The 111,797-nt window shown below is 48.8% G+C and carries 106 protein-coding genes, 3 tRNA genes, 3 pseudogenes and 1 riboswitch (1 of these 113 cut by a window edge); of the genes and pseudogenes, 54 read left to right on the top strand and 58 right to left on the bottom strand.

Going from position 1 to position 111,797, the window contains the following annotated elements:
* The coding region (locus BZG75_RS02615; RefSeq protein ID WP_108742867.1) for an IS3 family transposase at nucleotides 1-535 on the top strand (535 nt) is incomplete at its 5' end.
* Between the two features lie 49 nt (nucleotides 536-584).
* Nucleotides 585-734: pseudogene (locus BZG75_RS15665) on the top strand (IS3 family transposase); the annotation flags it as partial.
* 232 nt (nucleotides 735-966) lie between these two features.
* On the opposite strand, the pseudogene BZG75_RS02600 reads toward BZG75_RS15665, so the two are convergent.
* A pseudogene (locus BZG75_RS02600) lies at nucleotides 967-1,313 on the bottom strand (IS110 family transposase); the annotation flags it as partial.
* 60 nt (nucleotides 1,314-1,373) lie between these two features.
* Here BZG75_RS02600 and BZG75_RS02595 point away from each other — a divergent pair.
* The 3 genes from BZG75_RS02595 (at nucleotide 1,374) to BZG75_RS02580 (ending at nucleotide 3,949) form a co-directional block, all read left to right on the top strand.
* A complete protein-coding gene (locus tag BZG75_RS02595; protein WP_242413572.1) occupies nucleotides 1,374-2,276 on the top strand; it encodes a hypothetical protein in 903 nt (300 codons plus the stop codon).
* Between the two features lie 598 nt (nucleotides 2,277-2,874).
* The gene (locus BZG75_RS02585; RefSeq protein WP_131825129.1) at nucleotides 2,875-3,216 is read left to right on the top strand and encodes a hypothetical protein; all 342 of its coding nucleotides are present in this window, start codon (nucleotides 2,875-2,877) and stop codon (nucleotides 3,214-3,216) included.
* Between the two features lie 289 nt (nucleotides 3,217-3,505).
* Complete coding sequence (locus BZG75_RS02580) at nucleotides 3,506-3,949, top strand: hypothetical protein (protein WP_077576081.1); 444 nt, start codon at nucleotides 3,506-3,508, stop codon at nucleotides 3,947-3,949.
* 173 nt (nucleotides 3,950-4,122) lie between these two features.
* Here the strand turns inward: BZG75_RS02580 and BZG75_RS02575 are convergent, their stop codons facing one another.
* On the bottom strand, nucleotides 4,123-4,644 hold the full coding sequence (locus tag BZG75_RS02575; protein ID WP_077576080.1) for a hypothetical protein: 522 nt from the start codon (nucleotides 4,642-4,644) through the stop codon (nucleotides 4,123-4,125).
* Nucleotides 4,610-5,056, bottom strand: coding sequence for a hypothetical protein (locus BZG75_RS02570; RefSeq protein WP_131825128.1), 447 nt, complete (start codon nucleotides 5,054-5,056; stop codon nucleotides 4,610-4,612). Before BZG75_RS02570 ends, BZG75_RS02575 begins: the two co-directional genes overlap by 35 nt.
* 27 nt (nucleotides 5,057-5,083) lie before the next feature.
* On the opposite strand from BZG75_RS02570, the gene BZG75_RS15295 reads away from it, so the two are divergent.
* Both BZG75_RS15295 and BZG75_RS02565 read left to right on the top strand, forming a co-directional pair.
* Complete coding sequence (locus BZG75_RS15295) at nucleotides 5,084-5,221, top strand: hypothetical protein (RefSeq protein WP_158009953.1); 138 nt, start codon at nucleotides 5,084-5,086, stop codon at nucleotides 5,219-5,221.
* Between the two features lie 62 nt (nucleotides 5,222-5,283).
* A complete protein-coding gene (locus BZG75_RS02565) occupies nucleotides 5,284-5,793 on the top strand; it encodes a GNAT family N-acetyltransferase (protein WP_077576078.1) in 510 nt (169 codons plus the stop codon).
* 13 nt (nucleotides 5,794-5,806) lie between these two features.
* Here the strand turns inward: BZG75_RS02565 and BZG75_RS15505 are convergent.
* Both BZG75_RS15505 and BZG75_RS02555 read right to left on the bottom strand, forming a co-directional pair.
* Nucleotides 5,807-5,959 (bottom strand): annotated as a pseudogene (locus BZG75_RS15505) (TauD/TfdA dioxygenase family protein); the annotation flags it as partial.
* A gap of 95 nt (nucleotides 5,960-6,054) precedes the next feature.
* A complete protein-coding gene (locus BZG75_RS02555) occupies nucleotides 6,055-6,306 on the bottom strand; it encodes a hypothetical protein (protein ID WP_077576076.1) in 252 nt (83 codons plus the stop codon).
* Nucleotides 6,307-6,429: 123 nt separating this feature from the next.
* On the opposite strand from BZG75_RS02555, the gene BZG75_RS15660 reads away from it, so the two are divergent.
* Both BZG75_RS15660 and BZG75_RS02545 read left to right on the top strand, forming a co-directional pair.
* Nucleotides 6,430-6,708, top strand: coding sequence for a type II toxin-antitoxin system RelE/ParE family toxin (locus BZG75_RS15660; RefSeq protein ID WP_077576075.1), 279 nt, complete (start codon nucleotides 6,430-6,432; stop codon nucleotides 6,706-6,708).
* A gap of 10 nt (nucleotides 6,709-6,718) precedes the next feature.
* Nucleotides 6,719-7,039: a HigA family addiction module antitoxin gene (locus tag BZG75_RS02545; RefSeq protein ID WP_077576074.1), complete on the top strand. Its 321-nt coding sequence runs from the start codon at nucleotides 6,719-6,721 to the stop codon at nucleotides 7,037-7,039.
* 58 nt (nucleotides 7,040-7,097) lie between these two features.
* On the opposite strand, the gene BZG75_RS02540 is transcribed toward BZG75_RS02545, so the two are convergent.
* Nucleotides 7,098-7,334 carry an RNA recognition motif domain-containing protein gene (locus tag BZG75_RS02540; RefSeq protein WP_077576073.1) on the bottom strand — a complete coding sequence of 79 codons (237 nt, stop codon included), beginning with the start codon at nucleotides 7,332-7,334 and terminating at the stop codon, nucleotides 7,098-7,100.
* A gap of 117 nt (nucleotides 7,335-7,451) precedes the next feature.
* Nucleotides 7,452-7,895, bottom strand: a complete 444-nt coding sequence (locus tag BZG75_RS02535; protein ID WP_077576072.1) for a MarR family winged helix-turn-helix transcriptional regulator — start codon at nucleotides 7,893-7,895, stop codon at nucleotides 7,452-7,454.
* A gap of 176 nt (nucleotides 7,896-8,071) precedes the next feature.
* Here BZG75_RS02535 and BZG75_RS02530 point away from each other — a divergent pair, with 176 nt between their 5' ends.
* From BZG75_RS02530 to BZG75_RS02520, 3 genes are all read left to right on the top strand, one after another.
* On the top strand, nucleotides 8,072-8,500 hold the full coding sequence (locus BZG75_RS02530) for an organic hydroperoxide resistance protein (protein ID WP_077576071.1): 429 nt from the start codon (nucleotides 8,072-8,074) through the stop codon (nucleotides 8,498-8,500).
* Nucleotides 8,501-8,687: 187 nt separating this feature from the next.
* A complete protein-coding gene (locus tag BZG75_RS02525; protein WP_077576070.1) occupies nucleotides 8,688-9,212 on the top strand; it encodes a GNAT family N-acetyltransferase in 525 nt (174 codons plus the stop codon).
* A 92-nt stretch (nucleotides 9,213-9,304) separates the two neighbouring features.
* The gene (locus BZG75_RS02520) at nucleotides 9,305-10,027 is read left to right on the top strand and encodes a hypothetical protein (protein WP_077576069.1); all 723 of its coding nucleotides are present in this window, start codon (nucleotides 9,305-9,307) and stop codon (nucleotides 10,025-10,027) included.
* Nucleotides 10,028-10,079: 52 nt separating this feature from the next.
* Here BZG75_RS02520 and BZG75_RS02515 read toward each other — a convergent pair whose 3' ends face one another.
* On the bottom strand, nucleotides 10,080-12,224 hold the full coding sequence (locus tag BZG75_RS02515; RefSeq protein WP_077576068.1) for a sensor histidine kinase: 2,145 nt from the start codon (nucleotides 12,222-12,224) through the stop codon (nucleotides 10,080-10,082).
* A gap of 145 nt (nucleotides 12,225-12,369) precedes the next feature.
* On the opposite strand from BZG75_RS02515, the gene BZG75_RS02510 reads away from it, so the two are divergent.
* The 4 genes from BZG75_RS02510 to lhgO all read left to right on the top strand — a co-directional run bounded on the left by BZG75_RS02510 (nucleotide 12,370) and on the right by lhgO (nucleotide 18,488).
* Complete coding sequence (locus tag BZG75_RS02510) at nucleotides 12,370-13,719, top strand: sigma-54-dependent transcriptional regulator (protein ID WP_077576067.1); 1,350 nt, start codon at nucleotides 12,370-12,372, stop codon at nucleotides 13,717-13,719.
* Nucleotides 13,720-14,012: 293 nt separating this feature from the next.
* Complete coding sequence (locus BZG75_RS02505; RefSeq protein ID WP_077522253.1) at nucleotides 14,013-15,023, top strand: TAXI family TRAP transporter solute-binding subunit; 1,011 nt, start codon at nucleotides 14,013-14,015, stop codon at nucleotides 15,021-15,023.
* Nucleotides 15,024-15,106: 83 nt separating this feature from the next.
* Nucleotides 15,107-17,245, top strand: a complete 2,139-nt coding sequence (locus tag BZG75_RS02500) for a TRAP transporter permease (RefSeq protein ID WP_077576066.1) — start codon at nucleotides 15,107-15,109, stop codon at nucleotides 17,243-17,245.
* A gap of 7 nt (nucleotides 17,246-17,252) precedes the next feature.
* Nucleotides 17,253-18,488, top strand: coding sequence for an L-2-hydroxyglutarate oxidase (lhgO, locus tag BZG75_RS02495; RefSeq protein WP_077576065.1), 1,236 nt, complete (start codon nucleotides 17,253-17,255; stop codon nucleotides 18,486-18,488).
* Nucleotides 18,489-18,547: 59 nt separating this feature from the next.
* Here lhgO and BZG75_RS02490 read toward each other — a convergent pair whose 3' ends face one another.
* Nucleotides 18,548-19,192 carry an NAD(P)-dependent oxidoreductase gene (locus BZG75_RS02490; protein ID WP_077576064.1) on the bottom strand — a complete coding sequence of 215 codons (645 nt, stop codon included), beginning with the start codon at nucleotides 19,190-19,192 and terminating at the stop codon, nucleotides 18,548-18,550.
* Nucleotides 19,193-19,402: 210 nt separating this feature from the next.
* On the opposite strand from BZG75_RS02490, the gene BZG75_RS02485 reads away from it, so the two are divergent.
* The 5 genes from BZG75_RS02485 (at nucleotide 19,403) to BZG75_RS02465 (ending at nucleotide 22,100) form a co-directional block, all read left to right on the top strand.
* Nucleotides 19,403-19,990, top strand: a complete 588-nt coding sequence (locus BZG75_RS02485) for a GNAT family N-acetyltransferase (protein ID WP_077576063.1) — start codon at nucleotides 19,403-19,405, stop codon at nucleotides 19,988-19,990.
* Between the two features lie 80 nt (nucleotides 19,991-20,070).
* Nucleotides 20,071-20,592 carry a GNAT family N-acetyltransferase gene (locus BZG75_RS02480; protein ID WP_077576062.1) on the top strand — a complete coding sequence of 174 codons (522 nt, stop codon included), beginning with the start codon at nucleotides 20,071-20,073 and terminating at the stop codon, nucleotides 20,590-20,592.
* Nucleotides 20,585-21,157: a GNAT family N-acetyltransferase gene (locus tag BZG75_RS02475; RefSeq protein ID WP_077576061.1), complete on the top strand. Its 573-nt coding sequence runs from the start codon at nucleotides 20,585-20,587 to the stop codon at nucleotides 21,155-21,157. The genes BZG75_RS02480 and BZG75_RS02475 overlap by 8 nt, the downstream gene beginning before the upstream one ends.
* Nucleotides 21,158-21,264: 107 nt before the next feature.
* Nucleotides 21,265-21,480: a VF530 family DNA-binding protein gene (locus BZG75_RS02470; protein WP_077461114.1), complete on the top strand. Its 216-nt coding sequence runs from the start codon at nucleotides 21,265-21,267 to the stop codon at nucleotides 21,478-21,480.
* A 146-nt stretch (nucleotides 21,481-21,626) separates the two neighbouring features.
* Nucleotides 21,627-22,100, top strand: coding sequence for a 2TM domain-containing protein (locus BZG75_RS02465; RefSeq protein WP_077576060.1), 474 nt, complete (start codon nucleotides 21,627-21,629; stop codon nucleotides 22,098-22,100).
* A 70-nt stretch (nucleotides 22,101-22,170) separates the two neighbouring features.
* Here the strand turns inward: BZG75_RS02465 and BZG75_RS02460 are convergent, their stop codons facing one another.
* The 3 genes from BZG75_RS02460 to BZG75_RS02450 form a co-directional block, all read right to left on the bottom strand.
* Entirely contained in the window at nucleotides 22,171-22,866 is a 696-nt protein-coding gene (locus BZG75_RS02460) for a gamma-glutamyl-gamma-aminobutyrate hydrolase family protein (RefSeq protein WP_077576059.1), read from the bottom strand.
* Nucleotides 22,842-23,849, bottom strand: coding sequence for an amidoligase family protein (locus tag BZG75_RS02455; protein WP_077457094.1), 1,008 nt, complete (start codon nucleotides 23,847-23,849; stop codon nucleotides 22,842-22,844). Before BZG75_RS02455 ends, BZG75_RS02460 begins: the two co-directional genes overlap by 25 nt.
* Nucleotides 23,850-23,982: 133 nt before the next feature.
* Nucleotides 23,983-25,935, bottom strand: a complete 1,953-nt coding sequence (locus tag BZG75_RS02450; RefSeq protein WP_077576058.1) for a hypothetical protein — start codon at nucleotides 25,933-25,935, stop codon at nucleotides 23,983-23,985.
* 270 nt (nucleotides 25,936-26,205) lie between these two features.
* Here BZG75_RS02450 and BZG75_RS02445 point away from each other — a divergent pair, with 270 nt between their 5' ends.
* Nucleotides 26,206-27,447: an NAD(P)/FAD-dependent oxidoreductase gene (locus BZG75_RS02445; protein ID WP_077576057.1), complete on the top strand. Its 1,242-nt coding sequence runs from the start codon at nucleotides 26,206-26,208 to the stop codon at nucleotides 27,445-27,447.
* 193 nt (nucleotides 27,448-27,640) lie between these two features.
* A complete protein-coding gene (locus BZG75_RS02440) occupies nucleotides 27,641-28,333 on the top strand; it encodes a winged helix-turn-helix transcriptional regulator (RefSeq protein ID WP_077576056.1) in 693 nt (230 codons plus the stop codon).
* Nucleotides 28,334-28,339: 6 nt separating this feature from the next.
* On the opposite strand, the gene BZG75_RS02435 is transcribed toward BZG75_RS02440, so the two are convergent.
* The gene (locus BZG75_RS02435; RefSeq protein ID WP_077576055.1) at nucleotides 28,340-29,272 is read right to left on the bottom strand and encodes a DMT family transporter; all 933 of its coding nucleotides are present in this window, start codon (nucleotides 29,270-29,272) and stop codon (nucleotides 28,340-28,342) included.
* Between the two features lie 90 nt (nucleotides 29,273-29,362).
* Between BZG75_RS02435 and BZG75_RS02430 the strand changes: the two genes are divergently transcribed.
* On the top strand, nucleotides 29,363-30,253 hold the full coding sequence (locus tag BZG75_RS02430; RefSeq protein ID WP_077576054.1) for a LysR family transcriptional regulator: 891 nt from the start codon (nucleotides 29,363-29,365) through the stop codon (nucleotides 30,251-30,253).
* Nucleotides 30,254-30,299: 46 nt separating this feature from the next.
* Here the strand turns inward: BZG75_RS02430 and BZG75_RS02425 are convergent, their stop codons facing one another.
* A complete protein-coding gene (locus tag BZG75_RS02425; protein ID WP_077576053.1) occupies nucleotides 30,300-33,395 on the bottom strand; it encodes an efflux RND transporter permease subunit in 3,096 nt (1,031 codons plus the stop codon).
* Nucleotides 33,396-33,405: 10 nt separating this feature from the next.
* A complete protein-coding gene (locus BZG75_RS02420) occupies nucleotides 33,406-34,440 on the bottom strand; it encodes an efflux RND transporter periplasmic adaptor subunit (RefSeq protein ID WP_242413571.1) in 1,035 nt (344 codons plus the stop codon).
* Nucleotides 34,441-34,894: 454 nt separating this feature from the next.
* Between BZG75_RS02420 and BZG75_RS02415 the strand changes: the two genes are divergently transcribed.
* Nucleotides 34,895-36,982 (top strand): TonB-dependent siderophore receptor, encoded by a 2,088-nt coding sequence (locus BZG75_RS02415; RefSeq protein ID WP_077576051.1) that lies wholly within the window; start codon nucleotides 34,895-34,897, stop codon nucleotides 36,980-36,982.
* A 146-nt stretch (nucleotides 36,983-37,128) separates the two neighbouring features.
* Nucleotides 37,129-38,763: an acyl-CoA synthetase gene (locus BZG75_RS02410; RefSeq protein ID WP_077576050.1), complete on the top strand. Its 1,635-nt coding sequence runs from the start codon at nucleotides 37,129-37,131 to the stop codon at nucleotides 38,761-38,763.
* A gap of 88 nt (nucleotides 38,764-38,851) precedes the next feature.
* Here the strand turns inward: BZG75_RS02410 and BZG75_RS02405 are convergent, their stop codons facing one another.
* On the bottom strand, nucleotides 38,852-39,325 hold the full coding sequence (locus tag BZG75_RS02405) for a peroxiredoxin (RefSeq protein ID WP_077576049.1): 474 nt from the start codon (nucleotides 39,323-39,325) through the stop codon (nucleotides 38,852-38,854).
* 168 nt (nucleotides 39,326-39,493) lie between these two features.
* On the opposite strand from BZG75_RS02405, the gene BZG75_RS02400 reads away from it, so the two are divergent.
* The 5 genes from BZG75_RS02400 to BZG75_RS02380 are packed head-to-tail and all read left to right on the top strand — an operon-like array spanning nucleotide 39,494 to nucleotide 41,569.
* On the top strand, nucleotides 39,494-39,856 hold the full coding sequence (locus BZG75_RS02400) for a DOPA 4,5-dioxygenase family protein (protein ID WP_077576048.1): 363 nt from the start codon (nucleotides 39,494-39,496) through the stop codon (nucleotides 39,854-39,856).
* Complete coding sequence (locus BZG75_RS02395; RefSeq protein ID WP_077576047.1) at nucleotides 39,853-40,170, top strand: DUF4144 family protein; 318 nt, start codon at nucleotides 39,853-39,855, stop codon at nucleotides 40,168-40,170. The genes BZG75_RS02400 and BZG75_RS02395 overlap by 4 nt, the downstream gene beginning before the upstream one ends.
* Nucleotides 40,171-40,198: 28 nt before the next feature.
* Complete coding sequence (locus tag BZG75_RS02390) at nucleotides 40,199-40,750, top strand: lipocalin family protein (RefSeq protein WP_077576046.1); 552 nt, start codon at nucleotides 40,199-40,201, stop codon at nucleotides 40,748-40,750.
* A gap of 54 nt (nucleotides 40,751-40,804) precedes the next feature.
* A complete protein-coding gene (locus BZG75_RS02385) occupies nucleotides 40,805-41,098 on the top strand; it encodes a hypothetical protein (protein ID WP_021023716.1) in 294 nt (97 codons plus the stop codon).
* 42 nt (nucleotides 41,099-41,140) lie between these two features.
* The gene (locus tag BZG75_RS02380; protein WP_077576045.1) at nucleotides 41,141-41,569 is read left to right on the top strand and encodes a VOC family protein; all 429 of its coding nucleotides are present in this window, start codon (nucleotides 41,141-41,143) and stop codon (nucleotides 41,567-41,569) included.
* 152 nt (nucleotides 41,570-41,721) lie between these two features.
* Here the strand turns inward: BZG75_RS02380 and punC are convergent, their stop codons facing one another.
* Nucleotides 41,722-42,927 (bottom strand): purine nucleoside transporter PunC, encoded by a 1,206-nt coding sequence (punC, locus tag BZG75_RS02375; RefSeq protein WP_077576044.1) that lies wholly within the window; start codon nucleotides 42,925-42,927, stop codon nucleotides 41,722-41,724.
* 106 nt (nucleotides 42,928-43,033) lie between these two features.
* Between punC and punR the strand changes: the two genes are divergently transcribed.
* A complete protein-coding gene (gene punR / locus BZG75_RS02370; protein WP_077461131.1) occupies nucleotides 43,034-43,933 on the top strand; it encodes a DNA-binding transcriptional activator PunR in 900 nt (299 codons plus the stop codon).
* A gap of 25 nt (nucleotides 43,934-43,958) precedes the next feature.
* Here the strand turns inward: punR and BZG75_RS02365 are convergent, their stop codons facing one another.
* The 10 genes from BZG75_RS02365 to BZG75_RS02320 all read right to left on the bottom strand — a co-directional run bounded on the left by BZG75_RS02365 (nucleotide 43,959) and on the right by BZG75_RS02320 (nucleotide 55,603).
* Complete coding sequence (locus tag BZG75_RS02365) at nucleotides 43,959-44,579, bottom strand: CDP-alcohol phosphatidyltransferase family protein (protein WP_077461132.1); 621 nt, start codon at nucleotides 44,577-44,579, stop codon at nucleotides 43,959-43,961.
* Entirely contained in the window at nucleotides 44,572-45,243 is a 672-nt protein-coding gene (locus tag BZG75_RS02360) for an ATP-binding cassette domain-containing protein (RefSeq protein ID WP_077576043.1), read from the bottom strand. Before BZG75_RS02360 ends, BZG75_RS02365 begins: the two co-directional genes overlap by 8 nt.
* Nucleotides 45,203-46,918, bottom strand: a complete 1,716-nt coding sequence (locus tag BZG75_RS02355; protein WP_077461134.1) for an ABC transporter permease — start codon at nucleotides 46,916-46,918, stop codon at nucleotides 45,203-45,205. The genes BZG75_RS02360 and BZG75_RS02355 overlap by 41 nt, the downstream gene beginning before the upstream one ends.
* A gap of 11 nt (nucleotides 46,919-46,929) precedes the next feature.
* On the bottom strand, nucleotides 46,930-48,069 hold the full coding sequence (locus BZG75_RS02350; protein WP_077461135.1) for an ABC transporter substrate-binding protein: 1,140 nt from the start codon (nucleotides 48,067-48,069) through the stop codon (nucleotides 46,930-46,932).
* A 16-nt stretch (nucleotides 48,070-48,085) separates the two neighbouring features.
* Complete coding sequence (lpdA, locus tag BZG75_RS02345) at nucleotides 48,086-50,221, bottom strand: dihydrolipoyl dehydrogenase (protein WP_077461136.1); 2,136 nt, start codon at nucleotides 50,219-50,221, stop codon at nucleotides 48,086-48,088.
* 381 nt (nucleotides 50,222-50,602) lie between these two features.
* The gene (locus tag BZG75_RS02340) at nucleotides 50,603-51,196 is read right to left on the bottom strand and encodes a TfoX/Sxy family DNA transformation protein (protein WP_077461137.1); all 594 of its coding nucleotides are present in this window, start codon (nucleotides 51,194-51,196) and stop codon (nucleotides 50,603-50,605) included.
* Nucleotides 51,197-51,341: 145 nt separating this feature from the next.
* A riboswitch (cyclic di-GMP riboswitch) is annotated at nucleotides 51,342-51,443 on the bottom strand.
* Between the two features lie 178 nt (nucleotides 51,444-51,621).
* Nucleotides 51,622-52,626, bottom strand: a complete 1,005-nt coding sequence (locus BZG75_RS02335) for a substrate-binding domain-containing protein (protein ID WP_077461138.1) — start codon at nucleotides 52,624-52,626, stop codon at nucleotides 51,622-51,624.
* 315 nt (nucleotides 52,627-52,941) lie between these two features.
* Nucleotides 52,942-53,718: a heme ABC transporter ATP-binding protein gene (locus BZG75_RS02330; protein WP_158009952.1), complete on the bottom strand. Its 777-nt coding sequence runs from the start codon at nucleotides 53,716-53,718 to the stop codon at nucleotides 52,942-52,944.
* Nucleotides 53,718-54,752: a FecCD family ABC transporter permease gene (locus BZG75_RS02325; protein WP_077461140.1), complete on the bottom strand. Its 1,035-nt coding sequence runs from the start codon at nucleotides 54,750-54,752 to the stop codon at nucleotides 53,718-53,720. The genes BZG75_RS02330 and BZG75_RS02325 overlap by 1 nt, the downstream gene beginning before the upstream one ends.
* A gap of 2 nt (nucleotides 54,753-54,754) precedes the next feature.
* Nucleotides 54,755-55,603 carry a heme/hemin ABC transporter substrate-binding protein gene (locus BZG75_RS02320; protein WP_077461141.1) on the bottom strand — a complete coding sequence of 283 codons (849 nt, stop codon included), beginning with the start codon at nucleotides 55,601-55,603 and terminating at the stop codon, nucleotides 54,755-54,757.
* Nucleotides 55,604-55,812: 209 nt separating this feature from the next.
* On the opposite strand from BZG75_RS02320, the gene BZG75_RS02315 reads away from it, so the two are divergent.
* The 5 genes from BZG75_RS02315 to BZG75_RS02295 all read left to right on the top strand — a co-directional run bounded on the left by BZG75_RS02315 (nucleotide 55,813) and on the right by BZG75_RS02295 (nucleotide 60,209).
* Entirely contained in the window at nucleotides 55,813-57,870 is a 2,058-nt protein-coding gene (locus tag BZG75_RS02315; protein WP_077461142.1) for a TonB-dependent hemoglobin/transferrin/lactoferrin family receptor, read from the top strand.
* A 95-nt stretch (nucleotides 57,871-57,965) separates the two neighbouring features.
* Entirely contained in the window at nucleotides 57,966-58,502 is a 537-nt protein-coding gene (gene hutX / locus BZG75_RS02310) for a heme utilization cystosolic carrier protein HutX (RefSeq protein WP_077461143.1), read from the top strand.
* Nucleotides 58,503-58,504: 2 nt separating this feature from the next.
* Nucleotides 58,505-59,074 (top strand): heme utilization protein HutZ, encoded by a 570-nt coding sequence (gene hutZ / locus BZG75_RS02305; RefSeq protein WP_077576042.1) that lies wholly within the window; start codon nucleotides 58,505-58,507, stop codon nucleotides 59,072-59,074.
* 137 nt (nucleotides 59,075-59,211) lie between these two features.
* Complete coding sequence (locus BZG75_RS02300; protein WP_077461145.1) at nucleotides 59,212-59,682, top strand: DUF2947 domain-containing protein; 471 nt, start codon at nucleotides 59,212-59,214, stop codon at nucleotides 59,680-59,682.
* Between the two features lie 83 nt (nucleotides 59,683-59,765).
* Nucleotides 59,766-60,209: a hypothetical protein gene (locus tag BZG75_RS02295; protein WP_021023734.1), complete on the top strand. Its 444-nt coding sequence runs from the start codon at nucleotides 59,766-59,768 to the stop codon at nucleotides 60,207-60,209.
* Nucleotides 60,210-60,256: 47 nt separating this feature from the next.
* On the opposite strand, the gene panP is transcribed toward BZG75_RS02295, so the two are convergent.
* From panP to ugpB, 7 genes are all read right to left on the bottom strand, one after another.
* On the bottom strand, nucleotides 60,257-61,903 hold the full coding sequence (gene panP, locus BZG75_RS02290; RefSeq protein ID WP_077576041.1) for a pyridoxal-dependent aspartate 1-decarboxylase PanP: 1,647 nt from the start codon (nucleotides 61,901-61,903) through the stop codon (nucleotides 60,257-60,259).
* Nucleotides 61,904-62,123: 220 nt separating this feature from the next.
* Nucleotides 62,124-62,645 carry a hypothetical protein gene (locus BZG75_RS02285; protein ID WP_077576040.1) on the bottom strand — a complete coding sequence of 174 codons (522 nt, stop codon included), beginning with the start codon at nucleotides 62,643-62,645 and terminating at the stop codon, nucleotides 62,124-62,126.
* Nucleotides 62,646-62,878: 233 nt separating this feature from the next.
* Nucleotides 62,879-63,676 (bottom strand): HAD family hydrolase, encoded by a 798-nt coding sequence (locus BZG75_RS02280; RefSeq protein WP_077576039.1) that lies wholly within the window; start codon nucleotides 63,674-63,676, stop codon nucleotides 62,879-62,881.
* Between the two features lie 32 nt (nucleotides 63,677-63,708).
* Entirely contained in the window at nucleotides 63,709-64,812 is a 1,104-nt protein-coding gene (locus BZG75_RS02275) for a sn-glycerol-3-phosphate import ATP-binding protein UgpC (RefSeq protein ID WP_077576038.1), read from the bottom strand.
* Nucleotides 64,813-65,661: a sn-glycerol-3-phosphate ABC transporter permease UgpE gene (ugpE, locus tag BZG75_RS02270; protein ID WP_077576037.1), complete on the bottom strand. Its 849-nt coding sequence runs from the start codon at nucleotides 65,659-65,661 to the stop codon at nucleotides 64,813-64,815. It lies immediately after the preceding gene.
* Complete coding sequence (gene ugpA, locus BZG75_RS02265) at nucleotides 65,661-66,542, bottom strand: sn-glycerol-3-phosphate ABC transporter permease UgpA (protein ID WP_077576036.1); 882 nt, start codon at nucleotides 66,540-66,542, stop codon at nucleotides 65,661-65,663. Before ugpA ends, ugpE begins: the two co-directional genes overlap by 1 nt.
* Nucleotides 66,543-66,599: 57 nt before the next feature.
* Nucleotides 66,600-67,904 carry a sn-glycerol-3-phosphate ABC transporter substrate-binding protein UgpB gene (gene ugpB, locus BZG75_RS02260; protein WP_077576035.1) on the bottom strand — a complete coding sequence of 435 codons (1,305 nt, stop codon included), beginning with the start codon at nucleotides 67,902-67,904 and terminating at the stop codon, nucleotides 66,600-66,602.
* Nucleotides 67,905-68,181: 277 nt separating this feature from the next.
* Between ugpB and BZG75_RS02255 the strand changes: the two genes are divergently transcribed.
* Both BZG75_RS02255 and BZG75_RS02250 read left to right on the top strand, forming a co-directional pair.
* Nucleotides 68,182-68,949, top strand: coding sequence for a glycerophosphodiester phosphodiesterase family protein (locus BZG75_RS02255; protein ID WP_077576034.1), 768 nt, complete (start codon nucleotides 68,182-68,184; stop codon nucleotides 68,947-68,949).
* A gap of 46 nt (nucleotides 68,950-68,995) precedes the next feature.
* Entirely contained in the window at nucleotides 68,996-69,736 is a 741-nt protein-coding gene (locus BZG75_RS02250; protein ID WP_077576094.1) for a DeoR/GlpR family DNA-binding transcription regulator, read from the top strand.
* A gap of 28 nt (nucleotides 69,737-69,764) precedes the next feature.
* On the opposite strand, the gene BZG75_RS02245 is transcribed toward BZG75_RS02250, so the two are convergent.
* From BZG75_RS02245 to BZG75_RS02230, 5 genes are all read right to left on the bottom strand, one after another.
* On the bottom strand, nucleotides 69,765-71,030 hold the full coding sequence (locus tag BZG75_RS02245; RefSeq protein WP_077576033.1) for an ABC transporter substrate-binding protein: 1,266 nt from the start codon (nucleotides 71,028-71,030) through the stop codon (nucleotides 69,765-69,767).
* Nucleotides 71,030-72,478, bottom strand: coding sequence for an ATP-binding protein (locus tag BZG75_RS02240; RefSeq protein WP_077461154.1), 1,449 nt, complete (start codon nucleotides 72,476-72,478; stop codon nucleotides 71,030-71,032). Before BZG75_RS02240 ends, BZG75_RS02245 begins: the two co-directional genes overlap by 1 nt.
* Entirely contained in the window at nucleotides 72,468-73,187 is a 720-nt protein-coding gene (locus BZG75_RS02235) for a response regulator (protein ID WP_021023747.1), read from the bottom strand. The genes BZG75_RS02240 and BZG75_RS02235 overlap by 11 nt, the downstream gene beginning before the upstream one ends.
* 196 nt (nucleotides 73,188-73,383) lie before the next feature.
* On the bottom strand, nucleotides 73,384-73,485 hold the full coding sequence (locus BZG75_RS15170) for a MetS family NSS transporter small subunit (protein WP_021023748.1): 102 nt from the start codon (nucleotides 73,483-73,485) through the stop codon (nucleotides 73,384-73,386).
* Nucleotides 73,482-74,969, bottom strand: a complete 1,488-nt coding sequence (locus tag BZG75_RS02230; RefSeq protein WP_077461155.1) for a sodium-dependent transporter — start codon at nucleotides 74,967-74,969, stop codon at nucleotides 73,482-73,484. The genes BZG75_RS15170 and BZG75_RS02230 overlap by 4 nt, the downstream gene beginning before the upstream one ends.
* A gap of 798 nt (nucleotides 74,970-75,767) precedes the next feature.
* Between BZG75_RS02230 and BZG75_RS02225 the strand changes: the two genes are divergently transcribed.
* The 5 genes from BZG75_RS02225 to emrD all read left to right on the top strand — a co-directional run bounded on the left by BZG75_RS02225 (nucleotide 75,768) and on the right by emrD (nucleotide 80,321).
* The gene (locus BZG75_RS02225; protein ID WP_242413570.1) at nucleotides 75,768-77,042 is read left to right on the top strand and encodes a patatin-like phospholipase family protein; all 1,275 of its coding nucleotides are present in this window, start codon (nucleotides 75,768-75,770) and stop codon (nucleotides 77,040-77,042) included.
* Nucleotides 77,043-77,046: 4 nt separating this feature from the next.
* Nucleotides 77,047-77,604 carry a sugar O-acetyltransferase gene (locus BZG75_RS02220; protein WP_077461156.1) on the top strand — a complete coding sequence of 186 codons (558 nt, stop codon included), beginning with the start codon at nucleotides 77,047-77,049 and terminating at the stop codon, nucleotides 77,602-77,604.
* A 141-nt stretch (nucleotides 77,605-77,745) separates the two neighbouring features.
* On the top strand, nucleotides 77,746-78,351 hold the full coding sequence (locus tag BZG75_RS02215; protein WP_021023753.1) for a GTP cyclohydrolase II: 606 nt from the start codon (nucleotides 77,746-77,748) through the stop codon (nucleotides 78,349-78,351).
* Nucleotides 78,352-78,456: 105 nt separating this feature from the next.
* On the top strand, nucleotides 78,457-78,918 hold the full coding sequence (locus BZG75_RS02210) for a methyltransferase family protein (protein ID WP_077461157.1): 462 nt from the start codon (nucleotides 78,457-78,459) through the stop codon (nucleotides 78,916-78,918).
* Nucleotides 78,919-79,109: 191 nt separating this feature from the next.
* A complete protein-coding gene (gene emrD, locus BZG75_RS02205) occupies nucleotides 79,110-80,321 on the top strand; it encodes a multidrug efflux MFS transporter EmrD (protein WP_021023755.1) in 1,212 nt (403 codons plus the stop codon).
* A gap of 111 nt (nucleotides 80,322-80,432) precedes the next feature.
* Here the strand turns inward: emrD and BZG75_RS02200 are convergent, their stop codons facing one another.
* Nucleotides 80,433-80,768 carry an HI1450 family dsDNA-mimic protein gene (locus BZG75_RS02200; protein WP_021024513.1) on the bottom strand — a complete coding sequence of 112 codons (336 nt, stop codon included), beginning with the start codon at nucleotides 80,766-80,768 and terminating at the stop codon, nucleotides 80,433-80,435.
* 250 nt (nucleotides 80,769-81,018) lie between these two features.
* Here BZG75_RS02200 and BZG75_RS02195 point away from each other — a divergent pair, with 250 nt between their 5' ends.
* The 3 genes from BZG75_RS02195 to BZG75_RS02185 all read left to right on the top strand — a co-directional run bounded on the left by BZG75_RS02195 (nucleotide 81,019) and on the right by BZG75_RS02185 (nucleotide 84,259).
* Complete coding sequence (locus BZG75_RS02195; RefSeq protein WP_131825127.1) at nucleotides 81,019-81,813, top strand: hypothetical protein; 795 nt, start codon at nucleotides 81,019-81,021, stop codon at nucleotides 81,811-81,813.
* Nucleotides 81,814-82,214: 401 nt separating this feature from the next.
* Nucleotides 82,215-83,531, top strand: a complete 1,317-nt coding sequence (locus tag BZG75_RS02190) for a YjiH family protein (protein ID WP_077461159.1) — start codon at nucleotides 82,215-82,217, stop codon at nucleotides 83,529-83,531.
* 80 nt (nucleotides 83,532-83,611) lie between these two features.
* Entirely contained in the window at nucleotides 83,612-84,259 is a 648-nt protein-coding gene (locus BZG75_RS02185) for an esterase/lipase family protein (protein WP_077461160.1), read from the top strand.
* Between the two features lie 74 nt (nucleotides 84,260-84,333).
* Here the strand turns inward: BZG75_RS02185 and BZG75_RS02180 are convergent, their stop codons facing one another.
* Both BZG75_RS02180 and BZG75_RS02175 read right to left on the bottom strand, forming a co-directional pair.
* Nucleotides 84,334-85,605, bottom strand: a complete 1,272-nt coding sequence (locus tag BZG75_RS02180) for a DASH family cryptochrome (RefSeq protein WP_077461161.1) — start codon at nucleotides 85,603-85,605, stop codon at nucleotides 84,334-84,336.
* A gap of 140 nt (nucleotides 85,606-85,745) precedes the next feature.
* Nucleotides 85,746-86,213 (bottom strand): DUF3392 domain-containing protein, encoded by a 468-nt coding sequence (locus BZG75_RS02175; RefSeq protein ID WP_241824075.1) that lies wholly within the window; start codon nucleotides 86,211-86,213, stop codon nucleotides 85,746-85,748.
* On the opposite strand from BZG75_RS02175, the gene BZG75_RS02170 reads away from it, so the two are divergent.
* Complete coding sequence (locus BZG75_RS02170) at nucleotides 86,212-87,153, top strand: Gfo/Idh/MocA family protein (RefSeq protein ID WP_077576031.1); 942 nt, start codon at nucleotides 86,212-86,214, stop codon at nucleotides 87,151-87,153. The two genes, BZG75_RS02175 and BZG75_RS02170, sit on opposite strands and share 2 nt — an antisense overlap.
* A gap of 38 nt (nucleotides 87,154-87,191) precedes the next feature.
* Here the strand turns inward: BZG75_RS02170 and BZG75_RS02165 are convergent, their stop codons facing one another.
* The gene (locus tag BZG75_RS02165) at nucleotides 87,192-88,526 is read right to left on the bottom strand and encodes an ABC1 kinase family protein (RefSeq protein ID WP_077576030.1); all 1,335 of its coding nucleotides are present in this window, start codon (nucleotides 88,524-88,526) and stop codon (nucleotides 87,192-87,194) included.
* Nucleotides 88,527-88,581: 55 nt separating this feature from the next.
* The gene (locus tag BZG75_RS02160) at nucleotides 88,582-90,966 is read right to left on the bottom strand and encodes a DEAD/DEAH box helicase family protein (RefSeq protein ID WP_242413569.1); all 2,385 of its coding nucleotides are present in this window, start codon (nucleotides 90,964-90,966) and stop codon (nucleotides 88,582-88,584) included.
* 136 nt (nucleotides 90,967-91,102) lie between these two features.
* Here BZG75_RS02160 and BZG75_RS02155 point away from each other — a divergent pair, with 136 nt between their 5' ends.
* From BZG75_RS02155 to BZG75_RS02135, 5 genes are all read left to right on the top strand, one after another.
* Nucleotides 91,103-91,633 (top strand): class I SAM-dependent methyltransferase, encoded by a 531-nt coding sequence (locus tag BZG75_RS02155; protein ID WP_242413568.1) that lies wholly within the window; start codon nucleotides 91,103-91,105, stop codon nucleotides 91,631-91,633.
* A 238-nt stretch (nucleotides 91,634-91,871) separates the two neighbouring features.
* Complete coding sequence (locus BZG75_RS02150; protein WP_077576027.1) at nucleotides 91,872-92,183, top strand: hypothetical protein; 312 nt, start codon at nucleotides 91,872-91,874, stop codon at nucleotides 92,181-92,183.
* A 479-nt stretch (nucleotides 92,184-92,662) separates the two neighbouring features.
* A complete protein-coding gene (locus BZG75_RS02145; protein WP_077576026.1) occupies nucleotides 92,663-94,411 on the top strand; it encodes a formate--tetrahydrofolate ligase in 1,749 nt (582 codons plus the stop codon).
* 138 nt (nucleotides 94,412-94,549) lie between these two features.
* Entirely contained in the window at nucleotides 94,550-95,023 is a 474-nt protein-coding gene (locus BZG75_RS02140) for an NYN domain-containing protein (RefSeq protein ID WP_077576025.1), read from the top strand.
* A gap of 67 nt (nucleotides 95,024-95,090) precedes the next feature.
* The gene (locus tag BZG75_RS02135; RefSeq protein ID WP_077576024.1) at nucleotides 95,091-95,915 is read left to right on the top strand and encodes a Cof-type HAD-IIB family hydrolase; all 825 of its coding nucleotides are present in this window, start codon (nucleotides 95,091-95,093) and stop codon (nucleotides 95,913-95,915) included.
* A gap of 134 nt (nucleotides 95,916-96,049) precedes the next feature.
* Here BZG75_RS02135 and BZG75_RS02130 read toward each other — a convergent pair.
* The 14 genes from BZG75_RS02130 to hutC form a co-directional block, all read right to left on the bottom strand.
* Nucleotides 96,050-96,126 (bottom strand) — tRNA-Val (locus BZG75_RS02130).
* Nucleotides 96,127-96,139: 13 nt separating this feature from the next.
* Nucleotides 96,140-96,216, bottom strand: a tRNA-Val gene (locus BZG75_RS02125).
* A gap of 64 nt (nucleotides 96,217-96,280) precedes the next feature.
* Nucleotides 96,281-96,357 (bottom strand) — tRNA-Val (locus BZG75_RS02120).
* 147 nt (nucleotides 96,358-96,504) lie between these two features.
* Nucleotides 96,505-97,509 carry a DUF3080 domain-containing protein gene (locus BZG75_RS02115; protein WP_077576023.1) on the bottom strand — a complete coding sequence of 335 codons (1,005 nt, stop codon included), beginning with the start codon at nucleotides 97,507-97,509 and terminating at the stop codon, nucleotides 96,505-96,507.
* Between the two features lie 107 nt (nucleotides 97,510-97,616).
* Entirely contained in the window at nucleotides 97,617-99,650 is a 2,034-nt protein-coding gene (locus BZG75_RS02110; RefSeq protein WP_077576022.1) for a methyl-accepting chemotaxis protein, read from the bottom strand.
* A 195-nt stretch (nucleotides 99,651-99,845) separates the two neighbouring features.
* Entirely contained in the window at nucleotides 99,846-101,216 is a 1,371-nt protein-coding gene (locus BZG75_RS02105) for an MATE family efflux transporter (protein WP_021023663.1), read from the bottom strand.
* A gap of 260 nt (nucleotides 101,217-101,476) precedes the next feature.
* Nucleotides 101,477-101,680, bottom strand: a complete 204-nt coding sequence (locus tag BZG75_RS02100) for a CPXCG motif-containing cysteine-rich protein (RefSeq protein ID WP_021023665.1) — start codon at nucleotides 101,678-101,680, stop codon at nucleotides 101,477-101,479.
* Between the two features lie 136 nt (nucleotides 101,681-101,816).
* The gene (gene hxpB / locus BZG75_RS02095) at nucleotides 101,817-102,470 is read right to left on the bottom strand and encodes a hexitol phosphatase HxpB (RefSeq protein ID WP_077576021.1); all 654 of its coding nucleotides are present in this window, start codon (nucleotides 102,468-102,470) and stop codon (nucleotides 101,817-101,819) included.
* Nucleotides 102,471-102,505: 35 nt separating this feature from the next.
* The gene (locus BZG75_RS02090) at nucleotides 102,506-103,375 is read right to left on the bottom strand and encodes a fructosamine kinase family protein (protein WP_077576020.1); all 870 of its coding nucleotides are present in this window, start codon (nucleotides 103,373-103,375) and stop codon (nucleotides 102,506-102,508) included.
* Nucleotides 103,376-103,511: 136 nt separating this feature from the next.
* Complete coding sequence (hutH, locus tag BZG75_RS02085; protein WP_077576019.1) at nucleotides 103,512-105,044, bottom strand: histidine ammonia-lyase; 1,533 nt, start codon at nucleotides 105,042-105,044, stop codon at nucleotides 103,512-103,514.
* Nucleotides 105,045-105,054: 10 nt separating this feature from the next.
* Entirely contained in the window at nucleotides 105,055-106,743 is a 1,689-nt protein-coding gene (gene hutU / locus BZG75_RS02080) for a urocanate hydratase (RefSeq protein ID WP_077576018.1), read from the bottom strand.
* 11 nt (nucleotides 106,744-106,754) lie between these two features.
* Nucleotides 106,755-107,798 (bottom strand): formimidoylglutamase, encoded by a 1,044-nt coding sequence (gene hutG / locus BZG75_RS02075; protein ID WP_077576017.1) that lies wholly within the window; start codon nucleotides 107,796-107,798, stop codon nucleotides 106,755-106,757.
* Nucleotides 107,795-109,045 (bottom strand): imidazolonepropionase, encoded by a 1,251-nt coding sequence (gene hutI / locus BZG75_RS02070; RefSeq protein WP_077576090.1) that lies wholly within the window; start codon nucleotides 109,043-109,045, stop codon nucleotides 107,795-107,797. The genes hutG and hutI overlap by 4 nt, the downstream gene beginning before the upstream one ends.
* Nucleotides 109,046-109,164: 119 nt before the next feature.
* Nucleotides 109,165-109,869: a histidine utilization repressor gene (gene hutC / locus BZG75_RS02065; protein WP_025744397.1), complete on the bottom strand. Its 705-nt coding sequence runs from the start codon at nucleotides 109,867-109,869 to the stop codon at nucleotides 109,165-109,167.
* A gap of 252 nt (nucleotides 109,870-110,121) precedes the next feature.
* Between hutC and thrS the strand changes: the two genes are divergently transcribed.
* On the top strand, nucleotides 110,122-111,797 hold the 5' portion of the coding sequence (gene thrS, locus BZG75_RS02060; protein ID WP_077576016.1) for a threonine--tRNA ligase. 253 nt of this gene lie beyond the right edge of the window; 1,676 of the gene's 1,929 nt are visible here — the first part of the coding sequence; its start codon is at nucleotides 110,122-110,124; the stop codon falls past the right edge of the window.

Raw genomic sequence — 111,797 nt, 5'->3', positions numbered from 1 at the left:
GTTCTTTAAAGGACTCGTCAATCGACGCTTAGAAAAAGAAAAGGCGTGCCAAATCAATCAACAATGGACTGCGGATGTTACCTACATAAAAGTAGGAAACCGATGGGGCTACTTAGCGGTAGTGATTGATGTTTACTCAAAAAAGGTACTTAGCTGGGCGCTAAGCGACAGACTTGATTCAAACTTGACGATGTTCACCATTGTTAAAGCACTCGCTAGTCGAAAGCCTAAACGGGGGCTGCTATTTCATACTGATAGAGGACGCGAGTATTGTGCGGATAGGGTGCGACATTTACTGGCGGAACACGGTGTTGAGCAGAGCATGAATCGGCCAGGGAAATGTACGGATAATGCAGAAGTCGAGTCGTTCTTTAAATCGCTTAAGGGCGAGTTAATCAAAGATGCACCGATTGCTAACTTAAGGCACTTACGAGAGAAGCTCAGAAAATATATTCAGTACTTTTATAATCGAACACGGTTACACAGTAGCATTGGCTATATGTCGCCGATAGCGTTTGAAAAACAATGTACTTAACGAAAGACGTGTCCGTTAAAGTGGATCAACATCANTTAAATCGCTTAAGGGCGAGTTAATCAAAGATGCACCGATTGCTAACTTAAGGCACTTACGAGAGAAGCTCAGAAAATATATTCAGTACTTTTATAATCGAACACGGTTACACAGTAGCATTGGCTATATGTCGCCGATAGCGTTTGAAAAACAATGTACTTAACGAAAGACGTGTCCGTTAAAGTGGATCAACATCACAGAGATGAATGTCGCTGACATGAAAAAACTCTCTATGAGTGCTGAATTTAGCGGAAATATATTGTCTTTGCACAATGGTAACCCAAAAGATAGCCTGAAACTTCATGTTATGAATGATGGTCACACACTTCAGTGCAATATATGTGAACAGGTAGGCCTGCCTAAAATATGGGAAAAACAATCATAACCTAACAAACGAGAATCGCTTGGCGTTCGAGTGACTTAACAGGAATGAACCGGTTGTTTGGGCGCTGGATAGCGTCACAAATGGCAACGGCATCGTTCAGGTTATGCGATAAGGACCGACATACTTTGCGCCCATGATGCGGGTATCGTGGCCGAGCTTGTTGAATTCTCTGGCCCAATAATGTGCCCCACCACAGGCCTCAATACCTATGCACATCGTAGGCATATTTACTAATGTAGCCAGTAGTTTAGCGCGTGAAACGGATTTATGGAGAATGACTTTTCCATGGTCATCCACCGCGTGAAGAGAAAAGTGGTGCTTGGCGAGATCAACGCCACAAAAGAATTGAGTAGACATGGTTACCTCCGGTATTACAGGCTGCACCTAAGTGTGGCAGATCTTCAAGAGGAGGAATCCATGTCATTCGTTATACCGTTTTTAGGCTCAGGAGGGCATTTGGATATTTTTAATAATCGAGAGTTAGCTACAGCTACTCTGGTCATTGTTGTCTTCATTTGGGCTTCCATAAAAAGTAAGGAAGTTCTACCGGCTATAGAGTTAGTCCTAAAATCTTTTTGCCAAAAAGCCATACTGATAACCATAGGCACTCTGCTTTTATATATTTTAATTGTCGTATATTTACTTTATAGCATGGATGTTTGGAATGTAGGACAACTTAAAAATACGATACTGTGGTTTGTGTTTATTGGCTTTGTTCAGCTTATGAATACGACTAAGATCACCGAGCCCAAAGAGTACTTGAAAGCATCGTTAAATTCTCAGGTTAAGCTGATTGTACTAATCGAGTTCCTAGTAGCATTTCATTCCTACGGTTTTATAACTGAATTATTTCTAGTAACGACAGGTACACTATTTGCGTGTTGTAGTGCTTTTGCTAGAGGTAAACCAGAGTATAAGCAAGCACAAAAAATATCTGACTATATTTTAGCCATAATGGGAGCTTTTATTTTCATCGACTCCATCTTAAATATATATAATGAGCCAGGTAAGTTTGTCAGTGTTGATACATTCCGGGATTTCTTGGTTCCTATGTTGCTGTCTGTATCTTTACTACCATATGTGTATGTATTTTATTATCTTTTGGCTTACGAGAGAGCGTTTGTTATAACCCATATCTATACTGACTCTAAACGACTTCAACGGTACGCAAAAATACGCTCATTTGTTGCCTTCAAAGGGAAGCCTAGTCTTATCCATAAGTGGGCGATCTACTCTTGTACTCCAGAGTTTGAGTCAAAAAAAACGATCCGAACTTCAATAGATAAATTCAAAGAGCAGCAGCGTGAATCAACGGTATAACAAGTAAGAATAAGTGTCGCGCAGTCGACACTTTATTTGGGTGCTGAACAAGCCTGTTTCTTTATTAAGTAAATAGTTTAAGTTCGCATAGGTAGGCGCTGCGTCTGGCACTTTTTTCAGCGCGAACGCAGCCAAGAAACAAGCGGATACATTGTTACTTAAAAAGTGATGATTGGCGAAATAAACACCACAAAAGAATTGAGTAGACATGTTTGCTTCCGGTATTAAAAGCCGCACCTAAGTGTGGCAAATCCTCAAGAGGGGGAATCCATGTCATTCGTTATACCGCTCATCACGTGAGAGTGGAGTTTCTATAATATTTTAGTGAACAATATATGCTAGCTTTTGCCTAAGCTATCAATTGTTTACATCAAATATGAGATATTCCCATGAAATGTTTATTAAGTTTTCTGAAATTGAGGAAAGCTGCATTTAAAGAGAAAAAAGATATAGTCATTGAGTACCTTGATGAGTGTATATTTCACGCTCAGAATATTTTATTGTCAGAAGATCTTACGAGTATTTATACACGACAATCTCGGTTGTTCATAATGATACTTTAACAATTGATATGTCAGGTTACTTGACAGATCTAGAAATGGAAAAGATTAGACTTGCTTTTGTAGCTCTACGAGTTTATTTCCATGCAGCATCGCATGAAAGTGAATTGGATAAGCAATTAGAACAGGATTACCAATTGAGATTAGATGCTTTTAATAACTATCTATACCCTAGTGAAATGTGGCATCGCAGTTCTTATGAGGCTTATATGAAAAAGCTTGTGGTTGATAAAGAATCGGAAGCAACAATGAATAAGCAACAAATTGAGAGCCGTATTAGGGCAATTAAAGAAGTGTGCTTAGACGAAGTTCAGTGTTTACATGATTCTCGTATTAACTGGCTTGCAAGACGTCATACAATACTAAATACAGCGGTATAACAAACGAGTATGTCATCAATTACTAAATTTTGGCGAGGTTTTTTTATTTCATATCACGCCGTCTCTGATCATTAAATTTAAGATTGCCACCATCTTACGCAAACAGAAATTTATGGCGATTTTTTTAGTCATTCATCGCGTGAGTCTAAAAGTAGTGCTTAGCGAGATTAACGCTAAAAAAGAATGAGTAAATATAGCTACCTCCGGTATTAAAAGTCGCACCTCAGTGTGGAAGATATTCAAGAGGGTAACCCTGTCATTCGTTATACATTTAGATAGAGTAGTGCTAATGAAGTTTAAAATAGCAGATAAAAGAACAAGAAATTTGTATCTAGGGCCGCTTAGTGTTTTTATGTTTTGGCCTTCTTTGATATTTTTTGGTTCATGGTTTATGGGTAATGTAATTAGTCTTGAGTATCTCCTTTATGTTTGCCTTTTTTGCTCTGTTCCTGCGCTATTAAACTATAAAGGAAGATGCGATTTTAAAAACTACGCTGAAAATCATACCATTGAAGTTTCAGGCAAGGGATTAATTTCTTATGAGCCTGACACACAAGAAATCATGGAGTGGGAAAGCGTTAAAACGATCAAGGTTAAGCGTTCAAAGGGAAAGGTAAAATCTATAAAAATCTTTGGTAACCATGGGTTAACGGCTGATTTGTCAAGATACGAAGATTTAGATAGGCTCTATGATGAACTGAAAAATGTGATAGAGGCAGGGCGTTGGAGATAGGTGTATAGTGGGTTAATTGGACTCCCGCTCTAAACAAACCACTCTTTAGCTGACTGATTAGTAGCGGGGATAACAAGAGTCGCAATACGATTGTCGGGTTTTATTTAGCTACCGAAACTGCTGATTATTCTTTGGTTTTGATCGTATTATTGCCCGAGGTATTATCTCTACGGCTATTCATTGCTATTCTGAAATTCAGGATATTGCTCAAGGAACTCAATCATATCGAAAGGCATAACTGTTGATTGTCGGTTGTACCATTTTACAAGCGATTTTACGTTGAGTGCATCAAATTCATGCTTAAAGTCGTCACTGCGATATACATTCGATAGCTCGAGCCACTCGTCTAAGTACTGTGTATCTTTCGATTCAGAAGTATATGCTAACAATGCAGAGTTGTAGGAGGATAGCTCTTTTCCCCAGCAATCAATTTCTGCTAGATGTTTAATATAACCAGCTGCTGCTACTTTTTCGCTTCGACTAAGATTAACAAACCAGCTTTCCTTGATAGGCTCTAATGGTTGACGATTTTTACGGCAATTACTTGCTTTTTCTTCTAGTGCAGAATAAGTGCTATCCATTTCGGACTTTAAAAATTCTTCCCATGTAAGGGCATGGCCTACAATAGGAAGGCTTATCAGTAAAAGTAAGGTGACTTTTCTACAGTGCATTAGAAACACATCTCCAAAATTCATAATCTTTTCCTGTTGCATTTAATGCTGTCATATCAGCGTGATCTTGCAGTCTACGGCGCCGAATAATTCCTACACTTTTAAATGCATCAGCGAAACCTTTCCAGTTATATATACTAATATTAATACCTGTGGATACTACTGATGCTGAACCCTCAATAATAACTGAACCATTTGCACTTCTTGATGCAAATAGTTGAAATAGTGGAACACCAGATAAGACTGCTTCAAGTACATGGGCAGTATCGATTATCCTGTTCATTTCCTTGATTCCATCAAAGCTATCTATTATTGCAAAAATCACCTTTAAAGCTTGATACTGGCATACCTGTTCCCTGTGAGTCATTATCTCGGTATTTAAAAGTAAATACTTACAATAGTCGCAGAAAGCCTTATGATATTGGAGCATCATCACGTAAATATCAATTTTGGGGATACACCCATGCACCTAACTTTCCGTCCTATCAATCTTGAAACCGATTTTGCTTATTGCGTGGCTGCACGTCGGGACGCTTTTGTGTGTAGCTTTGGTTCCGATGAGGGGGGAGAAGATTTTTATCAGTATTGGTTGCCGGCGTAGATACTTATTCGCGCCAATATGCGATTATGGCGCGATAGAACGTTTCAGTAGGCGAGTGGTTTATGACACTGATATGCCGATCAAAAAGGCTCAATGTGCGACAGTTTATACTCGACGATGCGCCGTTTATTGTGGAGCTGCTTAATGATGCGTCGTTCATTCGCTATATCGCGGATAAAAAGGTGCGTACTGAGCAAGACGCGATCGAGTATCTCCGTCACGGGCCGCTCACAAGTTATCAAGCACATGGCTTTGGCCTGAATCTGGTAGAACGGCGGGAAGATGGTGAGCCCATCGGCATGTGCGGTGTGCTCAAGCGCGATGAGTTAGCATATCCAGATTTAGGCTACGCGTTGTTATCGCGTTATACCGGGAAAGGATATGCCACAGAAGCCGCCGAGGCAGTGCTTGAAGCAACCTTGTTAGCGAGCGGACTGAGTACCGTTCAAGCAGTGACCTTACCGGACAACCAACCCTCAAACCGTTTGCTCGAAAAGCTCGGGTTTCAGCGACAACACCCAATCATGCTTTATGGGCATCGCAACAATCTGTATGAATATACCCGTACCTGAGCGCCGTCAGGTGTTACTGAGCACTGTCACCCTGAACCGTGACGCGGTGCAATCGTCTGGGCGCGTCGCCATAATCGGTTACTGCGTAGTGTTGGGTGGCGCGATTATCCCAGATTGCCACCGAGTGTTTTTGCCAGCGAAAACGAACGTGATATTTCGATTGGCGTGCTTGGTACAGCACCGCAAACTCAGTGTCTGACAGCTGGGATAAATCGACATTATCGACTTGCGCCCCTAACGTATTGCCTAAAGGGGTTATCTTCATTTGAACCATACCTTACCGCCAATAAATTTGTAGGCTGGTGTGCCTCGCATCAGGGTGTCACGCGCAAAGGGCTGTTCGCACTGAGGGCAGTGACACGGCGTGGTGGTGGCATCCTCAACAATCCTTTCTTTAAAGCACTTCACCAAAGCGCCTTTACCACCTTTGCGATATTTAAACAGTGGCGCATTACAACGTTTACAGAAAATATCGATGGTTTTGGTGGGGCCTTTTTTATTCGGTTTTGCCATTTTTACTGCTCGATCTTCACCACATGCCGAAAGCTTGATAGTGACGAGTCGAGCGTAGGCTGTCAATCAGCTATGGTTTGGTGACGCTTTACGTTATTAACGCTCTGCGTTACTATTGGGTTTATGATTCGAACGTTTAAGTGCAAAGATACTGAAAAGCTAGCACAGGGAAAGCGGGTAAAGCGCTTCGCCAATTTTGAGCGAGTCGCGCTTAGAAAATTGCGCCAGCTACAAATCTCAAGCGATTTAGATGATCTCAAAATACCGCCTGGCAACAAACTAGAGCCGCTAAAGGGTGGTCGTAAAGGGCAATTTAGCATTCGAATCAATAATCAGTTCCGCATTTGCTTTCGTTGGGTTCAAGGTGGTGCGGAAGATGTCGAAATTGTTGATTATCACTAGGAGGTCGCTCATGCGTACTGTAGAAGCTGTCACACCGGGCGAGTTGCTAAAAGAGGAATTCCTGACTCCCATGGGGATTTCGCAATATCGTTTGGCTAAAGAAATCGGAGTGCCCGCACAGCGTATTGGTCAAATTATTGCTGGTAAACGGGCTATAACGGCTGATACAGACCTGCGTTTATGCCGTTTTTTTGGATTATCGAAGGGCTATTGGCTGCGTGCTCAAATCGCCTATGATACTGAAATTACTGAACATGAGCTCGAAGATCAGCTGAATAGTATTCGCCCATGGACAGAAGTCTCGACCATAAACAAAAGCCAACACGGGTGATCGTGTTGGCTATCGTTCCCGCCTCACAGCCAATGTAAGTGCAAAGGGCTTTTTTTGCTTAGTTCGCGATTTTCACGCGGATTTTGCTCTTTGCAACGCTGGCCAGGTTCAGTGCGGCAATTGCAGCGTTGGCCTGGGCATCGTCAGGCATGGTCACGAAAGCAAAGCCTTTGGATTCGCCAGTCTCTTGGTCCAGCACCAGGTTACATTCGGTGACATCACCATACTCAGAAAATAGCTGACGGAGTTCGTGTTCGGTGATGGTGCGAGCAAGGTTGCGGGCTAATAGTTTCATTGTTGTCCGTTAATATCGAGGTAACAGCACCGATTGTGTCAGTAAAGGGGGCAACGACCAAGTAATAGTTTGGCTTTCTTATCGATACGTTAGCCTTGAGTGCTGCTCAGCCGACGTTTATGCGTCGCTTTCTCCTAAGTCATGATTGATTTTATCCAGCAGCGCAATAAGTTGCTGGGCTTGCTGATCATCAATGCTAGGAAACTTACAACGAATCTTTTCAGGAATTTCTGCTGCTTGGTGCTGCAGCTCAATGCCTTTGCCCGTCAATGTTACCCACCGCTTTCGCTTATCGTCTTCGTCTTTCTCGATGGTGAGCAAGCCTTTATCGCTCATCTTTTTCAAAATCTGCGTCATCGCGCCACCATCAATGCCGGTTTTCTCAACCAGATTTGCGATCGCGAGTCGGTTAGTTTCCCACAGCGCCATCATCACTACATATTGCGGATAGGTGAGATCAAGCTCGGTCAGCCAGGTTCGGTAGGCGCGCGAAATACCGTTGGAGGCCTTGTATAAGCGGTGACAAATTTGGCTATTGAGCTTCAATTGGGGATAGGTCATGGCTTGTCATTGTCCGTGTGTCTAGTGAGTATTTTATTTTGTACGCAAAGTATTTGCAATGCTGGGTTATGCGATCTAGTATTTTGCATGCAAAATAAATAACACAAGCCGTCTTCACCGTGTTTGCTCAGTGCGATAGAGCAAGCCGCAAGTGGACTGAAACACAGGAGAGTGAAATGAAAGAGCTACAAAGTGTTGCCTATACAGCAAAAGCCACCGCTACTGGAGGCCGCGAAGGGTCTGCAAAATCTGATGACGGACGTTTAGATGTGGCGCTTTCCACGCCTAAAGGTTTGGGCGGAAACGATGGCGAAGGCACTAACCCTGAGCAGCTTTTTGCTGCCGGCTATGCGGCGTGTTTTATTGGTGCGCTGCGTTTGGTGGCGGGTAAAGCAGGCGTCACCTTGCCGGAAGACACCCACATTAACTCAGAAGTGTCGATTGGCCCCATTGATGGTGGTTTTGGTATTGCCGTGAAGCTGGCAGTGTCTGTTGGCGATCTAGATAAAGACACCGCGCAGTCATTGGTTGAGCAAGCGCACCAAGTATGCCCGTATTCCAATGCGACACGTGGCAATATTAGGGTTGAATTGTCAGTGATTTAACCTAACTGGCACGCTATGATAGGGAGCGCTGTGTAGCAGGGCTCCCTTTTTTATGCCTGTCTTTTAACGGAGCAGCGCGTTGTTTGGTGCTCCCTAACCTCGGGTGCTCAGCATTGACCGCTCAGACTATTGACCACTACAACTAGCGCACAGCCCTATACCAATAACAAGGATGATGAGAACTGGTATGTCAGAAACCACCACAAGTCAGCTCACCAAGATAAGCGTCGCTCCACTGACTGATGAGGATATCGACGGTGTTCGCCAGGTATCGTTACCTGACCAACAAGTAAAGTTTGCGGGGACCGCTGACGAATTTCTTGCTGAGACCAGCGAGGCTATTCACCGCCATGGGATCAAGCGATCGGGCGAGACGGTAGGCTTTTTTAAACTCGATACTGACTATGCGTCTCAGTATGACTTTTGCCCGCCAAAGACGTTGGGTCTGCGCATGTTTGTAGTGGATGCGCGTTATCAAGGGCAAGGTCTAGGCACCGGTGCGGTTAAAGCCTTGCTTGAGTATTTGCCCGTTGCTTACCGTGATTTCAATTGGGTGTATCTAACTGTGAACTGTCAAAACCCGGCCGCTAAAGCCTGTTACCAAAAAGGCGGCTTTACTGATACAGGTGAGCTGTATTGGGGCGGCGCGGCAGGGCCTCAGCATATTATGTATGCTGCGATTGACGCCGATAATAAGGGCAAAGCGCAATGAGAAAGGGCAGAACCACAACGTTTGGTCATACGCGACAATGGCTTAGGGCAGGCTTAGACTTGCACACGATTTGCCAACAGACAGCTCGAATCATGAGTGTGTTGTTTGTCGGGGGGCTATCAACGGGGGCCTATGCGCAAGGGTTGGATTTTCGCGTTGAAACCGGCGGGGTGACGTTTAGCAAAAATGATGTCAGCATCCCCGGAGATACTGGCACTCGCTTTGATATGACCGATTTAACCGGCCGATCCGCAACGCCTTACTTGCGTTTGTATGGCACGTATCAGTTCAATCCCCAGCACGCGGTACGCCTAACCTTTGCGCCTCTCTCTGTCGATGGTCGTGGCACGCTGTCAAAAAGCATCCAGTTTCAGGATCAGCGCTTTGCCGATGGGCAAGCGATTGACGCGGATTATCAATTCAATACCTATCGTGCGACATACCGCTGGACGTTTTACGATCAAGGCCCTTGGCAGTGGGGCGTCGGTGCTGCCGCCTTGGTGAGAGATGCTGAAATCACCCTCGCGCAAGGTGAAACAAAAGCAACGAAGTCCAACGTTGGCGTGGTGCCCTTGTTGCATGGGTATGGTCAATATCGTCTATCCGATCGCGCGGCGTTGATCTTGGATGTGGAAGGCGCGTGGTCACCCATGGGACGAGCGGTTGATGCGGCGCTGATGTTGGAGTATCACCTTGGCGATGGCTGGTATGGCGCTCTGGGTTATCGCACCCTAGAAGGCGGGGCGGACAACGATGAAGTCTATAACTTTTCTTGGCTTCACTATGGCCTAGCCAGCCTCCGGTACCGGTTTTAAAGATTCAAGCCTGATTGTGGGCACGAGTGGGCTATGTCTGGTAGTTTAATGATCATGAGGCTGGCTGAAAAGTAAGCGTGAAGGTCAGGCCGCCTTGGGCGTTGGCTGCAGCTCGTATTTTACCATTTATATCCCGCACGTTATTGGCTGTGATTGCTAATCCTAACCCAAGTCCCTCACCGATTTTCTTCGAGGTGACAAACGGCTCGAACATGGTCTCCAAAGCCTCTTCTGACGCCCCGCAGCCGTTGTCACTCACCGTCAGTTCGACTGCCTTTTTGGTGGGCGTGACCACAAACACCAAAGTCGGCGAAGCGGTATTTGCCATCGCATCGCATGCGTTAGATATCAAGTTTCCTAGGATTTGTAATAACCTTTGTCCTTCACCGAGTATCATGGGGGTGTCGTGAGGCATACGCACCCGCACATCAATGTCTGCCAACTGAGCTTGATACACACGCAAGGTTTCGTTGAGGGCATCGGGTAAAGAAACGGCATGCAGGTGGTGCGGTTTGTTGTAGGCGAAGGTTTTGAGTTGGCTGGTCATATTAGTCATACGATCAAGCAGCTTTTGCACCAGCTGGTTATTGGCTTTAACTTTTTCCGTCTCGCCGCGTTCAGCGAGCAAGGTATTGGTGGTAAGTAAGGTGCGAAGGCCGGTGAGTGGCTGATTAAGCTCATGAGTAATAGCACTGGACATTCTCCCTAAGGCGGCCATTTTGCTGGTCTCAATCAGTTGCGCTTGTGCTTGTTGCAGCGCTTGGGTGCGCTCTTCCACGCGCTCGGTGAGTGCTTGGTTCATCTGCTGGAGTGACTGTTCGGCTTTTTTGCGTTTGCTAATGTCAATCAACGTCGCTAGGTAGTATTGCTCATCATGCCAAGGGAAACGGGTGAGTGAGAAAAGCGCAGGAAAGACGCTACCGTCGCTGCGACGTGCCATGGTTTCAACCGCATTGAGCTCAGCCAATTCATCGTGCTTGTCGAGATTTTTCAGCAAGGTGAGGGTGGTGGAGTGTGGATTGCCGGTATCAAACAACTCCCAAGCAAAAATGCGGTGATGATTGTTTTCTGGCAAGCCAAATAGCCGCTTGGCCATCGGGTTAAGATCATACAGCGAGCCTTGTTCGTCAATGAGCAATAAACCGACTTGGGTTTTATCAATCATTTGTTTCAGTCGGCGCTGCGACTCTTGTAATAGGCTTTGAATTCGCTGCTGGTGACGGTGTTTCTGCCGTCGTTGTTGGCCGATGATCAACAATAGAATGACGACAAGTAAGACGGTTGCCACTCCCCATGCGAACAAGTTTGCGGTGTCTTTTATCGGTTTATAGGGGGTCAGGTAACTCACTGACCATTTAAGATCGTCCAATTTTACCGTGTGGCCCAAAAAAGGGGTGGCATTGAAGCGCCACTGGCTAATGGCGGTACTGTCGTAGAGGTAGCGCGTTTGTCTCTTCACTGTTTGTTTATTGTCTTGCGTTGATGCTTGTGACCCGTTCAGTCGGGCTGCGTTCAGTCGGGCTGCGTTCAGCTGGGCTGCATTCAGCCAGTCTGCACTGTACTGGCTGCTGCTTGAGAGGAAAAACCGCTGTTGCCGATTTTGCAGCAGAATGAGGTCATCACTGGCGATGGGTTGCTCAGTAAGGAAGCTAAGGTCAATTTGTACTACCACAATGCCGGCGATGTTGAGGTCATCAAAAACAGGGGCAGAGAGGTAATAAAGCGGCCCATAGCCTTTGGTTTTATTCACCAATGACACACCTTCACCTTGACGTAGCACTTGCTCGACGATTGCCAACCGGTCGGGACGGCTAAAGCGCTCATCAATTAGGCTAGAAGCGAGCACGTCACCTGATGTTGAGAGCAGTGTCCAGCCTTCGGTATTGGCCGCTTTATCGAGCTGTGTCAGTTTCACTTGAAAGGCGGCGGTCTCGCGGCGCTCTCCTTTCACAATTGCCAAGGTATCAGGGTGGTTGGTAAGCAAATAAGGCAGGTGATAAAAGCGCCTTAAGGCACGGCGAACGTCACCGATATAGTTTAAAAGTTTGTTCTGTACCTCGGCGTGTGTTTGCACACTTAATCCTTGATAGGCTGCTTCGCGGCTGATCCCATAAAAGAAAAGCACCAACACCCCAGAGAGAAACAGTATTGCCCAGGTTTTCTTGCTGTCTTGGTGGGTACGGTGATGATTCTGCATAGTGTGCTCTGCTCTGACGTCCGTTTTAGACTGCGGTGAATAGCAAAAATGTTAAAGCGGTGTGATGAGAAAGTGAGAGCTAGATCCTTTTCTGCTGCGTGGCTTTTGCTACCGTAATGAGTCACTTATCACGGATGGTTTTCTCATGACGGTACAGACACTCCCGCGCATTGCCTTGATTGAAGATGACGATATTGTTCGTCACACCACCTGCCAGTGGTTAGAGTTGGCAGGCTTTGAGGTTGAGCCATTCAGCACGGGCCAAACAGGGCTACAAGCTGTATTACAGTATCCGTTTGATGCCGTGGTCAGTGACGTCAAGTTACCGGATGTTGACGGCTTATCTATTCTTACCGAGCTAGACCAGCATCAGGTCGCGACACCTGTGCTGTTTATTACAGGACACGGCGATGTGGATATGGCCGTGGGAGCGCTGCAAAACGGGGCGTTTGATTTTATTGAAAAGCCTTTTGAGCCCGAGCGTTTGTCTCAGCGCGTGACTGAGGCCGTCGACAGCTACCGCCAACATGCCTCGACACAAGAGCGACAAGCCTATTTATCGCGTATTAGTGGATTGGAGAAGGTACTGATTGGCCAAAGCCGAGTGATGCAACAACTTCGTGAGCAGGTGGTAAAGCTGGCGCGTATCGACACCAATGTGATCATTTATGGGGAAACGGGGTGTGGCAAAGAGCTGGTGGCAACCAGTTTACACAATGAAAGTGCGCGACAAGCCCAGCGTTTTGTGCCGATAAACTGCGGCGCGATCCCGGAAAACTTATTTGAAAGTGAGCTGTTTGGCCATGAGTCAGGGGCATTTACCGGCGCCAATCAGCGTCGTATTGGTAAGTTCGAATATGCGCACAAAGGGACCTTGTTTTTTGATGAAGTCGAGAGCATGCCGGCAAGTATGCAGGTGAAAGTGTTGCGCGCGCTTCAAGAGCACACCATTGAAAGAGTGGGAGGGAACCAGTCGATAGCGATCGATACGCGGGTGATTGCGGCCGCTAAAGCCGACCTCAATGACCATGAAACCTTCCGACAAGATTTGTACTACCGTTTGAATGTGGCACAAATTCACCTTCCATCCCTAAGAGAACGTGAAGATGATGCGTTGATCTTGTTTGAGCACTTTACCCGTCAGACCAATCCGGAGACACGCCTGGCCAGTGAGGCGGATCGGCACGCCATTTTGTCTTATTCATGGCCGGGTAATATTCGTGAGCTGCGCAACGTCGCAGTACGGTTTGCCTTGGATGATGGTATTTCAGTGATGGAAATACTGTCCAATCGCCCTTCATCGACCATGGAAGCCGTTCAATCGGATGTTCCGCTTTTAATCCAGCTACATAACTTTGAACGCAAGATACTACACGAATGCTTGGTGGCACATCAAGGGCGTATTCATGAAGTGATGTTGGCGCTCGATTTACCTCGCCGTACCTTGAACCAAAAGATGAAGAAGTTTGGGCTCAACCGCGCAGATTACACTTAGTGCGTCGGCAAAAAATTGCTCAGTACTATTTCGCCAGCAAGCGCTCCGCGATCACACTTTGTTTACGTTTTGTGACGGTCAACTGCTTATTGAAGCGGCACTGTGAGCAAGATTTTGCTTACTAGCTGAGCGGGAAATAAGAAAAATCTTGCTCATTATCGATGAGCTCTCCTAATAATTCTAATATTAACAATAACTTAACTGTTGGCACTCTCTTTGCTATCCATGTGTTGCTGTTAACAAACCGTTTAGTTTTTGTAAACCAATAACGCAGCCCTACATGGAGAGTAACAATGAAAATCAATAAGCTATTTAAAGCACTGACGTTTGCCGTGGCCTCATTTAGCGTCGCCTCCACCGCGGTCGCAGAAGACCGAAGCTACATCCTCGCAACAGCCTCTACTGGTGGCACTTACTATCCTGTTGGTGTCGCGCTGGCGACGCTGAGTAAGGTCAAGCTGGCGCCTAAGCATCATTTTTCGCTATCGGCAATCAGCTCTGCTGGTTCAGGTGAGAACGTGAAACTGCTCAATGAAGACGAAGCGCAATTTGCGATTTTACAGGGATTGTATGGTGCGTGGGCCTGGTCCGGCGAGGGGCCGTATGCAGAAAGTGGCCGCCAAGATCAACTGCGCTCAGTGTCTATGCTTTGGCAAAACGTTGAGCACTTTATTGTGCGCAGTGAGCTGGCAGAAACCGGTACCGTGAGTGATTTAAACAACCTTGCGGGTGAGAAGTTTTCTATCGGTAAGAAAAACTCAGGGACCGAGAACTCAGGTCGTCAGATTATGAAAGGACTAGGCGTGGAGCCGGAATCCTTTAATTTGGCTTACATGGGTTATGGCGGCAGTGCCAGTGCACTACAAAATGGCACCATTGATGGTATGAACACCCCAGCCGGTGTGCCGGTTGGTGCGGTTACTCAAGCGTTCGCGGCATTGGGGAATGACATTTCCATCTTGTCTTTTACTGACGAACAAATCAAAGCGGCCAACGGTAAATACAACCTTTGGACTAAGTACGAAATTCCTGCCAACACGTACCCTGAGCTAGATAAGCCGGTCACCACCATTGCCCAACCTAACTTCTTGGCCGTGCGCAAAGATCTCTCCGATGAGGATGTGTATCAGCTCACCAAGGCTATTTATGAGAATCTGTCTTTCCTTCAGGGCATTCATAAGGCCACTAAAGCCATGGCCATTGAGAAAGCCATCGCCGGTTTGCCTGTGCCGCTCCATCCAGGTGCAGCACGTTACTATCAAGAAGTGGGTATCGACATCCCGTCTGAACTGGTAATGGAATAACGCGATAGCGCTCCGGGGTTGCTCGGAGCGCTTATCGAGATCAAAGGTTGCATGGAAAAACAGACACTGCTTGGAGTAAAGGGATGAGCGAGCCAGTTGAGCAAGAGCCAGATGAAACAGCGTTGGAGAAATTTGAATTGCCCACACGCGATGACTTTCCGTGGGTGACCACCACCATCACTGTGCTGGGCGTGGTGTTGTCTGTATTGCACATTTGGTTTAACACCTTATCAACGCTTCCCGAGTTATGGATTTCGGCGACCCACTTTGCGGGGTTTGCGGTGATTTGTGCGCTTTGGTACCCGGCACATATCTCTTTGAAGCGGAGTAAAATAGCGCTGGCGGTCGATATTTTTATCGCGTTAGGTGCAGTGGCTTGTCTGCTGTATATCCCTTATGCCGAAGATGCGTTATACGCGCGTGGGGTAAAATTTGTTACTGCTGATTGGGTATTCGCCAGCTTAGCGATCATCATCGTGGTGGAGCTGATTCGTCGTACCATGGGATGGTTTATTCCCATTCTGATTATGGTGTGTTTGAGCTATGTCGTGCTGTGGGGCGAGTGGGCGTCGGGGATCTTCCATTTTCCCGGACTGAGTCTAGAAACCCTGTTATATCGCAGTTACTACTCTTCGGAAGGCATGTTTGGCGCGATTACCCGGATTAGCTGGACGTTCGTGTTTATGTTCATTTTATTTGGCGCCTTTCTTGTCCGCTCTGGGGTTGGAGATTATATCATCAACGTGGCCCGTGCGGCGGCGGGTAAGATTATTGGCGGGCCGGGCTTTATTGCGGTGATTGGCTCTGGGTTAATGGGGTCAGTGTCAGGCTCGAGCGTGGCGAATACCGTATCGACCGGGGTGATCAGTATTCCTTTAATGCAAAAAGCCGGTTTTCCGTCGCGCTTTGCCGCTGGGGTCGAAGCATCGGCTTCAACTGGGGGGCAATTAATGCCGCCCGTAATGGGGGCTGGAGCGTTTATTATGGCCTCATACACCCAAATTCCTTACGTTGACATTATTGCTGTATCACTGGTTCCTGCGCTGATCTACTTTCTCTCGGTGGGCTTTTTTGTGCGCATTGAAGCAAAGCGCAGCGGCGTGCAAAAGATTGTCACCACCGAAGACTCATTATTGATGGTGCTTCTCCGCGGTTGGCATAATCTAATCCCGCTTGCGGTGCTTGTCACCTTACTGATTAAAGGTTTCACACCCACTTATGCCGCCGGCATTTCGATTATTTCTGTGATTTTCGCTTCCTGGTTTTCCAAAGAGTACCGGATGGGGCCGAAAGCGATCATCGAGGCCTTGTCGCAAGGGGCAAAAAATATGGCCACCACCGCTATCTTGCTCGTGGGCATTGGTTTGGTGGTGAATGTGATCAGCACCACGGGTATCGGTAATACTTTCTCGTTGATGATTGATGGTTGGGCAAACGGTGATCTGTTTATGATGCTGGTGCTAATTGCTGTCGCCTCGTTAGTGTTAGGGATGGGATTACCAGTGACCGCTGCCTATATCGTACTGGGCACCTTATCGGCACCTGCTCTGTATAAGCTGATTGCTGAAAACCAATTGTTGGAGCTTTTAGTATCAGGCCAGCTTCCCGAGCAAGCCAAGGCGATATTTATGTTGGCAGCCCCAGACAAACTCGATCTTTTAAATGCGCCGATGACCATGGAAACCGCCAAGCAAATGGTCGCTTTAGTGCCAGCTGACTTTATGGAAACCTTGTTAGAGCAAAGCTTAGGGTTGGAGGCGGTCAGTTTGGCTCTGCTAGCTGCGCACTTGATTATCTTTTGGTTATCGCAAGACAGTAACGTGACCCCGCCGTTTTGTTTGACGGCATTTGCGGCGGCCACCATTGCCAAAACGCCGCCGATGCGCACCGGGCTGATGGCGTGGAAAATTGCCAAAGGCTTGTATCTTGTTCCTTTGCTGATTGCTTATACTAGCCTAGTTAGCTGGGATATCGCCTCGGTGTTAGAGGTTGGCTTTTTTGCCATTATTGGCACATATGCCTTAATTGGCGCGATTGAAGGATATCTTGAAGGGCCGATTAACTGGCTAAGCCGCCTTTGCTTATTAATGATTGGTGCCTTGTTAGTGTGGCACGATATTCCGCTATGGCTTCGTTTGTTGAGCGTCGTTGGGTTTGTTGGCCTGTTTGTATACAGTGGGCGCAAGTATCAGTTGCAACAATCTCAACTGCCAGTGTCATGAGGCGTGTATGAAATATGTTTATGATTATGTAGTTGTCGGTGGTGGTATTGTTGGCGCGTCTACGGCTTGGCAGTTAAAGCAGCGATACCCAGACTGCTCCGTGTTGCTGGTGGAAAAAGAGGCAAGCGTTGCCCAACATCAAACCGGGCATAACAGCGGCGTGATCCACGCGGGTGTCTATTATCCACCAGGCAGTTTAAAAGCCGATTTCTGTAAACGAGGAGCGGCGCTGACCGTTGAATTTTGTGCCAAGCACGATATTGCGGTCGAAAACTGCGGCAAGTTATTGGTCGCTACCAACGAGCAAGAGATGGCTCGGATGCAGGCGCTCTATGAACGTTGCTTAACCAATGATATCGACGTGCGCTGGCTGGATGCGGCGGAGCTTCATTCGCAAGAGCCCAATGTTAAAGGTTTAGGTGCCATTGCGGTGCGCGCGACCAGCATTGTTGACTATCGGCGGGTGACTGAGCAAATGGTGTGTGAATTTGAAGCGCTCGGTGGTGTCACCCAACTCAGTACAGAAGTGATTGGAGCCAGCGAAGCGGCTGAGCAAGTGACCTTGCACTGCCAAGCAAGCGGGGAGCCGCTAACGATTCATTGTCAGTTTGTGGTGACATGCAGTGGGTTGATGGCAGATAGAATGACCCAAATGATGGGGATCCCAACCGCGTTTCAAATTATCCCTTACCGCGGTGAGTACTATCAACTTGCGAGCCAGTACCAAGGCTTTGTGAATCACCTTATCTATCCGATTCCCGATCCCGACTTACCTTTTTTAGGCGTCCATCTCACGCGGATGATAGACGGCTCCATTACGGTGGGACCTAACGCGGTGCAAGGCTGGAAGCGAGAAGGCTATGGCAAGGTCAATCTCAGTCTAGAAGATACCTGGCAAATGCTAACGTTTGCGGGCTTTTGGAAAGTGACCATCAATAACTTAAAGACTGGCTTGGTCGAGCTGAAAAACTCGTGGTGGAAGCCGGGCTACGTCAAACAAGTAAATAAATACTGCCCGACAATCAAAGCTAAGGATTTGAAGCCTTATCCAGCGGGGATCCGAGCTCAAGCCGTGCTAAATGACGGCACCTTGGTACACGACTTTCTGTTTGCCGAAAGTGCGCGGAGTTTACACGTGTGCAATGCGCCATCGCCAGCCGCGACCTCTGCGATGCCGATTGGTGAATACATTTGTGACAAGGTGACGCAAAAACAGCAGTGGCTCAGTAGTGAGGCTGATTAGCGTTACATACTGGAAAGTGAAAGCCAGCGCCTACTCGTGGCCGCTGGCTCTTACTTTGATTATTGGTAACCCACAGTAAATGCTTGTTGCAAATGCTTAGGGATTTCGGCTTCATCAAGCATGGCGACCGCGAAGTCTTCCATCGAAATGCGAGATTGTCCGTCACTATCTGTCACTAAGGTGTCTGTCCCCAATGTGTACTGACCGGTGCGTGTGCCAGGTGCGATCATGGCGGCAGGTGAGAGGTAACTCCAAATCACATCTTGGCTGGTGAGGCACTGCTCATATTGCACTTGGCACGCGCGCGCAATCTCAACCGCTGAAGCAGGGAGAAATCCTTCGGCGTTTAACACGGTTTCACCGTCAGTGCCCGGAATCATCAGTCGAGCGGCACCGCCGACAATCAGAACGCGCATTTGATGGTGGGCTGCGCCTTGAACGACTGCTTGGGTTAACACAGGTAATTGCGCTTCTTCGCCTGTCGGTGGACGTAACGCCGTAATGGCAAGATCATGACCAGTCATCACCGATGCCACCTTGTCCGCATCGCTCAAATTGGCGGCGACAGGTTTTACGCCGTCGGGTAGCCTGCTTAATGCTGCCTCGTTACGTGTCACTGCCGTGACCTTATGGCCGCGTTGCAACGCTTCCGACACAATTCGACTGCCAATATCGCCCGTGGCACCAAATACGATTATATTCATTGCGTTAGTCTCCATGTTATGAGTCCTGTGTGTCCTTTTGCCGCGCAATAGCCAGTAAAAAGGTGGCTGTCATACGCTTTTGGTTAAACCATGCTGAACTGATTAAGTTGTGATTAATTATTTATCTTGATGTAAAGATAAATACCAAAAGTCTTCACGTCAAGATAAATATGTGGATGTTTTTTTATTGAAGAAGACAGAGGGGAGCCAATGGAGATAGCGATCCGGCAAGGATGGCCGCTTGAGCAAGCACAAAACGTCGCTGAGTTATATGAGCAGGCGTTTGGGATGAAGTTCGCACGGGCAATTCCTAATCAGGCAGCACGCGTGGCGGTGTTGTCTCAGTGTTTTGTCCCAGACTTTTCGTTTGCCGCTATGCAAAACGGCAAGGTGGTGGGGTTGGCTGGGTTTCAAACTCAAACCGGCGCACTGACACAGGGCATGGGCGCGAAACAGTTGATCGATAGTTTGGGGACCATCAAAGGCATTTGGGCCTGCGCGATATTGGCGCTGTTTGAGCGTAAAGCGGCACACAATGAATTGGTGATGGATGGCATTGCTGTTGATAGCGCGATACGTGGTCAGGGGGTTGGCTCCCAATTATTGGATGCCATTATGGATTATGCCCAAGCGCATGGCTTTGAAAGCGTTCGATTAGATGTCATTAATAGCAACCCCAGAGCCCGCAAGCTTTATCAAGCCAAAGGCTTTGTCGCCACTAAAGAAGAGCGTTTTCCGCACCTAAAATGGCTGGTTGGCTTTTCAGGCGCCACCACCATGGTCAAGGCGCTGAACTAAAACAACAAGAGAGACAAGGATGTTTATTTCTCAATATCAATGAGATAGCCTAGTTCTATGATAGGAATAGGAACAAGCACATGGAATTAGTCGTCCCCACACTCAATCACCAAGCAGCCTTTACGCGCTTTTATGATGATTTTGCTCAGTTTGATCCCGAGAATGCCGATTACTATCGGCCGGGAAAAGATGATTTCGCCACTTACGTGACGCGGTTATCGGATGAGGCATTGGGTAAAAACCTTCGTAAAGGTTATGTGCCGTGTAGTCATTTTTGGCTGCTTGATGCTGAGCAACAAATCATTGGCGCGATTCGGATCCGCCATCACATTAATACGCCATTCCTATCTCAAGAAGCCGGACACATTGGTTACGATATTGCGCCGTCATATCGTGGACGCGGATGCGGCAAGCAAATGTTAGCCTTAGCGCTGCCCAAGGCAAGAGAGCTGGGGATCACTCGCGCTCTAATTACCGCGAATGAAGACAATATGGCATCGCGCAAAGTAATTGAAGCCAATGGCGGCACGTTGGAAAACATCATCAATGGTGAAGTGTTCAATGAATCATTGGCGCGGTACTGGGTGGATATTAATGGATGATTCCCCGCGCGTAGACCAACTCGACAGCGATCGTCTGTTGCTGGTGGCACCCAATATGACCCATCAGCCTTTCATCTTAGAAGCCGTGTTGGAAAGCCAGCACACCCTTGCTCCTTTTATGGATTGGCTGCCGCACGCGCTGACCGAATCGAGCTCGATTGAAAACACCCAACAAGCGATTGATAACTTTGATATGTTTATTAATGAGCTACGCTACTCGATTTTTGAAAAGTCGACGGGGCAATTGGTGGGTGTGATCAGCTTAATCATCCGCAACATCGCGATTCCTTATTTTGAAATAGGCTATTGGCTGCGGAGCTCCAAAGAAGGCCTTGGCTATATGAGCGAAGCGGTGAGGACGCTAGAGCGGTATGCGTTTAATGACCTTAATGCCAAGCGTGTCGAAATCAAAACCGCCTACGAAAACACCCGCAGCCGCGCGGTAGCCGAGCGTTGTGGGTATCATCAAGAAGCGATGCTTACCAACGACCGTATCCTACCTAGCGGCACGATTTCTAGTACTGTGGTATACGCCAAAGTGGCGGCATGCAATAAGACTGAGTGAGTCAGTTAATCTCGCCTTTTTTTTCATCGTCACGTAAAGTAGCGCTTTTATTGGCTAGCGAGGCTAGTCGTGTACGTTGTGCGCCCAACCAAAACGTGAGAACGAGTATGCAAGAACAACCGAATAACCCACTTCACGGACTTAGCTTACAAACCATTTTAACGCGACTGGTAGAACACTATAGCTGGTCCGGTCTTTATCAGCGTATTCGTGTGAATTGCTTTCATAATGACCCATCTATTAAATCATCGCTTAAATTTTTGCGCAAAACGCAGTGGGCGCGAGATAAGGTCGAAGGCTTGTATATTGATACCTTTTGCTAAGGATAAAATACACGGATTGGTTATCAGGCGGGTTCACGGTAAATGATTGATTTTAAATAACTGTCGTTAAGGTGTCGGGGCGCTGTCGTGGTAATGTCGCCCCCATTTTGCATAGTGTCGATAGGGAAGAGCACAAAGGAGCAAGGATGAACGTGAAAGCACTCAGAGTTCAAAAAGGGTGGTCGCAAGACCAATTAGCACAATTCAGTGGGCTCAGTGTTCGAACGATTCAACGTATCGAGCGCGGCCACAAACCCGGATTGGAGTCGCTGAAATCGTTGGCTGCTGTGTTTGATATCGACATTACTGATTTGCAAAAGGAGACAGACATGCAGGCAGATACTTCAATGAGTCCAGAAGAAAAAGCAATCACCAATCGCGTGCGCGCCCTGGGTGGGTTCTATTCTCACCTGACTCGCTATGTGGTCGTGATGGCGATTTTGTTTATTATCAACTGGCAAGTCAGCCCTGGCTATTACTGGGCTTGGTGGGCCGCAATGGGATGGGGGATTGCAGTGGTCAGCCACGGTGTGAATGCACTGGGCATTGTCGATCTCTTTGGTGACAAGTGGGAAAAGCGTCAAATAGAGAAACGCATGAACGCGCGGTCAAAGCGCTAACCCTTCCCTGATAACGCCGAGTGAATGTGCCTCGGCGTTTTTGTTTATCGCCCGATAACGGGTATGCTCATTAAGATGCCGCTTGTCGCTGCTGGAAGCGCGTTGCGTGCTCGACTAGGCCCTTAAACAGCGCACGCTGACAGCCAAGATAAAGCAAAAATTCTGGATGCCACTGTACCCCCAGTGTATAAGGGCGGTTGGGCGACTCTATCGCTTGTACAATACCATCTAAATCACGTGCGCTTACCGTTAAATCCTCGCCTAACGCGTTAATCGCTTGGTTGTGTAGGCTGTTTATTTTGCGTCTGCCTTGCCCCAATCGTTGCTGTATATGGCCGTTAACATCACGCAATATACACAAGGTTTTCATCGGGAATATTGTCCAGCGATGAGAGGTTTTCTTGCGCTGTTCGCGTAAGCTTTGGTGCAAGGTGCCGCCTAAACAGATGTTGAGAAGTTGCGCACCACGGCAAATGCCCAACAGCGGCTTTTGACTGGCTAACGCGCTTTTGATTACTGCGCTCTCTAGTTCATCACGTTCGGGATCGTAGTTTGGTTTCACTTCGGGCTCAGCAGCATACAGCACAGGTTCAACATCGTGGCCGCCTGTGATCACCACACCGTGATAATCATCAGGCTTAAATATTGAACCTGGCCGCAACTGCAAGGGCTGCCCGCCATAAAGACGCACCGCGGTGGCAACGAAAAAACGCGGTAAGAAGGCACCTTTGTCGGGGCCGGTTATTGCGATAACGGGTCTACCCATAGCGTATTCACTTTCTCCGCCCAGTTATTGGTAATACGTGATAATGGATCGTTTAAGTGAGCAAGATAAGCATCACAGCAAGCTGTCAGTCGTTCTGGATCTGCGGCAAGTTTCTCTACTTCTACCCAATCATTCCATGCCTCATGGATCCCCCATTGTGGACGACTTACTTTGCTATCCGGTAAACGATAGTGAAACGTGGGGCGCGCTTTTGTCAGGCCATCATTGAGCGCCTGATTCACTTGTTTCTCATCGAGGTGAGTGAAGAGTGGCAGCATATCTAGCGCACGATTACGCGTCGGATTATCAGCAAGGTAATCGGCAATCAAGGTGTCGCGATCGGGCCAATAATCGTGCGCGAGAACACGCGTGATATACGCTTTTGGAAACGGATCGACATAGCTTGTGAGACGACGGGATAAATCAATATCGGCACGTTTAATTAGCCAATCATACAAGCATAAAAATGCTTTCAGATGCGCGTTAATAGTGTGAGCGGATAAGTCGGGCAGTTCGGGATTAAGCTGCATCCCAAATGCATAGACAGGGCTGTCCTCTGTGCCTTCTGCACCTTGTTGTCGCAGAAACTCAATCAGTCTATCGACGTCTTGAAGTCGATCAAGCGGAAGCGGTGGGCTGACTATTTCGACCGGTACGACCATTTTAGCTGCCCAAGCTAAAACTTCTTCCGCGGATTGGTCAATTTGATTGGCGAGAGTCTTCTCACTTCGATCGTTCCGTCCAAGGCGTTTTAGCTTGGCGTAATCAAGCTCTATGATCCAATCACCCGCATTGTCACCGGTTAGTTTTCGGTCGTAACGGCCGCCATGCTCAACCGTCAGGGATAAATGTTTTGCAACGAGCTGTGCAATGGTGTCTAGCTCCATACCACTCAATTCAAGTTCAACACCGACGCAGCGCGTTTCTCCCTCTGCATTGGTGGTATGAGGGGGTGTTTTTAACGGTGAAGGGGACGCATTCATCAATGGAGCCTCACTTATCGGATAAACATATGAAATACATGGGGGTCACGATGCGCTGATTAAAGGGAAATCGCCTCGATTTGTTCGGGAATTAGCCTAAACAAATCGCAAATATAATGCTCTTTGGCTTTCATCAGCCAATACGATCTGCCGCCCAGCTTGTTAAAGCCATTCGTTTTACATCGGCAATGGCTTCATCTGGCAGTGAGCTTTTTATCCCGACTTGAATGGTGTCGTCATGATAAAGATAAAGCCGAGAGAGAAACTGCTCAAAAGGTAGCGACGCTTCGCCGTATTGTTCGCCTTTTCCTTGGGTGGAAACAACCACTTCATTCCCCCAATCTTGGCCACTGTCGTTATTCGGGTTATAAAAATAGACCCGCATCACGTTGTCTTGGTCGAATGCGACACGAATCAAAGTAACAGCGTGCCATCCAATAAATCGCCCCTGACTGCTTGTCACTGCAATTCCAACGGGTTGAGGATGAATGACAGGAATGTTGCCATTGTATAAAGGATGATAGCTACGATAAAAACGCTCGATAAAGCAATCGAAATCTTTGAGTAGGCCTGTTTTAACGTCAACCGCAATCATAAATTCGCGCCCGACATACCAGCCGTGAAATTCGGGGTTTATCCATTTGTGGGGATCTTGCTCTCGACTGACGCAGCAACGGCCCATTTCAATATAAAGCTTGTCGAGATGAGGGACGAGGACCACGGACACAGGATCGGTGTCAAACGGCAATGCTGTGCTTAGGCCTTGTAGCAACGTGTGTGAGTCCAATGTTTTACCTTCAAAGTGCATGCGTAAGCTTGTATTACAGGCGACTTGAACGATACAGTTGAGTAGATAATCGGGATCATTATAGGCCCACATTGAGATGGCTCGAGCAGATTGGCAAGTTGGATTGTTTCCTTGTGCCACACCAAGCGGTTGACCAAGCACTGACATCACGCCTGCAAGAAGATGTACCCGCGCCGGCAGTTGATCGCCAAACGCGAGGGTTAGGCTGGCGGCAACATCCGGATGTAAATTTAAATAAATTTGCCGCCATAGACTCGGTGCGACGGGCGCGTCAAACAATACCCCACGCTCAAGCAGCATCGCCAGCCCATAGACTGCTTGTGCGGTCTGCGGATAGACAGCTTCTTGAATTAATGTGTGGACCAATTGACGATAGGTCACGAGACAATCTACCCCTATATTACTGAGCCCTAGCGCGGTGGGGAGTATGTCACTGCCTTGGTTGTCGAGTAGCCAGCGTAAGAAGGTGGCGTGATAGTCAGACGCCAAGCCGACATCGTGCATCGCGCGTGCAAAGCCCATCGCCTCCTGTTGGAGGGAGTTGTTATCCATGGCGTTTAGTCGTTGGCAATAGGCATCGAGCCCCGGATCGTCATAGCAACCTTGAGTCGGGCCATATAGCGCGCTTACCAGACGGTCAATCCCGAGTTTTGCTTCACCAAGGTTGACTTGCTCTTGAGACACGAGAATGGATATCTGGGTGATCATCGCTTTTATCGGATTGACCTGAATAGGGCGTTGGGCTAGAACGCGCCAGACTTCATCAACTAACTCACTAAGAATGGTTTCGTAGCCTAAATGCGTGAGAAGAAACCGGTATAGTGAACTGATAGCGGGTGCCATCTCACCAAGGCGGATACGACTAGTTTCGTCGGTGATCCCCATGATGAGTGACAAATTAAGACTGAGTACTTTGGCAAGAAACTGATGAGCCTCTTGGGCTGAGAAAGTCGAAGGGGGGCTCTTACCCTCAACAATAGCTAGCATTCTTAATTGGCTGAGGCAATCTAGTAGAACGGTGGCTTTGTCCGCATGTGCGAGTGTTGCCGGCACTAAATTGGGTAATAGGTATTCTGGGTGATCCCAGTCTGTACCTTCAAAGAGACCAGCTGCATTGAGCGTATGGATACGCGTATATAGAGCGCTAATGCCGTCCTCTTGCGTCAGGACTTGCTCACAGATATCAATCACGTGAAACTGGCAGCTTGGTTTATCAATTGAACTTGCCTGATCAAGCTGCACCACAGCATGATCAAGGTTTTTTAGTAAGCTCGACATATCAATGATGTTCTTTCCTGCGCTGTATCAGTGGCGCTTGCCAGCCCATGGATAGGCATGTGTTAACTACCTTCACCTGGGTTGGTCGTCAGCCTACAACGTCCTTTTGTGCCTGATTATAGTCAAACTACTATTACACACTTCAGAGAAAATAGTAACCATAAGCCCCCTTGACCACTATCGCTACTGGCGCAAAGCTTGTAACTTAAGGGTGAAAATTCAACAGTTTTAACAACAAAACAAAAAATAACATCATTCAGGGAGTGAAGTATGACGAAGCAGGTCGTGGTGTTAGGGGCCGGAATGGTCGGTGTGTCCGTGGCTTGGCATTTACTTAAACGAGGGTATGCCGTCACCTTGATCGATCGCGTGCCTCCAGGGCAAGAAACATCGTTTGGCAATGCAGGCATTATTCAACGTGAAGCCGTTCGGCCCTATGCCTTTCCGCGTGATCTCACCACTTTGCTGCGGGTGTTGCCGAACCGTGCGGTGGATATTCGCTATCGTCCTAGCAGTGTGATTCGAGCGGCTCGCGCGTTATTGCAATATTGGCATTACTCCAGTGATAAGCATTATCGAAAGCTTGTCCCTGAATACGCAGCCTTGATAATGCAATCACTCGATACGCATGATGAGATGATACGGTCTGCGGGGGCGGAAGCGTTAATTCGCAAAGCCGGTTACCTTAAACTGTTCCGTACCCAAAAAGCGCTTGATGAAGAACTGACAAAAACAGCGTCTGACAGCACGCTATTCGGTGTTGAGTTTGATGTGTTAAATCGTCAACAGCTTGCACAGCGAGAGCCGAGTTTGTCTCCGTCTATGGTGGGGGCGATTCATTGGAAGCAGCCTTGGACCGTCACAGATCCCGGCGCCCTGGTCGAAGCTTACGCCGCGGATGTAAAATGCAAAGGAGGAGCCATTAAACATGCTTCGTTAACAGGCTTAACACGGCAAGGCTCGGGATGGCTCATTCAAACCACCAAAGAAAGCCTACACGCTGACCAGGTGGTAATGGCGATGGGACCTTGGTCATCGTATTGGTTGGATCAACTGGGAATTCAGGTGCCTTTGTTTGCTAAACGCGGCTACCACATGCACTATGCATGTAATAAAAAAGCACCACTGAACCATTGGCTTATGGATGCGGAAATCGGGTACCTCTTGGCGCCGATGCGCGCCGGCGTTCGCCTGACGACAGGCGCGGAACTGACAGCAGTGGATGCGCCGGTTAATGAGAGCCAACTTAATGCCGCTGAACAGGTTGCGCGTTCGCTTTATCCGCTTGGTCAGCGTCTTGATGCATGCCCTTGGAAAGGTGGGCGTCCTTGCCTACCCGATATGAAGCCCATGATCGGCCCGGCGCCAGACCAAAAGGGATTGTGGTTGGCATGCGGTCATGGTCATCAAGGTTTTACCTTGGGCCCTGTGACCGGAAAATTGTTGGGACAAATGATAGATGAGGAGCACACGGATATTGATATGCATCCGTATCGTATCGATCGCTTTTAGTGGTCGGCTGCTGAGTTTGTCATCATTCCCACGCTATGAGGGATCGAAAACGCTGAAGTCGACGTAAACCCGTTTGCTTTACAGGCTAATACTGTAAGACAATGAATAGCTTGGCGAATCCTTTTTTGAGTGACAATGACGATAAATAGGGTTCAGCCATTGATGTGACGTGAACGTTTAGATAGGACCACTGATGCACCAGGCGTTTTTCTCCAAAACTAAGCCCGCCATTGTCGTGCGCGGCCCAGAAGATCAGTCATTTATCGCGCTACTCGAAGCTCGGCTGCGAGATCACGGCTGCGATGTGACTGTGATTGGCCCTGATGATCCAATGCCCGATTGGGATGCTGTGCAATTGATTAGCTGGGTGCCTGAGGGAGAGGCGCAAATGACAACCTTGCGCTGGTTGAGCGAGCAGTGCCCGTTTATTGCTTTAATGGCAAGTCAAGCGGCGGCTGATCGCGTGGCCGCGCTGAATGCCGGAGCGGAAGATGTGCTATCTGCCCCTATTGATATTGATGAGTGTATGCTGCGCACCGCGATTACGATGCATCGCCGCCATGCGATGGTGGTGATCAAAGAGTCATCAGGCCAGCTGCAAGTTGATAATCTCTGGATGCACCAAGACACACACCAAGTCAGAGTGGATGACCAAGCGGTCAAATTAACACCCATACAATTCGAACTCTTGTGGCTTCTTGCGCAGCATAAAGATACTACGTTGAGTAAGTCACTCCTTTATCGTCAGGTGCTTAAAAAAACGTTTACGCCTGATGATCGCAGTCTCGATATGCATTTAAGCCGTGTTCGGAAAAAACTCGCTGACGCTGGACTGCCGCCTGAGCGCTTGCAAACCGACCACGGCAAAGGCTATTGCTTTATTTAATGGCGTTTAAGCTGAGCGTGACAGCGCAAGTCGCCAGCGACCAGGATGGGGTAAGCGAGGCAACAGCAAGCCGGCAACAACAATCGCAATCCCTAAAACTTGGATTTGGCTGACCGCTTGTCCCATCAAGAACGCGGTGAGTACTGCAAACACCGGTACAAAGTTAAAGAATAGGGCAGCATTGGCTGAGCCAAGGTGGCGTACACCGTTAAGCCAGAGCAAATAGCCCGCGACGGTGCCTAGCACACCGATATAAAGTAACTCTGAAACCGTGATTGGGCTGGCGGTTATCACCTCACCAAAGGGATGTACATTAGGTGTCATCGCACACATCACGCCGATGACCGTGGCGCCACTGAGCATACCCAAAAAGGTATAGGGGATGACAGGCATCCAACGACCAATCCCTTGGCTGAAAAAGGTATAGGCACTCCACGCGAACATGCCGGTGAAAATCATCTGATCGCCTTGATTAAAGTTGAGGTTGCGTAAAACATCCCACTGTCCGTCGGTGATCACCAATAATACCCCCGATAAACTGACCACCAAACTGAAAACTTGCCCTTTGCGCGGAAGTGCGCGTATTGCTACGCAGGCAATGAAAGAGGTGACTAACGGGCTGAGCGCCATAATTAATGAGCCGTTGGTGGCTTGGGTATATTCAAGCCCGGTAAACAAGCAAAGATTTAACCCTCCAATGCCTACAGCACTGACGGTAGTTGCCCATAGCCATTGTTTGCCACTGAGATGGGGGATCTTGGCTCGGGTTGCTTTGAGATACAGAGCCAGACAAATGGCCGCGATCCCAAATCGCCAAAAAACAAGCGTGAGTGCACTGACCTCATTCAGGGCATCTTTACCGATGGGAAAGGTGCTGCCCCAAAAAAACGCACATAAAATGAGTAGGGCGATGGCTTTCCAAATCGACGTTGTATTCATATCAATACCTGACTTATTAAACGATGTGCGCTAGTGTATAAGTTTCAAAATTTGAATAAACCGGCAATATCAGAACGGTAAATGCCAATAATGAAACTTAACTATTCGCTAGACGATTTGCGTTACTTTTGTACTGTTGCCCAGTTAGGCAGCTTTAAAGCCGCAGCGCAACAGCTGTCGATGCCTCAATCGACCTTAAGCCGGCGAATTCGTCAACTTGAGCGGGATCTGGCCTTGCGGTTACTCAACCGTGATGCCCATCGTATCTCGCTCACGCAAACGGGTCATCGCTATTTCGAACGCGCTGCGAGTCTTTTTGATGAACTGAACGCGGTCAGTGATGAACTCTTGAGCGAAAAGCAGCATCCTAAAGGTAAGATCCGTGTTAGCGCCCCTATTAATGCCGGTAAACAGTTTTTACGCGCTGTTTTGTTTGATTTTATGCGCGCCTACCCAGAGATTCAGCTTGATCTGAGTTTTTCTAACACACTGGTTGATATTGAAGGCGAAGGAATGGATGTGGTGTTTCGGGTCGGTAATCCGGTCGTGGAAGATTGGATCGCACGGCCATTAACCGATATTCACTTTATTGTCTGCGCGAGTCCAGGTAGTGATTATGGTCAGCTTCAATCACCAAAAGAGCTGGTGGGCAAACCTGTCGTGCTGTGTCACCCAATGACCGTTTGGCAGCTAGAGCACGACACAACCGGTGACGCTTATGACTATCAAGCCACGACGGGTATTCGGGCTGAAGTTGACGAAATTCAAATGCTGACCCATGCCGTGCAGGCAGGCTTTGGGATGGGCTACATTCCTGACTACTCCGCATTACCGTTGATTGAACAAGGAGCGCTACAACGGGTGTTGCCATCATGGCGGAGCCAAGCACGAACGCTGTTTTTGTTGTATCGCGATCGGGAGCACGTGCCGCTGCGGGTGCGGTTGCTGGTGGAGTTCGTGCTCGCGCGGTTTGTTGGATAATGAAATCAGGCCACAGTGTTTTGCGCTGTGGCCTGATGTGGGAAGGTTAGGCGTCGTGGTTTGTTTCCGTTGATACCATATGTTCAGTTGGCGTCGGCGTAATCGCTTTGGCTAAGAACAAGTACATCGCGGGTACCACGAACAGGGTGAACAAGGTGCCCAGTGTCATCCCACTGGCAATCACTAACCCCATGGCAAAACGCGCGCCTGCACCGGCTCCTGAGGCAATCAAGAGCGGGATCATGGCGAGAACCGTCGCGGCCGTTGTCATCAAGATAGGGCGTAAACGGATCGCTGTCGCTTCTTCAATCGCCTCGCGCTTCGTGCGCCCATCTTGCTGTAACTGATTGGCGAACTCGACGATTAAGATACCATGTTTTGCAATTAGCCCCACCAAGGTGAGCAAACCGACCTGGGTATAGATATTCAGCGTGGTAAAACCAAGGCTGATAAATATCAACGCCCCACACACACTCATGGGGACCGTGACCAAAATAATGATCGCGTTTTTAAACGACTCAAACTGCGCCGCCAAGATTAAGAAAATCACCACCAGGGCAAAGAAAAAGGTGACGACCAGTTGTTGGCCTTCGCTCATAAATTGCCGCGATTGCCCTGCATAATCGACACTGAATCCAGCCGGTAATTCGGTTGCGGCGATCTCTTGTAATACACCTAGCGCTTCGCCTAAGGGGACACCTGGACGCGGGACGCCCGAGATTTTAACCGCATTGAGTTGTTGAAAGCCTCGCAGCGCTTGTGGCTGAACGCTTTCTTCCAAGGTCACTAAGGTCGAAAGTTGGATCAGCTCACCTTCTTGGTTGCGGGTATAAAACTGACGCAGTTGATCTGGCGTAAGACGCTCACTACGCGCCACTTGGGGGATCACCCGGTATGAGCGGTTATCCAGTGAAAACCGTCCAGCGTCGGCGCCGGATAACAGTGAGCCCATGTCGGCCGCGAGCTGTTGCATGCTCACACCCATCAAGGCGGCCTTTTCACGGTCGATGTTGACCGTTTGCTTTGGACGGTCGATACTTAGATCGGTATCCACAAAGATAAATCGCCCACTTTGCATCGCTTTACCAACGATATTATTAGCGACTTCATTGATGGCTTCATAAGGCTGGGTTGAGCCAATAATAAACTCAACCGGTGTCCCACCGCCTGGAGACGGTAATGAAGGTGGCACCAATGCAAAGCTACTTAAGCCTGGCTGGCTCTCCATAAAGGGCTGAATCTCGTTTTCTAAGATGGCTTGGGTACTGCGCTCACGCTCATCCCAAGGGGCAAGCACAATACCAGCGATGGCATTATTGGTGCCGCCTGAGCCATTAATAATAAAGACATTATCAATTTCTGGCACATCATCAATGAGCCGGTTTAACTCGTCTGTGCTGGCAGATAGCGCGTCCAGTGTGGTTTGGCTATCGGCCTCCAAAATAGAGAAGACGAACCCTTGATCCTCTGCCGGTTCTAATTCAGAGGGGCTGGTGATAAACAAAAAGTAGCAGGATACCAACACAATTGCGCCAAAAGTAAGCACAACGCCGTTAGTATTTAGCAAACTATGTAGGGTACGTTTATAGCGACGGTATAAACGATCAAATTGTTTATCTAACCAATGTTCAAGAGAATTCTCTTTCGCCGCTTTATCGGCTTGATAAGGTTTGAGTACATAGGCACACATCATCGGTGAAAGTGTTAGTGCGACCACTCCCGACAAAATCACCGAGGCGGCGAGGGTAAACGCAAATTCGACAAACAAGACACCGGTTAACCCGCCGACAAAGCCAATGGGCAAAAATACCGCGACGAGCGTCGTCGACATGGTAATAATCGGCCAAGCTAGCTCACGTGCCCCCTCAATAGCGGCCTCTGTTCGACTCTTTCCTTCTTCAATATGGCGGTGGACATTCTCCAGCATGATAATCGCATCATCGACCACCACGCCAATCGCGAGAACCATTGCCAACAAGGTGAGTAGGTTGATGGAAAAGCCTAATAGAAACATCAAGAAGAAGGTGCCGATTAATGACACCGGAATGGCGACCGCCGGAATAATCACCGAGCGCAATGATCCTAAAAAGCCATAAATAACGAAGACCACAATCGCTAAGGCGAGAATAATCGATATCACCACCTCATCAATGGCATTATCAATATACTCGGTGGAATCATAAGCGATATAGGCCGATAAGCCTTGCGGTAGTTGGGGGATAATATCCGCGTCCCAAACCTCATTAACTGATTCAATAACATCAAGGGCATTGGCATCCGGGGACACTTCAATGCCGATAAAGGTGGCATCTAATCCGTTAAAGTTAACGGACGTTTGATAACTTTCTGCACCTAATTCAACCGTCGCGACATCCTCTAAACGTACTACCGATTGGCCATCGCTGCTGATCACCAGATCTTCAAATTGTCTGACGTCATGAATGTCTGTGGCAGCGTTTAAATCTATCGCGACATCTTGGCCTTTGGTGCGTCCAAGCGTTGCCAGAACATTATTATTGCGCAGTGCAGCAACGACATCCGTGCCGGTAAGATCGTATGCAGCGAGCTTGACCGAATCGAGCCAAACCCGCATCGCAAAGCTGCTAGCACCGAGTACATTGGCGCGTTGTACGCCGGGAATTGTAGAAAGTTGCGGCTCAACCACACGCACCAAGTAGTCGGTAATTTGGTTATCACTGAGTACCTCAGAGTAAAAGGCGAGATACATCGCCGCCACGGTTTCACCGACTTGCAAGGTGACCACGGGTTCACGCGCATCTTCAGGCAGCTCAGACCGTACCTTGTTGACCTGTGCGGCAATTTGCGTGAGTGCTTCATTAGGGTCGTAATCAAGACGCAAATAGGCCTCGATAGTGCTGACGCCTGCCGTCGACGTCGAAACCAAGTAATCAATCCCTTCTGATGCGGCAATTTCACGCTCCAGCGGTGTGGTAATAAATCCTTGAATCAAATCGGCATCGGCACCGATATAGGTGGTCGACACGCTGATAACCGCATTCTTAATTTCCGGGAACTGGCGCACATTCATGTCGGTGATGGCGCGTAAACCTAGCAAGATAATGAACAGGCTAACGACGGACGCTAATACGGGTTTCTTGATAAATACGTCGGTAAATCGCATCGAATAGCTCCTATTGATTCACAACGTTGGGATCAAGATCTTCGCTGGGCTGAACACGCGGATTATCACTGATCTTCACGTTACTGCCGTTGCGCAGCTTGAGCAGTCCCGAAGTCACGATGCGATCGCCGCTTTCCAGGCCATCCTCTATCACAATCATGTCACCGCGGCGTGCGCCGGTTTGAACAAAACGCTGTTGCACCGTCAGTGCATCATCTTGTTCTTGGATCACGAAAACGGCGTTGCCATAGGGGTTAAATTGAATCGCGGTTTGTGGCGCCAGTAAGACATTTTGCGTTTCTTCACCTTGATCAAGACTCACGCGTGCAAACATGCCCGAGCGTAAAATGGCGTCTGGATTGTCAAAGGTGGCCTGAATGTCGACACTGCGGCTCGATTGGGTAACGACAGGAGAAATAGCGGTGACTGTGCCAGTAAACGTTTGTTCAGGTCGCGCCGTAATAGTCGCTGAGACTGTTTGGCCATCTTGCAGGGTACTAAGCTGTTGCTCGGGCAGGGTAAAATTAAGATGAATCGGATTCACTGAGGTCAGGGTTGCGACCACTGAACCTGGAGCAATTAATTGACCAAGACTGACTTTACGGATGCCAATAATGCCATCGAAAGGGGCGGTTAGCGACTTTTGTGCAATGCGCGCTTGTTGGCTATCAACTGCTGCATTTGCTTGTTTAGCCTCACTTTCTTTACGTTTGAGTTCCGACTCTGATACGTTTTTGTCTCTGTAAAGGCGTTGGTAACGTCGCATCTCTAATTGTGCTAGTTCAGCCACAGATTCGAGTCGGCGCAACTCTGCTTGATCAACACTGGCATCGAGTGTCAGCAGCCGTTGCCCTTTTTTTACTGGGGTCGCATTATCAAAGAAAATATCATCGACAATGCCGTTTGCTTCGGTGGTCAACTGGGTTTCATTAATCGCGGCAAAACTACCAATGGTAGTTTGTTGTTCACGCCATGGGTGCGTCGACACTGTGGTGGCTGTGACAGTCGCCGTCGGGGCAGGCATATTGTCAAAAAATTGATTCATAAAATGATCACCTACTATTTTGTAGGCAAAAATCCCACCAAATACGAGCGCACACGCGACTAACATCAGAATTAAACGCTTTGTCATAAAAAGTCCCTGAAAAAAATCCATCACCGACCGTGGTCAGCGCATAAAACGCAAACGCAAAAAAGGGGAGGGCTCCCTTAATAGCGTCGCGTAAGTTGACGTATACAAACCATATCACTGTTTGGTTCATTGGTTGGGAGTAAATTGATGATTTTGTGGAGCTGTTCAGGCTAGAGTCATAAACCTTGGCCTATAAGAAGGAATCGTTGCAACTCAACATCAAACCCACCTGTTTTCATCCGTTTTGATGCCTTCGCTGACTAAAATAAAAGCAAACAGTTCCCTGAATTTGAAAATAAATAGAAATGAGACTGGTTATCGTTTATGTTCCGGTGTGTTCAAATAATCGTTAGCTACAGGAAGTCTCATGTTGAAGAAACACCCCCTTGCCGTTTTTGTGGCTGTCGCTCTGTCACCCCTAGCCAGTACAGCAGCGACCAATACCACGGAACAGGTTGATGAAATTTACGTTATTGAAGGCCAGCAGGCCCGTTTTAAAGCTAATAGCAATGAAACTGCAATGCGTATGGATGTCAGTCAACTCGAAACAGCCGGTCAAGTGGCGGTCATGGATCAAACCTTGATTCAAGAGCAAAACGCCACGACGTTAGGGGATGTGTTGGTGAATGACGCCAGCATTGGTGTGGGCGGTACGGACCGTAATCGTGAGATTTTCATGCTTCGCGGTTTTGAACTTGATACCGGAACAGGCTACCTGCGTAATGGTCAGCAGCAGTGGTCTTATTACCGCCATCCTGTTGAGTTGATGGAACGTGTTGAGGTACTAAAAGGCCCAGCCGGTTTACTCTACGGCAAGTCCGCACCGGGCGGTCTGGTGAATATGGTCACCAAACGTCCGACCGCGGCGTTTCAAGCCTCGATAAGCCAAAAACTTGGCAGCGATGATTATCAACACACAGTGGCAGACGCTTCTGGCTCCTTAAACGAAAGCGGCACCTTGCGCGGGCGTGTGGTGCTGTCGAAACAAAGCGAGGGCTCATCACGTCGCTATGTAGATGGCAGTGAACCTGAGCTCGATCGCCAAGTCGCAGGCTTGATGCTTGACTATGACATCACCCCCGATACCCAACTTTCTCTTCATTATGATCGCGTGGTTGATGACAGTAACAGCGATAACGGCGCCAACATTATTAATGGTAAACCGCAACTGGGTAGCCAATTTATCTGGGAAGCGCCTTGGTCGTTCATGGACATTGATGTCGAGAACTATGGTCTTGATCTCGTTAGCCAATTAACGCCGGATTGGAAAGTCAAAGCAGGCTACAATCGCCAAGACTACAAACGTCATTACCATGAAGGATTCGGACAGCGTGAAACCTATGACGCCAATACCCAATCGTTCAAATACTTTGCCATGGACCGTCACGACAATTGGGTACTAGATACGGCTTATATTGATGTCACCGGTGCATTTCAGTTCGGGAATATCGATCACCAAGTGCTGATTGGCTCCAATGCGCTGCGTAATGACTATGTCGGTCAGCGTGTGATGGAGAAAAACCAAACCGCCGTGATTGGTGGTACGTATCCAGAGCCGGACATCCAGTATGGCACAGCAACTCCGCGTGATCCTGAACCTACTGATTCAATTGGCTTTTATGCGCAAGACTTAATGACATTGAATCCGCAGTGGCAGCTGCTTGCAGGGCTTCGCTACGATCGCGAAGAAAACGAAACCGATACTTACTATAACTTGCTACCGAAAGCGGCGGTGATGTATCACCCAGCCCCCGAACAAACCCTGTACGTCACTTATTCCGAGAGCTTTGAGCCGAAAAACCCGGTTGATAGTGATACCGATATTAATAACGGCATGGCGCTGGATCCGGTAAAAGGTAAGTTGTACGAGCTCGGTTACAAGCAAACGTTGCTAAACGACCAAGCTTTGTTTAGCGCGGCCGTGTTCCAAATTGAGCAAGAAAATAAGGTGGTTAAAGAAGCGATTACCGGATCAGACGATTATAACGCACGCACCACACAATTAGGTAAACAAACCCATAAAGGGGTAGAGCTAAACTTGGGCGGCCAGGTGACCGATAGCTGGTCACTGCATAGCTCTGCAACCTACTTGCATGCACGGACCGAAGATCCGTTTGACCCTAAGCATGACGGTAAACAGCCTGCTGATACACCCGAGTGGGGCGCCAGTATTTGGTCTCGCTATGATGTCGATAACCAAACCTATGTGAACGTGGGTGCGCGTTACGTCGGTGATCGTTATGGCGATACTAAAAATACCTATCATAAGCCAGGTTACACCACAGTGAATGCAGGTGTCGGCCACACGGTACAAACCAGTGAACGATCTGATCTAAAACTCACGGTGAATGTTAAAAACCTCTTCAACGAAAGCTATCTCGCCGGTGGTGTCCAAAATAAAACCACGCTGGGCGAAGAGCGCAAAGTCGTCCTCGGCGCGTCACTGCACTTTTAACTTAAACGGAACATTAATCACCAAGGCTCAGCATCGCTGGGCCTTTTTGTGTTGTCGCCGCCATATCGACTTAAGTTGAATAGCGCATGCTCGATGACATGCTAACGTGATCTAATTATCTAGACACAGTCAGCAAGGAGTGCGTTATGTCATCTAATAATATCTACGATCTTGGCTTGGACAAAAGTCCAGCCAATTATCAAACACTGAGCCCGCTTTCTTTCCTCGAGCGAGCCGCCAGCGTCTATCCAGATTATCCGGCCAGCGTTCATGGCCATTTATGTTGGAGTTGGCAGCAAGTCGATCAGCGTTGTCGTCAATTTGCATCGGCATTGACTCAAGCCGGCATCGGGCTGGGTGATACGGTATCGGTGATGGCCCCCAATCTTCCCGAAGTCTTTGAGTTGCATTTTAGTGTGCCGATGACAGGCGCCGTACTCAATACCATTAATACTCGGTTAGAAGCGGAAACCGTCGCCTTTATCCTCGAACACGCGGAAAGCAAAGTGTTTATCGTCGACAAGGAAATGACGGAAGTGGCTAAGCGGGCGTTAAAGATGATTAAACACCGTCCGTTAGTGATTGCGATTGATGATCCCTTGTATCCGCATGGCGAATGCATCAGTGAAACTACCTACGAGACGTTTTTAGCAAAAGGGGATGGTGATTATCAGTACGCATTGCCAGACGATGAATGGCAAGCCATTTCTCTTAATTATACATCGGGCACCACGGGCAATCCCAAAGGGGTGGTGTATCATCACCGTGGCGCCCATCTGAATGCCGTGAGTAATGTGCTGTCTTGGAACATGGATGCGCATCCAGTGTATCTTTGGACGCTACCCATGTTCCACTGTAATGGTTGGTGTTTCCCATGGACGGTGGCCGCAACGGCGGGGGTGAGTGTCAGCCTACGGCATGTGCGGGCCGAGCCTATCTTTGATGCGATAAAAAACCATAAAGTCACTCATTTCTGCGGTGCGCCCATTGTCCTTAATATGATCAACAGTGCTGATCCGGCGTTAAAATCTGGCATTAAGCATACCATCAAGGTCATGACCGCAGGCGCCGCGCCACCTGCCTCTGTGATTGAGGGCATGGAAGCGATGGGCATTGCTGTGACCCATGTTTATGGGCTCACCGAAACCTACGGTCCTTGCGTGGTGTGTGATTGGCAGCATCATTGGGATCACCTCTCCCAACAAGAAAAAGCGCGGATGAAAGCGCGCCAAGGCGTACGCGCGCCGATGCAAGGGGATCTGATGGTCGCCGATCCGGTGACGTTTAAACCGGTTGCAAAAGATGGTGGCACACTTGGCGAGATTTTTGTCCGCGGTAACATCGTAATGAAAGGCTACTTAAAGAACCCCAGCGCGACGGAAGATGCCATGAGTAACGGCTGGTTTAGAACGGGCGATTTAGCGGTGTGGCATGCCGATAATTACATCGAAATCAAAGATAGACTGAAAGATATCATTATTAGTGGTGGAGAGAATATTTCCAGCATTGAAATTGAAGATGTCTTGTATCGTCACCCCGAGATTGATGAAGTCGCGGTGATAGCGATGCCCGATGAAAAATGGGGGGAGGTTCCCTGTGCGTTTGTCAAAACGACCGAAGCATCAGCCGTGACCGAAGCAGACATTATTGCTTTCTGTCGTGACCAAATGGCTCACTTTAAAGCGCCTAAAAAAGTGATCTTTACAACACTCCCAAAAACGTCGACAGGGAAAGTGCAAAAATATGTACTGCGTCGTAACGTGAGTGAAAAGTCAGTGTAATAAAAAACGGTGGCGTCATCCCGTCACCGCTTATTAAATCACGTTCAGGCCGTCAGTTGGGCGAGTTATCGCCTAACATCTGGCAAACCTATAGCTGCTTGAGTACGGCCTCAGCACTGGAAACGTCAAAGCTTTTCGGCGGCTCAACATTAAGCTGGGTGACGGTGCCATTTTCAATGATCATGGCATAGCGCTGTGAGCGAACACCGCCAAACTTACCTGAATCCATTTCTAGTCCTAGCGCCTTGGTAAAGCTCGCATCACCGTCGGCCAGCATATGAATCTGATTGGCATTTTGTGCCTCGCCCCAAGCCTGCATCACAAAGGCATCGTTAACCGATACGCAGGCAATCATATCGACGCCTTTTGCTTTAATATCATCCGCTTTCACCACAAAACCCGGTAAGTGCGACTCTGAACAGGTTGGGGTAAAGGCCCCCGGCACCGCGAACAGCACAACCTTCTTGTTGGCGAAAAGGGCAGGGATGTCGTGGGTTTGCATTCCTTCAGCAGTGAGTTCGCTGAGCGTAGCGCTGGGTAGAGGTTGTCCTTGCTGAATCATGATGACTCCTTTAATCGTTGTATTATATTTCAATCACAGCATAACACGCGTAAACGTTAGCAAACACATCAGTGCCTATTCGAATTACCTTACAGACTGAACCTGTTTATCACTGGATGCTTGGAGTAAACTATTCCCAATTCCATTGTATTCAATCAAATGATGCTTATGTCTTCTAATCACTCTTTTGCCAATGTTCACCAGGCTTACCACGCCCATGTCTACTATGAAGCCGACACCGAAGCGCAGGCGGATGTTATCTATCAAGCGGTCGCTGCATCGTCACTGCCTATCGACCTTGGCCGCTTTCATCGTAAATGCGTCGGTCCACACCCAAAGTGGAGTTTTCAGATCGCCTTTGACAACGCCGCGTTCGATGAGGTGATGACATGGCTTGAAGCGTATCGGGGCGATTTAACCGTCTTTTTGCATGGCGTGACGGGCGATGATTACATTGATCATACCGATCATGTGGGTTGGTTAGGGAAGTCAGTGGCACTCAAACTTGATATATTTAAGCCCAAGTCATGACCACGTATATCAACTATCCTGCGCTACTGATTTGGCAAGGGGATGACGAACTATCATACGCGCCAGACTCGGCGTCGCTCGGTCGACTGAGTGAAAACCTGATCACAGAAGATGATCGGCTGGTGGATAGCCAAGGCGTTTGCTGGTTGAGTCAAGACGGTGGTCAGCACTGGCAGCCAAGCGGGCAGACCATGCCGCTTGTTCAGCTCGTAACACATATCCAAGCGCATTATGCGCAGCTGGGTCAATGCTGTGTGGGAAAAATGCAATTTAAAGATAGGGCCGCCGCCATGGCTAGTTTGGCGGTGCACTAGATTCGTGCCATCCGGCAAGGAGTGATTGATGAGATTAAGATTAGGGTTCGTGTTTCTGTTATCGACGATATTAACCGGCTGCCTTGGTATGCCTAAAGATGTGACGCCAGTAACCAATTTTGACCTCAACCGTTATTTGGGAACATGGCACGAAGTGGCAAGACTTGATCACTCGTTTGAGCGCGGCTTATCCGATGTGACGGCAACTTACTCGTTGCGTGAAGACGGTGGCGTCAAAGTAATCAACCGAGGCTTTAGCCGCGAAGAGGGCAAATGGCAAGAAGCCGAAGGCAAAGCCTATTTTGTTGAAAATGATAAGACGGCGTACCTGAAGGTTTCGTTCTTTGGTCCTTTCTATGGATCATATGTGGTGTTTGAGTTAGATGATGACTACCAGTATGCCTTTATTTCAGGCCCTGATCATGACTATCTTTGGCTGCTCTCTCGCACGCCGACCGTACCTGAGTCTGTCAAAGAACGTTTTATCTCTGAAGCCAAACAGCGAGGCTTTGCCACGGAAGAACTGATTTTTGTTGATCACTCCCGCACTGATCCTAAGCAGCCAGTTTCGAGTGATTAAACTGGGTAATCTGATGGCGACAAACAATCTTCTGAAGACCAAAAAGAGATAATCATGCGAAAAACCGATAAAAAATACGACAATGCTATCCGCGAAGCACTGACTGAGGTGTGTGAGCTGACCATGAAACACGTCGATGGTTTTGAATGGCTAACGCATGAGGTGAATTATCAACGTTTTCCGCAAAGTGTGATGATCCGTTTGATGTTTACGGATCGGCAAAGGATCGCAGATTTTAAAAATAGTCATGAATACAATGTGGCGTTAATGGCGATCCAATCACGCTTATCAGCGGCAGGAATCACATTGAAAAGTATAGCAAACCATGTGCAACTTAACACCGCGTAGTCACCCAAAGATGTAAGCTAGAATCAACACCACGGAGGAAGTATGGAAGCAAGGATTAGCATCATTACATTGGGGGTTGCCGATTTATCACGTTCGTATGAATTTTATCGCCAACTAGGGTTTCCAACCCATAATCACCCCGAAGAAGGGATAGTGTTTTTTAGTACAGCGGGAACGCGTTTAGCGTTATATGCAATCGACGCTTTAGCCGATGACATAAAGCCCGGTATGCCTGTTAGTGACGCTGGTTTCAGTGGGATCACGCTTGCGCATAACACGCGTTCAAAAGAAGAGGTCGATGAGGTGCTTGCGCTGTCTAAAGAATGCGGCGGTCGAATTGTCAAACCTGCTCAAGATGTTTTTTGGGGCGGCTATAGTGGTTACTTTGCTGACCCTGACAACTATTTGTGGGAAGTTGCCTATGGAGAGGCTTGGCAGTTTGATGACAATGGCAGCTTAGTGTTGGACTAAACATACTCTTAGTATTGGACTAAACATACATTGTGATGCAAACGTTTGAACGAACACTGGCTCAGTTGATTGCAGCATCTGTGTGAGCGAAACTCAAAAAGAAAAAGGCGCTTTATGGCGCCTTTTTACGTTGTGAGAAGCGAGCGAGTCATTTATGCCGTTGCTAGCGTCTGCGCTTGACGGTTGGCATGCCAGACTAAACCAAAGCCGATAATCACCACCGCGCAGGTTGATAGCATCACGGTCGTGACCGCGAACAATCCTGAGGCGGCAAACGCAGAGACCAAGGCGCTCGCGACAAAGCAGATAATCATCTGTAAGAAGTTGAGCAGGCCCGCGGCCGTCGCGCTACATGATTTAAAATCTTCTAAGGCTCGGTTTACCACGAGTGGATAAATGGCACCATTGGCCGCCGCCAGAAAGCAGAATGGGCCCAAGATTGCCCAAATATTAGTGACATCAGTGCGCCAGCTAATTAAAAAGATCACCACCACACTGGCGACAAACAGTTTCAGTAACCAAGGAAGGATGCTGTGATCTTTCAGTTTATTCAGTGCATAACGACAGGCATACCCGCCGACAACAAACGCGATTGTTTGTGGAATATAGCTCAGGCCAATATCGGATTCTGTGTAGCCCATCGCTGACATGATAAACGGCGATCCAGTCAAATAGGCAAAGAAAGCGGCCGAGCAACCAGCAAAGATAAGCATATTTCCGATGAACTTTTTTGATTTAAAAACTTGCTGATAATCAGTCTTCAGTTTATCAATAATTTTAGTATCTTGTGCTGGCTTAGTTAAGCTTTCTTTCTCTCGTAGAGTCAGTGCAATAAAAACGATCCCTAGGGCAAATAAAACCACAAAAATACTGCGCCAATCAAAATGTTGAAGTAAATAGGCGCCCAGTAGAGGCGCTAATGCCGGCGATAGCGCAACGAGCGGCATAATGGTCGCGAACATTTTTTGCCCCAACTTGCCTTCGTAGCGATCAATTACCACCGCTTGCCAAATCACAATCGCGCTGCATGCGCCCAACGCTTGAACAAGGCGCGCACCGAGTAACAGATAAATATTATCTGCAAACAGACATACCACGGTCGCAACGCTATAGAGACTTAAGCCAATTAACAGTGCAGGTTTACGGCCAATGCGGTCGGAAAGGGGGCCATAAACGAGTTGACCACAGGCCATACCAAGCAAAAAGATACTCAAGGTTAAACCGATATTCGCCGACGATGTCGCAAAATCGATTTGCATGGCCTCAAAAGCGGGCAAATACATGTCGGTGGCTAAGAAACCCAGCATACTGAGCCCTGCAAGCCAAAATAGCGTGATAAATGGCACTTTTTTGTTCATTTTTTATCTCTTGATACAAAGATTAATGTAACGAGCAGTTTATGACTAACAATCCATGCTGTGAAACGGTATGATTTGAACATACCTTTCAAAAAATTTGATGTGAATGTTTTCTTACCAAGATTTTCAGGTGATTGAGGTGGTCGCGCGCCGAGGCAGCTTTTCAGGCGCGGCCGCAGAGCTCCATAAAGTACCCAGTGCGGTGAGCTATACAGTGCGGCAAATAGAGGACAAATTGGCGGTGGTACTGTTCGAACGTCTTCATCGCCAAGTAAAGCTGACGCCTGCTGGGGAATACTTTGTTGAACAATCACGCGAAATGCTGAAAGCGATGGCTAATATTCGTCAACAAACACAACGGGTTGCGAATGGATGGGCGCAAAGTGTCTCACTTGCACTCGACAATGTGGTGCGTGAAGACAGTGTCAACACACTCGTGCGCGACTTCTATGATGCGTTTCCTGATGTGGAACTGTTACTGACCATGGAAGTGTTCAATGGCGTATGGGATGCACTTGCCGATGATCGAGCAGATATCGCGATTGGTGCGACCGCCGCCGTCCCCGTCAGTGGTGCGTTTCGTTATCGAGAAATGGGCACCTTGCGTTGGCGGTTTGTTGTCAGTCCATCGCATCCACTCATGCAGTGCGAACAACCGCTAGACAACGATCAGCTCGCAGCGTATCCCGCCATTTGTTTAGAGGACACCTCGCGCCGTTTGCCGCGCCGTACCACTTGGCTATTGGACAACCAGCGTCGTCTAACGGTGCCGAATTGGCACAGTGCCATGCAATGTTTTAAGGCCGGTTTGGGCATTGGTGTGATGCCTTCTCACATGGCCGAAGAGGCTATCGCCCGAGGTGAGCTGGTGGAGCTAACGCTTGCGGATCCGCTTTTAAGCAGCCCATGTTGTATTGCTTGGCGTTCAGATAAAGAATCGCCACCGATAAGCTGGCTGCTCGATTATTTGGGTGATAAAGAGCAATTACAGCAGCAGTGGCTATAACGTGAGCGCGCATGAGATAGCGTTGCTAGCGTCCTTCAATGTCACGTAGCGTATGGTATCCAGCCCAGACGCGACTGGAAGCGGTGACCAAGCACGCGATGCCAAATACCCAAGCAATCCACGCCATGTAAGACGGGAAAAGACACATCAAGACAAAGCTGGCAATGGTCTCGGTGCCTTCGGTGATCCCCCCGATGTAATACAAGGATTTGTTTGCGTACACGGGGTTGTCGATTTGATGCTTGCTCGCCATTGTCGCAAAAGCTAAAAAGCTGGCCCCGGTGCCCATAAAACAAAAAAGTAAAAAGCTTGCCGCTATCGCATTATTGGCTGGGTCCGCGAGCGCAAAGCCAAACGGAATGGATGCGTAGAAAATAAAATCAAGCGTGATGTCCAAAAAGCCTCCCGCATCACTGAGGCCCTGCTCGCGCGCGATCGCACCGTCAAGGCCATCGAAAAGCCGATTAATCACAATAAAGCTAAGCGCAAGCCCATAGGCTTGAAGCGCCAGAGCAGGCAGCGCCAGTAAGCCAATGAAAAACCCGCTCAAGGTCACCGTGTCAGGTTTGGCTCCCCATCGACTGAGTTGGACCGCCGCTTGTTTCAATGGCCAGCGGATCACGGCAATCGCATAACGATCAAGCATTTGCTGGGTACTCCTGTGGTGTGAGGGGCGTTTCTGGGATTGGCCAGTCTAGGCGATGATCAGGATGCGCAATATCTTCGCTATCGTGGGTCACAATCACCGCCGGGATTTGCCTTTGTTCAATTTGTCCAAACACAAAGGCGCGAAAATCACGGCGTAGCGGCTTATCAAGCTTACTGAACGGTTCATCCAACAAAATCGCATCGGGCTTAGCGAGTAACGCGCGTAGTACACTGATACGCGCACGTTGTCCTCCCGATAGTTGCGACGGTGCATAGTTAGCCAGTGCAGCGAGGTGGATTGCGTCGAGTGCTGCCAGGGTATGGTTGTATTTTTCTTTTTTATTCATCGATGAGGGCAGTGCAAAGGCCAAGTTCTGCCAGACGTTGAGATGCGGGAAGAGTAAATCATCTTGAAATAAAATCCCGATACGGCGCTGCTCCGGCGGTAAGTGATCAAAAGGCGCACCATTTAAGGTCAGTTGGCCGCTGTAATGCATTGGCGGTTGGATGTGTCCCGCCAATACGCTCAATAGACTGGATTTTCCGCAGCCACTCGGCCCCATCACGGTGAGGATCTCGCCAGGCGATACGCTGAAAGAGACATCGTGTAATAAACACTGATCAGGCGCGTTTATGCTGAGTTGATTGACACACAGCGTCATGATTATTTGCTCCTGGTTGCGTCGCAACCGATTGATGAGGTGTCAGTCGCCGTTGCATGACACGACTGAGAAACGTTGCCAGGACGAAAACCAGTAAGGGGATCAGCGCTTGCATCAGGCCGTATAGGCCGCTAATCCGTCGATCCAACCCACTGGATAAGCTCACTGCCTCGGTTGTTAGGGTATTGATCCGACCCGCCCCCAATAATTGCGTAGGAAGATATTGGGCTAAGCTCACACTGGCGCCCACTGCCCAGGCGAGAATAATCGCCGGTAACAGTAAGGGAAGTTTGATACGCAGCCAGGCTGCCATCGCACTGACGCCTAAACTGCGAGCCGTTTGGATAAGCCGTTGATCAAACTGTTGCCACGGGCCATCTAATGCTAAATAAACATAAGGAAAAGCAAAAAAGATATGCGCCCAAATAGTCGCGGGTACATGCCATTGTCCCGGTAAACTATACACAGCCACTTGGATCCCAAACAAAATAGACAGTTGAGGTACCAAAAGAGGAATGGCAATCACGGCTTTAGGCAGTGCTCCTTGACGAGGAGACACCGCGCGCTCAAGGCAGCCCATGGCAAATATGACGGCGACTGTCGCACTGATCAACGCCAGTAAAACACTATTCCCAATTAACGCCCCAACGTAAGCAAGCTCTTGACTCCAAAAGCGCAGCCCATAACGGCTGGGGAGCCAATCGGGAAATGACCAGCGTAAGGCGAACGACCAAATGAACAAAGCCGGGATTACCAACAAGGGAACAATCACGACGGGCCACCAGAGGTGTCTCCCTGGTAACCAAGCACGACGTGTTCCTGTGAATTGCCAACGATTAAAGCGCTCACAAATCAACCATTCGAAAAATCGATAACTAATGAGTACCAAGGCACACAGTAAAAACAGGACCAAAGCCCCTGCCGACGCTCGGGGGAGTAATGAAAGATCAGGGTCGTTAAACCACTGCCAAACTAACACAGCAAAGGTTGGTGGCGTGTTTGGACCTAAAATCATCGCTACGTCGACGACCGAGAGGCTATAGGCCACCACGGCAAAAATAGGAAAACGCATTTTGGCGAACCAAAGTGGAAAAATCACCTTGATCCAGGTACTTGTGCGATCATAGCCGAGGCTGGCAGAGACCATCGTTAAGCGATGCACATCAATTTGGCTTAGCACAGAAAGGCTCATTAAAAGCAAAAACGGCGTTTCTTTCAGGGTGAGGGCTAGGGTTAAGCCCAGCACATACGGATCCTGTATTAGTGACCAAGTCGGTGGCATGTCTCCGGTTAATGGGCTAGACAGGCGAAATAGCCACCCTGAAGGGGACAAAAACAACACCAGTCCAATAGCAAATGCAACATGGGGCAGGGCCAGTAAACCGGGTAAGCTACGCGCGATGCGTTGCCAAAAGGGCGTCTGCCACGTGGCTTGCAAAATAGCGAAGCTCAACATCACTGCCAATAAGCTACTTGCTAGCCCAGAGAGCAGTGTGAGCCAGAGTGAGTGAGATAAGCCTGGCCAGGCAATGAGTTCACGCCAACCCGAGAGACTGGCTTCAGCCAGCCCCAAAGCAGGTAAAAACGCAAATGCACTGGTTAACAGGCCTCCCAGCCCAGGAAGTAAGGGCAGGCAGCACACCGCCAGCGTGATGGCAAACAACAAACGTGCCATGACGGTCTCTTTTATTGTCCGTAACGTTTAAGCCAAGCGCTTTCGAGAGCGGTTTGCCAACTGGGATGCGGCTCTGGCTGGGACTGAAAACGGCGCGTTTTAGCGGTGTCAGGCAGTTTAACCACCGGTGGGTCGCCCCAAATATCAGTCTGAGCTTTGCGCAATTGCGCCTTCTCACCCATCAAAAAGTTGATCGCTATCTTGGCGCCGGCTTTTGCATTGGCATTGTAGGGGATCGCCAGAAAATGGATATTAGATAAAGCCCCCTGCTCAAAAGCAAAGGCGCGTGCCGTTGGCGCTAACGTCCCTGAGGCGATGGCGGATTTTGCCGCATTGGGATTAAAAGCGATCCCGATTAACAGCGCACCGTCATCGACAAGCTGCATGGTGTGCGCGCTGCCTGAGGGAAATTGCTCCCCATTACGCCAAGCGACTGGGTGCAGTGCATCAAGGTAGTCCCATAGCGGTGCAGTTATGGTCTCAAAGTCTGCATCGTCGACGGGCTGATACAACGCCTGTTGATTGTTTGTCAGCTCAAGCAATGCCGCTTTTAAAAAGCTGGTGCCATGAAATTCGGGCGGTTTCGGATAACTGATCCGACCGGGATTAGCTTTTGCGAGCTGTAACAATTCAGCAAAAGAGCTTGGAGGATTGGCGAGTGTTTTTTTATCGTGAATAAACACCAGTTGCCCGACCCCCCATGGTGCTTCCAAGCCTTTGGTAGGTTCAGTAAAGTCCTCTGTCACGGGCAAGGTTTTATCAACGATTTGCCAGTTAGGCAGCGCCTCGACAAAGGGGCCTTCAAGTAACCCGTTTTCCTTCATCGATTTAAAGTTCTCGCCATTAATCCAGACCATATCGACACTGCCGCCGGTATCTTTTCCCGCCGTTTTTTCAGCCAATAAACGATTCACTGTTTCTGCAATATCAGCCACTTTAACGTGTTTGAGGGTCACACCGTATTCACGTTTGAGTTCACGCCCAGCCCAACGAAGATAAGCATTGATTTGCTGATTGCCGCCCCAGGCATTGAAATATACGGTTTGCCCGTTCGCGTCTTGTTCGACTTGTGCCCAATCCTGCTCAGCGGGAGTGGCCAAGGCATAGCCACTGGTGATTGCGAGCGTTAGGGCCGCTATCCATTGTTTCATTGTTCTTCCTTATTGATTAGTGACGCATCCAGCGTTGATATTTTTCGACCCACTGTAGGAGTTTCTCCGGTGCATGCGCCTGTTTCCACATACCCGCCGTATATTTAACCGCTTCACTCATGGTGGGATAAGGATGAACAGTGCCGAGTATTTTGTTCAGCCCCAAGCCATGGCGCATCGCTAAGGTGAACTCGGCCAATAAATCGCCGGCATGTTCTCCCACGATGGTCACTCCCAGTATGGTGTCTTTTCCCTTTGGTGTCAGCACTTTAATAAAGCCATGGTCATTGCCATCGGCGATGGCGCGATCCAGGTCATCAATGCCGTAATAGGTCACTTCGACGTCTTGTTGGTTGGCTTTGGCTTCTTTTTCATTAAGCCCAACACGTGCAACTTCTGGGGACGTGTATGTTGCCGCTGGCATCACCGAGTAATCCGCTTTAAAACGCTTAAATTGGCCAAATAACGCATTGACCGCGGCATACCACGCTTGATGGGCACTGGCATGGGTCAACTGAAAGGGCCCTGCCACATCACCCACTGCATAGATATTGGGGTAATTAGTTTGTAAATAGTCATTGACCTGAATGGTGCCACGCTCGGTCACTGGAATATCGAGCTTTTCGAGACCAAAGCCTTTGGTGTTGGCGCTGCGTCCTAACGCGACCAGCACCGCATCAAATGTGACGGTTTTCTCACCGTCAGGGCCGTCGAGTAAGGCGATTTGCTCATTGCCACGCTGTTCAAATGCTTTGACCTTGTGCTGTGTTAAAACCGTGACACCGTCACGTTCTAGCGCGCTTTCAACCAGTTGAGCAGCGTCTTTATCTTCACGGCTTAACAATTGATCCGCCATTTCAGCCAGCGTCACTTGGCTGCCTAAACACGCAAAACTTTGTGCCAATTCTGCGCCAATGGGACCCCCGCCCAAAACCAATAACCGTGGTGGCAGTTCAGGCAGGGACCAAATCGTATCCGAGGTGTAATGTGTTACCTCAGCCAAACCGGGAATGGGAGGGAGCATGGGGCGTGCGCCTGTGGCTATCACGATGTTGCGGGTAGTGAGGCGTTCGCCGTTGACTTCAACTTCCCATGGCGAGACGATGTGTGCTTCGCCTTGCACGCACTCCACGCCGAGCTTGGTGTAACGCTCGACCGAATCATGGGGCTCAATGTGGGTAATCACCTGTTTTACCCGCTCCATCACTGCTGGAAAATCAACGACTGGCGCTTGGGTATGAATGCCAAACGCCTTGGCCTTGCCGATTTCTCGCATGGTTTTCGCCGCGCGTATCAGCGCTTTAGAGGGAACACACCCGGTGTTTAGACAATCACCTCCCATCGAACCTTTTTCAACTAGCGTGACTTTTGCTTTCACCACTGCCGCGATATAACTCGATACCAGTCCGCCTGCACCGGCACCAATTACCACCATATTGCGATCAAACTGATGGGGCTTGCGCCAACCTTGATAGCGTTTACGACGCGTGACCCACGCCATGATCCATTTTGCTAGCAGCGGGAACAGGCCGAGTAATGCGAGCGATCCAAGCACCGAAGGCGACACCACATCACCAAGTGAGTCGATTTGGGCGAGTTGAGTCCCTGCATTCACGTACACAGCTGTCCCCGGTAGCATGCCTAGCTGGCTGACCCAGTAGAAGGTGCGCGTTTTTAAGGGCGTTAACCCCATCACTAGATTAATTAAGAAAAAGGGAAAAATGGGAATGAGGCGTAGCGTGAGCAGATAAAAGCGGCCATCTTTTTCAATGCCACGGTTAATGGCATCTAATTTTTGACCGAAGCGATTTTGTACCCAGTCTTGGAGTAAAAAACGACTGACCAAGAAGGCGAGGGTGGCACCAATAGAGCTGGCGAAAGAGACCAGAATCAGCCCCCACCAAAATCCAAACAATGCGGCGCCCAATAAGCTCGCTACCGCGGCACCGGGGAGTGATAGGGCAGTCATCACAATATAGCCAAGCAAGAAAAATAGGCTGGCTTGGGTAAAATGCTGAACGATGTAATCGTTGAGTATCGCCTGTTGCGCTTTCGCATTGTCGAGCGTGAGCCATTGGCCGAGGTCGAAACTAAACCAGAGCGCGACGATGGCGGCAATCACTAGACCAACAAAAAGTTTTTTTACTGACATATTAGGTCTCGTCGCTAAATTAAAGAGGGCCAGCTATTACTTTAGAGTACTTTTGTGGACGGTTGGCAACTAACTGGCTGATTTATCGGTTGCATCAGCGAACTGTGCTGTCGATCTTACCTCTGACAAGACCGTATCGATCGCTAAAAACTTTCAGTTAAACGAAAAATCGCCAATTAAATCAAAAAAACGCCGATTAATCTCCACGAACTAGAGTCGACGGAAAGAAAAGCGCACTCGATAAGATGATGACGCAAAAGGAAGGGCATAGAGACATGTCAATGAGTTAATAGAATAAAGCGACACCGCCAGAAGGCGGTGTTGAACGCAAACATTGCTCACAGGAAAATTAGTAAGTCATACAGAGGTGACTGTGAGAGGTTATTTTTCTAAGTGTTGTAATAATTCTTGACGGCGTTGGGGTGGCACTACCGACCAGTGTTTACCGGTAATCGCCCCTTCTAACGACCACAAAAGCTCGAGACTCAATTGTGTTTCATGAGCAGATCTCAGTGCTTTATAAGCGCCGACGGCACCGTGCTTTTGCAATGTTTCTGGCGAGTCTATGCCTGCCTTTTTAAGCATTCGTTCGGTGGCCAATCGTAGATTCGGGAGATCTTTGAGCCTTGACGGTGTCGCTGCCGATTTCATAGAACGATCCTGGATAGCAACGTCGAGAGCATTTTTCGCTTCGGCCAATAATCGCTCTGGATCGTCCCACCAAGCGCTAGGAATAGCAAAATATTTGGTGACGACCGGGAATCCACGTTTTTTGTACACATATGGCGTTAAGCCTTGCTGTTTGAGTAAGGCCTCGTTTTCTATACCGGCACGAAGGTGGAGGGTGTTATTGACCACTAGGGCGAACATGGTGTCTTCACAAAAAAGTCCAAATCCGCCGAACATGGATCGGGATTTGATATTGCCAAACTCGGCAAATAAACGCATCGCGTCTTTTAAAGCAGGTTTATCCATTTAATAACAATCTCGATGAATGTGAATGCCTAAAAATAAAGTCGCAGTCTAACAAGGCAAACAGACAAGATTGTCAACGAAGCATCAAATATTCGATTTGATCCGTTCGTTTGCTGACACTTGATTCAGCAATAAAAACAACAGCGCTGGCAGCCCCGCTACCATTGAATCCCTGACAGTGACGCCAGAATCATTAGGCCGGAGGCTTTGCGTCCCATGCTTTCGCGATGGTTTGCCTTGTTCAAACGTTGTCCAGGATATAATAATTGGACACAGATGTCGCCCTCTCTACGCATACAAAATGTGATATTGGTTCAATAAGTATGTAACTGATAATTTAAAGTAAAAGCTCTTATCCATAGGAAATCAAAAAAGCCACGACCGTCATAGGGGCGTGGCTTTACATAAAAAAACGCGATAAACCATTAGGTTAGGTTTTTTACAGAGTCTCGACTGATTAATGATAAATCCATTTCAAACACTTGCTGCTGCGTATCGTTATCATTAATCCGGCTGAGTAAAAGTTTAACCGCAGTCTTGCCCAGTTGTCGTTTAGGTTGATGGACAGTTGTCAACGGTGGTGAGTAATATTCAGTCAGATCAATATTGTCATAACCGATGACAGAGATATCATCTGGCACCTGAATACCCGCCTGGTTGAAGGTGCTGATCGCCGCTAACGCCATGATATCATTAAAACAAAAAACTCCCGTAGGACGGTTTTCCATGGCAATAAACTGCTGAGCGGCGACTTTTGCTTGATTCGCTTCAAAGTCCGCTTCAATGATCCAGTCTTGATTTACGGGGATATCAGCTTCTTTCAGGGCCCGATAAAATCCTGCAAGCCGTTGCTTACAGGTGTTCTTATCCATTTGCCCAGAGATACAACCAATTTGGGTATGCCCGTTGTCAATAAAATGTTTGGTTGCCAGATAGCCGCCTAGTTCCGCGTTATCTTCAATCCGATCGGTATCAATGTGGTGACTGCCCCAATCCATGACGACCATGGGTAGGTCACGCTTCTTCTCTAGCAGTAGCATGAGATCTTCATTGAGATCCGAGCACACCACAATTAAACCGTCGACACGCTTTTCTGACAGCATACGCAAATAGTCGCGCTGCTTTTCAAGGTTGCCTTCGGTATTACACAAAACTAGCGTGTAGCCTTGCTCGTAGCAATAGTCTTCTACACCGTGCACGAGCTCGGCAAAAAATGGGTTGGTCGATTTAGTGACCAGCATTCCGAGCGTACGTGTCGTATTACATTTTAAACTACGAGCCACAGCACTCGGTGCATAGTTCAGGTCTTCAACGGCTTGCCAAACCTTTTCTGTTGTCTTTTCGGCGACAAAGCGGGTCTTATTGATAACGTGTGAGACCGTGGTGGTTGAAACACCCGCGAGACGCGCGACATCTTTAATCGTTGCCATCTTAATTCTTCTATATTGTGAAGCCTTGGGATCGTTACTCGCGACCTTACAGAAAAACGCCGCTGATACGCAGCGGCGCTGTCTTTCACAATCCCGGCCCATCAGACGGTTGCGAAGGTAACGAATCCGATTTCATCCATTCTCATAGCTAATCGGTTGCGGTCTCAGTTTACTTAGGTTGCCGCCTAGTCGCAATTGGTCTGATGAGCGAACGATCATCAACAGACGGTTTTGTGACCCAGCTAGGCGGTTATCAATGCAAAAGTCTCATGGCGACGCTGGCAAGATCCCACCTTGATAGCAATAACTCAGGCACTAGGTCACGATCAATGGGCAGGCATGCTCTGGGTGCTCAATGACCTTAAGCGGATACTGATAAATCTTTGCGACCTGTTCACTCTCAAAACATTGCCATGGGGTACCCGTTAATACCATCTCTCCTTGTTTGAGAAAATACAGGCGATCCGCGTAGCGACTGGCAAGATTGAGGTCATGCAGCACTAAGACCACTGTCATCCCTTGATCGGCAAGCGATCGACAGCGTTGTAGCGTGTAATGCTGATGGGTAATATCGAGCGCCGATGTAGGTTCATCGAGTAGCATGATGGCCCGCGTTGGATCGGTTTGGACTAACTGCAAAGCAATGCGCGCCATATGGACTCGCTGTTTTTCACCGCCTGACAATATAGGATAAGGCCGGTTAGCAAGATGGGTGATATCCCACTGCTGTAACTGCTCATCGGCGAGGGCGGCAATTTGCGCCTGATTCGCTTGTAACGGTGTCGCCCCCATTTGAACCACTTCTTTGACCGTAAACGCAAAGGTTAAGCCACTACTTTGGGGAAGAAAGGCGACCTGTTTAGCAAAGCGCTCACCATGCCATGCGGCTTTAGGCATGGCCCAAAAATCAACCTGGCCTGATGGATGACTGTCACTCATCACTTGTTTGAGTAAGGTGCTTTTCCCCGCGCCATTTGGCCCGAGCAACACATGTAATTGGCCTGCAGCAAAGGAAACATTGATGCGATTAAGTAGTTGGCGTCCGTTAAGCGAGTAACTTAAATCACGAACATTGAGGGCAATATCAGACATTAATGCACCACTGCTTGTCGTTGTTGGATCAAAAGCCATAAAAAGAAGGGTGCCCCCATAAGTGCGGTGATGATCCCCACTGGCAGCTCTGCCGGCGCAACAATGATTCGTGCGATAATATCAGCAAGCGTCAATAAAAGGGCGCCCAATATCGCCGATAAAGGGATCAGGGTGCGATGATCTGGCCCAGCCAATAGGCGGCCAATATGCGGAACAACCAAGCCGATAAAGCCAATTAATCCTGCGGCGCTGACCGACACCCCCATTCCAGCGGCTGTCGCAATGATCAATAAGCGCTTTAGGCGATGAACATTGATGCCAAGATACGCAGCTTCGTTCTCGCCAAGTAATAAGGCGTTGATATGCGGAGCGCAGCGATAGGCAAAAAGCGTGAGGGTAACGGCTGCAACGCCCGTTAACGCGATGAGTCCCCACGATGCGCCAGTGAGCGACCCCATTGACCACAAGGCGATATCACGCAATGTTTGGTTATCAGCAACGTAATTGATTAACCCGAGCGCCGCACCCGACAAGGCACTGATGGCAATACCGGCTAACAACATCACAGTAACCGATGTTCCCATCGATGTTGTGCCAATACGATAAACAAACAAGGTGGCGACCAGCGCACCCAAAAAGGCAAACAGCGGCACCGAGAGGGTAAAACCGACGTTAAGGCTGCCCCAGGATAACAGCAACAATCCCAACGCGCCGCCTAAAGACGCCCCTCCAGAGACTCCAATGATCCCCGGATCCGCAAGCGGATTGCGAAATAGCCCTTGCATTAATGCGCCAGATACTGCCAGAAGTGCGCCAACGAACAAACACAATAAGGTGCGTGGTAAGCGGACCTGTTGCACGATGGTCAAGATATGCGGTGCGACATCACTTTGCCAAGGGCTCAAGCTTTGTAAACTGACTAGCCACCCAAGTTGCCACTGTCCCACGGCTATCGACATCACAGTGACGATGAACAAAACAGTGATCAACACAGGGAAGAGCCGCTGATGCGTTTCACGAAAGTAAGCGTGCATTACTATTGGTTTCCGGTTAAATGGGTTTGAATGCGCAGGGCCTCATCAAGAGTATTCAGACTTAATCCACCCACTAATACACGGCCATCCACAGCGATGATGCGATTGTTTTTATACGCTCGTGTGCTTGATAGCAACGGGACGGCGTTTGCCAGCCCTTGCATACCACCAAGCTGATCGAGTGAGCGTTGCATGACCAAAATAAAGTCAGGATTAAAGCCAAGCAGCGCCTCGGGTGAAAGTGGCTTATAGCTGGTGACGGATTCAGCCGCAGGGTTCGTGGCACCGAGCAATTCAATCAAGGTATTTGGAGTGGTATCAGCGCCGGCGACACTGGCAGGTCGTCCCTGGTGAACCAAGAGAAAAAGACCGTTGAGCGTGGATGTGTTTGATGCTGACGCTCGGGTTTCTAGCTTGGCTAATTGGTCATCCATGGCGTTGATCAATGGTTCGGCATTCGCTTGTGTCGCCGTTAACTCCGCCAAGGTATGAATACGTTGCTTGAGGGCAGCGACCGTCGGGGTACTCGATAACGTCACCACCTTGACCCCGGCATCACGGAGTGTTGATAACACCGGTGCTGGGCCCATTTCTTCTGAACCAATTAAAAGATCGGGGGATAGCGAAAGTACACCTTCCGCCGCGAGCTGGCGATGATAGCCCACGCTCGGCATGTCTTTCTCTTGTAATTGGCTGGTGGCATCAATACCAACAATTTGTGATTGCGCGCCAAGCTCAACGAGCAAGTCAGTCACACTGGCGCCCGCACTGACGATGCGTGGCGAGGCATGAATCGATAGAGAGATGAGGGTACTGAACAGAGCTATCACTCTTACTGCGGCGGTGGCCATGTTAAATCCTTATTTTCGCTTTATCAGTGGCTTATTGGTCAAAGGTAATGCGGTGTCATTGACAGTGATTTATCGTTCACTGCACATTTGTAATTATTAGTTACATGACTAATTAAGATCAATTATCGTTTACATTGCTGTTCTCGATCAATACAATCTTGCAAAAATAATGATGATTCTCATTTGTAGTTGAACCAGAGAGCACTGAAATGACATTGAAAAAGGATATTTTGATACCACGTCCGAGCCACCTAAACCTCGCTATCGGACTTGCGCTTGGCACATTAAGCCTCACTTCACCCGTCATGGCCGCCGATGGCGGGCAACAAAATGGCAACCAAACAGAAACGGTGTCTGTGTATGCCAGTCGTATGGACGCGCAAAAAGCGAATCGCGCTGTTGCCGTCAGCACGGTGTCACAGGAAGAAATAGAGAAAAGACAAGGAAGTAACGTCACGGATTTAATTCGGCACCTACCCAATGTCTCTGTGCTTGGTGGCGGGCGCGATGCCGCTCAGTCTGTGACTATTCGTGGATTAAGCAGCGAAAACGGCCGCGTGGTGCAGCTTGTTGATGGCGCACGTCAGAATTTTTCTGTTGGTCACCGCTCCAGTCTATTTATTGATCCTGAGTTACTCCGCTCGGTAGAGGTGGTCCGTGGCCCATCGAGTACCCTGTGGGGCTCCGGTGCTTTGGGAGGCGTGTTTGCCCAAAACACCAAATCAGCCAGCGATTTTCTTTCCGGTGATCAGGCCTTAGGTGGTTACCTTAAACAAGGATTCCACAGCAACAATAATGCCTCACGCACAAGCGGCGCGGTGTTTGGACGCACAGAGACGGTTGATTGGCTGGTACAAAGCTACTATCACGATAGTGATGATAACCAACTAGGCAACGGCAAAACCTTGTCTTATTCAGCGGATAGAGAAAAAGGTGGTTTTGCTAAAGCCCGTTACACACCATCTTTAGATCACCAATGGACGTTCACTGCTCGTCAAGGCGAACTTAATGATATGTCTCCATCAAATCCCTCAGTCAAAGAGCCGTCAGGTTCTTATCCGTTAGTATACCGGGAAACAAGGGACCAGAGCCTTTCCGTTGCCTACGATTATAGTCCCGCCAGTCATTGGGTCGATATTAACTCTCAGTTGTATTTCAATAATACTGAGATGAAAGAGCACCGTGTTGCACCGCAAGAACGTGACAATAATGAGACTCAAACCATAGGTTTCTCTATCACGAATACGTCCAACATAAAAAATATCGATTTAATTACAGGTCTGGATTTATATCGCGATAGTTATGAAACGAAACGTGATGACAGCAGTGCACCTGGAGAGCGTCCGGCAGGACAAGATGCAAATGCAGAAAGTATAGGGGCGTTTGGTCAAATAAATATTCCTGTATTCGACCAGATTCGTTGGCAAGCGGGTGTTCGATTTGACTCTTACAAAGGTGAAGATAATCGACCGACATCACTGGATAGTGAGAGCCGCGATCATGCGTGGTCCCCATCGACGGCATTGACATGGAACGCAACCGAACAGCTAGCATTGACTGCCAGCTATCGCGAAGCTTTTCGTGCACCGAGCTTAGAAGAAATGTATGCCAGTGGTACTCACTTTGTGGTTCCTATGGGGCCTACAAAGTTGATCAATCGATTTATACCGAATCCGGACTTGAAACCTGAGCACAGTGCCAATAAAGAATTAGCCATCACGTACCAATTTACACCGACGAGCTATTTCGACAATGCTTATGTTGATGCGCGCCTGTTCCGCAACGATGTTGACGATTTTATTGATATGAACGTTGACTTCATGGGCGGCACTACAACGCGTGAAAACGTTAAAGATGCCAAACTGGAAGGCATCGAACTAAGCCTTCATCACCAACTCGGTGGCTTTACCAATAATCTAAGCTACAGCCAAACCGAAGGCAAGAATAAGAATGATGGTAGCTATCTCGATAACATCCCAGCTCACAAGTTTGTTGCTGAAACCGACTATGCGCTGGCGACGTTACCAGTGAGTGTCGGCGGTCGAGTCTCTCATTATGCCGATCAAAACGACACTAACGATGCCAACACTTACGACGGCTACACCCTGTGGGATGTGTATGCAAGCTACAGTCCCAATGGCGCTTGGGATGGCGTGAAGTTTGATTTAGCGATCGATAACTTAACCGACGAGCAATATACCCAAGCTTGGGCGCAAGTGGCTTCACCAGGGCGCGATATCAAATTTAATGTTCGTTACCAATTTTAGCTCGTTACCAACTTTAACGACTCGTACAAAGGGCAGGTGAACGCCTGCCCACACTGATAGAACCTATCACAATAAAAATAGGCTGGGAGTGATCAATGACAACCACTACGTTAACGGAGCAGGTCAGTGCGCTACTGACCGAGAATGCCTCGATGCTGCCTGCCGATATGGCAGCAACGCTAGGTGTGAGTGAGGGGGAAGTGGTACGCGCCATGCCCGCAGATTATCAAACTTGGGTCGATGGGCAACATGCTGAAACCGTGCTCATGCAGGTGGCCGGATGGGACGGGCCTGTGACGGCGATTGTGCATTCCGGCGGCTCGATCTTTGAAGTAAAAGCGCCGTTCCCCAAAGGAAAAATCGCTTACGGCTATTACAACTTAATGGGTAAGCCCGGCGAAATGCATGGCCACTTAAAGTTAGAGCGCATGGCGGGCATTGCTTTTGTCAGCAAAGCCTTTCGCGGCAAGACAACGCATTACATCGGCTTTTTTACCGAACAAGGCGATTCGATTTTTAAGATCTATCTCGGGCGTGATGAAAAACGTCAGCTTTTAGACCATCAGATTGATGCCTTTAACCAACTAAAAACGCAGTTAGCGACCTCACAACAAACAGAATCGGAGCAATAACTATGGATCAAGCGACTAAACAACAACGGCTACAAAACCGCCTTGGCCCTGAAATTAAAGAATTTCGTGCAAACTGCCGGACATTACAGCTTGCAACATTGGATACAAAAGGCAAACCCAATGTTAGTTATGCCCCCTTTGCTCAGCGTGAAGATGGCTTTTATATCCTGATCAGTGAAATTGCCCGTCACGCACGCAACCTGCAAGAAAACCCAAACCTGTCATTGATGATGATCGAAGATGAAGGGAGCGCGAAACAGATTTTTGCTCGTCAACGTCTTAGTTTTGATGCACGAGCTGAAATGGTGGAACGTAACACCGCGACTTGGCAAGTTGGCATTGATGCATTGAAAGCGCGGTTTGGCGATATTATCGATAATTTGAGTGGCTTAGAAGACTTTCGCCTCTTCCGTCTGGCGCCAGAAAACGGCCTGTATGTGAAAGGATTTGGCCAAGCGTTTCAGGTTGGCAGTGACGACTTTGTTGATATGGTGCACCTTGATCAAGGCCACCGTAAAATCGGCGAAGACAATGACATTAAAACTACCGATGAGATCGTCATTAACGGCTAATCGAGTTGATGAAGGGTGAGACGGCAATGTGTTTCGCATTGCCGTTTTCTCTTTATTATCGGTATTGGGCTTGGTAACAACCTCGCTGCAATTATGGTAAAGTGAACGCCATTACCAAGCCGATAACCACGAGCAGCATGAATTACATCCCATTATCTGACTACAAAAGAAAGTGGATTTTCACCCATCAATCTCTCCCTATCCCAGAGCAAGATCTTGCTGAGATTAAACCCATGACAGAGACGCGTGCGGCGCAGTTGTGGCAAGAATTTATCAGTAAAGATAGCCCGACACCGGATCATTTTGGTAAGCAAGATTGGCCCACCCATCAAAACGTTTGGACTCAACGGCTGGTCTGGCAACATGCGTGGGACAACGATGATGATCTGCCTGAAGACTTTGTGTCCAATTTTCCTTGGGAAGACAATATTACGGTCTACTTTTGTTACGACAAACATAATATCGTCGAAACTCGCTGGGGCGTGTTCAAGCAATATTGGAAAAACTTTCTATTCTATGATGACAAACCCATCTTGATTGGTCGTCGTCGCAAAGAGGTTGCGATGTTTGAGCAATCAGGTGAAGTAGTGATCGGTCAACGTGACTGACGTTCAAGTCATCAACGACGTGGCCGTTAATAGAAAGATAAACCGCATGTCCAATCCATAGCGTCATCGTATAGGGATCAGAGATGATAAAAATAATCGCTGCCGTGTGTTTGTCGGTCTTACTGGTTGGGTGCTCGTTACCTAATATGTCGGATCTGTGGCGCAATTACAGTACCATTGGCTTAAACGAAGCATTACGGGGAGCCGAGCAAGATCTGATTCATTGTCGCTATGATAATACGCTGGATACCGCGCAGCGATACACAGTGATTGGAACCGCGCGAGAAAAAGCGCGTGCGTTCGAATTAATGGGGATCGCGTATAGCGAGCAAGAAAACACTGCTGAATTTGATCATACCTTGCAACGCTTTTTATTTTCAGAGCCAGGGCGCGCAATGACAGCGCCACAGGTGCAAATACAATGGCAACAAGCCCAGCTAGACATTGAGCATCAGCGTGAGACGGCGCTAAGCCAGACGCACTGTTTGCAGTCAACCAATATCCCCAAAACAGGACCGCTCAAATAATTAGGCAGCCACTGAATGTGACTGCCTGCGCACGCCGCAATGTTTGGCTAGCTCTTTAGAATACTGTCTGCCAAGGTGATCAGTCGCGGATAAGCGAACTCACTTTCTTGCGCAATCGCAGCTTGTTCAACTAACACCTCGTGCAGAATCTCTTGTGTGGTAAGTGGGTTAGCAAGTACCACCCTAAACACTGTGGTCGTCCGCCGCTGCCACTGCTCTGGCGTGAGACGCGTCCGTGAGACGAACGTTTGACCTGATTCACGCTGGCGTTTTTGCACAAATTTAGTCAGATCATTGAGCAAGTTATGAATCAAATCGACTTGCTCTTCATTAGCCACCGCAAGGGCCGCTTGCACACGAGCGGGAACAAACCGATAGGTCAATAAACAAAGCTCTGGCTCTGAGATCAGCTCAAAATCCGGGTGTTGGCTAATCATCTTGGCAAACGCAGCTGCTTTATCGATACTTTGATCAATCAACAGCTCATAGCCACGGCGAGAAATAATATTCATACAGGCAAATACCAACATCGCCATACCGCTGCGAGAGCCTTCAAGCGTATGACTCCCGAGGTCTTTTGCCCCTTTACGGAGAATATACTCGGCGTGGTGCTCGATGGATGCGACCACGGAAGGATCTTTAAACAGCACCATACCGGCGCCCATAGGGACATACAGCTGTTTATGGGCGTCAATGGTCACCGAATCAGCACGCTCAATACCGGCCAGCTTATGGCGCTGGTTATTCGACATTAACGTGGCACCACCCCAGGCGGCATCCACGTGAAAATGAATGCCTTCTCGCTCAGCAATATCAGCTAACGCATTGAGTGGATCGATACTACCGGTTTCTGTCGTGCCAGCGACACCCACGATGGCCACCGGTTTGATATTATCGCGATTCAGTTGCGTAATAGTGTCTTCGAGTGCATCAATGCAAATGCGATTTTGGTTATCTGCGGGCACGGAGATCAATTGGTCGCGGCCAATTCCTAGCACATCGGTGGCTTTTCCCAATGAATAGTGGCCCCGTTCAGACACTAAAATGGCCAAATCGCGATAACCATAGTGACGCATTGCACCAAACAAGCCTGCTTTGTTAATGCCAGGAAATTCACCATCAGGCTTAAGGACGTTATTTCTCGCCACCCATAGCGCGGTAATGTTGGCGACTGTTCCCCCCGAGCAGAATGCGCCCAGCGAGTGGTTGGCGCTGTGCATCCAGCTTTGATAAAAGGCATCATCTTGCTGATAAATCAGATTATGCAGCATGCCAAGCACTTGGCGCTCGAGCGGAGTAAACGCTTTCGAGGTTTCGATCTTGACCGTATTCTGGTTAAGGCCAATCATAATTTTTGATAACGGCATTAAAAAATACGGCAGGGCAGAGGTCATGTGGCCAATAAATCGCGGCGAGGCGGTGTGAACGGACTGGGCGACCAATTTATCGAGTAAAAACTGCGTGTGATCCGACACGAAAGCAGGATCTTCAGGAATTGTGGGATTACTAAAATCACTTTCGATATCTGCCAGCGAACGCTCGGTAGCCGTAATGTGATTTTGTAAAAATCGATTAAGATTCTGCGAGATTTCTTGCTCAATTTGACTGAGCGTTGAGTCTGGCGCTTCGGGGACAGTGAAAATCCGGTGTAAGGTTTCGGGCGTCGCGTCCGCGGCTTTATTATGTATGGCCATGACGTTCTTCTTTTATCTGCTTAGCTGTCCAAACGGTGAAAACCCTGATCAAACAAAGGCTATGCACACGATCACTTGCTGAAAAATGGCCACAACATAGCAAAAAAATGCGCGGCAATCAGGCTTTTTTATCGTTTGATGACAGCAAAAGCCGCATAAGCAACGAATATGATGACGGTCAGAGCCGACAACTGCCGGCTCATTGTTGATTGATGCAGACTTACTGACATTGACGATCGTTAATGCTTACCATCTGATCGTTATATTGGTTCAATGGTTTGTCGATTTCTTTAGGGTGGCTGAGAAGGTCGGCGAGGGCACTACGTAGCGCATAGTTACCTTCCATTGACTCTCCTTGACGAAAAGCAAACACGTCTTTCGCCAGTGACGACGGCGGCAGTGAGCTTTGCGACAGGGTTTTAACATCTTCTTGCGAGAGCATTAGCCATGATTCAACCGGCGCATCGAGATTGAGCTTGGCGCTGTCATTATTTAAATAATAGTCAAAAGCTTGTGCGTTCAGATTAAAGTGGTTGGTGCGGCCGCGTAAAAACCAGTCGGCTACCTCATCCAAAGAGGTGTCTTTTTCAACGGTCATCTCCACTAACGCTTGATACCAGTTAATTGATGCATCAACGTAGTCATGGTATTTGGCTGAATAACAGTCTGCGTTTTCTACCGGTGCCGCGTGTGACATCATCGGCAACAAGGCTGCGACCAGTGCAAGGGCATAGCGTTTCATAGCATTTTCCTAATCGTTATCGTGTTTGCGCTTAATAATTATACGCACTAACCATGCGAGGTGCGCAAACAGTGAGGTTTGGGCATCATTATCATGATAAAACGCCCACATTGTAGAACGACCTACCGACAAAGTTAAATAACACATTGATATAAAAAGCCCTGTAGCAGAAAAGCTGTGAAGCTGCCCTCAGTTAGTCGTTGCTCTCAGTGACGAAAGTAAAAAAGATCGGCTTAGCGCACTAATGATAACCAGCAGGATGCAAATTCAGCGAAGCCCAGCCCACCTGGTGCCTCTGTGATCCAGGTGGGTGGGGTATCGAGTGCAGCAAGGTGGGGGGCAATATTGGCGACCCCAACACTGAGCGGAAAGTAGGCAAACATGTCGTTATCGTTGCGTGAGTCACCAATAAAGGCAACCTGTTGAGGAGCGGCCTTTTCTGTGACACCGTAACGCAAAAGCCAATCCAGCGTCGCTTGTTGTTTATTATGGGTACCCAACCATGCGTTAATATGAATAGAGCTAGCCGTTGCTTTGGCACCATATGCGTGGAGTGCCTCAAGCAATGCATCGACTTCGGATTGTGGCGCACGTTGGGTATGCTGACCAATATCAATGGCCACTTCACAGTGGCGGTAGGCTTGATCGGTGCTGAGGGTACGATTTGGATACTGCTCGAGTAAGTGATCAATCCAATCGCGCAGCCCGGGTTGTGCTTGCTGGGCGGTGTAGCTGATTTTTGTCTGTCGTCGGCCATTTTCATGCCACATCACCACGCCACCATTTTCACCGATGACCGCATCGACAGGCCAAGCGTTAATGATGTGATCACACCAACCTGCACAGGCCCCTGTCACGGGTACTACTCGGATCCCCGCATCACGCAACTCGGTTAATGCCTTCAGTGTTTGCCACGGAAGTGCCCCTTGCCACGTCAAGGTGTCATCAACATCGGTAAACAGCCACTGAACATCGCGCCAGCGTTCGGCGTGTTGATGCATCGATGACAAAGGCAAACACTGAATTGGCATGACGCTATGCTCCTAAAGTATGTTCCTAAAGATTAAATCGCCACAACCCGCTCATCGCTAAGCGCTTTCACATCAAGCGTCAGCCGTTTACCGCTTTCAGCCGCAAAGACATGCAAATTGTGCGGGTCAATCGCTAACGGTAGTTGATCGCCCTCTTTCACTTTACTATGGCCTTCTAAGCGCAAGGTGATCAGACTATCCGTGTCCGCGATGTGACCATAGACCAACAAATCGGCCCCTAACGCCTCCGTTAAGGTTACCGATAGCGTAAATTGCGCCTGGTCGTTAGGGACGATTTTTAAATGTTCAGGCCGTAGCCCAACACACACCGATGATGCGGTTGTGCCCTGGCAATAAGCCAGTGCGTGATGACCGATGGATAGGGTGTGGTTGTGGATTTGTCCGTCGACGATGTTCATCGCCGGAGAGCCAATAAAGGTGGCAACAAAGAGGCTGGCGGGCGCATCATAGACTTCCAGCGGTGTACCAATTTGCTCGACGTTGCCGCCATTTAACACCACTAACCGGTCGGCAAGCGTCATCGCCTCAACCTGATCGTGAGTGACATAGACCGCTGTCGTCTTGAGTTTTCGTTGCAGGCTTTTTATTTCCAAACGCATCTGAACACGTAGCTTAGCATCCAGGTTGGATAAGGGTTCATCAAACAAGAACACCTTGGGACGACGAACAATTGCACGGCCCATTGCCACGCGCTGACGTTGGCCACCAGACAGTTGATTGGGGCGTCTATCTAGCAAGTGATCAAGCTCCAACATGGTCGCGACTTCGTTGACCAATGTTTCAATCTCCGCTTTTGGGGTGCCGCGGTTTCTCAATCCGTAAGCCATGTTATTAAACACACTCATGTGCGGGTAAAGCGCATAATTTTGAAACACCATCGCGATATCACGCTCACCCGGCTCCAGATCATTCACTCGCTTGTTGTCGATAATTAAGTCGCCATCCGAGATGGCCTCCAGGCCCGCAATCATGCGCAGTAATGTGGATTTACCACAGCCACTTGGGCCGACCAAGACAATCATCTCGCCATCTTGTACGGCCAAGTCGACACCATGAATAGCTTTGAACCCATTCGGATAGGTTTTTTGAAGTTGATCGAGGGTTACCGTTGCCATTTACTTCTCCGTCTCCACTAAGCCTTTAACAAATAGTTTTTGCATGCCCAAAACCACCAATACAGGCGGTAGCATTGCCATTAATGTGGTTGCCATGACGCGGTTCCATTCCACTTCACCGTCGCCAACAGACAACATGCGCTGAATACTCATCACGATGGTGTAATACTCGTCATCCGTGGTGATCAGAATGGGCCATAAATACTGGTTCCACCCATAGATAAAAGTGATCACAAACAGCGCGGCAATATTGGTGCGCGATAAGGGTAATAAAATATCTTTAAAAAATTTAAACGGACCTGCACCGTCCATGCGGGCGGCTTCCAGCATTTCCCCCGGCACGGTCATAAAGAACTGCCGGAATAAAAAGGTCGCGGTGGCGCTGGCGATCAGTGGAATCGTTAGGCCCGACATGGAATTCAACATATTGAGGTCGGCAATGACCTGGAATGTCGGCATAATACGTACTTCAACGGGAAGCATTAAGGTCATAAAAATGATCCAAAATGCCAGCATGCGGCCAGGAAAACGGAAATAGACCACCGCATAGGCCGACAAAATTGAAATAGTCAGTTTGCCGATGGATATGCCCATCGCCATTAAAAATGAATTCCATAACATGCCTGCTACGGTGATATTTAACTCACGCGATGTCCCTTCGGTGAGTATCTCTGTAAACACAGATAAGCCTTTGTCACCAAACCATAATGGGGTGACACCACTCACAAACGCGCTGCTATCATGAGTGGCGGCGGTGAGCGCAAGCCACACGGGCAACGCAACAGAGGCCACACCCAGAATCAACACCAGATGCGAGAACACAGTAAGCCAAGGGCGACGTTCAACCATTAGTAGGCCACCTTCTTTTCAACATATTTAAACTGAATCACGGTTAATGCACCGACCAAGATCATCAGCACCACCGACTGGGCCGCGGATGAGCCCATATCGAGCCCAACAAAGCCATCGGCGTAAACTTTATAAACCAGCGTGGTTGTCGATTGACCTGGCCCGCCTTGGGTCATAGCGTGAATAACGCCGAACGTCTCGAAGAAGGCGTATACCAAGTTAACAACCAAGAGAAAGAATGACGTGGGTGACAGCAGCGGAAAAATAATGGTCACAAACCGTTTCCCCGGTCCAGCCCCGTCAATCGCGGCCGCTTCAATCAATGATCGTGGGATCGACTGTAATCCTGCAAGAAAGAACAAAAAGTTATAGCTGATCTGCTTCCAGGTGGCGGCAATAATGACCATGGTCATGGCATCCCCAGAATGAATAAAGGGATTCCAATCGAGCCCAATGGCTTCAAGCGCATGGGCCAGTACACCCACGGTGGGGTTGAACATAAATAGCCAGAGCACCCCAGCGACAGCGGGAGCAACCGCATAAGGCCAAACCAATAAGGTTTTATAGCCCGTCGCGCCTTTGATCACACGATCGGCCATCACCGCGAGCACTAATGCCGAGAGAAGAGCAATAGCGGCGACTGAAAAACTAAAAAACAGCGTAGTTAAAAAGCTACTGTAATAGCTTGTGTCACCAATGAGGGCGATAAAATTGTCAGCACCGACGAACTCGGTACTGAGCCCAAAAGGATCTTCAAGTAGCATCGACTGCCAGACCGCTTGTGCTGCTGGCCAAATAAAGAAAACAAACGTAATGAGCAGTTGCGGTGCGAGTAATAAAATGGGAAACGCACTGTGGTTAAATGTGGGTTTATTGGACATAGACTTTCTCAATAAAAAGAGCGGGCTCAGCGCACCGCTCCATAATACAAGGCGTAATTATTTGTTCGCTTTAGCAAATTTAGCGAGCAATCCGTTCGCACGTTCAACGGCCTCATCCAACGCTTCTTGCGCTGACTTATCACCCGACCAGACAGTTTCAAGCTCTTCGTTGATCACATCGCGAATTTGCACGAAGTTACCCAAACGAATACCTTTCGATGCAGGGGTGGGCTCCACTTCTGTCATCTGATTAATCGCGACATCTGTCCCCGGGTTCTTAGCGTAAAAGCCTTGCTTTTTACTTAGCTCATACGCACCGTGAGTGATCGGCAGATAGCCAGTAAATTGGTGCCAATCAGCTTGGATCTCTGGTTTTGATAAGAACGAGAAGAACTGAGCAACGCCCTTGTACTCTTCTGATTCATGACCTTGCAGAACCCAAAGCGTGGCGCCGCCAATAATCGTATTTCTTGGCTGCTCAACGGCTTTATCCCAGTAAGGCAGCTTGGCAACACCAAACTCAAAGTCTTTCACGCTCTCACGCACGCCCGCATAGGACGCTGAAGAGTTCATATACATGGCACACTCGCCACTATAAAAAAGTGGTGCACTGTCAGAGCGACGGCCGCCATACTCAAAGATCCCAGCTTGTTGCCAGTCTGCCATTTTGGCGATGTGATCAACGAAAGGTGATTGGTTAATCAGCATTTCGTTATCCACACTGCTAAAGCCGTTATCATTAGTGGCAATCGGGGTATTATGACGTGCGCCGAGGTTTTCGATTTGTACCCAAGACTGCCAGCCAGTGGTGAAGCCACACTGGGTGCCATTGGCGAGAAGCTTTTCTGATACTTGCTCGACCTCTTCCCAAGTCTTAGGTGGTGTCACCCCCGCTTTGGCGAACAAATCTTTGTTGTAATAAAGCACCGGTGTTGAGCTGTTAAACGGCATAGACAACATGTTGCCATTTTCGTCTGAGTAGTAGCCGGTCACAGAAGAGAGATAATCAGACTGGTCGAACGGTACTTTGGCGTCTTGCATTAACTCATACACTGGGTAAATGGCGCCTTTTGCAGACATCATGGTCGCCGTGCCTACCTCAAACACTTGCACGATATGAGGTTGTTTGTTGGCGCGGAAGGCAGAGACCGCCCCCGTCATGGTTTCGGTATAGTTGCCCTTATAAACGGGCTTCACTGTGTAGTCGTCCTGACTGGCATTGAACTTCTCGGCCATTTCATTCACTTTTTCACCGAGATTTCCGCCCATTGCGTGCCACCATTCAATTTCGGTTGCAGCGTTGGCGGAAAACGAGGCCAACAACAAGGCCGAAGAAAGCGCGGTTAAGCGTTGGGTTTTCATGCGTCACTCCTTTTGAGGATGGGGTAATGTTCATCTGGCAACTTAATGAACAAAAATGAACATAATATGAACCTCACCGAAAAGGGAGATGACAATTGTATGACTTTTGACCGCGATCTCGTTGGCCGTGAAAAAAATGTTAATTAAAGCGTGTTTTATCAATGAAAAGCATGAAATCAAAGGTAATAGCAATGCAACAAATCTGTCACCTTTAACGGGGAGAAATGAAGTCCTGGTTGGCTTACAATAGATTTATTTAAGATAAAGAGATGTTCATATGAAAACCGAGCCCGAAAAGTCAGTTTTATCATCTACTCCGGTATCACCTCATAAATTATGTGGTCACCGGGGCGTCGCCGCTCAAGCGCCTGAAAATACGTTAGCGTCGATCGCCCGCGTGCGTGAACTCGGCTTAAGTTGGGTGGAAGTAGATGTGCAATTAACCCAAGACGGCATTCCTGTAGTCTTTCATGATCAAACGTTATCCCGGTGCACGAATGGGAAAGGGGCGTTGAAAGACACCGCCTTAGTCGATTTACAGCAATTGGATGCGGGAAGCCACTTTTCAGCTGACTTTGCTCAACAACGAGTGCCGACATTAGCGGCCGTATTGGCACAAGTTCATCACGATGAGCTGCACCTTAACCTTGAGATAAAAACCTATGCCGATACCGATATTGCTGCATTATGCGACGCGGTATTTGATTGTTTATCGACAAGTCCTGTGAATGAGCGGCAGATCTTAATCTCGTCTTTCTCTTTGGATGCGTTGCGGTATTGTCGCGATCAAAAACCGAGCCTCGCCCGGGCGATCTTATGGGAAACCATCCCTGATAATTGGCATGAGTTTCGCGATTTAGCCACACTTAGCATTCACTGCAACTATCGCCACCTCACCCAAGAGAAAGCAAAATCCGTTAAAGATTCAGGTTTAGCATTGAAGTGTTACACCCCTAACGATCCGCACGCCGTGGCACCTTTATGGGAGTGGGGAGTGGACATGATGATCACCGACGCCCCTGAGCGTTATTTATCGATAAGTTGATATCGATAAATTGAAAAATAAGGAGGGAGTGTTGGTGACTAACGATTTGGGATTAAACTGGCGACAGCGAGATATTCTCAGCCAATTAGCCGATGTCGAACATTTAGAAACTGACCACTTGGCCGCGCATTTTTCCGTGACTACGCAGACTATCCGTCGCGATATTAATCAGCTTTGTGCGTTGGGGCTCGCCCGTCGTCATCATGGTGGGATCAATATGCCCTCCGCACAGGCAAACAGTGACTATCAGCGCCGGCTTGAACGCCATCGTGGGATTAAAACTGGGATTGCGCAGGCTGTCGCCGAGCGTATTCCTGACGGGGCCACCGTGATGTTAGGCATTGGCACGACCGTCTCGGCGATTGCCGAACAGTTACTCACCCGACGTGATCTTCGGGTGATAACCAACAACGTACAAATCGCCCACATTCTCGGCGCTAATTCTGACCTGGAAATTTGGCTGGCCGGCGGAAAGTTACGGGCCAACGATCAAGATATGGTGGGCCATTCGGTGATTCAGTTTTTATCCCGCTTTCAAGCCGATATTGCCATTATTGGTTGTGCGGCGGTGAGTGAAGAAGGGTGGGCCTGTGAGTTTTCCCCGGATGAAGCCGATGTCAGTGACACCATGTTGGAAGCCGCCACCGCGCGTTGGCTGGTGGCTGATGGTTCAAAATGGCAGCGCAGTGCGCCGGTGAAAGTGAAAACGCTCAAGCAATTTGACTATGTGTTCACCGATCATACTGAGCTTGCCAGTGACATTGCCTTTGTTCCTTGTGCGTCTTAATCATGGCGAGTTAGACCGCAAGGTGTGATCATGCTTGCGCCGATAAGATCGCCCGATAGAGTGCTTCTGCGGCCTCACGCGGGGTTTGCTTCGGGTCGTAGAAAAACTCGTCAATCACATCAAAAATGGCACTTTGCACATAGCGTGTGGTCGACAGTCCATGTGACATACTCGGGCTTAAGGTGCCGTGTTCTTGCGCATAAAGAAACGCATCGCGCGATGCGTGGGCGCAATGATCATCCTCAGGCAATGGCACATCAAATCGGATCGGCAAAGAGCCTTTATAACGATTAAAATCGCGTTGAAATTGCGGTGTCAATAAATACGACGCTATATCCGCCTGGCTTTGCCGCTCGTTTTCATTGTTGGGTTTAAAAAACACAAAGCTGTCGACGTTATAGCTAAACGCGTGTTTAGTGCCAGGGACGGCAACACAGGTAAACGCCTTGCCTTCTTGCTGATTAGCTGCGAAAAATTCACCTTTCGCCCAATCTCCCATTACTTGCATGCCTGCCTGATTATTAATCAGCAGCTGCGTGGTATCGCTCCAGTTTCGGCCTTGACCCTTGTCATCGACATATTTGCGCATTTTGGCGAGTAAACGGAACGCTTCAATGACGCCGTCACTCAGTAATGCGTTGCGTTCGAAATTAAGAAACGCCCGCTGATAAAGTTGTGGTCCCATGACGGACAGGGCCAAGCTGTCAAACAGCGTCGCCACTTGCCAGGGCTCTCCGCCTAGGGCAAGGGGAACATAGCCTGCCTGTTTAAGTTTATCTGCCGCAGTAAAAAAGCTATCAAAGTCGGTCGGGATATCAGCATCCGCGGCCTCAAACGCACGTAAGTTAATCCATAGCCAATTTACTCGGTGGATATTAATGGGCGCGGCGACGTAATTGCCTTGATACTGCATCACATCTCGAAGTGGCGCAGGGATCTTGGCTTCCCACTGCTCGGCATCAGCAATATTATTAAGATTACGCAAAAAACCGAGTCTCGCCCACTCCGTGATCTCTGGACCTTTGATTTGTGCGGCCAAAGGTGGATTGCCACTAATCGCACGAATTCTCAGTGTATTCATCGCACTGATCCCAGCGCGACCTCCTACCGCAAAATCTTGCCATTGATAGCCTTGTCGCTCCATGCCCTGACGTAATACCGAGGCGGCTTTGGCCTCTCCGGCTGAGGTCCACCAGTGAAGCACTTCAACCTTGCTTGCAGCGGCGCTAACGCTGTAGGCTAACAAACTGTACGCAAGCAGCGCACCCGATAAAAATCGTGTTGTTCGACGCATTATTCTTCTACCCGCGGGAAACTGATATCAACTTGTAATCCACCCTCACGATGATTACTGAGCACCATATCACCACCATGGGCATGAATGATATCTCTGGCGATCCCAAGGCCTAAGCCCGAGCCGTCACTGTCATCATGCAAGCGCACATAGGGATCGAACACTGACGTGAGTGCTTCTTCTGGAATACCAGGGCCTTCATCGATCAAGGTGATATCTAAGGTGTGCGTCGCGTCCATAACATAAATGGTTACTTTTTCGCCATACTTAACCCCGTTATCAATTAAATTGGATAGGCAACGTTTAAACGCGAGCGGTTTACAGGTAAATGGCGGCACGGCATCGCTTTCAATCTGCACCCGCATTCTGGTTTGGTTGTGGGGTTCAACAATCATCGCTAAAAAGTCGATCACATCAATCGCGGCCATATTCTCGTGAATATCGGTATCACGCACGGTTTGAACCGCGCCTTTCACCATCATTTCAAGATCGTCCAAGTCTTTATTTAATTTTGCCGTTTGTACCTCATCGTCGATCAGCTCCGCGCGCAGGCGTAACCGCGTGATAGGGGTTTTTAAATCATGCGACATCGAGCGAAAAAGGGTTTCCCGCTCGCGTAGATGGCGTTGTAAGCGTCGTTGCATCCGGTTGAAAGCTCGGGTCACAATCGCAATTTCAGCCGCGCCTTCTTCTTTAAGCGGGGGTTGCTCAATGTCAGTACTGAATAAATTAGCGGCCTTTGCTAATCGCTTTAGCGGTCGAGCTTGTTGACGAATTAAGATGTAGGTAAAAAATAGCAGCAAAGCGGTAATGACCACGATAAAGACCACTTGATCGGCGGTGATCAGCGTATCATCGAGGGTCACATAGGGCGCAGGAAGTAGGGCAGCGATATAAACCCATTCACCGGTTTTAAGCTCCATTTGCACCACCAGAATAGGTGGATTGAGTGGCTCTAAGCTTAAGGTGTGATGTGCCCAAGACTTGGGCAAATCTTGCAATAAAATATCGTTATTCAGCACCCGCAATGTTTCAGGGCGAGAAAAATCAACCTCGATGGTGTTTAACGCCGGAAGTTGTTGATGAAGAATGCCTGATACGGTATCGATAGCAACCTGTTTGGCTTGCGTGTCTTCGATCGGCGTGATGTGAATTTTTTCTTTATTGAATGAAACAAAAAACCGCGTGCCACCCATATTACGCAACTGATTCAATGCGACATGACGATACGCCACGGGTAAAGACTGAAAAAAGGTGGTGGTTGATGCAAACATGTTGGCTAAACTCGCCGATGCGGATTCTAATCCCTCTAGCTGGGTTCGCTTCGACTGAGTATACCAGATTGATGTCGCAATCCCTTGTGCCAAGACCACCGATAGTAGCGTTAACAGCAGTGTTCTGGAAAGCAGAGAGCGTGGGATCAGTTTTTCGAGCCATTCATGATTCATACTGGATCTCGGCAACAAACATATAACCTGCACCACGTACCGTTTTAATTAGGTTCGCTTTACTGGTATCGCGTAAGCGTTGACGCAGACGGCTGACTTGAACATCAATACCACGCTCTTGCGCTTGGGCATCTCGCCCGCGTGTTGCCTGACTAATGGCGTTACGATCCAGTAGCTGGTGCGGGTGGTCGATAAAGAGCATGAGCAGTGCGTAGTCAGAGGCAGACAGCTCGATTTCCATCCCAGTGACAACATGATGCAGCTGCTGCGTTGCTGGCTCAAGACGCCACTGACCAAAGCGGATTGCTTTTGGGCGTGATAAAGTTGTTTCTTGTAACTGTTGAGTACGGCGCAGTAACGCGCGAATACGTGCAATCAGTTGGCGAGGGCTAAAGGGTTTTGCAATGTAATCATCCGCGCCCAATTCAAGCCCGACAATTTGATCCGTCTCGTCCGACACCGCCGTGAGCATAATGATGGGGACGCCCGAGTCTTTGCGGATACGTTTACATAAGGTAAAGCCGTCATCACCCGGAAGCATGACGTCTAAAAGAATTAAGTCGGGATACTGCACGGCCAGCTTAGATTGCATCTCATGACCATTTTGCGCGGTGACTACGTCATAACCGGCTTTCGCCAGATAAGCCTGAAGAAGTTCACGAATCTCAACATCGTCATCCACCACCAAGATGCGTTTGGCTGAAGCCATAGTGCTTTTGTCCTCGTTGCTATTTTGATCGGTCCATTATCGGTGCTTTGTGGCTAAGATGCTAGAAACAACCCCGCAGTTTGTGTAATTAATCAGCGACTAACAAAAAGCCCCCAAGCGATATCGAGCTTGAGGGCTGTTAGGCGTGTTTGTATTGTCAAAACAGCGCCTACTTGCAGCAGGCGCTTCACATATTTTATTCACTATTACTTTGCATCGCTTTACGAATACACAGAGCGGCACCGCCCCATGTTACCGCTAAACCGATAAGCATCATTACGATTGCACCTGTTGTCATGCGTCTGTCTCCATATCACGAGCGGGTGTGGTTGTGCTGTTAACAATAATGCCAACAACCAGCATGGCTGCCACCAAGCCCCAACCGAGGGTTAGTAGCTCGAACTGCGCATAGCCACCATAGCCGTCGTTAAAGGTATCAATCAGGTTTTTCACCAAGATCACGGCCAGCATAATCGGGCTGATAAAGCGGATACAAATTTCCATCCACTGTCCCACATTAAATTCAGATACGCGATTCACGTATTGACGGATGTCAGACAGTTTCACTAGCCAGCCTACGACAATTAGTTCAAGCAAGCAGCTGGTTAACAATGCAACGTTGTTGACAAAGTAGTCGACTAAATCAAGCAGCAACAAGCCACCGTTGGTAGCAAACGCCATTGAGACCACAAAGCCCACACCACAAACCGCGATTGCCGCTTTTTGACGTGTGACATTCAACTTATCCATGATCGATGATGTAACCGCCTCGATGATCGAGATATGCGAGCTTAAGCCTGCCACCACCAGCGCTAAGAAGAACAAGGGACCCAAAATATAAGGGATAGGCAACAGATTAATTGCGGCTGGCAAAGTGACAAAGGCCAAGCCGACACCACCGCTGACGACGTCAGTGATGCCCTTACTCTGTTCGGCGGCCATGTAGCCGAGAATAGAGAAGATCAACACACCCGCGACAATCGAAAAGCCGCAGTTAATCAACACCGTCATTAAGGCGTTATTATTCACATCCGATTTCTCAGGTAAATAGCTTGAGTAAGCGAGCATGATGGCAAAGCCGACAGAGAGAGTGAAGAAAATCTGCCCGTAAGCCGCGGACCAAACACTGGCATCTGTCAGTTTGCTAAAGTCTGGCGAAAACAAGTAGTTAAGCCCATCAAGCGCGCCCGGTAACATCACCACACGGCCAATTAGCAGCAGCACCATGATAAACAACAGTGGCATCATGATTTTGCTCGCCTTTTCGATCCCGCCTTTTACGCCACGGAATACGGCAGCAAACGTGATTGCCCACGCAATGATCATCGGAATCGCAATATGCCATTGCCAATCACCCAAGTTAGTGGGCGAGTTTTCACCCAGCTTTAGGTAATCTGAAAAGAAGAAGGCGTTGGTATCTGTGCCCCAATCTTGTCCAAATGAGAAGCCAAAGTACGAAATGGCCCAACCAATGACCGCGACGTAGTAGATCCCAATCGTTGCCGCAATCAAGACTTGGAACCAACCGAGCCACTCAAACTTGGTGTTGAGTTTTGAGAAAACCACGGGCGATGAGCCACGTAATTTTTTCCCTAAACCAAACTCCATGATCATAAATGGAATACCGGCAGTGAGCATGGCGAAAAGGTAAGGGATAAAAAAGGCACCGCCACCGTTCTCATACGCCATATAGGGGAATCGCCAAATATTCCCTAGGCCGACTGCTGACCCAACGGCAGCGAGGATAAACCCAGCCCGTGAGCCCCATTGTTCTCTTTGCATATCTACTTACTCCTTTGCGAATTGCCCTTCTTGCGCTTATCCAAGCCCGCAGTGTTGTGATGCTGCGTTTTTTGGCCGATATGAAAGAAATAGCACATTCCCGCAATATTGATTTTTAACGTCCTGTTGCCCGAATGTTGATTTTTTTATCTAAAGCGGGCAGTCATTGCACATTAAGCACAGCAAGAGACTAAATCAATAGCCTTAAAACCAACAAGTTAGCAAAAAGATGGGGGTTAACCTGCAATAATGACGCTTTGACAGTTGTTGATGATAAAATTTTGTTGTTCTCTAGTGAAAAGAACTATCTTTTTTGTCAATAGGTGGTGATTCATGGTTATTTGGTGGTGCATGTTAATTGACGAAAAAAACAGCATTAACAAGCGCTTTTATTGTGCCACAGCGTGATGAAACATGATCCTGATAGCAGAATTGCAGCCCATAAAGGCGCACACTTAACCAGGTTTTATACTGTTGGTGAGCTAACTAGCGAACCAGCTAACCCTGTAACAAAATTAAAAACGTAAACAGTAAGGAGTCAGGCGATGAACACCACATTGGGCTACGCGTTAATCACCGCAGGTTGTGCGCTAGGCATGATATTTACCTTCGCTGCGGTGGCAGTGATGGGGTAAAAGTGAATAATGTAGATAAGTGTCAGGTTAGATGCTTACTGAAACACGCTCACTCATCCGTAACGGGGTAAGCGCTAGCGCAGCGTTATACGACGCGTTAGACTATGCGGCATCGTTCAATAAAAACAGATGCATAACGTGAGTGTGCTCGTAAGGGGCGAGTGTGGTAGACAGCAAGCAAGCCGTACAACCTAAGATGTTTGCGGCCGATACGCAGGCTATCGGTTTAAATGAGAGCCAGCCTTCGCGACCGCAAAGAATTTCCTTGGTCCTGCAAGGAGGTGGGCAGCGCGGTATTTTTACGGCGGGTGTCATCGACGCATTTTTGACTCGCCACTTTGATCCGTTCGAGCACTATTATGGTACGTCCGCTGGGGCCCTCAACATGAGCGCGTATGTCTGCCAACAATACCAATATGGCTACCGATTTATTACCCAGCTGACGACCCAAGAACGCTTCTTCCACTTAATGAAGTATGTGCGGCGTCAGCATCATATGGATCTTGATTGGGCACTAGAGACCGCGCTACCCGGAAAAGAGACGGCATTGGACATGGAGACGGCACGTCGTCACCTGCAAAATCGATATGCTTATGCGTGTGCAACCGATGTCGATATCTTGAAACCTGCCTTTTTCTCGCTAACAGAAGATAATTGGCCTGATGCGCTTAAGGCAACCTGTGCCATTCCACTGTTGTATCCACACCCGGTTAATATCAACGAACACCGGTACGTCGATGGTGGCGTGACTGCGGCTATCCCCGTAAAAGAAGCGTTTGCGCGCGGCGCGGATATCATTGTGGTGATCCGTACAGAGCCTGATGTAGAACAGGAAAAACGCGTCGATGATAGCGGTCGCTTTCTTGAAACACTGCGAGCACGATTTGAAACCCACAAACCCCAATTTAAAATCGCGGATTACCTCACTAACTTTGAAGAAAAATATCGACTAGCGCGGTTTGAAACCTTTCAAAAAGAGCTGAGTAAGCAGTTAGGAGAGTTATCGGAACGCTATAAGTCGAGCCGAGAGCAGTGGGTCAGTCGAGTGAAAGACAGTATGAGAGAGAAGGCGATGCAAAATGGCGGACGCTGGCTGTTCGGTGGTGACACCATTTATCGGCTACAATCGCTATCGGGTAAGCCACTCAGTACCGACATGCTGAAAATGTTCACCACCCACTATCAAAGCTATCAAAGTGAGCTACAGTTTTTGGCCAACCCACCTGCGCGTGCGCAAGTGCTACAAATTGCGCCGAATGAGCCGCTGCAAAGCAGTGCGTTGTTGAGCAAATCTGAAGCCTTGGAGGCGGATTATCAATTGGGCCTAACATTGGGCAATCAGTTTCTAGATCAATATGGCGATGCGCTGGTGGCTTTGTCATCGGTCGATAACTCAGAGTTTGAGTCGACCTCGGCTCCCATGCCGCATCAAGGATAGGTGGATGACGGAATTTGAAAAAATGCAGCGAGGCTTGCCGTACTGTCCTGCCGATGAGGAACTGACGTTGTTTCGTTATGCGGCGCGCCGACTGTGCCAACAATTTAATCGACTGGATCCAGAGGATGCCTCCAGCTTAAATGTGGTCACCACTAAACTGTTTGCGCATATCGGTGACAACGTCGAAATCGATGCGCCCTTCTTTTGTCATTACGGTATGAACATTAGTATCGGCAGTAATGTCAGTGTCGGGCCCAATTGCACGATTCTAGATGGCGCGCATGTCAGCGTTGGCGATAATGTCAGCATTGGCCCGAACGTTGGGATCTATACCACCCGCCATCGCGTATTACCGCTAGATATTGCCTGTGGTGAGTGTGAGTCTTCTCAAGATGTGATTATTGGTAACAACGTCATTATTGAAGGCAATACGGTGATTAAAGCGGGCATTGCAATCGGTGAGGGGGTCGTGATTGAAGCAGGATCTGTCGTGGATACAGACATTGAGCCTTTCTCTATTGTCGCGGGTAATCCTGCCGTTGTGGTGCGCCGGTTACAATAAACACACTCAATATCTGAATATATAATGTTATAACATAACCCTTTTGGGTTATATTATAACATCTTCTCATTGGCATCCGATCGTGGGTGTAGTAATGTTAGCGCCCTGAATCGGGTATCAGCAGTAAGAGATAAACGCATAATGGTTAAAGTTAGGGCCCGAGTGCCGTTGAAAGTCGGGGTGGGAAGCGAGATCCCCGCAGAGATCCTTTCCTTCCATGGATTACAATCCGAACAAGAGCACGTCGCGCTGATCTTTAAGCAGGCCGATCACACGGCTAATCCACCGCTAGTACGTATGCACTCTGAGTGCCTAACCGGCGATGTCTTTCACTCCTCACGCTGTGATTGCGGCGAACAACTAGAAGAAACTATCCATAAAATGGGTGAAGATGGCGGGATTATTTTGTACCTCCGTCAAGAAGGACGAGGAATTGGTCTGTACAATAAGTTAGACGCCTATAAGTTACAAAGCGAAGGCATGACAACTTACGAAGCCAACAATCACCTTGGCTTTGCTGACGATCTGCGAGAGTTTACCGAAGCGGCGCAAATGCTCAAAGCGCTTAATATTGATTGCATCCGCTTAGTGACCAATAACCCGAAAAAAATCGAAGAATTACAAGCCGCAGGTATCACCTTAAAAGAAGTGATTGGCACCAAAGCCCACCTTAAAGATGGTAACCGTAATTATCTGAAAGCCAAGATCGAACACGGCAAGCATCGTCTCAATCTTGAGCAAGACTGAATATTAAGCGTTAACGCCTCGTAATTTGGCAAAAAGGCAGTGACAGTGGCTGCCTTTTTTGGTTAGAGTTTCGCTATTATATCAGTCATCACTCAAGGACGAGTTATGCGTGTACCGGCTTGGCGTTATCTCTTTCCCCCTTTACCTCCCGTTGCCATGTTAGCGGCAATTGGCGGCGGGCTTGCATTAACGTATTACTTTCCTTTTGATATTAAGCTAGGCAGCCCCAGCTGGGCGATTGCACCGTTTGTCGTTGCCTTAGGGCTATTGCTGGCGGCAAAATGGGCGTTTCATCGTCATCACACCACTGTCGATCCGCTACAAGCCCCCTCCGCGCTGGTCACTACAGGCATCTACGCTTATAGCCGTAACCCAATGTACTTGGCGATGATATTGATCATTGTTGCCGCCGGGTTCTACTTTAATGCGCTATGGTGCTGGGGGATGATCCCTGCTTTTATGGCTTACTTGTCTGCCACATTTATTCCTGCCGAAGAGTATCGCTTGTTGAGCCAATGGCCCGATGAATTTGAAGCCTACAAAGCACAGGTGCGTCGCTGGATTTAGGATTAGATAAACTAATCTTTAATATAACAAAGAATCGGGGTGGTGACGCTAAACGTCGATTGCTTACCTTGCCTGCAAAGCCTATCATTCCCTCATCATAAACAAGGTGTTCTCGGAGGTTATGTCCTTAACCTCAATCTTGTTTCGTTTTTCAATGTTTATTTCGCATAATAATTTTTAGGAGTGTTGGTATGTCCTCGGCAATGCCTATGGGCAAGCTATTGCTATTGATCGTGATGTTGGCAGCGGTTGGGCAAATGACCCAAACCATGTATGTACCTTCTATTGGCGTGATGGCGACGGACTTTGCGGTGTCACCGTCACGGTTACAAGCAGTCATGGCCTGTTATTTGATTCCGTACGGATTATCGCAGTTCATTTATGGTGCCGTGTCTGACCGAGTAGGGCGTAAACCCGTGATATTGGCCGGCCTGGTACTATTTTTAGTGGGTACAGGCGTAACCTTACTGGTGAGCTCATTTAACGGTTTTTTGATTGGCAGCGTCGTTCAAGGTGCTGGCATTGGCTGTGGCGGCGCCATGGCGCGTACACTCCCGCGAGACTGTTTTTCTGGTGCTAAACTGCACCGCGCTAATAGCCTTGTCAGTATGGGACTGATTTTCTCTCCCTTACTTGCGCCGCTACTCGGGGGATTTTTAACCGAAGCATTAAACTGGCGCGCGAGCTACTTTTTCTTGCTCCTACTAGGCATTGCCGTGTATGCGATCATGACGCTGCGATTTACCGAAACATTGCCACGTGAGTCACGTCAACCCGGTCACTTTGGTACACGTTACCGCCATGTCATGGGCTCACGTCGCTTTAGAGGCTATCTGCTTTGCCTCGTGACTGTGTTTGCCGGTGTCTCTCTGTTTGAAGCAGCGGCAGGTGTGATTATGTCCGATACCATGGCGTTATCACCGCGTATGATTAGTTTGCTTTTTGTGGTACCACTTCCTGCTTACTTAGTGGGGGCGGGACTATCTAGCCGATTCGCCGACAGCCTGGGCTATTATGCCACGTTGGCACTGGGCAGCGTCCTCGCTCTGATGGGGGCAGGATTGATCACCTTACCTGGCCTAATGGGTGAGGTGTCACTTTATGCATTGATTGGCGGTGGCTGTGTTTACTTTGCCGGAGCAGGCATTCTGTTTCCCGCGGCAAGCACCGGTGCAATTAGCCCGTTCCCTCATCATGCCGGAACCGCCGGCGCGATTTTAGGCGGTACACAAAACCTTTTGGCAGGGGTAGTCACCTTGGTGGCAAGTCAGTTGGGCGTGGCAAGTCAACTCTCTCTGGGGGCAATCATGCTGATACTCGGCACACTCGCGACGATCGGGCTATTCATCAGCTATCACGCAGAAACTCATGGCGATGATCACGCTTCGCTCACCGCGCATTAATCGGTCAGAATATCGTGATTACCCGCAAAACCGACAACAACGGCAGTGAAAGGGCTGCCGTTACGGCTAAGTTTGAATGCGCTTGAGAGCCTCAAGATAAGTGTAAGGACATTAATGCAACTGCTTTCCGTTTCGGTTCCACAGCATATGGCAGAATTTATTATCGATATCGCGGCTAATCAGCATGCGCGCGAATACAGGTTTAAGCACTTCGTCGCCGGCCAGTCCAATTTGCACTTCTGCACACTGAGATAAATCTATATCAGCGCCCACGTGTTCAGGCCAGTCACTGTTAACCTCGACCACAATCGCACCGCCTTCGTCTTCAAACCGAGATTCAAAAAGCAGCAAATCGTCATGCTCCAAGTTGTCGGGGGCCATTTCGGCAAAAATATCAAACGCGGTCTCGATTATATCCTCTAAGTTAAGCAGGTTGTGTTGCGTCATAATTATCTCTCGTTGGGGTGTGCATGGTCGCACTATAACATGCGCAAGGTGGCATCTCAGCTATCAAAAACGCCAAGAGTGGGGCATGGCTCTAGAGATTCGTATGGCACCCCCTAAACCATGCACATAGAACCACTCTGGTGATTATCACAGAGACTGACTAAAATTGAAGCAGAACCGTTGTTAGAGCGTTGATTTGTTAATGCAGATGACCAACAATAGCGCGCCTGTTCAACCGTGTGTAAAAGTCGTGACTCAGTTGCAATCTCGAACCGCGTATTTACCCGAGCCCGATCGGCGTGCGCCATTCCAATCTGAATTTATTCCCGTGATGATCAAAGCGGTGAAACAGCTGCGTGCTCTGCTTGGCAAGCGGCTTCACGGTGTGTATATCAGTGGCGATATTGTCTGGCGCCGTGCGGTCGTCAAAGAAACGGTGTTATCACTGACCGTTGTGTGCCAACAGGCGTTAACGCTTGATCAATCTAATGCGTTAAATACCTTGTTGTGGCGATTGAAAACCAGCCATAGCAAAGTGATCAGTGATTGCCATATCGATATAGTGACAGTGTCACATGTTAGCGATCTGTCGCAAGTCTTCCATTGGGGCTTCTTTTTTAAGCACAGAGCGATTTGCCTGTATGGACAAGATCTCTCTCTTAGTTTTGGCTTGTTCGAAGCCAGTTGGGAAGTGGCAAAAGCCATGAATCCAGACGTATCGGAAAAGCTTGCGCGCGCCAAGCAAAATGTGACCGCCGCGACAACTTGGAATATCCAGCTCAACGTCGCACAATCGATCGCCGATACTTTAATACGCGCCGCATTTGGGTTAGTTATGCATAAAGAATCACGTTGGAGTGAGTCATTAGAAGAGTGTGCCGACGCATTTATCAAACATTATCCTGCCCAGAAAACCGCAATTGAGCGACTTTTTATACTACTAGAACGCAAACCTGTAAAAAAACGTGCTGTTATGACCCTCCTCAATGACTTTGGTGATTGGTTGATCAAAGAATATGCCCGTATTGACTTTAAAATTGGTTAACAGGCATTGAAGGCAAGTTTGCGCCTTATCGGTTGATTATATTTAGGCTTATTCTGTGAGCTAACCCATCTCATACCCTACAAATGAGTAACAGAATCTGATCTTGGTCAATAAAACGGTGTAACAAACTTTTCACAAAAGAGAGTTTGTTGAACTATGAAACCAGAAAATGGCATGGCGAATCGACTTTTACGATGTATTTATTCAGTATTTATGACTAAATAGTTATTTACATCCTATGTGTGATTCGATAATCTGCATGCCAGTCAGTCACAGTGAGTGAATAATTAATCGCCAAAGTGGTTGGTTTTCGCTGTGAGATAAATAAAAATTCAGGATTCAGACGTATGCAAAAAACTGACACACTCTCCAAGAAGGCACCTTCGACGAGAAATATTCTGATGTTCGCGATCCCATCGCTGCTTGGGTTGCTGTTTTTCATGACACCCATTACTTTCGGCGACAGTGTCACTATCCCTATTGCGGTGATGGCCAGCACTGTGTTGGACTTGTTAGGTAATAGTGCAACCGCGGTCGTCACTGCCTTAGTGGTGTTGAGTGCCGTTGTTTCAGTATTGGTTACCTTGACCAAACCTGCCGTGATCACACGTCATGGCTTCCTTAATGGCTTATTCAACGTAACCCCCATTTGGTTGGCAACTCGTATATTTGGCGCTGTTTTTGTCATCATGGCGTTTTATGGGATCGGTACGCCAGTGATCATGGGCGAAACCACCGGGGCGTTTGTGCTTAATGAATTGCTGCCTACCTTGCTTTCGGTATTCATTTTTGCCGGTTTATTGTTACCACTGCTAACCAGCTTTGGTTTATTGGAGTTGTTGGGCGCGGTGTTCACCAAAGTCATGCGCCCACTGTTTGGTTTGCCGGGGCGCTCGGCCGTTGATTGTGCGGCGTCTTGGTTGGGCGACGGTAGTGTCGGCATTTTGATGACCAGTAAACAGTATGAGCAGGGCTTTTACACCCAGCGAGAAGCGGCGGTTGTCGGCACTACCTTCTCAGCGGTATCGATCAGTTTTAGCTTAGTGGTGATTGCACAAGTTAATTTGATGCATATGTTTACCTGGTTCTATCTCACTGTATGTTTAGCAGGGATTGCGGCGGCAATAGTGGTGCCACGTTTGCCTCCTTTATGCTGGAAAAAAGATGCGTTAATCGATAACTCAGAGCGACAAGGTGACGAGGAAACATTACCAGAAGGGTATTCTACGTTAAGCTATGGCCTGCATTGTGCCCTCAACCGTGCCGAGAAAATCCGCTCGGTGAACAGCGTGCTCAAAGAGGGCGCCCAAAACGCTGTCGACATGGTACTCGGTGTCTTGCCTGTGGTGATGGCAATCGGAACCGCGGCACTGATGGTCGCAGAATATACCGAGGTCTTTAGTATTCTTGGCGCACCTTTTGTACCACTGCTTGAATTGCTGCACATTCCTGATGCGGTGAAGGCGTCCGAGACCATGGTGATCGGTTTTGCTGATATGTTTATCCCGGCTATTCTTGCGGCAGACATTGAAAGCGAAATGACCCGCTTTGTGATTGCAACCGTGTCGGTCACTCAGCTGATTTATATCTCCGAAGTAGGTGCACTCTTGCTCGGCAGTAAGATTCCAGTAAAACTGTGGGAGCTGTTTGTGATCTTTATTTTGCGTACCCTGGTGACGCTTCCCGTTGTTGCAGGTATCGCCCATTTGATTTTCTAACGGATGATAGCGCGCGAGTAAAACACAATGACGTCTCACTCGATGAAGGGTGAGGCGTTTTTTTTAAAAAGGGAGACGGGATGAAAATTGTGACATTGCACGGCTTATACATGCACGGCATCTTTTTGATCCCCCTGTGTGAGCGGCTGGAAAAACAGGGCCATCAGGTGCTGAACCTTTCGTATAACACCTTGAACCCAGACTTCGATGAGATAAACGCTAAAATTGATGCGTTTATTGGCCAAGCGCCCGCCATTCTTATTGGTCACTCAATGGGTGGGCTGATTATTCGACGCTACCTTGAGCGTCAAACCGAGCGCCTCTCGTCGGGCACGATAAACGTTCGTGCGGTGATCACCTTAGGGACTCCGCACCAAGGTGCCCAACTTGCTCGTTTATTTGGTGACCTTGGGTGGGGCGGCTGGTTATTTCAACGTAGTGAGCACCTGTTGATCCCAGATACCGTTACCCCTTGGGTCGACTTGCCACCGTTACACAGCCTCGCCGGAGATTGTCCCTTCGGCCCCGCGGCTATGCTGTTAAAAAAACAAGTCTGTGATGGCACCGTGTTGGTCGAAGAAACAAAAATCGAAGGCATGACTAGCCACGATGTGTACCCGGTTACCCACATTGCCTTACTATTCTCACGCCGGGTGAGCGATAAAGTGAGCGCGATTATTGAGAGCTATCGACCCGCCTGCGAAAAAGCCGGCGAGCCGAGGGACTAAGCGAACGACGTTTTACTGGGTAGATGAATGGGTAACTTGGTAGATAAGTGAGTAGTATCGGATTATCCTCACCATCAATACAAGGGCTCTTCATTGGTTAGCCATTTGGCGACAAAGCTGCCATCAGGATCGTATTGCGCGGCTTGCTTGTCGAGATTAAATCGGCGGCTGCCGCGGGGATCAGCCCCTACACCCGCCAAATATTGCCAATTGCCATAGTTGGCCGCCACATCAAAATCAATCAGCTGCTGCTCAAAATACGCCGCGCCATAACGCCAATCGATCCCAAGCTCGTGAATTAAACAGCTGGCGACTAACTGGCGACTACGGTTAGAGATCCACCCAGTGTGTTTTAACTGACGCATGGCGGCATTCACAATCGGGAAATCGGTACTGCCTTCGCGCCATGCCATAAAGGCTTCAGCATAAAACGTGGTTAGAGGACGTTTATTGGCGATACCTTTAAAGCGGAAAAAGCGCGCACCGTAGTGATACAGCATCCACTGAAAATATTCGCGCCATAACAACTCAAAATACAACCAATAGGTCGATTCATTCTGCTCGACATTGCGCTCATAGCGGTTTAACTCCGCTGCCGCCCAACGTACCGACAAGCAGCCGTTGGCCAGCCAAGCCGATAAACGCGAAGAAAACGCCCACCCATCAAGACCATTACGCGTTTCTTTATAACGCTGGACCCGGTGCGTATCCCATAAGAAATGATTCAATTGGGCGCGGCCGGCAATTTCACCGCCTTGATACGGGGAAATGCGACGGTCGGACAGTGGTGCCGGCTCAGATGTCATGCCAGCCAAGGGCGCCGGTAATGACTCAGGCACCGGCAAGGGTAATCGCGGTTGGATCCCTTTCTTTTCGACCGCTTTACGAAACTGCGTAAACGTTGGCGGGATATCAGGTAAATCAAACGGCAACTGGTGTTGTGTAAACAGCGTATGCGCATCGGACACCACCACCCGCTGCGGAAAGCGGCTGACTAAGGTGTCTACCTGATGGCGCTCACGCGTACCAGGATGGTCGGTGACGCCAATCAGATCAAACTCATGATCCATACAAAGGTTCGCCACCACTTCCAGCGGGTTGCCCGTACGAATAATCAGCTTTTGCCCCATGGCATCTAAGGCGCGGTGCAGCTCCGTTAAGCTTTGCCACAAAAATGCCTCGCGCTGAGGGCCCAAATGCTTGCTTTGAAAATGATCTGCACGTGACCAGCTCGGATCAATCACAAACACACAGGTCAGCGTGTCACAGCTTGAGGCCAAATTAGCGAGCGCAGGATTGTCGTGTATTCGAAGGTCGTGGCGAAACCACATGAGTCCACGTTGCATACCAATCTCCTTTTTGTCACCAATACGCTGTGATACCAGTATCGGATTGCTTACACAGTATGGCTGCTTAGTAATTAAACAGCCATACGATAAAGTGGATGATCGGGCATCGCAGGGAAGGGGGCTGGGCTATCGGGCGGTTAGATTTGGCGCTGACGCTGCGCCCACATCCCGATAAAGATAAAGGTCGCCACTAAGCCGGCAAACAGCCAATGATCAGGCCATCCACGCATTTTACCCGCAAGCCACGGCGACACCGCTATAATGAAAGCGCCGTAACCAAAAGCATTGATTGCCACAAATACCAGAGTACGAACAATAAAATGGTGTCCGGTTAATAAACGGCGTAGGGTACGGTTAATGTCATTACCAAACACCACCAAAAGCGACGCGACAATAGCCATCGCAATATCATTTAGCCAAGGCGTTAACCACGCACCGGCCTGAGAGAGCCAAGAGATTAAAATATTCATAATGATAAACACTGTGTAGAATGCGGCTAGGTTACTGATTTCTGCTGGCGACTTCCAGCGCTGACTGAGGCGGCACTCGGTTGGGCCGCATCCGGTTGGGCTACAGCTGGCGCGCACGACGTAAGGAGAAAGCATGAAGATCGCATCGATCGGGCTTGGCGACATTGCCCAGAAAGCGTATCTACCCTTATTGGCCAACTGGCCAGGATTAGATTGGGTCTTGTGTAGCCGTGATAGCCAAAAGTTGGCTGCGCTCGCACATCAATATCGGGTGACGAACACGGCCACCGACATCCATGAATGCTTGGGGCTTGGTGTGGATGGGGTGATGATCCATAGCGCGACCGACTCGCATGCGGCCTTGATTCGTCCCTGCCTCGAAGCTGGCGTGCCGGTATTTGTTGATAAACCCGTTGCCCCTTCAGGCGCAGACGTTGAAACCTTATTTAACTTGGCTGAGCAACACCAAACGCCGTTATTTGTCGGGTTTAATCGCCGTTATTTGCCACTGTTAAACACCCATCTGAACGATCAGCGTCCCGAAGATGAGTTAGGTACACCGTTGTTATCGTTGCGCTGGGAAAAACACCGCCATGCGCTGCCTGATGCACCACGCCGCTTTATTTTTGATGACTTTATTCATCCGCTCGACAGTATTAATGTACATGGCGATATGAGTATTGATGATTTAGACGTGTTCGCGCAATTTGGTGAAGGGTTACTCGGCCGGTTAGATGTGCGCTGGCACCGTGATAATAGCTTGTTTGAAGCCAGCATGAATCGCCAATACGGTGCCACCAAAGAAACCATTGCCGCTGCGTATCGTAATGAATGCTATTTCTTTGATGGCTTTACCCGAGGCGAACGCATGCAAGACAATGTGATCACTCAACTTAGCCTCCCAGATTGGACCGGTATGCAGGCGAGCAAAGGATTTGAGGCAATGCTAACTCACTGGTTTGAGGTGGTCAGCGCAGGCTGGGTTGAAACCTCACTGACTCAGCGTAACGTCTCAACCCATTGGACCGCAGACGATCTTGTCGTGTACTGCGACGCATTGCGCGATAGTGACTAAATCGAACATGCCGTTCCCATCGCGCAGCGGGATTAAACTTACGCTGTCTCAGTCTGTGGCTCGCCGGTTAAATAGGGCATTAACAATGCACGCACATTTAAGGTGACATCTAACTTCGCGGCCAGTAAATACAAGCCCGCAATTTTACGATGCAAAAACAACGCATCGGCCGGCGGCGTATGCCAATAGCCTTGCTCCATACTCAAGGCGACGCCGCGATTACGTAAGCGCGTGGCTAAGTCTGCTTGCCCAAACGCAAATGGCGAATCGGTAGCAATGGGCTCACAAGCGGTGTTCACCAGCTCAAGCACGCTGGCCTTTTGCTCGGGTAAAATATGCTCAGCAAAAAAGCCAATCTGAGTTAGCGCCGCTTCAATCCCTGCATTATCTTTTTTTATCGCCGCCAAAAACAGCTTGCGATAGCCATCGGTAAACGTCGGTGCATACTGACGCGTGGCGCCAAAATCGAGCAATACCACGCGGCCCGTGTCTGGCTGATACAAGTAGTTAGCGAAGTTCGGATCGGTTTGCACCTCCCCAAACATAAACACCTCTTCAAACAGCAATTGGAACAAACGACTTACCACCCGCTGGCGTACCGCTTCTGAAGCACGGTCAAGCTGCTCAATGGGTTCACCTGCCATATAACTCATGGTTAGAATGCGATCCGAGGTAAGAGCTGAGTGTACCTTAGGCACCACTAAGCCGTCAGCGTCTGTTAAATGGGTACCAAACCGGATAAGCGACTGCGCTTCTTTCAGGTAATCGGCTTCGTCATGCAACTGTTGCTTGGCTTCATCGAGCAAAGCTTGGTAGTTCGCCTCTTTGGGGATAAGGCCACTCAAACGCAGCAGAGTGATGACATTGTCGACATCGCTATCAATGCTGTCTTTGATGCGTGGATATTGTACTTTCACTGCCACTTTGTCACCGGCATCGGTATACGCTTCGTGCACTTGACCAATGGAAGCTGACGCGATGGGAGAGAAGCGAAAATGGGTAAATTCTGCTTGCCAATTGTCGCCCCATTGTTCGTTAAGCACGGCTTTAAGCTGTGCTGGCGGCATGGGCGTGGCATGATTACGCAATCGCGCGAGCAGATCGCTGAGCTCTGGCGGGATCAAATCGCCCGCATCCATCGACAACAGTTGACCCACCTTCATCGCCGCGCCGCGTAAATCTGCCAATTTATCGGCCACGTGAGCAATATTGGCCGGCGACATCACCAAATCTTTACGACTTGGCCGATTACCCTGCGCAAACTGCTTCGTGCCTTCCCACGCGACATTCGACGCCACCCGCCCGGCTATTGAAGCCAACGCCCCAAAACGAGACCATTTACCATGCGGAACCTTGCTGCTTTTCATAACCATCTCCTTATCACCCACTAAATGTACGGTATAAACCGAGGAATGGTTTGGTTGGGGGTTACTGCTTTCTACGCTCGCTATAAGCCGTCAGTAAGTAGTCAACAAGTTCTACTATCGCGTGACTCAGTACTTCAGTATCTTCCTGTCTAACTGGATGGCTGAGTACAAAGTGATCCTTTTCGATTCGAAACCATGCTGGTGAAGTTTTCGTCTCCTTGGTAAAAGCAGCTATCGGATTATTTTTCCAATAAGCTAACCAAGCGGCAGAATTTGCAGGCTCTTCTTTCACTTTCGCAAGGATGTCGCGCTCAGCAAGGTGAGGGTAATGCTGCAACAGAGACCGGCTTTTTTCTGCTAATTGTCTCAGGCTTGGGGGCGTACTTAGGCCATCGAGTGCTATAAAAGCCTGCAATGTTATCGCTTTAAAGCATTTGGTCATGCTTGTTTTTTGCACGCCCTGTCGCAGAAATTCAAAATATGGGATTAGCTTCTGCGTTTCTTTGTCATCTTTCTCGTGAGCAGCCACCAGTTCAAACCAGCTACCGTGCTGCTTATCTGCCTTCTTAAGGCTTTCGTACTCATGATAAAATTCTGCTGCGGTCGGTCTATGTCCCAGTTTTTGTTCCAGGTAAAGCAAGTCTTGTAAGGCTGTAGTGCGCTGTTGTTCTGCTAATTTATGCCAGAAATCGGTCACTTCAAGGTCGAAGTTGGTATAACAGCCTTTCGGAAGTTCAGGTGATTTAATCTTCTTAATGGCTTCCCGGATATTTGAGGTTCCGAGTAAAGCCATAGGCTTCAATAGGAAGCTGTGATGGTTACCGATAAAGTCCATAACAACCAGGTGAGTTTTATTATCTGCTAATCGTAAGCCACGACCTAGTTGCTGCAGAAAAATAATCTTAGACTCGCTGGGGCGCAACATCATTACAGTGTCAATGCCAGGTAAATCAACCCCTTCATTAAACAGGTCAACGGTGAACAAGACTTTCAGTTGTCCATCTTTTAGCATGGATAGTGCTTGATTTCGGCGCAAATGTGATTTGCTATGAACGGCGGCAGATGTGACGCCATGACGATTAAAATAAGCTGCCATATAATCGGCGTGCTTGGTGGAGATACAGAATGCTAGAGTACGTTCCTGAGTGTACTTCTTCCAGGTTTCAAAAGCATGTTTTGCTCGATTTTGACTGGCAAACTGATATTCCAAAGCTTCCGGATCAAACTTACCATTACGCCAAGGAATCGAGGTGTAATCGACATACCCATCCCAGATCCCATAGTAGTAAAAAGGCACCAAAGCGCCACTATCTATGCCATGAACCAGATTACGCTCAAATACAAGGTTGTTATCACACAGGCTCAGGATATCGGCTTGATCACTTCGCTCCGGTGTTGCGGTAAGGCCAAGCATAAATTGAGGCCTGAAGTAATCGAGTAAGGCGCGGTAGATTGGTGCGCTCGCATGGTGAAACTCATCGACTACAACGTAATCAAAATGATGCGGTTCAAACTGAGCTAGATGTTCTTGTTTCCCGATGGTCTGAATGGATGCGAATAAACAGTCAGCATTTTCCTGACGTACTTTGCTGGCGTAAAGTCCCGTGCTGTAGTGGGGGAGTAGCTGAGAAAAGGTATCTTGAGCCTGTCTTAAAATTTCCTCCCGATGAGCAACAAATAAGACGCGTTTAGCCTGTATTTGCTGCGCATCAAAAGCACTCAGCCACGTTTTGCCCATTCCTGTCGCTAAGACAACCAAACCCCGAAGATACCCCTGCTGTCTAGTGTCAGCCAAAGCCTTTAAAGCGACTTCTTGGTCTGGTCTTGGATAAAAAGCGTCCTTTTTCTCTGAAGGAAAAAAGTGAGTAATTTGAGGCGGTTCTCGTCGTGCAATATATTGTTGCACCCATTCAAATGTGAGCTCGGCGGTTTGATGGTGATGGAAAATATGATCAAATGCCTCACGTATACGGTAAAACTGATTTTGACTATCGTTGTTGTCCGCAATGAGATCATAGCGTAAGGCCCACTCATGGGCGCTAGTCAATGCTTGTTGACTGAGGTTATTTGAGCCGATGAAGGCGCAACCCTCTCTTTGTTCATTGCAGATAAAAATGTACGCTTTCATATGAAAGCCATCATTAGGTTGACACTGATAGATTCTTAGCTCGCCCCCGGGCAGACTGAGTAACTGTTCTAGTGCTTTTGGATCGGTGATGTGTAGATAGTCAGATGTCAATATCTTGAGGCTTGCTCCTCGTTCAATCGCTTCATGGAGGGCATCGAAAATCAGGTTAAGACCGCTACGACGGATAAAGGATACCGTTATTTCTATTTCACTGGCATGGTTGATAGCATGGAGTAGTTGAGGTAATAAGGGCTGCTGCAGTCCGATCGTGAGAACATCCGGATGTTGAGTTAAACTTGAAACTTTTTGTCCTTGCACTGAGCTATTTCCTGTTAACGACGAGCTTATCAAAATGGATGACCGAATAATGACACACTGTAATACAGTTAAATCTTCCATTCACTACTATAACGAGCATGCCGACACTTTTATAATTACAACTCAAGAGGTTGACATGAGGAATCTCTATCAGCAGGTGATTCCATCGTTATCAGCTGGAGGTGCCATTCTTGATGCCGGTTGTGGTTCTGGACGTGATGCTCTGAATTTTAAAAAAATGGGGTTTGACGTTGAGGCATTTGATGCAAGCAAGGCCATGTCGGAAGCGGCATCGCAACTTGTTGGGCAGACTGTACATTGTTGTACATTCATGGAGTACAACACTCAAAGGCACTTTGATGCTATCTGGGCCTGCGCAAGTTTGCTCCATGTCCCGTACAAAAAATTGCCAGCAACCTTTAATCATCTAAAACAATTTCTCTCACAAGAGGGAAAATTTATAGTGAGCTTTAAATACGGTGACTCCGAGCGTCAACAAGGAGAACGTCACTTTACGGATATGAATGAAGAGCGTTTTGACCAAACTATCCGAGATGCTGGTGGTTTAACTATAGAAAAAATCTGGCTTACATCAGATAATCGGCCGCAAAATGTAACGATGTGGTTCAATGCTATATTGGTTAAGTCCGAAGAGGCCACTATTTAATGCCATAGAATGATGCCGAAAATATAAGAAAGATATATTGCCCAGAAAATCGCCCTTCGATTGGGCGTTTTTTAGCTGTAAGCTTAAACAGCATCGATAGACAACAGAGCCGGCTCAATGGCATAGCGATTCGTCCAATCCAACCCCCATCACAGCTTTTGCAATAACCCTAATGTTTTTGTGTGTAAAACAGCGGGTTAGATTTTATCCTGTCTAGCAAAGTATTATGGATAGCGCGGTGAAAACCATTGCTGAAAGCGATCAAGAATGTCAACGCATGGCAATCACCTCGGCTGACATTGGCGAGCGGATCACTGCAGTCAGAGACCATTTACCATGCGGAAGCTTGCTGCTTTTCATAACCATGTCAGGTGCGTTAGCGAGTATTGAAGCGGCTTTAATGACTAAAGCTGCTGATGTCTCAATTAGCGTAGTCGCTAGTCGAGCCGTAGGAACAACAGTAGCAGGTGTCACAGCTTCTTTTTATGCTGGGGCGATTATTGGTTTCAGCGTTGAGAGCGTCAACAAGAGAGACGTCATGCAGTGGTGAAGAGCTTAAAAAAGCTTTTCAAGAGCTTGGTTTTGCGGATAACGCTTTACGCCAACCAAACAGCCACAACTTGCTAAGGAATCAATAACCATGCGCCGACTAAAGGATCGATCGTTATTAATCCTCGTTGCATTGATCGCAGCGGTAGGTGCTTATGCCTTTTGGAACACGTTAGGGGAGTTCGCGTTAATAATCTTCCCACTTATCGCGCTATATGCCTACGTGGTGGAACGGCCGAAGTTCAAACAATGATTTTTCGTGTCAATAAATACCCTCATAGTAAACAATACAGCGACCCAAGTTGAGATAGCGAATATTGAACTTGTTCCCTCGCAGGAGCATGGGAACGAGCAGGAACATTCCTCTTCTCGATTCGCCTATTAGTTGTGATATTCTTTCGCTTTACAACGGTCATTTTAGCGGTATCATTTTCACGCAAACGTTTACGTGATTATTTTATACTCTATTGAGAGGGTTTCATGCTATCTGATGTCGAAATCTGTCGTAACACCACACTGACTTCCATTTCTGCCATTGCCAAGCAAGCAGGTTTGCTTGAAGCCGAGTTTGAAACCCAAGGCAGCCACAAAGCCAAAGTCTCTCTCAATTGTTTGAAGCGCCTCGCGCCTAATCAAACTGGCAAGTTGGTCGTGGTCACCGCTATTACCCCAACGCCGCTGGGCGAGGGTAAAACGGTGACCACCATCGGCCTGGCGCAAGGGTTAGCGAAACTCAACCAATCCGTGACCGCTTGTATTCGTCAACCTTCGATGGGGCCGGTATTTGGGGTCAAAGGCGGCGCGGCTGGAGGCGGTTATTCACAAGTGGCCCCAATGGAAGAGCTAAACCTGCACTTAACCGGTGATATTCATGCCGTCACTGCTGCACACAATTTGGCCGCTGCCGCGATTGACGCGCGCATCTATCACGAGCAGCGCTTGGGCTATGACGATTTTGAAGCTCGAAGCGGACTAAAAGCGTTAAACATCGATCCGAATCGCGTGGTGTGGAAGCGGGTGATGGATCATAACGATCGCGCCTTGCGCATGGTTACTGTGGGCAAAAATGAGCCGGGAAAAACCATTAATGGCTATGAGCGAGAGGGCGGATTTGATATCTCAGCCGCTTCTGAGTTAATGGCGATTCTGGCGCTGGCAAGCGATCTTCGTGACTTACGTCAGCGCATTGGCCGCATTGTGTTGGCTTATAGTCATGCCGGTGAGCCGATCACCACCGAAGATTTGCAAGTGGCGGGGGCGATGGCGGTAAGCATGAAAGCGGCAATTGAACCCACGCTCATGCAAACCTTAGAGGGCGTGCCGACGCTAATTCATGCCGGCCCCTTTGCCAATATTGCCCATGGTAATTCGTCGATTATTGCCGATAACATTGCCCTTAAGCTGGGTGATTATACCGTCACCGAGGGGGGATTTGGCTCAGACATGGGATTTGAGAAGGCATGTAACATCAAAGCGCAAGCATCCGGTAAAGCACCAGACTGCGCGGTGATTGTGGCCACATTACGTGGCTTAAAGGCCAACTCAACGCACTATAACTTTTTGCCTGGGCAACCACTACCAGAATCACTTTTTGTGGATGATCATGAAGCATTGGTGGCAGGGTTTGAAAACCTGAAGTGGCACATCAACAATGTAAATCAATATGGTGTGCCGGCGGTGGTCGCAATCAACCGTTTCCCGCAAGATAGCGATGCTGAGCTTGCGACATTAAAAGCCATGATCGAGGCGTTACCCAACCAGGTACAAGTTGCCGTCAGTGAGGGCTTTGCTCACGGCGGCGAGGGCACGCGTGAACTGGCAAAGAAAGTCATGGCTCAATGTGCCGCTCCTTCAACCTTTAGGCCTTTGTATTCAGCCGATCAATGCTTAGAAGAAAAGCTGATGGCCGTGGCTGAAGTCGGGTACGGTGCAGGGAGTGTCACGCTCAGTGATGTTGCTAAGCAGCAGCTGCAACAATTTAAGCAACAAGGCCTTGATGATTTAGCTGTGTGTTTGGCGAAAACGCCGCTGTCAATTTCAACGGATGGCACGATTAAAGGCGCGCCGCAAGGGTTTGATGTACCGATCCGCGAGTTGAAATTGTGTGCCGGTGCCGGATTTGTCTATGCCTTATGCGGCAATGTGATGACCATGCCCGGATTGCCGGAAAAACCGGCGTTTATGAAACTTGACCTCGATGATGAGGGTAATATTGTTGGGTTGAGTTAATGGTGCCCCTCGCGAGAGCCGCTGTTATCAGCGGCTTTTTTGTTTTTGCTAGACGCGGCCACGTTTGTGATTGTCGTCACGGTAGCCTGATGTGGTATCCTCTCTGGCTTCAATTCTCCCACCGACTGTGAGCCTGACTTGAAAAAAATCGCGGTTTTTGTCGACGTTCAAAATATTTATTACACCACACGCCAAGCCTACGGGCGCCAGTTTAACTATCGCCAGTTGTGGCACACGCTGAGCAAAATGGGTGAGGTGGTTACCGCGTATGCTTATGCCATTCGTCGTGATGATGATCAGCAAATCAAATTTCAAGATGCACTGCGGCACATTGGCTTTACCGTGAAGCTCAAACCTTATATTCAACGCGCCGATGGTAGCACCAAAGGCGATTGGGATGTGGGGATTGCCATTGATGTGATGGAAACCGCACCCGAGGTTGATACCGTGGTGCTGTTATCCGGCGACGGAGATTTTGATTTGCTGATGAACAAAATCCGCGCGCGCTATCACACTGAAGCGGTGGTACTTGGTGTGCCTTCCCTAACGGCTAATTCCTTGGTGAATAGCGTCGATCGCTTTATCGCGATTGAAGACGATATGTTGTTGTAGGCACGGCGTTTAGTTTGCGGTTCTGGGACAATTTCTGATTTTATGTTGATGTTGAAGTGAGTAAACGATGTACAGATTAATCGCCCTGGATATGGACGGCACCTTGTTAAACAGCGAGAAAGCAATATCTGCTGAGAACAAGCAAGCCATTGCCCGCGCGCGTGAGAAAGGCGTGACTGTGGTATTAGCGTCTGGCCGTCCGCTTGAAGGCATGCAACCTAAGCTGGATGAGTTGGATATTCATTCAGATAAAGACTTTGTGCTGTATTACAACGGCTCGATGGTGAAAAACGTGGGGACTGACGAGGTGATCTTGCAAAAGGGGCTAGACGGTAAAGCTGCCAAAGCGCTCGCTCGACACGCTGAAGCATTAGGTGCCTATGTGCATGCCTTTAGCACCGAGCACGGATTGATCACCCCTGCGCTCAATCCGTATACCGACATTGAGGCCAACATCAACGGGCTTGATATCACCGTGATGGATTTCGAGACTCTAAGCGATGATCACCCCATTATTAAAGTGTTGATGGTAGCGGAGCCAAGCAAGTTAAACGAAGTGATCAGTGCGTTACCATCCGTGCTACGCGAGGAATTTACGGTAGTGCAAAGTGCGCCTTTCTTCCTCGAGTTTTTAAACCCTGCTAGCAATAAAGGGGCGGGGGTGGCCGCCATTGCAGCGCATCTAGGTATTCAACCCGATGAAGTGATTTGCATGGGCGATGCAGAAAATGACCATGCGATGTTGGAATATGCGGGTCTTGGAATTGCCATGGCCAATGCGATGGAAGCAACCAAGCAAATCGCGGATTATATTACCGACAGTAACGATAACCACGGTGTCGCTAAAGCAATCAAAAAGTTTGTCTTAGCGGTGGATAGCTCAGTGGCGTAATTGTACGATACAACTTAAAAAGGCTTGTTCGAAAGCAGGCCTTTTATCTCTACGCAAACATATACATGACGTTTATTTTTTATGCGTCGAAGGGAATATATCAAGATACTAAAAAAAGAAGGGGATAATTGAAGTGGTGCGTCCGGGCAGACTCGAACTGCCGACCCCCGCCATGTCAAGGCGGTACTCTAACCAACTGAGCTACGGACGCGTATTTCAAAACTTGGTGCGTCTGAGTGGACTCGAACCACCGACCCCCGCCATGTCAAGGCGATACTCTAACCAGCTGAGCTACAGACGCATACCATTTTTTTAGAACAGCCACCGCGATGTTGAAGCGATTGACCATTTGCTATCAAGCCAAGTGGTGCGTCCGAGTGGACTCGAACCACCGACCCCCGCCATGTCAAGGCGATACTCTAACCAGCTGAGCTACGGACGCACAGTGCTTGGAAGCGGGGTGAATAGTAGCGAGTTCATCTTTATCGCGCAAGCGCTTCAACGCATATTTTTGTACATTCGCGTTTGTTTGGCGATTTGATCATCAAAGTGGCGATATTTTCGCTTTTTCAGTCGCTTCGCTACGTCGCTATTGCCCCAGTTTGACGTCACAGCGTTGAAAAAGTTGCTGCCATACATCTGCATGGTGCTTGATTGCGTCTTTGTATTGGCGGTAAGCCTCTCCCTGCCAATAGGCGTTTTTATACGCGCTAAACGCATCCGGTGTTTGCAACGTAGCAAAACGGGTCAACGCTGGCGCAATATCACGATAAAGGCCATCGACACGGGCTAAATACGGCTGAACATCGCCGACGTAAAATTTATAAAACACGGTTTGTAGGCGCTCTAGGCGGGTCGTATCAAAATTGCCGCCACACAGGACTTTTTCTTGGTGATTGGCGATCAGTGCACTGGTTTGGTTAAGCCAAGCGGTGTGATAGCTCAAGCTAACAAATAGGGCGCCAAGAATGCGTTGCTTTTCAATGCTCTCTTGCCAGTCGGTGACCGATTCGTTGGCTACCGGGTGGTGGTTGAGTAAATGGCTAAACTGATCAATGGTGCTGACGGCATTACTATGTGCGGGAAGATCAATGGGGAGTGTATAGGCTGGTAAACTCAGCTGCCCGCGCCAGGCATCACTATCAGCCAAAGTATTCCAGATTACGGTGTCGCGCTGTTGGCGTTTCAGTGCCAGTGCCTGTTCTAACTCAGTGTGAATGCTCGGATCTTTGACTTGCGGTAAACACCGTTGGGCGGTGTCAATAAAATTGAGTTCGTAATCGAGTTGACGAAAGCGATCGGCGACTTTGCCGAGGGATGAGTTGCGCTCGGCGATAAGATTAAACAAGCCACACTGACGCAGCTCGTAGGCATCAAGTACGCCCATTCGTAGTGCTTCAAGTGGCTGGACTAGATCGCGTTTGCGTGGCAACGGCGGCACCGCTGGAGTGGTAAAGTCGGGCGTCGGTGCATCAAGCACATTGCCTAAACGTTGGTAATAATCAGCCATCATGTCTTTGGCCGGATCGTCAGATTGGCACCCACCTAATCCGAGTAAGGTAACGAGCAGTAAGGTTGTTTTGAGTCCGCGCATGGTTTATCTCGTGGCTAAGCTCTTGACGTATCAATCATACCATTTACGCAGGCGATCGGATGAACGATCGCCTGGTTGAACGTTACCTGTGTGCATGCGTTAAGAGCTTACTCCGCGACTTGTTGGCTTTGGGTGAGCGATAAAATGGTAGAAAGCTCCTTATCAATGGCTGTCATGTCTTGCTGTACTTGTTCAATATTAGCAATGCTTGACTGAATACTTTCGGTCGCTTGTTCAGACAGGCTCAGTAGTCGTGTGACTTCATCGCTTAACCCATCAGCAGAGTACTGGACTTTATCCATTACCTCGAGGGTCAGCCCAATCACATGGCTGATCTGACCAATGGCGCTGTTGACATTTCTCACTGTCTCTCCAGTGGTACTAAGGCTATTTTGCGTATTTTGCGATAAGTTACGGACTTCATCAGCAACCACAGCAAAACCGCGCCCTTGCTCGCCTGCGCGTGCGGCCTCTATAGCGGCGTTTAATGCCAATAGATTGGTTTGCTCGGCAATGCCATCAATCACTTTTAAAATTTCTTCAATACGGCTGGCGTTCACACTCAGGGCGTCGGTGTGGGTTTGTAGATCTTGGCTTTGCTCGTGTTGTTGTTTGACCTCGTTAGCAAGTGTTGAAAACTGTTGTTGGACAGCTTGGAGAATGTCTGCGCTCTCGGTGGCGTAGTCGGCCACGCCGCTGTAACTGTCCAACAGTGATTGTAGTAGCGATTTGTAGCGCGAAAGACGATCGATGCTGTGCGATTGAAGCGCCGAAAGTTTTTGTAAGCTATTAATTTGTTTTTGGGCGTTGTAGCCACGGTAATCGGCATAGTGAATGGCAAATTGATCGGCAAAATCATCAGCAAAAGGCTCGTTGGGTGCGACGCTATAAAGCATGAGTGCGGTCAGTGTCTGGTTTTGATGTACTCCTAATAGCTCACCAAAGGTTGAAAACCCGCCAACGCTAGGGATGTTATCAAAGCAGGTGACGCGCGCTAACGAATGGCTATTGTTGACCCGGCGCAAGATACAGTCGTTGGCTAGCATAGCAAAAGGACGGCGTGGCTTGTCTTTTAGGTGTCGTTGATAATCTTGCGCGGTGGTTTGAGCGAAATCTTCCGCCTTCATTAGGTACAGGCTATCGCCAAAATCAAGATCACAAAAAAAGTGTAGGGCGCCCTGTTGGTGATCAATCGCAGCGATTGAGCGAATATAAATATGCTCGCCAATTTTTACGCCAAACGTGTAGCCATTTAAGTGCGATTCCAGCTGATCAATCTGGCAGTTAAAATAATCGCATAACGCTTGTACCGGAGAGATTAATGCGGTGCTGTTAGGTGCAAATACATCGGTGACAACGCGGGTCGCAGGATCGCCCTTGGCAATATCGAGGTGGAAGTGAGTCGGTTTGAAGTTATGGCTATTCATGATGCCATAGCGGATACCGGGGGCCAACTTGATAAAAGCTAGCGCGGCATGGTTATCGAGTAGTTTACCGTTGAGTGCTAACTTGGCTGCATTGAAATCCAGGGTACCGCCGGCAGAGCCACCCATAAAGTAGCAAGGGAAACGGCGGGTGGCATAAAGGGCCTGCATAAAGAAGTTCTCTGAACCACTAAGACCATCAAAAAAGGTGAGTGCGACTGTGTCTTGGGCGTCGACAGGAAAAGGCACCCTGAGCTGTTGCAACGAACGTGTGATTTTTTCGATTCGTGCCTTGGGCGATAAGGTCGGTGTACCGCGTTTAATGTCTTCACAATGTAAGGGCACGGTCGCTGCGCTGACAGATTCAATGACATTGTCGCCATAACTTTGCAAAACAATGTTATCCCATTGCCCGTCTGTGGTGTGATACAGCGAAGAATGCCCACCACCCAGTTCGCCGGCTGTCATTATGGTGATCAGAGTTTGGCAAAAAGGCATCGCGGCTTGGAGTTTTTGGGTTGTTGCTTCAAAGGGTAAATGTGGCGAGATAAAAGCCAGTACCAAGGGTGTTTTACCATGAGGGCAAGATAAGGCCGATAGCGTGGTTTGATTGATAGCGCGGCTACTCATACACAATGAATGAACAAAAGGCATAGAGTTCGGCGATTGTGGCGAGGCTTTATCTGATAATGGGCGAGATTTTAGGAATTCAAACATAAACAACTCTACGATAATGTGACCGGTTGCCACGTATTTTGTCTGGGAATAAGGACAAACTATACGTGGTTTAGTGGTGCGTGCGTAGCAGTTGGGTTTGATCTATCACGCTGTTTTATATGTTTTTTATATCAAATTAATAAAGGCGTGACCGGTGTCACCCTGCCAGCGAGCGCCGACAGGGTGGCAAGGCATTCAGCGTTCTGACATGGCCAGTTGGAATTCAGGAGATTGCTGACGCAGCCAGCGTAGGCGTAACCCGAGCAGTACCGCAGCACTGGATAAGCCAATGATGATGCCTATCCAAAACCCATGCGCGCCCATGGCTGGGACGAGCCAATCTGTCATTCCGAGTACATAGCCAAGCGGCAAGCCCAAGCCCCAGTATGCGATCAGAGTGCGCTGGAAAATGGCACGCATATCTTTGTAGCCACGCAGGGCACCAGCCGCGACCACTTGAATGGCGTCGGTGATCTGATATACCGCGGCCAATAACATCAGTGATGACGCCAACGTTGCCACGTCTGGATTATCGGAATACAGGGCGATAATTGGATCGCGCAGCCAAACGGTCAGTAGCGCGGTAATAACGGCTGTGCTCACCCCCAGCCAAATCCCAATTTTGGCGGAGTTGCCTGCTCCCTCGGTGGTGCGCTTGCCCAGCAGGTGGCCGACACGAATACTGACGGCGACACCCAAACTCATGGGTAACATGAAAATCATGGTGGAGAAGTTAATGGCCACTTGGTGCGCTGCGACGGTAATAGAGCCAAGTGGTGCGATTAAAATGGCAATCGCCGCAAATAAGGTCACCTCAAAAAACAGCGAAGCAGCGACTGGGAACCCGAGTCGAAAGAGGCGGATTTGCTCTTTGAGTGCTGGCGCGTAAAGCGAGGCAAAAAGCTGAAGACCACTGAGTTTTTTGCTCACTGCCACATATAACGCCATAAGGATAGCCATGATCCAATACACCAACGCGGTAGCGACACCGCACCCCACGCCGCCGAGCTCTGGCGCGCCGAGTTTGCCGTATACAAACATCCAGTTGAGTGGAATGTTTGCCGCAAGCCCGATAAAGCCAATGACCATTGCGGGAATGGTGAGCGACATTCCCTCGCATAAGTTACGAATGGATTGGAACACCAAGAAAGCCGGTACCGCCCAGATTACCGCATGTAAGTAACCGATGGTTTTTTCAGTTAGCGCTGCTTCCACATCCATGAGATTAATAATAAAACCGGCTTTATAAAGAATAAGCCCAATGGGTATGCTCAACAGCAATGCCATATACAGACCTTGCTGAAATTGAAACGGGATCGCAGTGGCTTTGCTCGCCCCATTAAGTTGCGCAATCATAGGGACCATGGCCATTAGCAGGCCAATCCCAAACAAGATGGCTGGCATCCATATACTCGAGGCAACCGCCACGGCGGCCATATCGGTGGCGCTATATCCGCCCGCCATGACGGTATCGACAAACCCCATCGAGGTTTGCGCTATTTGGGCAATAAAAACAGGCACACTGAGCCGAATAATGGCTCTTGCTTCATCGTGGTATTGCTGCACGTTGGCCTCAACATGTTTAAGTGAAAGGGAGGGAGGAATCGATTGCGCGCAATTATACGTGCCAGGAGGCGCGAAAAGGAAGCAAAAGCCGTGTCAATTTTGCATCCCGAACGAGAGCAAACAATGATGACACAAAGAATAGCCCATCAAGACAATGCGACCCTGATACGAGTCGCGTCGGTTAGCTTTGTGTTTGCACTTGGTGATAACGTTACACTGATTTATGGCGCTGCATTCAGTGGGCGTTATAGGGTGCGTGGCTAAAAAATTTGCTCGTCATCCGCATCGACAAATAAGTTAACGGTTTTATGTAACTCGTCGATTTGCATGTTGTAGTGCACCGCATTACAGCAGTTGGGACAATCTTCGTAAAACTCTTGATTGCCGCCACTGAGATCCAGTGTGAGATCAATACGGTGTCCACAGTGCGGGCAGCTTACTAGCCGGTCAGTTATATCATCCATCGTCACAGCCCTTCTTTTATGACAAAGCGGTTACTGCCAGTATAGATGAGGATCGTAAGATGGATAAATGATGGACGTTGTTCTAAGAGGTGGCATTAACTACTGTACGCGCTTAATGCCACCCAGGAGACGATCGCTACAGCGACGAAAGATTATCCGCACTAAAAGCTTTTAGGCTGGCAAGCTTTTGATCGGCAATCACAAAGCGAGGATCTTCCCACTCATGCGCGGCCGGCACCACAATGGTTTTCATCGAGGCGGCTTTAGCCGCAAGTAAGCCGGTAAAGGAATCTTCAAAGGCGACGCAAGCGTCGGGCTCGACGCCCAAGGCGTTAGCAGCATTAAGATACACTTTGGGGTGGGGCTTACCGTATTTTAAATCCCCCGCCGACTCAACAATTTCAAATGCGTCGCTAAGCCCTAGCGCATCCAATGTCGGATGGATTAGAGCCAGTGGAGACGATGAGGCCAGACCGATTTTTAAGCCAGCTTGACGGCAAATTTGCAACGCGTCTTTAACGCCGGGCATCATGGGTTTTTCATCTTTAACCAGCTCAACCACGCGTGCGACGATCCGCGCTTGCACGTCAGCATTCGATGGCCCCTGCCAAGGCTGGGTACGTGCGTAGTGTTTCACAATTTCATCAATCCGCACGCCTGTAGTATCACGCGTATCTTGTAAACTGATAGAAACGCCGAGCTCGGTCAATACATCAATTTGCGCCCGTTGCCAGAACGGCTCTGAGTCGACCAATAGGCCATCCATATCAAATATTGCGGCAGATAACATCGCCAACCTCTATCTCAGTGTGTGTGTCTGGCATCCTACACCGTGAGTGTGAGTTTTGTCAGCAATTGTTCGGCTTGGGCAAGGTAGGGGCCGCCGAATAAATTGACATGGTTGAGCACATGATAAAGGTTATAAATATCTTTTCGTTGTTGATAACCCTCGTCTAATGGCCATTCAGCCTGGTAGCCGTTGTAAAAGCTTTGCGGGAAACCGCCGAATAGCTCTGTCATGGCGATATCGGCTTCGCGATCGCCCCAATAACAGGCCGGATCAAATAGTACTGGGCCGTTGACGGATAAACCGACATTGCCTGACCACAGATCGCCATGGAGGAGTGCAGGTTTGGGGCGATGGTTAGCCAGTTGCGCTTTGACGCCATGAATGATGGTATCAATGTCGCCCAAATGCAGTGATTTTTCCGCTGCTAGTTGTAGTTGCCAGCCAATTCGTTGCTCAGCAAAGAAGTGACACCACTTGCGGTGCCAGCTGTTTCTTTGTTCGCTGGTGCCGATGAAGTTATCGTCATCGAATCCGTATTCGACTTGCTCCCCCCAGCGGTGATGACGCGCCAGTTGCTGACCGAATAAATAGGCTTGGGTATCGTCGAGCGATTTAATGGGTAGGAAATTGAGTACCAATGCTGCACTGTCTTTTACCGGCCCGACAAAATACACCCGCGGAACATGAATGTGCTCACTCATTGCCAGTTGGCGCAGGCCTTCGGCCTCGGCCTCAAACGCGGGCAGACATTCTCGCTGGTTGGTTTTAACGAAAAAGCGCTGCTCGCCCCCATCGCTAATGCAATAGGCGTCGTGGATGTCGCCACCGCCGATGGCGGTTTTTTCTCTGATCTCAAAATCAATATCGAGCTGTTCGGATAAATGTAGAGACAGTGCATGCCACATAAGCGACTCCGTTACATCGAGGTGAGGGGAGGTAACTGCCTACATATTAGTCTATTTTAGCTTTAGTGTTCTGTGGAGATGGCGGCAAATTGAATAAAAAACGGCTCATAAGGAGCCGTTTTTGCGGGTAAATACTTTACAGGCTAGGGAGTAAGCCAGAGGGCATTAGTCGGTTATAGGTACCGGTTTGCACCAGCGCATTGGCCTTTTCGATATCAGGCGCAAAGTAGCGGTCTTTGTCGTAAAACGGCACCACGCCGCGTAACTCGGCTTTGGCTTGCTCTAAGCGCTGAGAGGTTTTATTGGGCGCGCGAAAATCAATCCCTTGGCTGGCCGAAAGTAGCTCAACGGCCAAAATGCCGCGGGTGTTGGCACTCATGTCATGCAAGCGACGCGCAGCGAAAGTCGCCATGGAGACATGATCTTCTTGGTTGGCAGACGTGGGCAAGCTATCGATAGATGCCGGGTGAGCCAAGGTCTTATTTTCGCTTGCCAGTGCAGCAGCGGTGACTTGGGCGATCATAAAGCCGGAGTTGACCCCGCCGTTGTTGACCAAAAATGGCGGGAGTTTACTCAAGTTGCTATCAATCAGTAAGGCCATGCGGCGTTCTGATAAGCTGCCGATTTCGGCAATTGCGAGGGCTAAGTTATCCGCTACCATCGCGACCGGCTCGGCGTGGAAGTTGCCGCCGGAAATAATATCGCCATCGTCTGGGAACACGAGCGGGTTGTCAGATACGGCATTTGCCTCGGTGGTGAGCACGTCAGCGGCATGGCGAATTTGTTGCAAGCACGCGCCCATCACTTGTGGTTGGCAACGCAATGAGTAGGGGTCTTGCACTTTTTCACAATTTTGATGGCTGTTGCCAATGTCGCTACTTTCGCCCAGCAAGTGACGGTAAGCGGCAGCGGCATCCATTTGCGTTTGATGGCCACGCACGGCATGAATCCGTGGGTCAAACGGCCGGCGGCTACCAAGCGCGGCCTCTACCGATAATGCGCCACAGACAGTGGCCGCGGCGTATAAATCTTCGGCTTCAAACAAGCCTTCAAGCGCAAAAGCGGTAGAAGCCTGCGTGCCATTGAGCAGCGCGAGTCCTTCTTTTGGTCCAAGAGTGATGGGCGATAGGCCCGCAATTTTGAGTGCAGCCTCTCCAGAAATGACTTCCCCTTTGTACCGGGCTTGGCCTTCGCCGAGCAGTACTGTGCTCATATGTGCCAATGGTGCAAGATCGCCCGAGGCGCCGACTGAGCCCTTTTTGGGAATGCAAGGATATACCTGGTGATTAACCAGCGCTGCCAGTGCTTTTACGACCTCGAAGCGGATCCCGGAGTAGCCGCGCGCCAAGCTGGCTATTTTCAGTACGATCATAAGACGCACGGTGGCATCATCCATAAACTCGCCAATACCAGCGGCATGAGAGAGCACGATTGAGCGTTGCAGGGTTTCTAAATCGTCTAATTCAATCCGAGTATTAGCCAGCAAGCCAAACCCTGTGTTAATGCCATATACGACGCGGTCTTGAGCGAGGATGTCGGCGACGGTGTCGGTACTGGCTTTCATGGTGGCTTCAATGCTATCCGCAAAAGCAATCTGTACAGATTCACGGCTTACTTGCCGCAGTTGGGAAAGGGTGAGTTCGCCCGGTTGTAATGTCAGTGTGGTCATTTTGCTCTCCTTAGCGCAGCGGCTGGTTAGGTAAATCCAGCAGCGGCAGATCGAGTTGTTCTTCTTTGGCGCAATCAATGGCAATGTCATAGCCGGCATCGGCATGGCGCATCACCCCGGTGGCCGGATCGTTTCTGAGTACTCGCGCCACTCGTTGATGCGCATCGTCGGAGCCATCACACACAATCACCACGCCTGAGTGCTGAGAAAAGCCCATGCCGACACCGCCACCGTGGTGCAATGATACCCAGGTTGCACCGGATGCCGTGTTGAGCATGGCGTTCAGCAATGGCCAGTCTGACACGGCATCAGAGCCATCCAGCATGCCTTCGGTTTCACGGTTGGGACTTGCGACTGAGCCTGAGTCAAGATGATCACGGCCAATGACGACCGGCGCTTTGAGCTCGCCATTTTTTACCATATCGTTAAAGGCAAGCGCTAAGCGTGCACGATCTTTGACCCCAACCCAGCAGATACGAGCAGGTAAACCTTGAAATTGAATACGTTCTTTGGCCATATCAAGCCAGTTGTGGAGATGCGGATCATCAGGGATCAGCTCTTTCACTTTTTGGTCGGTTTTATAGATATCTTCTGGGTCACCAGATAACGCCACCCAGCGGAACGGGCCAATGCCTTGACAGAATAACGGACGAATATATGCCGGTACAAATCCTGGAAAATCAAAAGCATTATTGACACCGACTTCCAGCGCCATTTGACGGATGTTATTGCCGTAATCCAAGGTTGCTGCGCCGCGTGTTTGCAGATCGAGCATCGCTTTAACTTGTACGGCCATCGAGGCTTTCGCGGTTTTGACTACCTCGGCTTCGTTGTCTTTACGCTGTGCCGCGGCTTGCTCCATGGTCCAGCCTTGCGGCAGATAACCGTTAAGGGGATCGTGGGCCGAGGTTTGGTCGGTGACCACATCGGGGGTGATATGACGTTCCACCAGCTCTGGGAAAATATCGGCTGCATTGGCCAATAAGCCAATCGACACGGGCTTGCCTTGTCGTTTTGCTTCTTCAATCATGCCGAGTGCTTGGTCCAAGGATGTCGCTTTGCGGTCGACGTACCCCGTACGTAAGCGGTAATCGATGCGGCTTTCATCGCATTCAACCGCAATCATAGAAAAGCCTGCCATGGTCGCGGCGAGTGGCTGCGCGCCCCCCATGCCCCCCAGACCGCCAGTTAAGATCCAGCGGCCTTTGGCGTCGCCATTAAAGTGTTGTTTCGCCACCGCGACAAACGTCTCGTAGGTGCCTTGCACAATGCCTTGCGAGCCAATGTAAATCCAGCTGCCTGCCGTCATCTGGCCGTACATCATCAGCCCTTGCTTATCGAGCTCGTTAAAATGTTCCCAGTTTGCCCAATGCGGGACCAAGTTAGAGTTGGCAATTAATACACGTGGTGCATCTTTGTGGGTGGGGAAGACACCCACAGGTTTGCCGGATTGTACCAGCAAGGTTTGATCGTCGTTCAGGCGTTTTAGTACCTCGACAATCTTGTCGAAACATTGCCAATTGCGGGCCGCTCGGCCAATGCCACCATAGACCACCAAACCATTAGGATGCTCGGCCACGTCAGGGTGTAGGTTATTCATCAGCATACGAAGCGGCGCTTCGGTTAGCCAACTTTTTGCATTAAGCTCAGGCCCGGTAGGGGCTTTCACGGTACGTGAATCGAAACGTGGGTCCGTCATGGTTATTCTCCTTAATCGATGATGGGATGCGAGCCTGCTTGCTGCGGACAAGATTGATGCGGACAAGCTGTGTGAATCATGGTCCACGCCATACGCGCGGCTAAGCGACTGGTTTGCTGGTCGCGGTCATAATGGGGGTTTACTTCTGTGATATCGCAAATAGGGACGGGAATGTGCTGCTTCTGCGCAACGGTGAACAGGTGCCGAATTAACGGCTCAATCACTGCGACTGGCACGCCGTAAGCTGCAGGGGCGCTCACCCCAGGCGCGACACTAGCGGGAAACACATCCATATCGACAGTAAGATAGAGATAATCACAGCCTTGAATAAACTGGGTTAATCGCGCTTTTAACGCCGGTAATGCGTCTACCTGCATATTGATATCTTCTTCTACCCAGCAATGGCGTTGCTCGGCTTTATCGAACAGCGCTTGGGTATTGCTGGTGCGGCTTACGCCAAGGCAGGCATAGTGGAATGGCCAACCTTTTTTGTCACAATATTGGGCGATTTGTGCGAAGGGTGTGCCTGAGCTGCCGGCGTGACTGCGCCCTTGTGGCGTGCGCAAATCAAAATGAGCATCAAAGTTAATAATACCAATCTTAGGCGGCTGCGCGAGGTCGTTGACATGGGAGTGTGTCAAATGACGGGATAAGCCCTGAAAGCTCGCCCATGCAGTTTCATGGCCGCCGCCTAGGGTTAAGACCCGGTGCTGTGGCAACGAACGATGGATTTGCTGACTTAATCCTTGCTGGGCTAATACCAGATCTGAGTCATCACATACCACGGTTCCGCCGTCATAAAGCGGATGACTGTTATGCCAGGCGAGGTTTGCCAGTGCTTGTCGCAGCGCTTCAGGGGCAAGGGCTGCACCGAGGCGGCCTTGATTACGCGCTACCCCTTCATCACAGGCAAACCCATAGATCACGACACCTGGCGGCTGTTCGACGCTGTTATCGTAGGCGCTGATGGTTTGGTGCAAACGCAGACCGCGCTCCCCATCTTCTGGATCAACACGTCCTTGCCACACAGTCATATCAGCAGGAAGATGTTTCATTCTTGATTCTCCTGGTGGGGCGTGCTCTGCGGAGTCGGTGTTGCGGGATACCAGACCCCGTTGACCACTCTTCCGACTAAGGGCGCCGTGCCGACCATATAACTGAGCTCGGCTGGGGTGTCGCACTGCCAAACGGCAAAATCGGCATCAAACCCAACCGCGATTTGACCTTTGTTTGTTAAGCCCAGTGCTTGGGCGGCATGACGGGTGACGCCGTAAAGGTTCTCTTTTGGCGTGAGGCCAAATAAGGTGGAAGCCATGTTCATCATGAGCGTCAATGAGGCAAAGGGCGAGGTGCCGGGGTTGAAGTCAGTGGCGAGCGCCATGGGGACATGATGTTCACGTAATGCTTCAATCGGTGGTATTTGGGTTTCACGTAAAAAGTAAAACGCGCCGGGAAGCAGGGTTGCCACAGTGCCAAATTCGGCCAAAATCTGGGTGTCAGCCTCTGACAAATACTCAATATGATCCACCGAGTAGGCCCCGGCTTTGGCCGCCGCCACACTGCCGCCCAGGTCGCTTAATTGCTCGGTATGGGCTTTAATGTTGAGTCCATGAGCATTGGCCGCCGCATAGATTTTTTCGGCTTGGTCGACGCTAAAGGCAATGTTTTCACAGAACACATCCACGGCGTCAGCAAGCTGTTGCTCCGCCGCGGCCGGGATAATGGATTGACAGATATGCGCAATATAATGATCCGCATCGTGTTGATATTCCGGCGGTATAGCATGAGCGGCGAGCAAGGTCGTAGAGACATTCACGGGTAAATGCTGCTCGATAGCTTTCGCCACCCGAAGCATTTTTAGCTCATCCTCGAGGGTTAACCCATAGCCTGATTTAATTTCAATTGTTGTGACACCGTCACGTATTAAGGCTTCGGCACGTGGCAAAGCGAGGGCAAGTAATTCTGCGTCACTCGCCGCCCGCGTCGCTTGCACTGTGGAGAGAATTCCGCCGCCTTGTTCAGCGATGGTTTGGTAAGGCACGCCATTGAGGCGCTGCTCAAACTCACCCGCGCGATTGCCCGCAAAAACAAGGTGAGTGTGGCTATCAATGAGTCCGGGTGTCACCAATCTTCCGTTTAACGACTGCTTCGGCCAGTCAAGCTGCTCGGCATCTTGGCCAAGTGCAACAATTTTGCCGTTTTCAACCGCAATCGCGCTATGGTCTTGGCATTGGTAGCCGTCGCTATTGTGGATATCGCTGGCCATCGTGACCAGTTTTGCATCGGTATATAGGTGTCTCATGATGATGGCCTTACCGCTCATTAAATGTCTATACAAATGTATAGACAAATAAAGTGGCAGACACAAGAGGGAATGTAAAAGAACGGTAAAAAATTGTGATCGGTTCGATCTAAATGAAGTTATCTATCTGTTCTCGATGTGAGTTTGTAACGCGATCCTGGATGGTACAGCAAGGCGGCACTGACGAGGGTTTGTTGGCTCCAAGTCCGACGGTGTAATAATAAACAGGGTTCGTCTGATCGCATCGCGAGGGCTTGCTGAATGGTCGAGCTCGCTTGAATGGCTTCGACTGTATGCTCAATGGTATTCACTGGGCAAACCGTTGATAAATACTCGTTTGGGGTGGTTTGATTAAAGTCTTGTGCTAAGTAGTCGGGCGCCAAAGCCGGATTGACCCAGCGCTGTTCAAGTTGCAACGCGATCGCATCACCGTAATGAACAATCTCACTATAAAAGACGGATGTACCCACCATAACGCCTAAGCGCATAGCAACATCAGCCGGTGCAGAAATGCGTTTCAATGTGCGAATATCACTGTGATAAGTTTGCCCGCGAGCGTTAACCTCATCGGCGATATTACGAATATCCATTAATGGGGATTCGGCTTTGGGCTCAGTGACAAACGTCCCCAATCTAGGTGTGCGCTCCAGTAAGCCTTCAGCGACTAAATCGCGCACGGCTTTGTTCACCGTCATGCGGCTGACGTCAAATTGATCGCATAATTCGTATTCGGTCGGAATACGTGTCCCCACAGGCCAAACCCGAGTTTCAATTTTCTCTTGAATAAAGGTTTTAATTTGTTGATAGCGGGGCGCATTGGCCATAGATTGTTCCTGTCATTATTGTGTATACAAATCAGCATTGCTGAAGTCTAGTGCAAAATCAAGCGGATGATAGGGCGATACTCGTGAATCATTCGTTGGACGGCGAAGAAATTCTTGACGGGATGACTTGCATCACAAATGTCGGATCTTCATAATCAAAACCCTACTCACACTGTGCGGTTACTTACTAATCGCAAAATACACGTTCATGTGCCACTTGGTGTGTGGCACCACTGAGAAGGATTGTTATCAATGCCTCTAATTACTCTCCCTGACGGCAGTCAGCGTTCTTTTGACCACCCAGTTTCAACCTACGACGTTGCCAATGACATTGGTCCTGGCCTCGCTAAAGCTTGTATTGCGGGCCGTGTTGACGGCAAACGCGTTGATGCGTGTGACTTGATTGAGCACGATGCTCAGCTCGAAATTATCACCGCAAAAGACGATGATGGGCTTGAGATTATTCGCCACTCGTGTGCGCACCTTTTAGGGCATGCGATTAAGCAACTTTTCCCTGATACCAAGATGGCGATTGGCCCAACCATCGATAGTGGTTTCTATTACGATATCGATATGGATCGCTCGCTCACCCAGGATGACCTGGATGCAATTGAAAAACGCATGAAAGAGCTGGTGAAAACCAAGTATCAGGTTGTGAAGAAAACGGTCAGCTGGCAAGAAGCACGTGATACCTTTGAGTCACGTGGTGAACCGTACAAGATTGAAATCTTGGACGAGAATGTCTCTCGCGATGACCGTCCGGGCTTGTATCACCACGAAGAATACATCGACATGTGTCGTGGTCCACATGTACCGAACATGAGCTTTTGTCAAAACTTTAAAATTTTGAACGTGGCTGGCGCGTATTGGCGTGGTAACAGCGACAACAAGATGCTGCAACGAATCTACGGCACCGCCTTTCCCGATAAAAAGCAACTGAAAGCACACCTGGTGCGTTTAGAAGAAGCGGCGAAGCGTGATCACCGTAAACTGGGTAAGCAGCTTGATTTGTATCATATGCAGCAAGAAGCGCCTGGGATGGTATTCTGGCACCACAATGGCTGGACGATTTTCCGTGAGCTTGAGCAATTTATCCGTGCGAAGTTGACCGAATACGACTACCAAGAAGTGAAAGGTCCGTTGATCATGGATCGCGTGTTGTGGGAGCGCTCTGGCCACTGGGACAAATATGCTGATTACATGTTTACCACCCAGTCAGAAAGCCGTGAGTATGCACTTAAGCCAATGAACTGCCCAGGTCACGTACAGATTTTTAACCAAGGGTTAAAGTCTTACCGTGATTTACCGCTGCGTATGGCAGAATTTGGTAGTTGTCACCGTAATGAGCCATCCGGTGCGCTGCATGGTTTAATGCGTGTGCGTGGCTTTACCCAAGACGATGCGCATATCTTCTGTACCCCAGAACAGGTACAAAAAGAAGTCAGTGCGTGTATCGAAATGGTCTACGAGACGTACCAAACCTTTGGTTTCAACAACATCGAAGTCAAACTTTCTACACGTCCAGAAACGCGTGTTGGCTCTGACGAAATGTGGGATCGTGCAGAAAAAGCCTTGCACGAAGCCTTAACGGCGATGGATATTCCGTTTGAAATTCAAGAAGGTGAGGGGGCGTTTTACGGGCCTAAGATTGAGTTTACGTTACATGATTGCCTGGATCGTGCTTGGCAATGTGGTACAGTACAACTAGATTTCGCGCTTCCTGAGCGCTTAAGTGCCACGTATGTAGGCGAAGACAACGAACGTCACACACCTGTGATGATTCACCGTGCTATCCTCGGTTCGTTGGAACGTTTCATCGGTATTCTGATTGAAGAATACGCTGGACACTTCCCAACGTGGCTATCACCGCAGCAAGCTGTGGTGATGAATATCACGGATAAACAAGCAGATTATGCGCAAGAGATTGC

This window comes from Salinivibrio sp. AR640 (genome assembly GCF_001995405.1).
Taxonomy (GTDB): domain Bacteria; phylum Pseudomonadota; class Gammaproteobacteria; order Enterobacterales; family Vibrionaceae; genus Salinivibrio; species Salinivibrio costicola.
Note: the sequence above shows the minus strand (reverse complement) of the source record. Positions and strands in the feature narration are given on the sequence as shown.

Excerpts from the sequence above, each read along its gene's own strand:
- BZG75_RS02595 (WP_242413572.1), top strand. The coding sequence starts at position 1,374 with ATGTCATTCGTTATACCGTTTTTAGGCTCAGGAGGGCATTTGGATATT.
- BZG75_RS02585 (WP_131825129.1), top strand. The coding sequence starts at position 2,875 with ATGGAAAAGATTAGACTTGCTTTTGTAGCTCTACGAGTTTATTTCCAT.
- BZG75_RS02580 (WP_077576081.1), top strand. The coding sequence starts at position 3,506 with ATGAAGTTTAAAATAGCAGATAAAAGAACAAGAAATTTGTATCTAGGG.
- BZG75_RS02575 (WP_077576080.1), bottom strand. The coding sequence starts at position 4,644 with ATGAATTTTGGAGATGTGTTTCTAATGCACTGTAGAAAAGTCACCTTA.
- BZG75_RS15295 (WP_158009953.1), top strand. The coding sequence starts at position 5,084 with ATGCACCTAACTTTCCGTCCTATCAATCTTGAAACCGATTTTGCTTAT.
- BZG75_RS02565 (WP_077576078.1), top strand. The coding sequence starts at position 5,284 with ATGACACTGATATGCCGATCAAAAAGGCTCAATGTGCGACAGTTTATA.
- BZG75_RS02555 (WP_077576076.1), bottom strand. The coding sequence starts at position 6,306 with ATGGCAAAACCGAATAAAAAAGGCCCCACCAAAACCATCGATATTTTC.
- BZG75_RS15660 (WP_077576075.1), top strand. The coding sequence starts at position 6,430 with ATGATTCGAACGTTTAAGTGCAAAGATACTGAAAAGCTAGCACAGGGA.
- BZG75_RS02545 (WP_077576074.1), top strand. The coding sequence starts at position 6,719 with ATGCGTACTGTAGAAGCTGTCACACCGGGCGAGTTGCTAAAAGAGGAA.
- BZG75_RS02540 (WP_077576073.1), bottom strand. The coding sequence starts at position 7,334 with ATGAAACTATTAGCCCGCAACCTTGCTCGCACCATCACCGAACACGAA.
- BZG75_RS02535 (WP_077576072.1), bottom strand. The coding sequence starts at position 7,895 with ATGACCTATCCCCAATTGAAGCTCAATAGCCAAATTTGTCACCGCTTA.
- BZG75_RS02530 (WP_077576071.1), top strand. The coding sequence starts at position 8,072 with ATGAAAGAGCTACAAAGTGTTGCCTATACAGCAAAAGCCACCGCTACT.
- BZG75_RS02525 (WP_077576070.1), top strand. The coding sequence starts at position 8,688 with ATGTCAGAAACCACCACAAGTCAGCTCACCAAGATAAGCGTCGCTCCA.
- BZG75_RS02520 (WP_077576069.1), top strand. The coding sequence starts at position 9,305 with ATGAGTGTGTTGTTTGTCGGGGGGCTATCAACGGGGGCCTATGCGCAA.
- BZG75_RS02515 (WP_077576068.1), bottom strand. The coding sequence starts at position 12,224 with ATGCAGAATCATCACCGTACCCACCAAGACAGCAAGAAAACCTGGGCA.
- BZG75_RS02510 (WP_077576067.1), top strand. The coding sequence starts at position 12,370 with ATGACGGTACAGACACTCCCGCGCATTGCCTTGATTGAAGATGACGAT.
- BZG75_RS02505 (WP_077522253.1), top strand. The coding sequence starts at position 14,013 with ATGAAAATCAATAAGCTATTTAAAGCACTGACGTTTGCCGTGGCCTCA.
- BZG75_RS02500 (WP_077576066.1), top strand. The coding sequence starts at position 15,107 with ATGAGCGAGCCAGTTGAGCAAGAGCCAGATGAAACAGCGTTGGAGAAA.
- lhgO (WP_077576065.1), top strand. The coding sequence starts at position 17,253 with ATGAAATATGTTTATGATTATGTAGTTGTCGGTGGTGGTATTGTTGGC.
- BZG75_RS02490 (WP_077576064.1), bottom strand. The coding sequence starts at position 19,192 with ATGAATATAATCGTATTTGGTGCCACGGGCGATATTGGCAGTCGAATT.
- BZG75_RS02485 (WP_077576063.1), top strand. The coding sequence starts at position 19,403 with ATGGAGATAGCGATCCGGCAAGGATGGCCGCTTGAGCAAGCACAAAAC.
- BZG75_RS02480 (WP_077576062.1), top strand. The coding sequence starts at position 20,071 with ATGGAATTAGTCGTCCCCACACTCAATCACCAAGCAGCCTTTACGCGC.
- BZG75_RS02475 (WP_077576061.1), top strand. The coding sequence starts at position 20,585 with ATGGATGATTCCCCGCGCGTAGACCAACTCGACAGCGATCGTCTGTTG.
- BZG75_RS02470 (WP_077461114.1), top strand. The coding sequence starts at position 21,265 with ATGCAAGAACAACCGAATAACCCACTTCACGGACTTAGCTTACAAACC.
- BZG75_RS02465 (WP_077576060.1), top strand. The coding sequence starts at position 21,627 with ATGAACGTGAAAGCACTCAGAGTTCAAAAAGGGTGGTCGCAAGACCAA.
- BZG75_RS02460 (WP_077576059.1), bottom strand. The coding sequence starts at position 22,866 with ATGGGTAGACCCGTTATCGCAATAACCGGCCCCGACAAAGGTGCCTTC.
- BZG75_RS02455 (WP_077457094.1), bottom strand. The coding sequence starts at position 23,849 with ATGAATGCGTCCCCTTCACCGTTAAAAACACCCCCTCATACCACCAAT.
- BZG75_RS02450 (WP_077576058.1), bottom strand. The coding sequence starts at position 25,935 with ATGTCGAGCTTACTAAAAAACCTTGATCATGCTGTGGTGCAGCTTGAT.
- BZG75_RS02445 (WP_077576057.1), top strand. The coding sequence starts at position 26,206 with ATGACGAAGCAGGTCGTGGTGTTAGGGGCCGGAATGGTCGGTGTGTCC.
- BZG75_RS02440 (WP_077576056.1), top strand. The coding sequence starts at position 27,641 with ATGCACCAGGCGTTTTTCTCCAAAACTAAGCCCGCCATTGTCGTGCGC.
- BZG75_RS02435 (WP_077576055.1), bottom strand. The coding sequence starts at position 29,272 with ATGAATACAACGTCGATTTGGAAAGCCATCGCCCTACTCATTTTATGT.
- BZG75_RS02430 (WP_077576054.1), top strand. The coding sequence starts at position 29,363 with ATGAAACTTAACTATTCGCTAGACGATTTGCGTTACTTTTGTACTGTT.
- BZG75_RS02425 (WP_077576053.1), bottom strand. The coding sequence starts at position 33,395 with ATGCGATTTACCGACGTATTTATCAAGAAACCCGTATTAGCGTCCGTC.
- BZG75_RS02420 (WP_242413571.1), bottom strand. The coding sequence starts at position 34,440 with ATGAATCAATTTTTTGACAATATGCCTGCCCCGACGGCGACTGTCACA.
- BZG75_RS02415 (WP_077576051.1), top strand. The coding sequence starts at position 34,895 with ATGTTGAAGAAACACCCCCTTGCCGTTTTTGTGGCTGTCGCTCTGTCA.
- BZG75_RS02410 (WP_077576050.1), top strand. The coding sequence starts at position 37,129 with ATGTCATCTAATAATATCTACGATCTTGGCTTGGACAAAAGTCCAGCC.
- BZG75_RS02405 (WP_077576049.1), bottom strand. The coding sequence starts at position 39,325 with ATGATTCAGCAAGGACAACCTCTACCCAGCGCTACGCTCAGCGAACTC.
- BZG75_RS02400 (WP_077576048.1), top strand. The coding sequence starts at position 39,494 with ATGTCTTCTAATCACTCTTTTGCCAATGTTCACCAGGCTTACCACGCC.
- BZG75_RS02395 (WP_077576047.1), top strand. The coding sequence starts at position 39,853 with ATGACCACGTATATCAACTATCCTGCGCTACTGATTTGGCAAGGGGAT.
- BZG75_RS02390 (WP_077576046.1), top strand. The coding sequence starts at position 40,199 with ATGAGATTAAGATTAGGGTTCGTGTTTCTGTTATCGACGATATTAACC.
- BZG75_RS02385 (WP_021023716.1), top strand. The coding sequence starts at position 40,805 with ATGCGAAAAACCGATAAAAAATACGACAATGCTATCCGCGAAGCACTG.
- BZG75_RS02380 (WP_077576045.1), top strand. The coding sequence starts at position 41,141 with ATGGAAGCAAGGATTAGCATCATTACATTGGGGGTTGCCGATTTATCA.
- punC (WP_077576044.1), bottom strand. The coding sequence starts at position 42,927 with ATGAACAAAAAAGTGCCATTTATCACGCTATTTTGGCTTGCAGGGCTC.
- punR (WP_077461131.1), top strand. The coding sequence starts at position 43,034 with ATGTTTTCTTACCAAGATTTTCAGGTGATTGAGGTGGTCGCGCGCCGA.
- BZG75_RS02365 (WP_077461132.1), bottom strand. The coding sequence starts at position 44,579 with ATGCTTGATCGTTATGCGATTGCCGTGATCCGCTGGCCATTGAAACAA.
- BZG75_RS02360 (WP_077576043.1), bottom strand. The coding sequence starts at position 45,243 with ATGACGCTGTGTGTCAATCAACTCAGCATAAACGCGCCTGATCAGTGT.
- BZG75_RS02355 (WP_077461134.1), bottom strand. The coding sequence starts at position 46,918 with ATGGCACGTTTGTTGTTTGCCATCACGCTGGCGGTGTGCTGCCTGCCC.
- BZG75_RS02350 (WP_077461135.1), bottom strand. The coding sequence starts at position 48,069 with ATGAAACAATGGATAGCGGCCCTAACGCTCGCAATCACCAGTGGCTAT.
- lpdA (WP_077461136.1), bottom strand. The coding sequence starts at position 50,221 with ATGTCAGTAAAAAAACTTTTTGTTGGTCTAGTGATTGCCGCCATCGTC.
- BZG75_RS02340 (WP_077461137.1), bottom strand. The coding sequence starts at position 51,196 with ATGGATAAACCTGCTTTAAAAGACGCGATGCGTTTATTTGCCGAGTTT.
- BZG75_RS02335 (WP_077461138.1), bottom strand. The coding sequence starts at position 52,626 with ATGGCAACGATTAAAGATGTCGCGCGTCTCGCGGGTGTTTCAACCACC.
- BZG75_RS02330 (WP_158009952.1), bottom strand. The coding sequence starts at position 53,718 with ATGTCTGATATTGCCCTCAATGTTCGTGATTTAAGTTACTCGCTTAAC.
- BZG75_RS02325 (WP_077461140.1), bottom strand. The coding sequence starts at position 54,752 with ATGCACGCTTACTTTCGTGAAACGCATCAGCGGCTCTTCCCTGTGTTG.
- BZG75_RS02320 (WP_077461141.1), bottom strand. The coding sequence starts at position 55,603 with ATGGCCACCGCCGCAGTAAGAGTGATAGCTCTGTTCAGTACCCTCATC.
- BZG75_RS02315 (WP_077461142.1), top strand. The coding sequence starts at position 55,813 with ATGACATTGAAAAAGGATATTTTGATACCACGTCCGAGCCACCTAAAC.
- hutX (WP_077461143.1), top strand. The coding sequence starts at position 57,966 with ATGACAACCACTACGTTAACGGAGCAGGTCAGTGCGCTACTGACCGAG.
- hutZ (WP_077576042.1), top strand. The coding sequence starts at position 58,505 with ATGGATCAAGCGACTAAACAACAACGGCTACAAAACCGCCTTGGCCCT.
- BZG75_RS02300 (WP_077461145.1), top strand. The coding sequence starts at position 59,212 with ATGAATTACATCCCATTATCTGACTACAAAAGAAAGTGGATTTTCACC.
- BZG75_RS02295 (WP_021023734.1), top strand. The coding sequence starts at position 59,766 with ATGATAAAAATAATCGCTGCCGTGTGTTTGTCGGTCTTACTGGTTGGG.
- panP (WP_077576041.1), bottom strand. The coding sequence starts at position 61,903 with ATGGCCATACATAATAAAGCCGCGGACGCGACGCCCGAAACCTTACAC.
- BZG75_RS02285 (WP_077576040.1), bottom strand. The coding sequence starts at position 62,645 with ATGAAACGCTATGCCCTTGCACTGGTCGCAGCCTTGTTGCCGATGATG.
- BZG75_RS02280 (WP_077576039.1), bottom strand. The coding sequence starts at position 63,676 with ATGCCAATTCAGTGTTTGCCTTTGTCATCGATGCATCAACACGCCGAA.
- BZG75_RS02275 (WP_077576038.1), bottom strand. The coding sequence starts at position 64,812 with ATGGCAACGGTAACCCTCGATCAACTTCAAAAAACCTATCCGAATGGG.
- ugpE (WP_077576037.1), bottom strand. The coding sequence starts at position 65,661 with ATGGTTGAACGTCGCCCTTGGCTTACTGTGTTCTCGCATCTGGTGTTG.
- ugpA (WP_077576036.1), bottom strand. The coding sequence starts at position 66,542 with ATGTCCAATAAACCCACATTTAACCACAGTGCGTTTCCCATTTTATTA.
- ugpB (WP_077576035.1), bottom strand. The coding sequence starts at position 67,904 with ATGAAAACCCAACGCTTAACCGCGCTTTCTTCGGCCTTGTTGTTGGCC.
- BZG75_RS02255 (WP_077576034.1), top strand. The coding sequence starts at position 68,182 with ATGAAAACCGAGCCCGAAAAGTCAGTTTTATCATCTACTCCGGTATCA.
- BZG75_RS02245 (WP_077576033.1), bottom strand. The coding sequence starts at position 71,030 with ATGCGTCGAACAACACGATTTTTATCGGGTGCGCTGCTTGCGTACAGT.
- BZG75_RS02240 (WP_077461154.1), bottom strand. The coding sequence starts at position 72,478 with ATGAATCATGAATGGCTCGAAAAACTGATCCCACGCTCTCTGCTTTCC.
- BZG75_RS02235 (WP_021023747.1), bottom strand. The coding sequence starts at position 73,187 with ATGGCTTCAGCCAAACGCATCTTGGTGGTGGATGACGATGTTGAGATT.
- BZG75_RS15170 (WP_021023748.1), bottom strand. The coding sequence starts at position 73,485 with ATGACAACAGGTGCAATCGTAATGATGCTTATCGGTTTAGCGGTAACA.
- BZG75_RS02230 (WP_077461155.1), bottom strand. The coding sequence starts at position 74,969 with ATGCAAAGAGAACAATGGGGCTCACGGGCTGGGTTTATCCTCGCTGCC.
- BZG75_RS02220 (WP_077461156.1), top strand. The coding sequence starts at position 77,047 with ATGACGGAATTTGAAAAAATGCAGCGAGGCTTGCCGTACTGTCCTGCC.
- BZG75_RS02215 (WP_021023753.1), top strand. The coding sequence starts at position 77,746 with ATGGTTAAAGTTAGGGCCCGAGTGCCGTTGAAAGTCGGGGTGGGAAGC.
- BZG75_RS02210 (WP_077461157.1), top strand. The coding sequence starts at position 78,457 with ATGCGTGTACCGGCTTGGCGTTATCTCTTTCCCCCTTTACCTCCCGTT.
- emrD (WP_021023755.1), top strand. The coding sequence starts at position 79,110 with ATGTCCTCGGCAATGCCTATGGGCAAGCTATTGCTATTGATCGTGATG.
- BZG75_RS02200 (WP_021024513.1), bottom strand. The coding sequence starts at position 80,768 with ATGACGCAACACAACCTGCTTAACTTAGAGGATATAATCGAGACCGCG.
- BZG75_RS02190 (WP_077461159.1), top strand. The coding sequence starts at position 82,215 with ATGTTCGCGATCCCATCGCTGCTTGGGTTGCTGTTTTTCATGACACCC.
- BZG75_RS02185 (WP_077461160.1), top strand. The coding sequence starts at position 83,612 with ATGAAAATTGTGACATTGCACGGCTTATACATGCACGGCATCTTTTTG.
- BZG75_RS02180 (WP_077461161.1), bottom strand. The coding sequence starts at position 85,605 with ATGCAACGTGGACTCATGTGGTTTCGCCACGACCTTCGAATACACGAC.
- BZG75_RS02170 (WP_077576031.1), top strand. The coding sequence starts at position 86,212 with ATGAAGATCGCATCGATCGGGCTTGGCGACATTGCCCAGAAAGCGTAT.
- BZG75_RS02175 (WP_241824075.1), bottom strand. The coding sequence starts at position 86,213 with ATGCTTTCTCCTTACGTCGTGCGCGCCAGCTGTAGCCCAACCGGATGC.
- BZG75_RS02165 (WP_077576030.1), bottom strand. The coding sequence starts at position 88,526 with ATGGTTATGAAAAGCAGCAAGGTTCCGCATGGTAAATGGTCTCGTTTT.
- BZG75_RS02155 (WP_242413568.1), top strand. The coding sequence starts at position 91,103 with ATGAGGAATCTCTATCAGCAGGTGATTCCATCGTTATCAGCTGGAGGT.
- BZG75_RS02145 (WP_077576026.1), top strand. The coding sequence starts at position 92,663 with ATGCTATCTGATGTCGAAATCTGTCGTAACACCACACTGACTTCCATT.
- BZG75_RS02135 (WP_077576024.1), top strand. The coding sequence starts at position 95,091 with ATGTACAGATTAATCGCCCTGGATATGGACGGCACCTTGTTAAACAGC.
- BZG75_RS02115 (WP_077576023.1), bottom strand. The coding sequence starts at position 97,509 with ATGCGCGGACTCAAAACAACCTTACTGCTCGTTACCTTACTCGGATTA.
- BZG75_RS02110 (WP_077576022.1), bottom strand. The coding sequence starts at position 99,650 with ATGTTTGAATTCCTAAAATCTCGCCCATTATCAGATAAAGCCTCGCCA.
- BZG75_RS02100 (WP_021023665.1), bottom strand. The coding sequence starts at position 101,680 with ATGGATGATATAACTGACCGGCTAGTAAGCTGCCCGCACTGTGGACAC.
- hxpB (WP_077576021.1), bottom strand. The coding sequence starts at position 102,470 with ATGTTATCTGCCGCAATATTTGATATGGATGGCCTATTGGTCGACTCA.
- BZG75_RS02090 (WP_077576020.1), bottom strand. The coding sequence starts at position 103,375 with ATGTGGCATGCACTGTCTCTACATTTATCCGAACAGCTCGATATTGAT.
- hutH (WP_077576019.1), bottom strand. The coding sequence starts at position 105,044 with ATGACCACACTGACATTACAACCGGGCGAACTCACCCTTTCCCAACTG.
- hutU (WP_077576018.1), bottom strand. The coding sequence starts at position 106,743 with ATGACGGACCCACGTTTCGATTCACGTACCGTGAAAGCCCCTACCGGG.
- hutG (WP_077576017.1), bottom strand. The coding sequence starts at position 107,798 with ATGAAACATCTTCCTGCTGATATGACTGTGTGGCAAGGACGTGTTGAT.
- hutI (WP_077576090.1), bottom strand. The coding sequence starts at position 109,045 with ATGAGACACCTATATACCGATGCAAAACTGGTCACGATGGCCAGCGAT.
- hutC (WP_025744397.1), bottom strand. The coding sequence starts at position 109,869 with ATGGCCAATGCGCCCCGCTATCAACAAATTAAAACCTTTATTCAAGAG.